This window comes from Micromonospora sp. NPDC000442, from assembly GCF_042898635.1.
GTDB lineage: Bacteria > Actinomycetota > Actinomycetes > Mycobacteriales > Micromonosporaceae > Micromonospora.
In genome coordinates this window covers 170,577-282,027 of the sequence record NZ_JBIAYZ010000001.1, presented here as the reverse complement: position 1 = coordinate 282,027, position 111,451 = coordinate 170,577, and the positions used below count along the sequence as shown (strand labels likewise).

At 70.8% G+C, this 111,451-nt stretch carries 114 protein-coding genes, 1 tRNA gene, 2 pseudogenes and 1 riboswitch (2 of these 118 only partly in view); of the genes and pseudogenes, 74 read left to right on the top strand and 43 right to left on the bottom strand.

Translation table 11 applies throughout. From position 1 onward, the window contains the following. A protein-coding gene (locus ACFY2A_RS01375) for a hypothetical protein (protein WP_387166966.1) crosses the window boundary here: on the bottom strand, positions 1-153 show its start. 417 nt of this gene lie to the left of the window's left edge; 153 of the gene's 570 nt are visible here — the first part of the coding sequence; its start codon is at positions 151-153; its stop codon lies off the left edge, out of view. Positions 154-843: 690 nt separating this feature from the next. Here ACFY2A_RS01375 and ACFY2A_RS01370 point away from each other — a divergent pair. Both ACFY2A_RS01370 and ACFY2A_RS01365 read left to right on the top strand, forming a co-directional pair. Further along, positions 844-1,542, top strand: coding sequence for a prepilin peptidase (locus ACFY2A_RS01370; protein WP_387167493.1), 699 nt, complete (start codon positions 844-846; stop codon positions 1,540-1,542). Positions 1,543-1,620: 78 nt separating this feature from the next. Beyond that, the gene (locus ACFY2A_RS01365; protein WP_387166964.1) at positions 1,621-3,993 is read left to right on the top strand and encodes a glycoside hydrolase family 65 protein; all 2,373 of its coding nucleotides are present in this window, start codon (positions 1,621-1,623) and stop codon (positions 3,991-3,993) included. Between the two features lie 11 nt (positions 3,994-4,004). Here ACFY2A_RS01365 and ACFY2A_RS01360 read toward each other — a convergent pair whose 3' ends face one another. Both ACFY2A_RS01360 and ACFY2A_RS01355 read right to left on the bottom strand, forming a co-directional pair. Then, positions 4,005-4,490, bottom strand: coding sequence for a hypothetical protein (locus ACFY2A_RS01360; protein WP_387166961.1), 486 nt, complete (start codon positions 4,488-4,490; stop codon positions 4,005-4,007). A gap of 147 nt (positions 4,491-4,637) precedes the next feature. Continuing rightward, on the bottom strand, positions 4,638-5,351 hold the full coding sequence (locus ACFY2A_RS01355; RefSeq protein ID WP_387166957.1) for a DUF4386 domain-containing protein: 714 nt from the start codon (positions 5,349-5,351) through the stop codon (positions 4,638-4,640). Positions 5,352-5,446: 95 nt separating this feature from the next. Here ACFY2A_RS01355 and ACFY2A_RS01350 point away from each other — a divergent pair, with 95 nt between their 5' ends. Then, on the top strand, positions 5,447-6,166 hold the full coding sequence (locus ACFY2A_RS01350) for a TetR/AcrR family transcriptional regulator (protein WP_387166954.1): 720 nt from the start codon (positions 5,447-5,449) through the stop codon (positions 6,164-6,166). Here the strand turns inward: ACFY2A_RS01350 and ACFY2A_RS01345 are convergent. Next, positions 6,087-7,070 carry an AraC family transcriptional regulator gene (locus ACFY2A_RS01345; RefSeq protein ID WP_387166951.1) on the bottom strand — a complete coding sequence of 328 codons (984 nt, stop codon included), beginning with the start codon at positions 7,068-7,070 and terminating at the stop codon, positions 6,087-6,089. The two genes, ACFY2A_RS01350 and ACFY2A_RS01345, sit on opposite strands and share 80 nt — an antisense overlap. Positions 7,071-7,216: 146 nt before the next feature. On the opposite strand from ACFY2A_RS01345, the gene ACFY2A_RS01340 reads away from it, so the two are divergent. Together ACFY2A_RS01340 and ACFY2A_RS01335 are read left to right on the top strand one after the other, a co-directional pair. Continuing rightward, positions 7,217-8,038, top strand: coding sequence for an NAD(P)H-binding protein (locus tag ACFY2A_RS01340; RefSeq protein ID WP_387166948.1), 822 nt, complete (start codon positions 7,217-7,219; stop codon positions 8,036-8,038). Continuing rightward, on the top strand, positions 8,035-8,481 hold the full coding sequence (locus tag ACFY2A_RS01335) for a DUF4345 domain-containing protein (protein ID WP_363921441.1): 447 nt from the start codon (positions 8,035-8,037) through the stop codon (positions 8,479-8,481). The genes ACFY2A_RS01340 and ACFY2A_RS01335 overlap by 4 nt, the downstream gene beginning before the upstream one ends. On the opposite strand, the gene ACFY2A_RS01330 is transcribed toward ACFY2A_RS01335, so the two are convergent. Next, complete coding sequence (locus ACFY2A_RS01330; protein WP_387166944.1) at positions 8,462-9,232, bottom strand: hypothetical protein; 771 nt, start codon at positions 9,230-9,232, stop codon at positions 8,462-8,464. The two genes, ACFY2A_RS01335 and ACFY2A_RS01330, sit on opposite strands and share 20 nt — an antisense overlap. A 116-nt stretch (positions 9,233-9,348) precedes the next feature. Between ACFY2A_RS01330 and ACFY2A_RS01325 the strand changes: the two genes are divergently transcribed. Next, positions 9,349-10,374 carry a sodium:calcium antiporter gene (locus ACFY2A_RS01325; protein ID WP_387166941.1) on the top strand — a complete coding sequence of 342 codons (1,026 nt, stop codon included), beginning with the start codon at positions 9,349-9,351 and terminating at the stop codon, positions 10,372-10,374. Between the two features lie 24 nt (positions 10,375-10,398). Here the strand turns inward: ACFY2A_RS01325 and ACFY2A_RS01320 are convergent, their stop codons facing one another. The 3 genes from ACFY2A_RS01320 to ACFY2A_RS01310 are packed head-to-tail and all read right to left on the bottom strand — an operon-like array spanning position 10,399 to position 11,833. After that, complete coding sequence (locus ACFY2A_RS01320; RefSeq protein ID WP_387166937.1) at positions 10,399-11,025, bottom strand: dihydrofolate reductase family protein; 627 nt, start codon at positions 11,023-11,025, stop codon at positions 10,399-10,401. Continuing rightward, a complete protein-coding gene (locus ACFY2A_RS01315) occupies positions 11,022-11,498 on the bottom strand; it encodes an SRPBCC domain-containing protein (protein WP_387166934.1) in 477 nt (158 codons plus the stop codon). Before ACFY2A_RS01315 ends, ACFY2A_RS01320 begins: the two co-directional genes overlap by 4 nt. Beyond that, positions 11,495-11,833 carry an ArsR/SmtB family transcription factor gene (locus ACFY2A_RS01310; RefSeq protein WP_387166931.1) on the bottom strand — a complete coding sequence of 113 codons (339 nt, stop codon included), beginning with the start codon at positions 11,831-11,833 and terminating at the stop codon, positions 11,495-11,497. Before ACFY2A_RS01310 ends, ACFY2A_RS01315 begins: the two co-directional genes overlap by 4 nt. A 53-nt stretch (positions 11,834-11,886) precedes the next feature. On the opposite strand from ACFY2A_RS01310, the gene ACFY2A_RS01305 reads away from it, so the two are divergent. Then, positions 11,887-12,135, top strand: a complete 249-nt coding sequence (locus ACFY2A_RS01305; protein WP_387166928.1) for a type II toxin-antitoxin system Phd/YefM family antitoxin — start codon at positions 11,887-11,889, stop codon at positions 12,133-12,135. Here the strand turns inward: ACFY2A_RS01305 and ACFY2A_RS01300 are convergent. From ACFY2A_RS01300 to ACFY2A_RS01290, 3 genes are all read right to left on the bottom strand, one after another. Further along, positions 12,080-12,337 carry a Txe/YoeB family addiction module toxin gene (locus tag ACFY2A_RS01300; protein WP_387166925.1) on the bottom strand — a complete coding sequence of 86 codons (258 nt, stop codon included), beginning with the start codon at positions 12,335-12,337 and terminating at the stop codon, positions 12,080-12,082. The two genes, ACFY2A_RS01305 and ACFY2A_RS01300, sit on opposite strands and share 56 nt — an antisense overlap. Further along, complete coding sequence (locus tag ACFY2A_RS01295; RefSeq protein ID WP_387166922.1) at positions 12,334-12,609, bottom strand: type II toxin-antitoxin system Phd/YefM family antitoxin; 276 nt, start codon at positions 12,607-12,609, stop codon at positions 12,334-12,336. The genes ACFY2A_RS01300 and ACFY2A_RS01295 overlap by 4 nt, the downstream gene beginning before the upstream one ends. A gap of 1,230 nt (positions 12,610-13,839) precedes the next feature. Then, positions 13,840-13,914 (bottom strand) — tRNA-Lys (locus ACFY2A_RS01290). A gap of 195 nt (positions 13,915-14,109) precedes the next feature. Here ACFY2A_RS01290 and ACFY2A_RS01285 point away from each other — a divergent pair. Both ACFY2A_RS01285 and ACFY2A_RS01280 read left to right on the top strand, forming a co-directional pair. Continuing rightward, positions 14,110-14,595, top strand: coding sequence for a DUF1772 domain-containing protein (locus ACFY2A_RS01285; protein WP_387166919.1), 486 nt, complete (start codon positions 14,110-14,112; stop codon positions 14,593-14,595). A gap of 132 nt (positions 14,596-14,727) precedes the next feature. Next, positions 14,728-15,777 (top strand): NAD-dependent epimerase/dehydratase family protein, encoded by a 1,050-nt coding sequence (locus ACFY2A_RS01280; protein WP_387166916.1) that lies wholly within the window; start codon positions 14,728-14,730, stop codon positions 15,775-15,777. 92 nt (positions 15,778-15,869) lie between these two features. Here the strand turns inward: ACFY2A_RS01280 and ACFY2A_RS01275 are convergent, their stop codons facing one another. The 5 genes from ACFY2A_RS01275 to ACFY2A_RS01255 all read right to left on the bottom strand — a co-directional run bounded on the left by ACFY2A_RS01275 (position 15,870) and on the right by ACFY2A_RS01255 (position 19,787). Further along, positions 15,870-17,036 (bottom strand): hypothetical protein, encoded by a 1,167-nt coding sequence (locus tag ACFY2A_RS01275; protein ID WP_387167490.1) that lies wholly within the window; start codon positions 17,034-17,036, stop codon positions 15,870-15,872. A 106-nt stretch (positions 17,037-17,142) separates the two neighbouring features. Continuing rightward, a complete protein-coding gene (locus ACFY2A_RS01270; protein WP_387166913.1) occupies positions 17,143-17,835 on the bottom strand; it encodes a hypothetical protein in 693 nt (230 codons plus the stop codon). Next, positions 17,832-18,650: an ATP-binding cassette domain-containing protein gene (locus ACFY2A_RS01265; RefSeq protein ID WP_387166910.1), complete on the bottom strand. Its 819-nt coding sequence runs from the start codon at positions 18,648-18,650 to the stop codon at positions 17,832-17,834. The genes ACFY2A_RS01270 and ACFY2A_RS01265 overlap by 4 nt, the downstream gene beginning before the upstream one ends. Continuing rightward, the gene (locus ACFY2A_RS01260) at positions 18,647-18,985 is read right to left on the bottom strand and encodes a PadR family transcriptional regulator (RefSeq protein WP_093403911.1); all 339 of its coding nucleotides are present in this window, start codon (positions 18,983-18,985) and stop codon (positions 18,647-18,649) included. Before ACFY2A_RS01260 ends, ACFY2A_RS01265 begins: the two co-directional genes overlap by 4 nt. Before the next feature lie 82 nt (positions 18,986-19,067). Then, positions 19,068-19,787: a PP2C family serine/threonine-protein phosphatase gene (locus ACFY2A_RS01255; RefSeq protein WP_363921474.1), complete on the bottom strand. Its 720-nt coding sequence runs from the start codon at positions 19,785-19,787 to the stop codon at positions 19,068-19,070. Between the two features lie 62 nt (positions 19,788-19,849). Between ACFY2A_RS01255 and ACFY2A_RS01250 the strand changes: the two genes are divergently transcribed. Continuing rightward, a complete protein-coding gene (locus ACFY2A_RS01250; RefSeq protein WP_387166906.1) occupies positions 19,850-21,064 on the top strand; it encodes a LuxR C-terminal-related transcriptional regulator in 1,215 nt (404 codons plus the stop codon). A 62-nt stretch (positions 21,065-21,126) separates the two neighbouring features. Here the strand turns inward: ACFY2A_RS01250 and ACFY2A_RS01245 are convergent, their stop codons facing one another. The 4 genes from ACFY2A_RS01245 to ACFY2A_RS01230 all read right to left on the bottom strand — a co-directional run bounded on the left by ACFY2A_RS01245 (position 21,127) and on the right by ACFY2A_RS01230 (position 23,154). Further along, complete coding sequence (locus ACFY2A_RS01245; RefSeq protein ID WP_387167487.1) at positions 21,127-21,486, bottom strand: hypothetical protein; 360 nt, start codon at positions 21,484-21,486, stop codon at positions 21,127-21,129. A 151-nt stretch (positions 21,487-21,637) separates the two neighbouring features. After that, positions 21,638-21,877 (bottom strand): hypothetical protein, encoded by a 240-nt coding sequence (locus ACFY2A_RS01240; protein WP_387166903.1) that lies wholly within the window; start codon positions 21,875-21,877, stop codon positions 21,638-21,640. 81 nt (positions 21,878-21,958) lie between these two features. Continuing rightward, on the bottom strand, positions 21,959-22,432 hold the full coding sequence (gene mscL / locus ACFY2A_RS01235) for a large conductance mechanosensitive channel protein MscL (protein WP_387166900.1): 474 nt from the start codon (positions 22,430-22,432) through the stop codon (positions 21,959-21,961). A 38-nt stretch (positions 22,433-22,470) separates the two neighbouring features. Further along, on the bottom strand, positions 22,471-23,154 hold the full coding sequence (locus tag ACFY2A_RS01230) for a FadR/GntR family transcriptional regulator (protein WP_387166897.1): 684 nt from the start codon (positions 23,152-23,154) through the stop codon (positions 22,471-22,473). Between the two features lie 50 nt (positions 23,155-23,204). Here ACFY2A_RS01230 and ACFY2A_RS01225 point away from each other — a divergent pair, with 50 nt between their 5' ends. Further along, complete coding sequence (locus ACFY2A_RS01225) at positions 23,205-24,551, top strand: MFS transporter (RefSeq protein WP_387166894.1); 1,347 nt, start codon at positions 23,205-23,207, stop codon at positions 24,549-24,551. Between the two features lie 10 nt (positions 24,552-24,561). Here ACFY2A_RS01225 and ACFY2A_RS01220 read toward each other — a convergent pair whose 3' ends face one another. After that, positions 24,562-24,918, bottom strand: a complete 357-nt coding sequence (locus ACFY2A_RS01220; protein ID WP_093403921.1) for an STAS domain-containing protein — start codon at positions 24,916-24,918, stop codon at positions 24,562-24,564. Positions 24,919-25,082: 164 nt separating this feature from the next. On the opposite strand from ACFY2A_RS01220, the gene ACFY2A_RS01215 reads away from it, so the two are divergent. Genes ACFY2A_RS01215 through ACFY2A_RS01190 form a run of 6 tightly spaced genes read left to right on the top strand, consistent with a single transcriptional unit; the run spans position 25,083 to position 30,656 of the window. Then, a complete protein-coding gene (locus tag ACFY2A_RS01215) occupies positions 25,083-25,943 on the top strand; it encodes an STAS domain-containing protein (RefSeq protein WP_363921487.1) in 861 nt (286 codons plus the stop codon). After that, complete coding sequence (locus ACFY2A_RS01210; RefSeq protein WP_387166890.1) at positions 25,943-26,347, top strand: STAS domain-containing protein; 405 nt, start codon at positions 25,943-25,945, stop codon at positions 26,345-26,347. The genes ACFY2A_RS01215 and ACFY2A_RS01210 overlap by 1 nt, the downstream gene beginning before the upstream one ends. Continuing rightward, positions 26,344-26,763 carry an ATP-binding protein gene (locus ACFY2A_RS01205; protein WP_363921491.1) on the top strand — a complete coding sequence of 140 codons (420 nt, stop codon included), beginning with the start codon at positions 26,344-26,346 and terminating at the stop codon, positions 26,761-26,763. Before ACFY2A_RS01210 ends, ACFY2A_RS01205 begins: the two co-directional genes overlap by 4 nt. Further along, the gene (locus ACFY2A_RS01200; RefSeq protein WP_387166886.1) at positions 26,751-27,773 is read left to right on the top strand and encodes a SpoIIE family protein phosphatase; all 1,023 of its coding nucleotides are present in this window, start codon (positions 26,751-26,753) and stop codon (positions 27,771-27,773) included. Before ACFY2A_RS01205 ends, ACFY2A_RS01200 begins: the two co-directional genes overlap by 13 nt. After that, positions 27,770-29,119 (top strand): sensor histidine kinase, encoded by a 1,350-nt coding sequence (locus ACFY2A_RS01195; RefSeq protein WP_387166883.1) that lies wholly within the window; start codon positions 27,770-27,772, stop codon positions 29,117-29,119. Before ACFY2A_RS01200 ends, ACFY2A_RS01195 begins: the two co-directional genes overlap by 4 nt. A 1-nt stretch (position 29,120) precedes the next feature. Then, a complete protein-coding gene (locus tag ACFY2A_RS01190) occupies positions 29,121-30,656 on the top strand; it encodes a SpoIIE family protein phosphatase (RefSeq protein WP_387166880.1) in 1,536 nt (511 codons plus the stop codon). Between the two features lie 21 nt (positions 30,657-30,677). Here ACFY2A_RS01190 and ACFY2A_RS01185 read toward each other — a convergent pair whose 3' ends face one another. Continuing rightward, complete coding sequence (locus tag ACFY2A_RS01185; protein WP_387166877.1) at positions 30,678-31,463, bottom strand: DUF6597 domain-containing transcriptional factor; 786 nt, start codon at positions 31,461-31,463, stop codon at positions 30,678-30,680. Positions 31,464-31,494: 31 nt separating this feature from the next. Between ACFY2A_RS01185 and ACFY2A_RS01180 the strand changes: the two genes are divergently transcribed. The 4 genes from ACFY2A_RS01180 to ACFY2A_RS01165 are packed head-to-tail and all read left to right on the top strand — an operon-like array spanning position 31,495 to position 34,781. Continuing rightward, positions 31,495-32,067, top strand: a complete 573-nt coding sequence (locus tag ACFY2A_RS01180; RefSeq protein ID WP_387166875.1) for a TIGR03086 family metal-binding protein — start codon at positions 31,495-31,497, stop codon at positions 32,065-32,067. Positions 32,068-32,125: 58 nt separating this feature from the next. Next, the gene (locus ACFY2A_RS01175; protein WP_387166871.1) at positions 32,126-32,662 is read left to right on the top strand and encodes a PadR family transcriptional regulator; all 537 of its coding nucleotides are present in this window, start codon (positions 32,126-32,128) and stop codon (positions 32,660-32,662) included. Next, positions 32,659-33,360 (top strand): ABC transporter ATP-binding protein, encoded by a 702-nt coding sequence (locus ACFY2A_RS01170; protein ID WP_387166869.1) that lies wholly within the window; start codon positions 32,659-32,661, stop codon positions 33,358-33,360. Before ACFY2A_RS01175 ends, ACFY2A_RS01170 begins: the two co-directional genes overlap by 4 nt. After that, positions 33,357-34,781, top strand: a complete 1,425-nt coding sequence (locus tag ACFY2A_RS01165) for an FtsX-like permease family protein (protein ID WP_387166867.1) — start codon at positions 33,357-33,359, stop codon at positions 34,779-34,781. The genes ACFY2A_RS01170 and ACFY2A_RS01165 overlap by 4 nt, the downstream gene beginning before the upstream one ends. A 30-nt stretch (positions 34,782-34,811) precedes the next feature. On the opposite strand, the gene ACFY2A_RS01160 is transcribed toward ACFY2A_RS01165, so the two are convergent. The 3 genes from ACFY2A_RS01160 to ACFY2A_RS01150 all read right to left on the bottom strand — a co-directional run bounded on the left by ACFY2A_RS01160 (position 34,812) and on the right by ACFY2A_RS01150 (position 39,048). After that, on the bottom strand, positions 34,812-35,474 hold the full coding sequence (locus ACFY2A_RS01160) for a response regulator (protein WP_387166865.1): 663 nt from the start codon (positions 35,472-35,474) through the stop codon (positions 34,812-34,814). After that, a complete protein-coding gene (locus ACFY2A_RS01155) occupies positions 35,462-36,751 on the bottom strand; it encodes a histidine kinase (RefSeq protein ID WP_387166862.1) in 1,290 nt (429 codons plus the stop codon). Before ACFY2A_RS01155 ends, ACFY2A_RS01160 begins: the two co-directional genes overlap by 13 nt. A 200-nt stretch (positions 36,752-36,951) precedes the next feature. Next, a complete protein-coding gene (locus ACFY2A_RS01150; RefSeq protein WP_387166859.1) occupies positions 36,952-39,048 on the bottom strand; it encodes a S9 family peptidase in 2,097 nt (698 codons plus the stop codon). Positions 39,049-39,130: 82 nt separating this feature from the next. On the opposite strand from ACFY2A_RS01150, the gene ACFY2A_RS01145 reads away from it, so the two are divergent. Then, positions 39,131-40,477, top strand: coding sequence for an FAD-binding oxidoreductase (locus ACFY2A_RS01145; protein ID WP_387166855.1), 1,347 nt, complete (start codon positions 39,131-39,133; stop codon positions 40,475-40,477). A gap of 194 nt (positions 40,478-40,671) precedes the next feature. On the opposite strand, the gene ACFY2A_RS01140 is transcribed toward ACFY2A_RS01145, so the two are convergent. After that, entirely contained in the window at positions 40,672-42,744 is a 2,073-nt protein-coding gene (locus ACFY2A_RS01140; protein WP_387166852.1) for a SpoIIE family protein phosphatase, read from the bottom strand. A gap of 154 nt (positions 42,745-42,898) precedes the next feature. Between ACFY2A_RS01140 and ACFY2A_RS01135 the strand changes: the two genes are divergently transcribed. Beyond that, positions 42,899-47,269 carry a HAMP domain-containing protein gene (locus ACFY2A_RS01135; RefSeq protein WP_387166849.1) on the top strand — a complete coding sequence of 1,457 codons (4,371 nt, stop codon included), beginning with the start codon at positions 42,899-42,901 and terminating at the stop codon, positions 47,267-47,269. Then, positions 47,266-47,826: a response regulator gene (locus tag ACFY2A_RS01130; protein WP_363923763.1), complete on the top strand. Its 561-nt coding sequence runs from the start codon at positions 47,266-47,268 to the stop codon at positions 47,824-47,826. Before ACFY2A_RS01135 ends, ACFY2A_RS01130 begins: the two co-directional genes overlap by 4 nt. A gap of 171 nt (positions 47,827-47,997) precedes the next feature. On the opposite strand, the gene ACFY2A_RS01125 is transcribed toward ACFY2A_RS01130, so the two are convergent. Continuing rightward, entirely contained in the window at positions 47,998-48,333 is a 336-nt protein-coding gene (locus ACFY2A_RS01125) for an STAS domain-containing protein (RefSeq protein WP_269740311.1), read from the bottom strand. 139 nt (positions 48,334-48,472) lie between these two features. On the opposite strand from ACFY2A_RS01125, the gene hemL reads away from it, so the two are divergent. The 7 genes and pseudogenes from hemL to ccsB form a co-directional block, all read left to right on the top strand. Then, complete coding sequence (hemL, locus tag ACFY2A_RS01120) at positions 48,473-49,810, top strand: glutamate-1-semialdehyde 2,1-aminomutase (RefSeq protein WP_387166845.1); 1,338 nt, start codon at positions 48,473-48,475, stop codon at positions 49,808-49,810. A gap of 124 nt (positions 49,811-49,934) precedes the next feature. Further along, entirely contained in the window at positions 49,935-50,582 is a 648-nt protein-coding gene (locus ACFY2A_RS01115) for a histidine phosphatase family protein (protein WP_363923761.1), read from the top strand. 52 nt (positions 50,583-50,634) lie between these two features. Continuing rightward, positions 50,635-51,159, top strand: a complete 525-nt coding sequence (locus tag ACFY2A_RS01110; protein ID WP_387167483.1) for a TlpA family protein disulfide reductase — start codon at positions 50,635-50,637, stop codon at positions 51,157-51,159. Continuing rightward, positions 51,159-51,998 (top strand): cytochrome c biogenesis CcdA family protein, encoded by an 840-nt coding sequence (locus ACFY2A_RS01105; RefSeq protein WP_387166842.1) that lies wholly within the window; start codon positions 51,159-51,161, stop codon positions 51,996-51,998. Before ACFY2A_RS01110 ends, ACFY2A_RS01105 begins: the two co-directional genes overlap by 1 nt. After that, a complete protein-coding gene (locus tag ACFY2A_RS01100; protein WP_387166839.1) occupies positions 51,998-53,644 on the top strand; it encodes a cytochrome c biogenesis protein ResB in 1,647 nt (548 codons plus the stop codon). The genes ACFY2A_RS01105 and ACFY2A_RS01100 overlap by 1 nt, the downstream gene beginning before the upstream one ends. Then, positions 53,644-53,796: pseudogene (locus tag ACFY2A_RS01095) on the top strand (c-type cytochrome biogenesis protein CcsB); the annotation flags it as partial. The gene ACFY2A_RS01100 and the pseudogene ACFY2A_RS01095, both read left to right, overlap by 1 nt. A 162-nt stretch (positions 53,797-53,958) precedes the next feature. Beyond that, positions 53,959-54,732: pseudogene (ccsB, locus tag ACFY2A_RS01090) on the top strand (c-type cytochrome biogenesis protein CcsB); the annotation flags it as partial. Between the two features lie 22 nt (positions 54,733-54,754). Here the strand turns inward: ccsB and ACFY2A_RS01085 are convergent. Then, positions 54,755-54,952, bottom strand: coding sequence for a hypothetical protein (locus tag ACFY2A_RS01085; RefSeq protein ID WP_363923755.1), 198 nt, complete (start codon positions 54,950-54,952; stop codon positions 54,755-54,757). 136 nt (positions 54,953-55,088) lie between these two features. Continuing rightward, on the bottom strand, positions 55,089-55,373 hold the full coding sequence (locus ACFY2A_RS01080) for an endonuclease V (RefSeq protein ID WP_387166836.1): 285 nt from the start codon (positions 55,371-55,373) through the stop codon (positions 55,089-55,091). On the opposite strand from ACFY2A_RS01080, the gene ACFY2A_RS01075 reads away from it, so the two are divergent. Together ACFY2A_RS01075 and ACFY2A_RS01070 are read left to right on the top strand one after the other, a co-directional pair. Then, a complete protein-coding gene (locus tag ACFY2A_RS01075; RefSeq protein ID WP_387166833.1) occupies positions 55,372-56,049 on the top strand; it encodes a DUF5753 domain-containing protein in 678 nt (225 codons plus the stop codon). The genes ACFY2A_RS01080 and ACFY2A_RS01075 overlap by 2 nt on opposite strands. Then, positions 56,037-56,231, top strand: a complete 195-nt coding sequence (locus ACFY2A_RS01070) for a DUF397 domain-containing protein (RefSeq protein WP_164446551.1) — start codon at positions 56,037-56,039, stop codon at positions 56,229-56,231. The genes ACFY2A_RS01075 and ACFY2A_RS01070 overlap by 13 nt, the downstream gene beginning before the upstream one ends. Here ACFY2A_RS01070 and ACFY2A_RS01065 read toward each other — a convergent pair. After that, positions 56,221-56,697, bottom strand: a complete 477-nt coding sequence (locus ACFY2A_RS01065) for a MarR family winged helix-turn-helix transcriptional regulator (protein WP_387166829.1) — start codon at positions 56,695-56,697, stop codon at positions 56,221-56,223. The genes ACFY2A_RS01070 and ACFY2A_RS01065 overlap by 11 nt on opposite strands. Positions 56,698-56,761: 64 nt before the next feature. Between ACFY2A_RS01065 and ACFY2A_RS01060 the strand changes: the two genes are divergently transcribed. Then, positions 56,762-57,322, top strand: a complete 561-nt coding sequence (locus ACFY2A_RS01060; protein ID WP_387166826.1) for a carboxymuconolactone decarboxylase family protein — start codon at positions 56,762-56,764, stop codon at positions 57,320-57,322. An 18-nt stretch (positions 57,323-57,340) separates the two neighbouring features. Here ACFY2A_RS01060 and ACFY2A_RS01055 read toward each other — a convergent pair whose 3' ends face one another. Then, a complete protein-coding gene (locus ACFY2A_RS01055; protein WP_387166823.1) occupies positions 57,341-58,228 on the bottom strand; it encodes a transglutaminase-like domain-containing protein in 888 nt (295 codons plus the stop codon). A 312-nt stretch (positions 58,229-58,540) separates the two neighbouring features. Between ACFY2A_RS01055 and ACFY2A_RS01050 the strand changes: the two genes are divergently transcribed. Both ACFY2A_RS01050 and mqnP read left to right on the top strand, forming a co-directional pair. After that, positions 58,541-60,001, top strand: a complete 1,461-nt coding sequence (locus tag ACFY2A_RS01050; RefSeq protein WP_387166820.1) for a menaquinone biosynthesis decarboxylase — start codon at positions 58,541-58,543, stop codon at positions 59,999-60,001. Beyond that, entirely contained in the window at positions 60,001-61,014 is a 1,014-nt protein-coding gene (mqnP, locus tag ACFY2A_RS01045; protein WP_387166817.1) for a menaquinone biosynthesis prenyltransferase MqnP, read from the top strand. Before ACFY2A_RS01050 ends, mqnP begins: the two co-directional genes overlap by 1 nt. A gap of 60 nt (positions 61,015-61,074) precedes the next feature. Here the strand turns inward: mqnP and ACFY2A_RS01040 are convergent, their stop codons facing one another. Continuing rightward, positions 61,075-62,070, bottom strand: a complete 996-nt coding sequence (locus ACFY2A_RS01040; RefSeq protein WP_387166814.1) for a terpene synthase — start codon at positions 62,068-62,070, stop codon at positions 61,075-61,077. A 158-nt stretch (positions 62,071-62,228) separates the two neighbouring features. On the opposite strand from ACFY2A_RS01040, the gene ACFY2A_RS01035 reads away from it, so the two are divergent. Then, positions 62,229-62,858 carry a UbiX family flavin prenyltransferase gene (locus tag ACFY2A_RS01035; protein WP_387166811.1) on the top strand — a complete coding sequence of 210 codons (630 nt, stop codon included), beginning with the start codon at positions 62,229-62,231 and terminating at the stop codon, positions 62,856-62,858. Positions 62,859-62,885: 27 nt separating this feature from the next. Here ACFY2A_RS01035 and ACFY2A_RS01030 read toward each other — a convergent pair whose 3' ends face one another. After that, positions 62,886-63,155, bottom strand: a complete 270-nt coding sequence (locus tag ACFY2A_RS01030) for a BldC family transcriptional regulator (protein WP_281565634.1) — start codon at positions 63,153-63,155, stop codon at positions 62,886-62,888. A 268-nt stretch (positions 63,156-63,423) separates the two neighbouring features. Here ACFY2A_RS01030 and ACFY2A_RS01025 point away from each other — a divergent pair, with 268 nt between their 5' ends. Together ACFY2A_RS01025 and ACFY2A_RS01020 are read left to right on the top strand one after the other, a co-directional pair. After that, on the top strand, positions 63,424-63,882 hold the full coding sequence (locus ACFY2A_RS01025) for an Lrp/AsnC family transcriptional regulator (RefSeq protein ID WP_387166808.1): 459 nt from the start codon (positions 63,424-63,426) through the stop codon (positions 63,880-63,882). Between the two features lie 38 nt (positions 63,883-63,920). Continuing rightward, entirely contained in the window at positions 63,921-65,012 is a 1,092-nt protein-coding gene (locus ACFY2A_RS01020) for a PLP-dependent cysteine synthase family protein (RefSeq protein WP_387166805.1), read from the top strand. A 44-nt stretch (positions 65,013-65,056) separates the two neighbouring features. Here ACFY2A_RS01020 and ACFY2A_RS01015 read toward each other — a convergent pair whose 3' ends face one another. From ACFY2A_RS01015 to ACFY2A_RS00995, 5 genes are all read right to left on the bottom strand, one after another. Then, positions 65,057-65,353: a hypothetical protein gene (locus tag ACFY2A_RS01015; RefSeq protein WP_363923743.1), complete on the bottom strand. Its 297-nt coding sequence runs from the start codon at positions 65,351-65,353 to the stop codon at positions 65,057-65,059. Beyond that, positions 65,346-65,873, bottom strand: a complete 528-nt coding sequence (locus ACFY2A_RS01010; RefSeq protein ID WP_363923742.1) for a DUF6232 family protein — start codon at positions 65,871-65,873, stop codon at positions 65,346-65,348. Before ACFY2A_RS01010 ends, ACFY2A_RS01015 begins: the two co-directional genes overlap by 8 nt. Before the next feature lie 394 nt (positions 65,874-66,267). Next, positions 66,268-66,897 (bottom strand): putative glycolipid-binding domain-containing protein, encoded by a 630-nt coding sequence (locus tag ACFY2A_RS01005; RefSeq protein ID WP_387166801.1) that lies wholly within the window; start codon positions 66,895-66,897, stop codon positions 66,268-66,270. A 77-nt stretch (positions 66,898-66,974) separates the two neighbouring features. Then, positions 66,975-68,495, bottom strand: a complete 1,521-nt coding sequence (locus ACFY2A_RS01000; protein WP_387167480.1) for a DEAD/DEAH box helicase — start codon at positions 68,493-68,495, stop codon at positions 66,975-66,977. 221 nt (positions 68,496-68,716) lie between these two features. Next, positions 68,717-69,004 carry a hypothetical protein gene (locus ACFY2A_RS00995; protein WP_363923738.1) on the bottom strand — a complete coding sequence of 96 codons (288 nt, stop codon included), beginning with the start codon at positions 69,002-69,004 and terminating at the stop codon, positions 68,717-68,719. A gap of 500 nt (positions 69,005-69,504) precedes the next feature. On the opposite strand from ACFY2A_RS00995, the gene ACFY2A_RS00990 reads away from it, so the two are divergent. Further along, positions 69,505-69,819 (top strand): hypothetical protein, encoded by a 315-nt coding sequence (locus tag ACFY2A_RS00990; RefSeq protein WP_387166798.1) that lies wholly within the window; start codon positions 69,505-69,507, stop codon positions 69,817-69,819. A 977-nt stretch (positions 69,820-70,796) separates the two neighbouring features. Here ACFY2A_RS00990 and ACFY2A_RS00985 read toward each other — a convergent pair. After that, positions 70,797-72,407, bottom strand: a complete 1,611-nt coding sequence (locus tag ACFY2A_RS00985; protein ID WP_387166795.1) for an NlpC/P60 family protein — start codon at positions 72,405-72,407, stop codon at positions 70,797-70,799. Between the two features lie 248 nt (positions 72,408-72,655). Between ACFY2A_RS00985 and mqnE the strand changes: the two genes are divergently transcribed. From mqnE to ACFY2A_RS00950, 7 genes are all read left to right on the top strand, one after another. Continuing rightward, complete coding sequence (gene mqnE, locus ACFY2A_RS00980) at positions 72,656-73,825, top strand: aminofutalosine synthase MqnE (RefSeq protein WP_363923736.1); 1,170 nt, start codon at positions 72,656-72,658, stop codon at positions 73,823-73,825. 24 nt (positions 73,826-73,849) lie between these two features. Beyond that, positions 73,850-74,272, top strand: coding sequence for a hypothetical protein (locus tag ACFY2A_RS00975; protein WP_363923735.1), 423 nt, complete (start codon positions 73,850-73,852; stop codon positions 74,270-74,272). A 37-nt stretch (positions 74,273-74,309) separates the two neighbouring features. After that, positions 74,310-74,600, top strand: a complete 291-nt coding sequence (locus ACFY2A_RS00970) for a DUF4229 domain-containing protein (protein WP_093403985.1) — start codon at positions 74,310-74,312, stop codon at positions 74,598-74,600. A gap of 231 nt (positions 74,601-74,831) precedes the next feature. Further along, a complete protein-coding gene (locus ACFY2A_RS00965) occupies positions 74,832-76,712 on the top strand; it encodes a M14 family zinc carboxypeptidase (protein WP_387166791.1) in 1,881 nt (626 codons plus the stop codon). Positions 76,713-76,884: 172 nt separating this feature from the next. Next, positions 76,885-76,945, top strand: a riboswitch (cobalamin riboswitch). A 111-nt stretch (positions 76,946-77,056) separates the two neighbouring features. Next, positions 77,057-77,992, top strand: a complete 936-nt coding sequence (locus tag ACFY2A_RS00960) for an ABC transporter substrate-binding protein (RefSeq protein ID WP_387166789.1) — start codon at positions 77,057-77,059, stop codon at positions 77,990-77,992. A gap of 27 nt (positions 77,993-78,019) precedes the next feature. After that, positions 78,020-79,123, top strand: coding sequence for a FecCD family ABC transporter permease (locus ACFY2A_RS00955; RefSeq protein ID WP_387166786.1), 1,104 nt, complete (start codon positions 78,020-78,022; stop codon positions 79,121-79,123). A 32-nt stretch (positions 79,124-79,155) separates the two neighbouring features. Then, positions 79,156-79,989 carry an ABC transporter ATP-binding protein gene (locus ACFY2A_RS00950; protein WP_387167477.1) on the top strand — a complete coding sequence of 278 codons (834 nt, stop codon included), beginning with the start codon at positions 79,156-79,158 and terminating at the stop codon, positions 79,987-79,989. 63 nt (positions 79,990-80,052) lie between these two features. Here the strand turns inward: ACFY2A_RS00950 and ACFY2A_RS00945 are convergent, their stop codons facing one another. Continuing rightward, positions 80,053-80,817 carry a VOC family protein gene (locus tag ACFY2A_RS00945; RefSeq protein ID WP_387166783.1) on the bottom strand — a complete coding sequence of 255 codons (765 nt, stop codon included), beginning with the start codon at positions 80,815-80,817 and terminating at the stop codon, positions 80,053-80,055. A 134-nt stretch (positions 80,818-80,951) separates the two neighbouring features. Beyond that, positions 80,952-83,027, bottom strand: a complete 2,076-nt coding sequence (locus ACFY2A_RS00940) for a HelD family protein (RefSeq protein ID WP_387166780.1) — start codon at positions 83,025-83,027, stop codon at positions 80,952-80,954. 173 nt (positions 83,028-83,200) lie between these two features. Here ACFY2A_RS00940 and ACFY2A_RS00935 point away from each other — a divergent pair, with 173 nt between their 5' ends. From ACFY2A_RS00935 to ACFY2A_RS00925, 3 genes are read left to right on the top strand one after another with little or no spacing between them, the layout of a single operon-like run. After that, positions 83,201-83,782 carry an ArsR/SmtB family transcription factor gene (locus tag ACFY2A_RS00935; RefSeq protein ID WP_387166778.1) on the top strand — a complete coding sequence of 194 codons (582 nt, stop codon included), beginning with the start codon at positions 83,201-83,203 and terminating at the stop codon, positions 83,780-83,782. A 41-nt stretch (positions 83,783-83,823) separates the two neighbouring features. Further along, positions 83,824-85,185: an MFS transporter gene (locus tag ACFY2A_RS00930; RefSeq protein WP_363923728.1), complete on the top strand. Its 1,362-nt coding sequence runs from the start codon at positions 83,824-83,826 to the stop codon at positions 85,183-85,185. Positions 85,186-85,218: 33 nt separating this feature from the next. Continuing rightward, positions 85,219-86,070 (top strand): menaquinone biosynthesis protein, encoded by an 852-nt coding sequence (locus ACFY2A_RS00925; protein WP_363923727.1) that lies wholly within the window; start codon positions 85,219-85,221, stop codon positions 86,068-86,070. Between the two features lie 152 nt (positions 86,071-86,222). Here ACFY2A_RS00925 and ACFY2A_RS00920 read toward each other — a convergent pair whose 3' ends face one another. Then, entirely contained in the window at positions 86,223-87,155 is a 933-nt protein-coding gene (locus ACFY2A_RS00920) for a serine hydrolase (RefSeq protein WP_363923726.1), read from the bottom strand. Then, positions 87,155-88,132 carry a hypothetical protein gene (locus ACFY2A_RS00915; RefSeq protein ID WP_363923725.1) on the bottom strand — a complete coding sequence of 326 codons (978 nt, stop codon included), beginning with the start codon at positions 88,130-88,132 and terminating at the stop codon, positions 87,155-87,157. Before ACFY2A_RS00915 ends, ACFY2A_RS00920 begins: the two co-directional genes overlap by 1 nt. Before the next feature lie 356 nt (positions 88,133-88,488). Between ACFY2A_RS00915 and paaA the strand changes: the two genes are divergently transcribed. From paaA to nuoL, 24 genes are all read left to right on the top strand, one after another. Further along, positions 88,489-89,550: a 1,2-phenylacetyl-CoA epoxidase subunit PaaA gene (paaA, locus tag ACFY2A_RS00910; RefSeq protein WP_387166773.1), complete on the top strand. Its 1,062-nt coding sequence runs from the start codon at positions 88,489-88,491 to the stop codon at positions 89,548-89,550. Further along, a complete protein-coding gene (gene paaB / locus ACFY2A_RS00905) occupies positions 89,547-89,834 on the top strand; it encodes a 1,2-phenylacetyl-CoA epoxidase subunit PaaB (protein WP_093404003.1) in 288 nt (95 codons plus the stop codon). The genes paaA and paaB overlap by 4 nt, the downstream gene beginning before the upstream one ends. Further along, positions 89,831-90,556: a 1,2-phenylacetyl-CoA epoxidase subunit PaaC gene (paaC, locus tag ACFY2A_RS00900; RefSeq protein WP_363923723.1), complete on the top strand. Its 726-nt coding sequence runs from the start codon at positions 89,831-89,833 to the stop codon at positions 90,554-90,556. The genes paaB and paaC overlap by 4 nt, the downstream gene beginning before the upstream one ends. A gap of 4 nt (positions 90,557-90,560) precedes the next feature. Beyond that, a complete protein-coding gene (gene paaD / locus ACFY2A_RS00895) occupies positions 90,561-91,037 on the top strand; it encodes a 1,2-phenylacetyl-CoA epoxidase subunit PaaD (protein WP_387166769.1) in 477 nt (158 codons plus the stop codon). Further along, entirely contained in the window at positions 91,034-92,173 is a 1,140-nt protein-coding gene (gene paaE / locus ACFY2A_RS00890) for a 1,2-phenylacetyl-CoA epoxidase subunit PaaE (RefSeq protein WP_387166766.1), read from the top strand. Before paaD ends, paaE begins: the two co-directional genes overlap by 4 nt. Before the next feature lie 32 nt (positions 92,174-92,205). Beyond that, a complete protein-coding gene (locus ACFY2A_RS00885) occupies positions 92,206-92,484 on the top strand; it encodes a type II toxin-antitoxin system prevent-host-death family antitoxin (protein ID WP_357581094.1) in 279 nt (92 codons plus the stop codon). After that, positions 92,481-92,891, top strand: coding sequence for a type II toxin-antitoxin system VapC family toxin (locus tag ACFY2A_RS00880; RefSeq protein ID WP_363923720.1), 411 nt, complete (start codon positions 92,481-92,483; stop codon positions 92,889-92,891). Before ACFY2A_RS00885 ends, ACFY2A_RS00880 begins: the two co-directional genes overlap by 4 nt. Before the next feature lie 110 nt (positions 92,892-93,001). Then, complete coding sequence (gene mqnC / locus ACFY2A_RS00875; protein WP_363923719.1) at positions 93,002-94,192, top strand: cyclic dehypoxanthinyl futalosine synthase; 1,191 nt, start codon at positions 93,002-93,004, stop codon at positions 94,190-94,192. 503 nt (positions 94,193-94,695) lie between these two features. Continuing rightward, entirely contained in the window at positions 94,696-95,880 is a 1,185-nt protein-coding gene (locus tag ACFY2A_RS00870) for a cell wall anchor protein (protein WP_387166761.1), read from the top strand. Positions 95,881-96,017: 137 nt separating this feature from the next. Then, the gene (locus ACFY2A_RS00865) at positions 96,018-96,728 is read left to right on the top strand and encodes a demethylmenaquinone methyltransferase (RefSeq protein ID WP_363923717.1); all 711 of its coding nucleotides are present in this window, start codon (positions 96,018-96,020) and stop codon (positions 96,726-96,728) included. A gap of 161 nt (positions 96,729-96,889) precedes the next feature. Next, positions 96,890-97,099 carry a hypothetical protein gene (locus ACFY2A_RS00860; RefSeq protein ID WP_363923716.1) on the top strand — a complete coding sequence of 70 codons (210 nt, stop codon included), beginning with the start codon at positions 96,890-96,892 and terminating at the stop codon, positions 97,097-97,099. A 134-nt stretch (positions 97,100-97,233) separates the two neighbouring features. After that, entirely contained in the window at positions 97,234-98,508 is a 1,275-nt protein-coding gene (locus ACFY2A_RS00855; protein ID WP_363923715.1) for a geranylgeranyl reductase family protein, read from the top strand. Positions 98,509-98,616: 108 nt separating this feature from the next. Beyond that, complete coding sequence (locus ACFY2A_RS00850; RefSeq protein ID WP_093404019.1) at positions 98,617-98,982, top strand: NADH-quinone oxidoreductase subunit A; 366 nt, start codon at positions 98,617-98,619, stop codon at positions 98,980-98,982. Between the two features lie 13 nt (positions 98,983-98,995). Continuing rightward, positions 98,996-99,673 (top strand): NADH-quinone oxidoreductase subunit B family protein, encoded by a 678-nt coding sequence (locus ACFY2A_RS00845; RefSeq protein WP_117229654.1) that lies wholly within the window; start codon positions 98,996-98,998, stop codon positions 99,671-99,673. Continuing rightward, on the top strand, positions 99,670-100,401 hold the full coding sequence (locus tag ACFY2A_RS00840) for an NADH-quinone oxidoreductase subunit C (RefSeq protein WP_363923714.1): 732 nt from the start codon (positions 99,670-99,672) through the stop codon (positions 100,399-100,401). Before ACFY2A_RS00845 ends, ACFY2A_RS00840 begins: the two co-directional genes overlap by 4 nt. Beyond that, positions 100,398-101,723, top strand: coding sequence for an NADH-quinone oxidoreductase subunit D (locus ACFY2A_RS00835; protein WP_387166755.1), 1,326 nt, complete (start codon positions 100,398-100,400; stop codon positions 101,721-101,723). The genes ACFY2A_RS00840 and ACFY2A_RS00835 overlap by 4 nt, the downstream gene beginning before the upstream one ends. Continuing rightward, positions 101,720-102,760 carry an NADH-quinone oxidoreductase subunit NuoE gene (gene nuoE / locus ACFY2A_RS00830; RefSeq protein WP_387166752.1) on the top strand — a complete coding sequence of 347 codons (1,041 nt, stop codon included), beginning with the start codon at positions 101,720-101,722 and terminating at the stop codon, positions 102,758-102,760. Before ACFY2A_RS00835 ends, nuoE begins: the two co-directional genes overlap by 4 nt. Continuing rightward, positions 102,757-104,073, top strand: coding sequence for an NADH-quinone oxidoreductase subunit NuoF (gene nuoF, locus ACFY2A_RS00825; RefSeq protein ID WP_363923709.1), 1,317 nt, complete (start codon positions 102,757-102,759; stop codon positions 104,071-104,073). The genes nuoE and nuoF overlap by 4 nt, the downstream gene beginning before the upstream one ends. 58 nt (positions 104,074-104,131) lie before the next feature. Then, positions 104,132-106,627: an NADH-quinone oxidoreductase subunit G gene (locus tag ACFY2A_RS00820; RefSeq protein ID WP_387166749.1), complete on the top strand. Its 2,496-nt coding sequence runs from the start codon at positions 104,132-104,134 to the stop codon at positions 106,625-106,627. Then, on the top strand, positions 106,624-107,970 hold the full coding sequence (nuoH, locus tag ACFY2A_RS00815; protein ID WP_363923705.1) for an NADH-quinone oxidoreductase subunit NuoH: 1,347 nt from the start codon (positions 106,624-106,626) through the stop codon (positions 107,968-107,970). Before ACFY2A_RS00820 ends, nuoH begins: the two co-directional genes overlap by 4 nt. A gap of 1 nt (position 107,971) precedes the next feature. Beyond that, a complete protein-coding gene (gene nuoI / locus ACFY2A_RS00810; protein ID WP_363923703.1) occupies positions 107,972-108,613 on the top strand; it encodes an NADH-quinone oxidoreductase subunit NuoI in 642 nt (213 codons plus the stop codon). Next, the gene (locus ACFY2A_RS00805; RefSeq protein WP_099847902.1) at positions 108,610-109,380 is read left to right on the top strand and encodes an NADH-quinone oxidoreductase subunit J; all 771 of its coding nucleotides are present in this window, start codon (positions 108,610-108,612) and stop codon (positions 109,378-109,380) included. The genes nuoI and ACFY2A_RS00805 overlap by 4 nt, the downstream gene beginning before the upstream one ends. Continuing rightward, on the top strand, positions 109,377-109,694 hold the full coding sequence (gene nuoK, locus ACFY2A_RS00800) for an NADH-quinone oxidoreductase subunit NuoK (protein ID WP_013731028.1): 318 nt from the start codon (positions 109,377-109,379) through the stop codon (positions 109,692-109,694). The genes ACFY2A_RS00805 and nuoK overlap by 4 nt, the downstream gene beginning before the upstream one ends. 24 nt (positions 109,695-109,718) lie before the next feature. Next, positions 109,719-111,451 carry the 5' portion of an NADH-quinone oxidoreductase subunit L gene (gene nuoL / locus ACFY2A_RS00795; protein ID WP_387167474.1) on the top strand. 214 nt of this gene lie beyond the right edge of the window, so the window shows 1,733 of its 1,947 coding nt (coding positions 1-1,733); its start codon is at positions 109,719-109,721; the stop codon falls past the right edge of the window.

Sequence of the window (111,451 nt, the reverse complement as noted above, 5' to 3'; positions counted from 1 at the left end):
CTCCTCGGCGGCCTGCTCGGCGCCGGCTGGTCTGTTCCGGTCGGGTGTCGCGGTGGTGGACGCCTCCTGGGTGCTGCCGCAGGCGGTGCTCGTGCCGACCGTGGCCACCGCGACCAGGCCGGCCGTCCAGCGGCTCAGCTGCCGTGCTCGCACCTCGTGCCCTCCTCGGTGCCGACCGGCGGACGCCGTCCCCAGCGTCTCCGGGCGTGCGGCGGCGCGACCGGACGAATCGCTCCGGCCCTGTTCCGTGCGCAGCCGCATTTACTGTTATGGATCTCCTACGAAATGCACTCGCCTGGCTGCTCGTTGGTGTTGGACGTGGGTTGCGTCACATCCAAGGGGCGAGCATAGGCTGACGCCGGCCGATGCAACAGAGGCAATTCATTCGAACACTCTGAGTTATGAATGGTGGTGACGCCGCATGGTTACCGGAAGGTTGCCGGCGTTGATCGACCCGGCGTGTGGCTCGGGCAGGTGTGGGCGGCGAGGCGGGCGATCCCACCGTTGGGCGGGTGCCCGACAGGCCGGTCGCAATGAGGCGGGAAATGGCAATCGGTCCGATCCGTCCCCAGTGAAAATGGTGCCAATAGGCCGCCGATTGCCGCCGATGGGAATTCCATCCGCCCGTTACGGGCATTCGATCCGACGCTCGGACGGCGGGACGACAGGCGGCGTCGGGTATTCGGACCGCCACCCGAACCGACCGGACACACTACCCTCCGTGATGGGGTGGCCCGCGTGACCCGGCAACCTGCTCCGCCGGCACCGTCGGACCGAGCGGCCGAGCGGACTGATCCACCGTCCGGGCACACCACTCGGTCGTGGCCGCACGCCTCGGCGGTACTGTCGATCACCCCGCTGCTCCGGTACGCCGTCGCTCGGCACGCCGTACCCTCGGGGACCGTCCGCCGGACCGGCTGCGACGCCTGCGGCGCGCCGATCGGCCCGCACCGCCCCTGGCCGGCGCTCGGCCCGACCGCCCGCTGCGGCGGCTGCGGTTCCCGGGTCGGTGCTCCGCCGGCCACCGTCGAACTGGCCGCCCTGGCAGCCGCGGTCGCGCTGCTGCTGAGCCGCCCACCCGCCGTCGAGTTGGCCACCGCCGGGTGGTGGTTGGCCTTCGCGGTGCCGTTGCTCTTCATCGACGTTGCGGTGCACCGGCTGCCGGACCGGCTGACCTGGCCGGCCACCGCCGGCACCTGGCTGTTGCTCGGGCTGGCCGCGCTGACCGGTGCCGGCCCGACACCATGGCTGCGCGCCGTCGCCGCCGGGCTCGGGTTGGCACTCTTCTTCGCCACCACCACCCTGCTGCTCGGTGCGCGGGGCTTCGGCATCGGCGACGCCAAGCTCGCGCTGAGCGCGGGCACCCTCCTGGGCTGGTACGGCTGGAGTGTGCCGGTGCTCGGTCTGCTGCTCGCGCTGACCCTGTCCGGGCTGGTCGCTCTGGGCCTGCTGGTCAGCCGCCGGGCCCGCTGGTCGAGTCACCTGCCGTTCGGGCCCTACCTGGTGCTCGGCACGCTCGGCGCGTTGCTGTTGGTGTGGTGAACGACGCTGCTGGTGTGGTGAACCGGCCGGTGGGGAATTGTCAGCCCGCAGGGACCGTCGGAGAGTCCTGGAGGCACTGTGCACCCCACCCCTGACCAGCAGACGGACGAGCCGCAGCCCGACGAGCGGTGGCGGATCCGGCGGACCCGGGACGACCTGGACCGGCTCGGCGAGACCGAGTCGGTCTTCGCGTTGAGCAACGGATGGCTGGGCTGGCGCGGCACCCTCGACGAGGGCGAGCCGGTCGACATGCCGGGCAGCTACCTCAACGGGCTGCACGAACGCCGTGAGCTGACCTACCCCGAGGACGGGTACGCCTTCCCGCAGCTCAGTGACACCGTGATCAGCCCGCCGAACGCCACGCTGGTACGGCTCTGGGTCGGTGACGAACCGCTGGACCTGCGCACCGGCACGGTGCTCGCCCACGAGCAGGTGCTCGACCTGCGCGCCGGGGTCATCGAACGGTTCACCGAGTGGATCTCGCCGGCCGGCGATGGGGTGCGGGTACGCAGCACCCGGCTGGTGTCGCTGTCCCGCCGCCGGGTCGCCGCCGTCGACTGGACGGTGGAACCCCTGGACGGGCCGGTCGACCTGCGGATCTGTGCGGACCTGCTGGCCAACGAGCATGTCCCCGAGCGAGCCGACGACCCCCGGGCCGCCTCGCTGATCTCGGACCCGCTGACCGCCGAACTGCACCGCGTCGACAGTGCCGACGCGCTGCTGGTGCACCGGACCGAGCACAGCGAGCAGCGGGTCGCCGTCGCGGTCGCACACCGATCAGCGGCACCGGAACACGTCACCACCGACGCCGACGCCACCCCGGATCGGATCCGGTTGACCCTCACCGGGCCGCTGCGACCCGGCGAGCGGGTGCGGCTGACCAAGTACGCGGCGTACGAGTGGGCACCCGTCGCCGATTCGTCCGCCGCGGAACTGGCGGCACAGGTGACGGCCGAGGCGGACGCGACGCGTACGGTCGGCTTCGACGACCTGCGCACCGAACAGCGGACCGCCCTGGACGACGCCTGGCGTACCGCCGACGTGCTGCTCGACGGCGACGACGAGTTGCAGCTGGCGATCCGGTTCGCCATGTTCCACCTGATCCAGGCGGGCCGCTCCGACGGCGACCGGACCATCCCCGCCAAGGGGCTGACCGGCAACGGCTACGACGGGCACGTGCTCTGGGACACCGAGGGATACGTGCTGCCGGTGCTTACCTACCTCGCGCCGGCCGTGGCCCGGTCGGCGCTGCGCTGGCGGCACGCGCACCTGCCGCAGGCGTTCGACCGCGCGGCGGAACTGCGGCTCACCGGTGCCACCTTCCCCTGGCGGACCATCAGCGGCCGGGAGTGCTCCGGCTACTGGCCGGCCGGCACCGCCGGGCTGCACGTCAACGCCGACATCGCCGACGCGGTCCTGCGCTACGTCGCGGCCACCGGCGACGATGACTTCCTGACCGGCCCCGGGCTGGACCTGCTGGTGGCCACCGCCCGGTTGTGGCACGGCTTCGGGCACTTCACCGACGACGGCAGCTTCCACATCGTCGGTGTCACCGGGCCGGACGAGTACGCCGCGCTTGTCGACGACAACCTGTTCACCAACCTGATGGCGCGGCGGAACCTGCGCGGCGCGGCCGACGCCGTCGAGCGGCACCCGGAGGCGGCCGCCAGGTTGGGCGTGGACCCGTCCGAGGTGACCGGTTGGCGGGCCGCCGCCGAGGCGATGGCCATGCCGTACGACCCCAAGCGCGGGGTGCACCAGCAGGCCGCCGGGTTCACCGACCGGCCGGAGTGGAACTTCGCCGACACCGGCGACTATCCGCTGCTGCTGCACTATCCCTACCTGGAGCTGTACCGGCACCAGGTGGTCAAGCAGGCCGACCTGGTGCTGGCGATGCTGCGCTGCCCGGGCGAGTTCACCGCCGAGGAGAAGGCCGCCAACTTCGCCTACTACGAGGCCCGGACGGTCCGGGACTCGTCGCTGTCCGCCGCCCCGCAGGGGGTGCTCGCCGCCGAGCTGGGCCACCTCGACCTGGCGTACGACCTGTTCGCCGAGTCGGTGCTCCAGGACCTGGAGGATCTCGGCGACAAGACGGGCGACGGGCTGCACCTGGCCTCGCTGGGCGGGGCCTGGCTAACGTTGGTGCAGGGCTTCGGCGGCCTGCGCGACGACCGGGAACTGTTGTCGTTCGACCCGAGGCTGCCCGACCGGATCGACCGGCTCGCGTTCAGCCTGCTCTGGCACGGCCACCGGCTGCACGTCACGCTTACCGCCGACGAGGCCCGCTACGAGCTGCCGGACGCCGACGCCGATGCCGCGATGGAGCTGTGGCACCACGGTGAGCGCCTGCGGGTGACCGCCGACCGGCCGACCACCCGCCCTATGCCTCCGCTACCCGACCCCGGCCACGAACCACCCTCACCACCCGGCCGCCGCCCCGCCCGCCGGTGACCCGGCGGGTGTCAGTGGACCGGCTCACCCTGGTCGCCGAGGACCGGGCCGCCGGACATCCGCTGCTGGACGGCCGCCAGGTCCTCGAAGGCGTACGCCCAGTTGTGGCACTTGAAGCTGCGCAGCCCCTCGATCGGCGACCGGCAGTCGGCGCAGCGTACGCCGGGGATGGCGGCGGGCAGACCGGTGTTGACGTAGCGGCGGTCGCCGAGGATCACCGTCGCGATCATCATCGGGTCGTGCACGCCCTTCAGAGCCGAGGCGACGATGTCGTACCAGGTGATCCGGCGACCGCACTTCGGGCAGTCCGGCTGGTCGCCGCTGACCCACAGGGGCGCGCCGATGGTCCGGGGCGGCATGTTGAGCAGCTTCTCGATCCGCCGTACGTCGGACTCCGGCGTGGTCCAGCGGTGGCGGCCGGGCAGCGCGGCGGGCGAGTCGTAGACGGCTTGGAACAGGGCGGGGTCGACCTCGACGGTCTCGCGTTCGCTTGTCATCGGCGTCCCTCCCGGACTTCTCGGCGCCCCCACCGTGGTCACCGGCGGGTGGCGGGCACAACCGGATCAACGACACGGCGGGACGACCGGCCCCGGTTCGGGCGTACCCGAATGAGGGCACGACCCGAACCGGGGCCGGCCGAGCGGTCAGGCGGGTGAGGCGGCGAGCGGCGCGGTCGGCGTCGTTCGCGGGGCCTCGGTGAGCGCCCGCTTCCGGACGCCGAAGATGACCAGGTAGCCGAGAATCCAGAGTTCGCCCACGGTGGCGGGGACCACCAGCAGATCGGCGGCGATCCCGGCGCCGGGGGCGAGGTACCTGACGAAGGTCATCAGCACGTAGCCGACACCACCGGTGACGAGGATCCAGCCGAGGACCCGGGGCAGCCAACCCGAACGCAGCACGCACCAGCCCATCGGCATCAGCCAGAGGCCGAAGAAGAGCCCGCCCACCGCCCACAGGTTCTCGCTGACGAGGTACAGCAACTGGACCGTGTCGGCGGCTCCGCCGGCTCCGTCGGTGGCCACCCCGAGCGCGGTCCCGAGCATGGCGGCGCTGCCGAGGATGGCGACGGCGTTGACGATGCCGAAGGCGGCGATGCTGCCGGCGGCGGTGCTGTCGATGGCGCGGAACAGCCGGTAGAACCAGACGGCGGCAAGCGTCTGGGTGAGCACGACGAGCAGTTCGAATGTCACCCCGATACGCGCCAACGACTCGTTGGCGACCAGGTTGGCGAGGGTCGCGTCGGCGTCGCCGGCCTCGAAGATCATGGGTCGGATGGTGAGGAAGCCCAGTGCGCCCGCGATGCCGAGCCCGAGGTAGAAAAGCCCGGTCGTCCGGGCGGTGCGGATCAGTGGATGCATGGTGGCTCCTTCGGTTGCGGCAGCTGTGACGACGAGATCAGCCTTACGTCGTAAGGCAACCATACGTTGTAAGGTCAAGGGAAAATGGGAGCCGCATGGGAGCGAGAAAACGCCGGGAGCCGCTGAGCCGTGACCGGGCGCTGGTCGCCGCTATCGCGCTTGTGGACGCGGAGGGGATGGCGGCGCTGACGATGCGCCGGCTCGCCGCCGACCTCGGCGTCGAGGCGATGTCGCTCTACCACCACCTGCCCGGCAAGGAAGGGCTGCTCGACGGCCTCGTCGATGCCGTGGTCGCCGAGATCGTCACGGCCGCCGACCGGGCCGAGACGGAGGCGGCCGGCGGAAACTGGCGTACCCGGCTACGGCTGCGTTTCCTCGCCGCGCGTACGGTCATGCTGCGGCACCCGTGGGCGCCCGCCCTGCTCAGCTCCCGCCCGACCATTCCCGGCGGGGTGTACGGCTATTACGAAGGCATCCTCGCCATCCTGGTCGACGGCGGCTTCTCGTACCGGATCGCCCACCGGGCGCTGCACGCGTTCGGCAGCCTGGCCCTCGGCTTCGCCCAGGAGGTCTTCCAGCCCGGCGCGGGAGAGGAGGTCGACGCCGCCGCCGCGGAGGCGGAGCTGGCCGAACTGGCCGCACAGCTGCCCCACCTGGCGGCGATGGTGGCCGCCGAGCTGCACGGCGCCACCGACCCCACCCTGGGCTGGTGTGACAGTCAGACCGAGTTCGAGTTCACCCTCGATCTGCTCTTCGACGGTCTGGAGCAGGCTCGCGGCGCAGCCGGCCCGGCGGCACCCCGTACGCCCGCTTGAAGGCACGACAGAACGCCGCCTCCGACTGGTAGCCGAACCGCCGCGCCACCACCGGCAGCGGTTCGTCGGTGCGGCCGAGATGATCGTGGGCGAGTTGCAGTCGCCACGCGGCCACGTACCGCATGACGGGTTCGCCGACCAGCGCGGTGAAGCGTGCGGCGAACGCCGACCGGGACATGCCCGCCTCCCGGGCCAGGTCGGTCACGCTCCAGTCCCGCTCGGGCGTGCGGTGCAGCGCGGTGAGTGCCTGCCCGATCTGGGGGTCGCGCAGCGCCGCCAGCCAGCCCTGGCGCGCCTCGGGTGCGGCGTCCAACCAGGCTCGGATCGTCTGGATGACCAGGACGTCCGCCAGCCGGGTGAGCATCGTCTCGCCGCCCGGACGCAACGCCTGCGCCTCCCTGGCCACGAACCGGAGCGTGCTGTGCAGCCACCCCGTCTCGTCGTCGAACCGGTCCAGGTGCAGCACGGTCGGCAGTTGGGCGACCATCCGTTGCGCCGCGACGTGGTCCAGCCGCAGCACCGCGTACGTGACCTGGGTCAGCTCGCCGCCACCGCCGTACCGCATGATCTCGTAACGCTCGCTGAGACGCTGCACCGGAATCGAGAAGAGTGGCTCGGTCGACGCCTGCGGGTCACTGCGGAAGCGGTGCGGGATGCCGTGCGGGATCAGCGTCAGACTGCCCGGCCCGACCAGGCGCGGCTCGACGCCGTCCGCCTCGAGCCAGCACTGCCCGGCCGTGACCACCTGCAATGTCATGCAGCCGGGCAGGGCCGGCACCGCCACCCCCCACGGTGCGGTCAGCTCGGCGCGGCAGTACAGCGTGCCGGTGAGCCGGAGGAGATGCAGTGTCTCGCCGAGCGGGTCACTGGGTGCCGCGACCTCGCAGGCCGGTGTCGTCCACATCGCTCAAGGCTCCCGCAGATGTGCTGATCGTCCAAGAAGCTGGACGCTGGGCAAAGAAGCGCGGCAGAACGATCATTGTTCGCCCATCAGTTCCCGATCAGGCTGGGGTGGCAACGGAAGCAAACTTCTCCGGAACGGAGCCACCCATGTCCCGACCGTCAGTACTCGTCACGGGCGCGACCGGCAAGACCGGCCGACGTGTCGCCGACCGCCTCACCCGCCTCGGACATCCGGTGCGGCAGGCTTCCCGCCGCGGCGAGCAGCCCTTCGACTGGGCGAGGCCGGAGACGTGGTCGGCTGCGCTGCGCGGCACCGACGCCGCATACCTGTGCTACTTCCCGGACCTCGCCGCGCCGCAGGCACCCGACGTCGTCGAGGCGTTCACCGCCGCCGCGCGAAAGGCGGGCGTGCACCGGCTGGTGCTGCTGTCGGGTCGTGGGGAGGCGGGTGCACAGCGCTGTGAGGCGATCGTCGCCGGCTCCGGGCTCGGGTACACCATCGTGCGGGCCAGTTGGTTCGCGCAGAACTTCACCGAGGGGCAGCTCGCGCAGGCGGTCCACGACGGCCTGCTCGCGCTGCCGGCGGGCCAGGTCGCCGAGCCGTTCGTCGACGTGGACGACGTCGCCGACGTCGCCGTCGCCGCGCTCACCGACGACCGGCACGACGGGCGGGCGTACGAGGTCACCGGCCCCCGCCTGCTGACCTTCGACCAGGCGGCAGCGGAGATCGCCGAGGCCACCGGTAGGGAGGTGCGCTACCAGCCGGTCACCGCCGAGCAGTTCCACGACGGCCTGGTCGGACAGGTCGGGCCGGATCACGCCCGGCTGCTCACCGACCTCTGTGTGGAGGTCTTCGACGGGCGCAACGCCAGTCTCGGCGACGGCGTCCAACAGGCACTCGACCGGCAGCCGGGTGATTTCGCCGATGTCTGCCGGCGGGCCGTCGCTGCCGGGACGTGGCAGCGGTGAGCGGCCGGAACACACCTGCCGGAGCACCGCCCGTCCCTCGACCCGGAAGGGTCGGTCTGACCGTCGCCGGGCTGGTCGCGATCGTCATCGGTGGAGCGTTGTTGACCGTGCCGGCGACGTTCCACGCCGGAAACGGCATCGAGTACGCGGGCAACAGCAGCCTGCTCAGCGAAGCCCGCGCCGCCGGAGGGTCGCTGCTGGCCACCGGCGTGCTCGTCACGCTCGGCGGGTACGTCCGACGGCTGACCTTCACCGCCGCCCTGGTCGGTGCCGTGGTCTACCTGGCCTACGGCCTGTCCCGGCTGCTCAGCATGGCGCTCGACGGGCCACCGGCCACCGGCCTCGTTGCCGCCATGGTGGTCGAGTTGATCCTCGGCGCGGTCTGCGGCCGGCTCGTCCTGCGGTACGACCGACAGCCCGTGCTCATTGGAACAGCCCGGTGATGGCATCTTGCAGCCGGATGATGTCGGTGATCGTGTACCGGCCCTCGCCCGGCCCGGGATCGGTGCCCAGCGGTGGCTGCTGGTGCTGGGAGGCCAAGGCCCGGACCTGGTTGGCGGGGTCGGGCAGGTAGGTGAGCCCGACCACCCCGAACCGGGCCTGGCCACGGTCGCGGGCGGCGGCCCGGCCGGACAACTCGCCAAACGTCGGCGGCCGGTCGAAACGGCCAGCGTAGAACTCGACGACCGGGTACTCGTTGCCGCCCGCGACCTCGCGTACGAACGCTGCGTGGAAGCTCGCCTCCACCTGGATGGACACCACGTCTCCGGGGCGCAGCAGCGTCGGCGTCCCGGGCCGGCGTGGCCGGCGCGTCAGCGGTGGCGGCGGCGCGGCCAGGAAGTCCTTGATGGCCGGAGACTGCCGGGCAAAGGCGTCGGAGAGCACGACGTCGCGGTTGAGTGAGTCGATGGCGGCCGACGCGTGGGCCGTGACAGCCTCGTCGACGAGGCCGTACCGGTGCAGCAGAACCGCCATCGCCACCCAGCCACGGTGCCGGGTCGCCGCAGCGGTGTCGTCGGCGTCGAGCAGGCACCCCCAGCGGGTGAGAATCGGTGGAACGACCCGTCGCGCCAGCTCGCGGTGATCCTCCGGTACGGCCACCAGCTGCCAGCCCACCCACCGGGCCAGATCCTCGTTCAGCGCGCGGACGAGGGTCGGTGCGGCGAGCTTGTCCAGAATTTGCTGATGCCTCACGTCGAGCGAGTCTGACAGACCTCCGCACCCTGGGCGCCTGGCCCGTTGCTGCGCAAAATTCCGCCAGATGGGTACGGGGGTTGCATGGCCCACGGACAACCCTCAGGCGACCCCTCGTGATCGGCGGTACCTGGCCGCTCCTGCCCAGCGTGGTCGCACTGGTCGCCGCACTCGCGGCGATCCTGTCCGCCGGCAGGGCATTGGTTCGGACGGCCGACGAACTGGCGGACCGGACCGGGATGGGCGAGGCGGTGGCCGGCGCCCTCCTGCTCGGTGCGGTGACCTCCCTGCCCGGCATCGCCACCACGATCATCGGGTCGGTCCGGCAGGACGCCGAGTTCGCCCTCGCCAACCCGATCGGTGGCATCGCTGTGCAGACGGTGTGGCTGGCCATCGCCGACCTGCTCTACCGCCGTTCGAACATCGAGCACGCGGCGGCCTCCCTGGAGAACGTCCTACAGGCGGTCGTACTGGTGGCGCTGCTCTGCCTGCCCGTGGTGGCGTACGCCACGCCTGAGCTCACCGTGCTCTGGGTGCACCCGGCGAGCCTGCTGATCCCCGTCATCTACCTGTACGGCCTGGTGCTGCTGCGCAGGCTCCGCCGGGAGCCGATGTGGTTCGCTCGGCGCACCACCGACACCCGTCAGGACGTGCCGGCTGCCGAGACGTCGGGACTGAGCCTCCGCCGGTTGTGGTTCCGGCTGTCCGCGCTGGCGGCCGTCGTGGCAGCCACCGGCTACCTGATCGGCCAGGGCGGGCTCGGTGTGGTGGCCGCCTCGGGTCTGCCCAGCGGTTTCGTGGGCTTCACGCTCACGACGGCGATCACCTCGCTGCCTGAGCTGATCACTCTCATCGCGGCGATCCGCATCGGGGCGCTGACCCTCGGCATCGGCAACATCCTCGGCGGCAACGCCTTCGACTCTCTGATGATCTTCCTTGCCGACGCCGCCTACCGGCCCGGCTCGATCTACTCCGAGGCGAACCTGTCGGGTCTGCTGTTCACCGGCATGACCACGCTGATGACGGCCACGCTTACCGCCGGGCTGCTGATCAGGGAACGCCGGGGCATCGGCTTCGAAGGGGCCGCCATCCCGATCATCTACCTGGCCACCGTTGCCCTCCTGCTGATCCGCCCTGGCTGAGGGCCGGGATCCCGCTCCTCCGTGCTAGACGAACGCCGTGACGCCGTCGTACTCCGCCACGGGCGCGGCGCCGACTTGCTCGTACTCGACAAGCAGCAGACCGTTCGGCGTCGCCTCGTGGCGAACGAGTCGCAGGCCGACGGGTGCGCTCGGGTGGTCCAGTAGGCGCCGTCCAGAACCGGCCACGGTGGGAGCGACGACGAGCCGGAGCGTGTCGACGAGACCGGCCGCCAACAGGGCCTTGCCGAGTCGTGCACTCCCGTGGATCTGGAGTTCCCGTCCCGGCTGCGCCCGGAGCTTCCCGACGGTCTGGATCGGGTCGCCGTGCAGCAGCGTCACCGGGCGCCAACTGCCTTCGGTGAGGGTGTTGGTGACGACGTACTTCGGTAACGAGTTCATCCGTTCGGTGAACGGGTCGTTCGGGTCGGTGATCTGCGGCCAGTCACGAGCGAACGCCTGGTAGGTCCGTCGCCCCAGCAGCAGACCGTCGGCAAGATCAAGCCATTCGGAGGTGCGCTGGACGAAGACCGAGTCCAGGTAGGGCACGAGCCAGCCGCCCCGGGTGAAGCCGCCACTCGAATCCTCGGTCGGCGAGCCGGGACCCTGGCTGACCCCGTCGAGGGTCACGAACTCGGTCAGGGCGATCTTCATCGGGCCTCCTCGCTTTCGGCGAATCCGGCGAGCTGGGCGGTCACCGAGCCCCAGCCGTCGGCGAAGCCGAGTTCCTCGTGCCGGGCACGAGCGGCGGGATCACCGTGGCGGACGATGACCCGATAGTCCGTGCCGTGGGGATGATCGTTGAGAGCGACCTCGGCGGTCATGGCGACCGGGACCGGGCTCGCGGGTCGCCAGGCGCTGTCGACCGCGTTGGTGAACACGATCCGCTCGTACTCGTCGACGACCAGGAAGGTCGCGTCCATGTGCGGGACGAATTCCCCGCCGTCGTCGCTCAGCCGGGTCACGAACCCGCCGCCGGGCCGGACGTCCAAGCGGTCGACACGGCAGAGTGCGGGGGCCGGAACCCACCACCTCGCCAGCCGGGATCGGTCGGTCCACGCTCTCCACACCGTGGCGCGAGGCGCGCGGATGACCCGCTCCACGGTCAGGTCCAGGTCGGAATTCACTGTTCATGCTCCTCAAGGTCGGTGACGAAGAGTTCGAGGCGGTCGGTGCGCTCTTCCCAGATCCGGCGCTGCTCGGCGAGCCAGTGGTCGATGACGGCGAGGCGCTCACGGTTGAGCACACAGGTGCGTACCCGACCGACCTTGGCCGTCTGGATCAGCCCACTGGACTCAAGGACCCGTACGTGCTTCATGAACGAGGGAAGCGTCATCGGGAACTGGCTGGCGAGTTCACCGACGGTCGTCGGACCACGGCCGAGGCGGCGGAGGACCCCGCGTCTCGTCGGGTCGGCGAGGGCCCCGAACACGCCGTCGAGCTGCGGCGAATACTGAGCCATATGGCTAAGTATTTCCTACGACGATACTTAGCGCAACGGCTAAGTATTCAGGTGTGCACGCGGCGCCCGCGCCGCGCCCGGTGAAGAATCTGCGCGCTGCGCCGACAGCTCGGTTGTACAAACTTCTTGTTACCCGCTCCGGCCGTGAGTCTGCCGTGATCATCTCGCTGCGCGAGTACGAGTCGCTGAAGGAGACGGCCTACCTGATGGCCAGCCCGGCCAACGCCCGCCGTTTGAACGAAGCCGCTACCGGTCGCCGTAGTGGTAGCGGCAGGCCACGATCTCGACGTCGCCCTTGGTGATCCGGTACACCAGCCGATGTTCGCGATCGATCCGGCGGGACCAGAAGCCGGACAGCTCGCCCCGTAAGGGCTCCGGCTTGCCGATGCCCTCGTATCCGTTGCGCATCACGTCTGCGATCAGGTCGTTGATGCGCCTGACCAGCTTGCGGTCGGTGTGGCTGAGGTACTGGCTCCAGGCTGTCGCGGTGAAGACCAGCCTCACGCGACGTCCGGCGCGGTGTCCGGGTCGGTCAGCTTCCGCTCGGCCGTGTCGCCCTGCTCAAGTTCGGCGATCGACCGGCGTAGGGCTGCGGCGTTGCTGGGGCTGCGCAGCAGGTACTCGGTTTCCTTCATCGACTCGTACTCGGCAAGCGACACGATCACCACCGGCTCGTGGCCAGACCGGGTCACCACCACTTCCTCGGCGTCGTCGATGACGCTGTCGAGTTCGGCGGCCAGATTCTGGCGTAGCTGGGTGAAGTTCACGGTCCGCATGACCACCTCCAGGGCAAGTACAGAAAACTGTACCTCAGATGGCCTGCCTTGCTCCTGGTCGATGCTGTACTTGGCTGCTGTACGAGCCATGCTGACAAAGACAGGGCCCCCATAAAGGGCCGCTGAGCTGCAACAGAGTGGGCCGCCAGGGACTCGAACCCTGAATCCCTCCGGCCGTCTGTGGATCACCTCAGATGGGACGGATCGGCGTCCTGAACTGGGCGGCGTCTCTCGTTGCCTTACAGCGGTTGACAGCCCTTGTCGGCGTCACTTGTGCCCAGCTTGTGCCCGACGATCTCGCCAGTCCATCGCTCGCCGTCCAGATTCCGGCTTCGGCAACGAGTTCCGCCCCGGGAAGTCAGCAATCGGCCGTTGGTTGGCTGGTCTACAGGCTTCTTGGCGGCGATCTGGCGTTAAACGCTACCGCCCGGACGAACCACTTGCGGCGATGCTGATCGATGTGTGAGGATATTTACATCTCTAACAGAGGAGGATGCATGAAGGTGGCTAAGGGTGCCCTCGCGGTGGCGCTTGCTGTTGCGGGGGGAGCTCTTGTTGGCCCTGGAGCAGCCCAGGCGGCGGCGTATTGCGGCTCGTGGGGTAGCTATTCGTATGTTTCTGTTCGGGCTTGCGTCGAGGTGAACTCGACTTCAGTAAGCCACTGGGTCGATGTAAGGAACTTGTCAAACTCCACCCAGTACATCGACGCATACCTCAACGCCTATATTAATGGTTCGTATGCCCAACAATGTAGTTGGGATAGCCGGTCTTATAGTGCCGGACAATGGCGGACATGGTACTGCTATACTTCTAAGCAAAGCGGATTCAAGTACCGGACTAATGGCTACGCTGGCCCATCCAGCGTAAGCAATGTGGGAAGCTCTGTCTCGCCAACGGTTACAGCCTGATACTTCCAACGCGATCTCTACGCTGAACTCACAGCGAAGATGATGCGAGGAGATCAGAGCAGTAGTTCAACAAGGGTGGGGGACATAACAGCCCCCGCACCCTTGCCCATCGCTCGCGACCTATCCTATTGCTGAGTAGCTTTGCTTGCCATCCCGTATGCCGTCGACCCGCCCTCCTGGGGAGCGGGCCGTCGCCCGCCTCCTGCGACAGGGCAGGCAGCGAGCGACCGGAAGCTCCCACCAACCAAGGTCGGAGCTGAGTTGCGCCCTCATTGTGCCCGATGATCTTCACTCGGCGTTACCGCAGCTCATCGGCGGTGTGTGGTGGGCCGCCAGGGACTCGAACCCTGAACCTATGGATTAAAAGTCCACAGCTCTGCCATTGAGCTAGCGGCCCGCGCCGCTCAGGTTACCGGACACCGACGGGAGCGGGCTCGCGGCTTCCGGCCAGCCGTCGATGTGATGGCGGTGGCTCCCGTCAGGTACGGGTGGACGTCGGCTGGCAGGATCGGCTGGGCCGACGCGCGGACCTCGTCGTTGGCCCGGCTGCCCCGCGTCCTGCCGGGTTGCCCCGCGTCCTGGAGGTGTCGCAATGTCGGAGCCGATCCGCCTCGCCGTCCTGGCCGGAGCCACGCTGACCACCGGGCTGGTGGCGGGGCTGTTCTTCGCGTACGCCTGCTCGGTGATGCCGGGGCTGGCCGCGACCGACGGTCGGACCCTGGTCGGCACCATGCAGTCGATCAATCGGAAGATCATCAACGGCTGGTTCCTGTCGGCGTTTCTCGGTGGGCCGTTGCTCGTGGTGGTGGCCGTCGTCGGGTATCTCGGCACCGGCGGTGCGGTGCTCGGCTGGCTCATCGCCGCGCTGGTCGGCCACTTGATCACGCTCGGTGTCACGGGCCGGTGCAACGTGCCGCTCAACAACCGGTTGGAAGCTGCCGGGCCGGTCGACGGGATCGGCGACCTGGCGGGGGTACGGCAGTGGTTCGAGACGCCCTGGGTGCGGTGGAACCTGATCCGCACGGTCAGCTCGGTCACCGCCTTCGCCTGCCTGATCGGCGCACTGCTCGCCCGCTGACCCCGGCCCGCCCTGACCGCAGGCGGCCAGCGCGACTCAGCCCTGCTGCAGCCGCGGCCCGGCGCCGCGAGCGCGCGGTCGGCGTCTCGGCGGGGGGCGCTTGGAAAGCGGCTGACCGGGTACGGACCGGGCATGCGGATCGTGGTCGTGGGAGCGAGCGGGAACGTCGGTTCGGCGGTGCTGCGCCGGTTGCGGCGCGAGCGCGACGTGGAGATCGTCGGGGTGGCGCGGCGGTTGCCGCCCGCCGGGGCGGGTGAGCCGTACGACGCGGTGCGGTGGCACTCCTGCGACATCGGCCTGGCCGGGGCGGCGGACGAGCTGACCGGTGTCTTCGCCGGTGCCGATGCGGTGGTGCACCTGGCCTGGCAGATCCAGCCTAGCCACGATCAGCACGTGTTACGCCGTACCAATGTCGGCGGCAGCCGGGCGGTGGTCGATGCGGTGCTGCGCGCCCGGGTGCCGGCCCTGGTGTACGCCTCGTCGGTCGGCACCTACGCACCCGGCCCGAAGGACGCGCCGGTCAGCGAGCGCTGGCCGGCCACCGGGGTGCCCGGGTCGTCGTACAGCCGGGACAAGGCGGCGGTGGAGGAGATGCTCGACGGGATCGAGCGGAGCCATCCGGCGCTCCGCCTGGTCCGGATGCGTCCTGGGTTGATTTTTCAGCGGGAGGCCGGCACCGAGATCAGCCGGTACTTCCTCGGCCCGCTGGCACCGGTGCGGCTGCTGCGGTTCGGCCGGCTGCCGCTGGTGCCGACCAACCGGCGGTTGCGGATGCAGGTGGTGCATGCCGACGACGTGGCTGACGCGTACGCCCGAGCGGTCATGGGTGACGTCCGCGGCGCCTTCAACGTCGCTGCGGACCCGGTGCTGACTCCCGAGCTGGTGGCCCGGCATTTTCACGGCTGGACGGTGCCGGTGGCCGCCCCGGTGCTGCGGGCCGCCGCGGCGCTCACCTGGCGGGCGCGGCTGCAACCGGTCGACGCCGGCTGGGTCGAGTTGGCCCTCAACGTGCCGCTGATGTCCAGCGAGCGGGCCGAGACCGAGCTCAACTGGAGTCCGAGTGTCGACTCGGTGAGCGCGTTGCGGGAGCTGTTCAGCGGCATGGCCGAGCGCGCCCGTACCGCCAGCCCACCCCTCTCCATCACACCCAGCTTTCCTGCGGGCGAGGGCAACCCCTACTGACCCTGCCTCCGCCGCTGTTGACCAAGAGCTTTGGGTCGAAAAACCACCTCGACGGTGACGCAAACTTCTTGATCAACCGAAATTATCGACGGTCAGCGGACGGTGGAGGCGGTGAAGGTGGGTTTGCCGGAGCCCTGGAAGAAGATGCCGGGGTGGGTCTGGAAGCCACGGCTGGGGTTGCGGCGCAGGGTCGAGTTCTCGATCCGCAGGGTGCCGGTGCGGTCGTTGCTGACGAAGAAGATCGCCCCACCGCCCTCACGGGCGTCGTTGTCCTCGACGACCGTGCCGGCGACGCGTACGGAGAACTTGTTGCCGTCGCAGTAGATCGCCCCGCCGCTGCCGCCGCCAGGCGTGCCGGAGCGGGCCGGGTTGGCGCCCTCGCCGACCGCCTCGTTGTCCCGCAGCACGCTGTTGAGGACCACCCAGGACACGCCGATGCTGCTCAACGCGCCGCCGTTGGCGCAGGAGCCACCGGTGAACGTGCTGTTGACCACGTACACCGGCTGGTCGTCGTGCTGGTCGAGGACCCGGATCGCGGCGCCGCCCAGGTCCGGGCCGGTACGGTCGCAGCGGTTGTCGACGAAGCGTGAGTTGACCACCTTGAACCGGCCACCCCGGACGAAGATCGCCCCACCGCCGCCGCCGTCGGTGCGCTGGCCGGTGGAGTCGCCGTCGGCGAAGGTGAGGTTCTGCACGGTCAGTTGCGGGTGGTCCTGGTCGTCGCAGTGTGAGGTGGTCCAGCCCTGCAACGCGTCGCAGGTGTTCATGTAGAGGATGCGCCGCTTACCTTGCCCGCTGAGCGTGACCTTGCCGCCACCGTCGAGCACCACCTGCGGACCGTTGGCGTTGCGTACCTTGGCGGTGGCGGTCATCCGGATGGTCACCGGGTCGGGTCCGCAGTCGAAGGTGATGATCCCGCCGGCCGCGACCGCCCGGATGACGGCGGCCGAGGTGCAGCTGTCGGCGGTGCCGTTGCCGACGGTACGGGTCGGCTTCGACGTGTCGACCGCCTGCCCGGCTGCTGGTACGGTCACCCGTCCGCTCGGGTTGCCGGTGTCGCGTGCGCCTCGGGACGTCCTGGTCGGCTTGGGGCTGGCACTGCCGGTCGGGCTGCTGCCCAAGCCGGTCTCAGCCGCCGGGGTGGCCTGCGCGCCCGGTGCCTGCCCCGGCACGCTCGGCGCCGGGGAAGTGCCGCTCACCGGGGCCTGCGCGCCACGCGGGTCGGCGCTCGGCACGGACGGGCTGCACGCGGTCAGCATGGCGATGGCGACGCCGAACGCGACCGTGGCGGTGGAGGATCTGAGGCGCACCCCGTGATGCTAGGTCCTGTGTCAACGAACCCGGGTCCCGCCGTGGGCCGAAGGATCAGGCTATCGGCACGTGGTGCAGGTGTCGCCGCCGTCGCAGCCGGACGGCGAAGACGCCGGCCACCGTCACGATCAGCAGCAGGGTGACCACCAGTCCGTGCAGAAAACCGCGGGTCAGGTAACCGTCGTCGGTGTGGTCCACCGCCCAGGTGGCGATCTCCCGGCTGGACCAGAACGGCGTCAGCTTCGCCCCCGCGTCGGCCGGGTCGAGCAGCATCTGCATCGCCACCACGGTGAGCAGCAGCAGCGTGCCCTCCAACTCGCGGGGTAGCAGGGCACCGATCAACATGCCGAACGGTGCGGCCACGGCCACGCAGCAGAGCATCGCCACGGCGATCCCGGCGTACCGCAGGTTGTTCGCGTCGACGACGGTGAGCAGGAAGAACGGCACCGAGATCGCCAACCCAAGCCCCCACAGGCCGAGCATCCGACCGATGTAGAGGTGGTGCGGGCGGTAGCCGGCGAGTCGGAGCCGGGGCTCCAGTTCGCGGGCCGCGCTGGTGGCGAAGAGCGCCGCGGTGCTGACCGCCCAGCTGATGCCGAGCAGCAGCGCGCGCACGGACTGCCCGACGTAGGAGTCGCGCCGGATCAGCCAGAAGGTCAACGGCATCAACAGCAGGAGCAGGAGTACGCCCCTGCGGCGCGCCAGCTCCCGCAGCGTCATCTCGGCCACGGTGACCAGCCGGTTCACGATCGGCCTCCCTGGTATGCGGGGGTCAGGTCGAGCACCATGTCGACCCGGTCGAGTTGGTTGAGCAGGTGGGTCACCACGACGATGGCCCGTCCCTCGTCGCGCAACCGGGTCAGCTGGTCCCAGAGATTGACGTAGCTGCCCTGGTCGAAGCCCTGGTACGGCTCGTCGAGCAACAGCACGTCCGGCTGCGCCAGCGTGGACATGGTGAGGTTCAGTTTCTGCCGCGTACCCCCGGAGAGGTGCCGGGCGAGCACGGCGTTCTCGGCGTCCCAGCCGAGCTGCCGGGCCGCCGCCCGGCCGGCCTGCCGGGCGGGCCCCCGTGGCACGCCCTGACCGGCACCCACCAGCACGAAATGCTCGTCGGGCAGCAGGAAGTCGGCGGTGCCGCCCTGCTGCGGGCAGTAGCCCAGCCGGCCGGAGACGGTCACCTCGCCGGCGTCCGGCGAGACCAGACCGGCGCAGATCCGCAGGAACGTGCTCTTGCCGCAGCCGTTCGCGCCGATCACGGCGGCGATCTGCCCGGCCCGTACGGTCAGCGTCGCGTCGCGGAGCACCACCTGCCGGCCGTACCGTTTGGTGATGCCGCGGGCGTGCAGCCGGACGGGGCCCGGGCGCGGGCCGGGCGCGGTGCCGATGCTCTCCACGATCGCGGCGGCGTACGCCTGCGGCGAGCCGAAGACCAGCCACGGATCACCGCCGCCTTCGCGCAGGTGGGTGGCCGCCTCGGCGACCACGTGCCGGGCGGCGTCGCCGCTTACCCGGCGCTGGTACAGCTCGGCCGCGAACGCCCGCAGCCAGTCGTCGGCGTTCACCCGTCGACCCCCTTCGTGACGATGCCGGTCACCGGGGCCACGAACGCCAACCAGGCGTTGCCGCCGTGCCGCAGCGCCGCTCGCCCGTCGTCGGTGAGTTGGTAGTACTTGCGGGCCGGGCCGGAATCGCCCTCCCGCCACCGCGCGGTGACCAGCCCGGTGCGTTGCAGTCGCAACAGCACCGGGTAGAGCGTGCCGCCCTGGATCGGTCCGACGCCCGCGGCGTCGAGTGACTGGGCGAGCTGGTAGCCGTAGGACTCGCCGTCGCGCAGCAGGGCGAGCACGCAGAGGTCGAGCACCCCACGCAGCCACTGCCCCCGTCGGTCGGAATCCACCCGCCGAACCCTAGCGGCGCTACCTAGATGGCACAACTACCTAGTGCGGTACGGCGGTCCAACCGCCCGGTGCCGGCGTACCTCAGCCGGTCACGACGTCGGAGATGACCACTGTGACGTTGTCCGGCGCGCCGGCCTGGTGGGCGAGCTTCACCAACTGCTCGCCGCACTGCTGGCGGTCGGCGTGCATCCCCAACGTGGCGGCGATCGCGTCGTCGGCCACGTAGTCGGAGAGCCCGTCGCTGCACAGCAGCAGCCGGTCACCGGCGGCGAGGGTCACCGCGCCCATCGTCGGTGGCGCGTCCGCACCCTGCACCGCCCGGGTCACCAGCGAGCGCTGCGGGTGGTGGCGGGCCTGCTCGGGGGAGAGGGCGCCCTGGTCGACAAGCGCCTGCACGAAGGTGTCATCCCGGGTCAGCTGGCGCAGTTGGCCGTCGCGGAGCAGGTAGCACCGCGAGTCGCCGACCTGCGCCAGCACCAGCGTCTCCCCGGCGAGCAGGGCCGCGGTCAGCGTCGTACCCATGCCGTCGCGCGCGGGGTCGGCGGCGATCGCGGCGTGGATGCGCTGGTTGGCGGTGCTCACCACGGCGCGCAGCGCCTCGGTGGCGGCGTCCGGTGCGGTCGGCGGGACCAACTCGTCGAGGATCCGGATGACGATCTCACTGGCCACCTCACCGGCGGGCAGCCCACCCATGCCGTCGGCCACCGCGACGAGGCGCTCGCCGGCAAGGGCGGAGTCCTCGTTGTTGGTCCGGACCAGACCGATGTCGTTGAGGATGGCCGAGCGGAGGATCAGCGTCATGGGACAAGCTTGCCAAGAAGACCCTTCCCGCGTCTCTACGCACTACTGCGTAGGGTTGAGGAATGTTGCCGGTGTCCATGGTCGGGCGCGCCGGTGAGCTGGCTGAGCTGGACCGGGCCTGGTCCAGCGTGGTCCTGGGCCGCCGCCGCTCTCCCGCTGTCGCGGTCGTCACCGGGGGACCGGGCGTGGGCAAGAGCCTGCTGGTCGCTGCCGCGCTGGACGGCTTCACCCCGCGACCGGAGGTGGTGCTCAGCGGCGCCGCGCGAGTGCACAGCCCCGCACCGTACGACTGGTTGGCCGCGGTGTTGAGTGGCCGGGACACCACCCGGCTCGACCTGCCGGCCGATGCGCTGGCCTGGCTCGCCCAGCAGCCCACCGCGCCGCGCGAACGCTACGCCCCTGGTACCCTGCTCCGGCTGGCCGTACGTACCGTCCGGGTGCTGGTCGGTGCCGGTCCGGCGGTGCTGGTGGTGGAGGACCTGCACGCTCTCGACCCGGCCAGCCTCAACCTGATCGGTGAACTGGCCACCGCCGACGGGCTGCCGGCCCTGCTGGTGGTGGCGACCAGGCCCGCCGCGCGCGCGGTCTCACCGGAACTCGCCGGCCGCACCCTGGCGCGCCTCTGCGGGGTACGCGGAGTGGTGCGTCAGCACCTCGGCCCGCTGCGTCCGGCCGAGGTCGCCGAGGTGCTGACCCAGGTGTACGCGGACCCACGCCCCGAACTGGTGCACGAGGTCTGGCGGCGCACCGCCGGCAACCCGTACGCGCTCACCGAACTGCTCGCCGCGCACGCCGGGGAGGATCCCGACGCCCTGCTGGCCCCGGCTGGCTCGCCCGTGCTGCCCGAGTCCGATCCTGCGCTGCCCGCGTCCCGTCCGGCCGTGCCCGCGTCCCGTCCGGCCGTGCCCGCGTCCCGTCCGGCCGTGCCCGCGTCCCGGGTTGCCGGGCCGGAGTCCCCTCCTGGCCGGTTGGCGCGCCGCCGTGCCGCGCCGGAATCCGGGTCCGCCCCCGGGTCGGCGGTCCCGCCTTCGGTCTGCCTGACCGGCCGGGAGTCGGAGGTGCTCGACTGTCTGGTCGCCGGGATGTCCAACAAACAGGTGGCCCGCGCGCTGGGCATCTCGGTACGCACGGTCACCGTGCACGTGTCGAATCTGCTGCGTAAGACCGGCACCGCGTCCCGTACCGAGGTGGCGCTCTGGGCAGTCCGCCAACGACCCGCCCTGCCCCACGTCGATCATGAAGCTGTTGCCCAGGCAAGCGCTTACCCATCGCAATAACTTCATGATCGACCGAGCGGTGCGGGGTGGGGGTCGGGGTGGGGTGGCTGGGTGGGGTGGGGTTAGGACTCTGGGGGGAGGGTGGTGGCGGGGGTGTTGAGGGTGACTTCGGTGGGGGTGACGGTGGAGATCTGGTCGGCGAGGACGTAGACGGCGCCGGTGGGTACCAGGTCGGTGGAGACCTTCAGGTAGCCGGTGCGCAGCAGGCGGGCGGCGAGATCCGCCGGCACGTCCGGTTCCTCCACGGTCGCGGATTCGATCAGTTCGTCCAGGCTGCTGCCGGGGTCGGTGGTCGGTGGCTGCACGGTCACCGCGTTCGGGTCGCCGCGTTGGACGAGGTCCACGGTGCCCACGTCGACGCCGGCCGAGTCGACCACCCGCATGCCGGTGGTGACCCGCGAGAGGGTTGTCCGTTGATCGATGCCCTGCTGCTCCATGCTCGCGCGGTTCCCGCCCCCCACTCCCCCTAAACCCTCCCCACCCCACCCCCTCCCGCCCAGCCCTCGGCCCCAGTCCCTGTTGATCAAGAAGTTTAGGTCGGGAGCCGCGCGAACTCCGACCAAAACTTCTTGATCAACCCGAGCGGGGGTGGGGGCGGGGGGTTAGTTCGCGCCAGGTGTCGGTGCCTTGGAGCAGCGCGCGGATGGTGTCCTCGGCCTCGTCGACGGTGTCGTACTCGTAGAACCGGGAGACGCCCTCGGCGCCACCGGCACGTTGCTCGACGAACCATCGGTCGGCATCCGCCCGGAGGAAGACGTCCCGCCGGGCCAGTCGCCCCCATTTCCCGTTCCACCAGTGCTTTCGCTGCTCCATGGCGGGACTCTATCGAACATTTGTTCGACACAAGACGGCCCCTGCGGGATTCCCACAGGGGCCGATGTGCGGTTGCCGGATTCAGCGCGCCGCGGGCGGTTCGTCCCGGCGGCCGAGCACGTCGTCCAGGGCGCCGCGCTGCTGCGCAGGGGTGGTCCGGCCGGCGGCGACGAGTGCGTCCCGGATCTCGGTGAGCAGCTTGACCTCCTCGCTCGGTGCGGCCGGCGGCGGCTCCTCGCCCCGCTGGCGACGCTCCGCCAAGCGGTTCATCGGGTAGACCACCAGGAAGTACAGCGCAGCGGCGGTCAGCAGGAAGGTGATCAGCGCGTTGACGAAGGCGACCCAATCGAACGGGATGCCCTGGATCGTCGGCGCGCTGCCCGCGATGCCCTCGTCGCTGCCGGTGATCAGCACCACGAAGACCCGGATCAGTGGATCCAGGAAGGACTTGGTCAGCTGGGTGACCACGCCGGTGAAGGCGGCACCGATGACGATACCGACCGCGAGGTCGACGACGTTGCCGCGCATGATGAAGTCTTTGAAGCCCTTGAGCATCCGTACTCCCGAGGTGTCCCGTATCCGTCGGGGACAACCTATGCCCGAGGCGAGGGCTCCAGAAAAGCGGCGGCCTCCCGGGCCGCCAGTTCCGGATCGCCGGCCCTGATCGCGGCCACCAGCCGGGCGTGGTCGACGTGCCGTTCCGGGGTCAACGCGTCGCCCATAGCCTGGGTGAGCGTGCTGCGCATCGCGGTGCCGACCGAGGCGTACAGCTCGGCGAGCATGGCGTTGTGCGCTGCCGCGACCACGGCGGTGTGCAGCGCGGCGTCGGCCGCCACGAAGTCGGCGACCCGGCCGCCGCGCCAGGCCGCCTCGCGGGCGGCGAGCGCGTCGTCGAGGGCGGCCAGGTCCACGGGGGTACGCCGCCGCGCGGCGAGCCGTGCGGCCTCCACCTCGAAGGCGCGGCGCACCTCGATCACCTCGGTCATCCGGTCGTCGGTGAGTCGGCGGGCCACCACCGGGGCGAGTTCGTCGGTGGAGAGCACATAGGTGCCGGAGCCCTGGCGGCATTCCAGCACCCCGGCGTGGGCCAGGGCGCGGACCGCCTCGCGCACCGTGTTGCGCCCTACGCCGAGCGTCTCGACCAGTTGCGGCTCAGTCGGGATCCGGCCGCCCACCGGCCACTCGCCGTCCATGATCCGTTGCCGGAGCTGGGCGATCGTCTCCCGGACCCGCCGGCCGCGCGGCGGAACCGGGGTGGAATCGACTGCGGGTGGCACTGGTTACAACCTCTCGCCGGAATTCATCCCATGATTGTAGGTTCGAGGTCATGCCCCCGTCACCCCCTGCCGTCCCCGCCGTCCCGACGGACGCGGTCACCCGTCAGGCCCTCCCGACGGACGCGGCCACCGGTCAGGGCGTCCCGACCGTCGAAGTTGTAGCGGATGAGGGGTCCCCGGGCGCGGTCAGCCCGGCCAGCGGCGCGGCTTCGACCGCGTCCCGCGCCAACCCGGGATGGCTGGTGCTGGCCGGGATGCTGCTGGTGGCGCTCAACCTGCGGGCCGCCGTCACCAGCCTCGGCGCGCTGCTCGACGAGGTACGCGTCGGCCTGGCCCTCTCCGGGACGATGGCCGGCTTCGTCACCACCCTGCCCACCATCGCGTTCGCCGGGCTCGGGGCGGCCACCCCGTGGCTGGTCCGCCGGTTCTCCCCGGCCAGGCTGCTGGTGCTGGCGATGCTGGCCCTCACCGTCGGGCAGGTGCTGCGGGCGGTCACCGGTTCCGCCGTGGTGTTCCTGCTCACCAGCGCGCTCGCGCTGGCCGGGATCGCGGTGGCGAACATCCTCCTGCCGATGCTGGTCAAGCAGCACTTCCCGCACCGCACCGGGCTGGTCACCGGGGCGTACACGATGGCGCTGACCGTGGGCACGACGGTGGCCGCCGCCTCCGCGGTGCCGGTGGCGCACGCCTTCGGCAGTTGGCGGGCCGGGCTGGGTGTCTGGGCGGCAATGGCGGCGGTGGCCGTGCTGCCGTGGCTGCCGGCGGCCCTGCGCGGTCGCACCGCCGCACGGCGCAACGGCACTGCCGCCCGGTCGCGCGTGCGGCCGGGACGTACCCGGCTCGGCTGGGCGATGGCGGTCTACTTCGGGGCCCAGTCGCTGAGCGGGTACGCGATCATGGGCTGGTTGGCCCAGTTGTTCCGGGACGCGGGTTTCCGCCCGCAGGACGCCGGGCTGCTGCTCGCCGGAGTGACCGCGCTCGGCGTGCCGATCGCGCTGCTGATGCCGACGCTGGCCGGCCGGCTGGGCAGCCTGCGGCCGTTGGTCTTCGCGCTGACCGCCGCCTCCAGCCTGGCGTACCTGGGTCTGGCGTTCGCGCCGCGCGGCGGGGCGCTGGTGTGGGTGGTGCTGCTGGCGTTCGGGCAGGGCGCGTTCCCGCTCATTCTGGCCACCATCGGGCTGCGGGCCCGCACCGCCGACGGAACGGTCGCGCTGTCGGCGTTCGCGCAGAGCACGGGTTACGTCATCGCGGCGTCGGGTCCGCTGCTGGTCGGGATCCTCCACGACGCGACCGGGGGATGGCTGGCGCCGATCGGCTTCCTGCTGGTCGCCCTGGCCGTGCAGACCTGCGCGGGCGTGCTTATCGCTCGCCCCCGCTACATCGAGGACGAGCGTTGAGTCGTCGGGGTCAGGAGGAGGCCGGCGTCGGATCGCCGGCGACCGCCTGCTCGACCGTGGGATACGTGTGCAGCACCTCGACCAGGCCACTCACCTCCAGGATCCGCAGCACGCCGCGCTGTGGCGCGGCGAGTCGGACCACTCCGCCGGCCTCGTCGCAGCTGTTCTTCGCGCGGACGAACACCGACAGACCGGTAGAGTCACAGAACGAGACGTCCGACAGGTCGAACACGAGGCGACTGCGCCCCTTGTCGAGCAGGTCGGTGATCTGGTCCTGCAACTGCGGTGCGGTGGCCATGTCCAACTCGCCAGCGACCGACACGACGACCACGTCACCGCGCTGTTCCGTGTGCACCGTCAAGGACATTCGCCAGACCTCCTGTTTATCGGTGGAACGGTATCCCACTCGGGCCGTCGTACGCAGAACGGGAGCAGCATCAGGTGGCCACCGTCATTCCGTTGCTCTGCGGCAAGTAGTTCGTCGGACCCCGGTGATAGAGTCCGGCCGGTCCAGGTCTAGGGGGTATTGCCATGGCGCTCAGCGCTGACGAGAGCGTCCGGTTGGGTGAGCTGCTGACCAGCCGGGCCGAGCGGGTCACCCAACGGTGGACCGAGACCATCGCCGGGCAGTTGCGGGGCCGGCTCAGCCAGGCCGAGCTGGTCCGGCAGGTGCAGGAGCTGCACCGCGCCCTTGTCGACGCCCTCAGCAAGGGTGCGGTCGACCTGAACGTCGAGGAGGCCACCGAGCTGCGGGCCGTGCTCGCCGAGTTCTCCCGTGGGCAGGCTCGCCAGGGCTTCTCCGCCACCGAGACCGCCACCGGCGTGTTCGCCCTCAAGGAGGCGCTGCTCAGCGCGCTGGGGGCCGACCAGAGTGTCGAGACGCTGCGCGACTACGTCGCCTTCTCCGCGCTTGTCGATCAGATGGGCCTGTTCACCTTCGAGACCTTCGTCCGCACCCGGGAGAGCCTGATCGCCGACCAGGCCGAGCAGTTGCTGGAGCTTTCCACCCCGGTGGTCAAGCTCTGGGAGGGCGTGGTGGCGGTGCCACTTGTGGGCACGCTCGACTCGGCCCGCGCCCAGGTCGTGATGGAACGGCTGTTGCAGACCCTGGTCGACACCGGCTCGCCGTACGCGATCATCGACATCACCGGCGTGCCGGCGGTGGACACGCAGGTGGCCCAGCACATCCTGAAGACCGTGGTGGCCGCCCGGCTGATGGGCGCCGACTGCATCATCTCCGGCATCCGGCCGCAGATCGCGCAGACCATCGTCGCGCTCGGCATCGAGTTCGGTGACATCGCCACCAAGGCGAGTCTCGCCGACGCGCTGCGGCACGTCCTGCGGCTCACCGGGGTCGAGACCTCCCGCCGCCAGTCGCGCCGGGAGGCGTGATGGAGCGGGTGCCGATCCTCAAGATCGGCGACATCCTGCTGGTTTCCATCCAGGTCGACATGTCCGACCAGACGGCCGTCGCGCTCCAGGAGGACCTGGCCGAGCGGATCGTCGCGACCGGCTGTCACGGCGTGATCATCGACATCACCGCGCTGGACATCGTCGACTCCTTCGTCGGTCGGATGCTCTCCACCATCGCCTCGATCTCCCGGGTGCTCGACGCGGAGACGGTGGTCGTGGGCATGCGCCCGGCGGTCGCCATCACCCTGGTCGAGTTGGGGCTGTCACTCAACGGCATCCGTACCGCGCTGAACGTCGAGCGGGGGATGGAACTCATCGCGATCGACCGGGCCGACGACGACCACCACGACGATCCGGTCCCAGAGCCGACGGCGTCACCGTGACCAGCGGGGTCGACCTGGGCCGCCCCCAGACGCAGTCGGTCGGCAGCGACGAGGACGTCGTACGCGTCCGCCAACTGGTGCGTACCGCAGCCGTGGCGGTCCGGCTCTCCCTGGTCGACCAGACGAAGGTGGTCACCGCGGCCAGTGAACTCGCCCGCAACACGCTCGTCTACGGCGGCGGCGGGACGGTCGAGGTGGCCGCCATCGACAACGGTCGGCGACCCGGCATCAGGGTCGTCTTCGCCGACTCCGGTCCCGGCATCGCCGACCTGGATCTCGCGCTGACCGACGGCTACACCACCGGTGGTGGTCTCGGCCTCGGCCTCAGCGGCGCCCGCCGACTGGTCGACGAGTTCGACATCCAGACCGCGCCCGGTCAGGGCACCCGGATCACGATCACCAAGTGGTCCCGGTGACCGCCGAGCCGGTCGCCGACCGGGGCACCTGGTTCCGGGTGGAGAACGGCAGCGCCGGCAGTGCCGTGCGGCGGGCCGCCGAGCGGCTGGGCGACCAGTTGGGCCTGCCCGCCGCGCGGATCGCCGACCTGGCCATCGTCGCCGCCGAGCTGACCAGCAACCTCATCAAGCACGCCGAAGACGGGTTGCTGCTGCTCCGGCCGGTACGCCACGAGCTGGACGCCGGCGTGGAGATGATCGCGGTCGACACCGGTCCGGGCATGGCCGACCTCGCCGACTCCGCCCGCGACGGGCACTCCACCGCTGGCACCCTCGGCATCGGTCTGGGCGCGATCGTCCGGCAGGCAAGCTGGTTCGACGCGTACTCGCAGCCGGGCCGGGGGACGGTCATCGTCGCGCGGGTCTTCGCCGGCTCGGACACGGCAGCGTCCTGGGTCGGCGGGCTGACCCGACCGTTGACCGGGGAGACGGTCAGTGGGGATGGTTACGCGTTCCGGATCGTCGGCGACCGCCGTCAGGTGTTGGTCACCGACGGTCTGGGGCATGGGCCGCTGGCCGCGGCGGCCACCGACGCGGCGCTCGCCGCCTTTCGGAACGCCCCGGTGGCATCGCCGGCCGAGGTGGTCGGTCACCTGCACCGGGCGATGTCGCACACCCGGGGTGCGGCCCTCGCCGTGGCCGAGCCGGACCCGGCGGCCGGCGTGCTGCGCTACGCCGGGCTGGGCAACATCACCGGCGTCGTGGCCAGCGGTGACGGTCGGCGTCGCGGTCTGGTTTCCCTGCCCGGCATTGCCGGGCACCAACGACCGGTGATCCGGCAGTACGACTATCCCTTCGAGGCCGGTGGCCTGCTGGTCATGCACACCGACGGCGTGGTCGACCGGTGGCAGCTCGCCGACTACCCGGGTCTGGCCGGGCGGGCACCCCTGGTGGTGGCCGCCACCCTGCTGCGCGACGCCGGCCTTCGGCGCGACGACGCCGGGGTGCTGGTCGCGAGGTCCTGGTCATGACCACGACGTCGTTGCTGCAAATGGCACTGCGGGTGGAGCAGGACATCTTCGTGGTCCGCCAGCGTGGCCGGGAGGTCGCCGCCGCGGTCGGACTGGAGCACCAGGACCAGGTCCGGATCGCCACCGCGTTGAGCGAGGTCGCCCGTGACCTGCTGCGGGCGGTCGGCGGGGCCGACGTGGTGTTCGCCGTTGCCGACTCGCCGGACGGCCGCCGTCACCTGCGTGTCGACCTCACGCCGGTGGCGCCCCTGCCAGGTGGGCGGTACGAGCCGGAGTCGGGCGCGGTGGCACGCCTGGTGGACACATTGAGCGTGCTGACGGTTCAGCGGGATACGGTCGTCAGGATGTCACGACGGGTTCCGGCCACCGCCCGGACGCTCACCACCGAGCGTCTGACGGAGTTGCGCGCCCAGCTCGGCGAGAGCGCCCCGGGCACCGCCGAGGAGGAACTCGCCACCCAGAACCTCCAACTGATCAACGCTCTGGACGAGGTACGCAACCAGCGTGACGAGCTGGCCCGGCTCAACGAGGAACTGGAGCAGACCAACCGGGGCGTGATGGCCCTCTACCAACAGCTCACCGACGAGTTGGAGGCGACCAACCAGGGCGTGGTGGCCCTCTACGCGGAGCTGGACGAGAAGTCGGCGCAGCTACGCGCGGCGAGCGAGTCCAAGAGCCGCTTCCTGGCCAACGTCAGCCATGAGCTGCGGGCACCGGTGACCGCGATCATCGGGCTGGCCCGCCTGCTCGGCGACTCCGCGTCCGACCCGCTGACCACCGAGCAGGAACGCCAGGTGGGGCTGATCCGTTCCTCGGCGTCGGATCTGCTCACGCTGGTCAACGAGCTGCTCGACCTGGCCAAGGCGGAGTCGGGCCGGATCGAGCCGGAGTGGTCCGAGGTGGACCTGCGGGCCGTCTTCGGACAGCTGCGCGGCACGCTGCGGGCGTTGCCCGCCGCCGACGGTGTCGAACTGGTGGTGGAGGAGCCGGCCACGGCGGCCACGGTGCGCACCGACGAGGTGCTGCTCGCCCAGGTGTTGCGCAACCTGCTGCACAACGGCCTGAAGTTCACCACGGTGGGCGAGGTCCGACTGCGGGCCGAACGACACGGTGACGGTTGGCGCCTGACCGTCTCCGACACCGGGCCGGGCATCCCGTCAGAGTTGCATGATCGGGTGTTCGAGGAGTTCTACCAGGCGCCTGGCCCGGCCCGGGTCGGCGGCACCGGCCTCGGCCTGCCGTACGCCCGGCGGTTGGTGAATCTGCTCGGCGGCACTCTCGAGCTGGCCAGCGAACCGGGTCGAGGCAGCACCTTCACGGTCTGGCTGCCCGCGGACGGGACGTGACGTGGACGGCGCGGCGACAGTGCTCGTGGTCGACGACAGTCGGACCAAGCGCTACCTCCTGGTGAACTGGCTGACCCGAGCCGGCTTCACCGTGCTGGAGGCGGAGACGGGTGGCGAGGCGCTGAGCCGGGTCGGGGTGGACCCGATCGACCTGGTCGTGCTCGACGTCCGGCTGCCGGACCTCAGCGGCTTCGAGGTGTGCGAGCGGATCAAGTTGGCGCAACCGGCGCTGCCGGTGATCCACGTGTCCGCGCACGCTGTCGACACGAACGACCGGACCCAGGGGTTGACCCGAGGAGCGGACGCGTATCTGGCCGAGCCGATCGAGCCGGAGGAACTGGTCGCCACCGCCCAGTCGGTGTTGCGGTACTACCAGGCCCGGCGGCGAGCCGAACTGCTCGCCGAGCGGCTCACCGGGCTGGCGGACACCACCGTCGCTGTGCACGCCGCGCCGAGCTTCACCAGATTGCTTCAGGCGGCGGCGGCCGGCACCGCGGAGATCTTCAAGAGCCCCGCCGCGGTGGTCGCCGAGACCTTCGACGGCGACTGTCTGGCCGGGGTCTGCGACGGGCCCGGCGCCGAGGCCCGCGTCGTGACGTGGGGCGTCGACGACACGGAGGTGTCGACAGGTGCGACCGTCCGGGTGCAGGATCCGGCCGGCTGGACGTTGGTCGACTGGCCGGCCGACGACACCGTCACCGTCGCCGCCGCCCGGCTGCGTGAGGACCGCGCGCCGCTCTACGTCGTGGTGCCCACCGCGACGCAGACCGCGCGTACCCCGGTGCTGGTCCAGCTCGCCCAGGCGGTGGCCTCCGCCGTGGAGGCGCAACGTTCCTTCGACGAGGAGCACCGGATCGCGGTGACGCTGCAACGCAGCCTGCTGCCGCGTCAGATTCCGCAGATCACCGGTCTCGACCTGGCCGTGCGCTACGAACCGGCCAGCGCCCAGACCGAGGTGGGTGGCGACTTCTACGAGCTGGTGATGCTCGACGGTCACCTGCTGCTGGCCATCGGGGACGTGGCCGGTCACTCCCTGCACGCCGCCACCGTAATGGCCGAGCTGCGGCACGCACTGCGGGCGTACGCGGTGGAGGGGCACCAGCCGGGCGAGATCCTGCACCGGGTAAACGAGCTGATGCGTACGCTGCTGCCCAACGAACTGGCGACGATCTGCGTACTGCTGCTGGAGCCGACCACCGGACACGTCCGGCTGGCCAGCGCCGGTCACCTGCCCCCGTTGATCATTCAGGACGGTAAGGCGGAGTACGTGCATCATGCCGCGCCGCTGCTCGGGGTGCGCGCGCCCCGCCCCGCCGACCTGGAGTTCGTGCTGCCGACCGGGGCGACGATGGTCTTCTACACCGATGGTCTGATCGAACGGCGGGACGCCACCATCGACGAGGGACTGGCCGCCCTCGCGACGTGTTCCGCCCAGGTCGACGACGATCTCGACCGGTACTGCGAGCGGCTGCTTGTCGAACTGGCCCCGGACGAGATCCAGGACGACGTCGCCGTGGTCGCCCTCCGCCGCCGCTGAGCTGCGACGCCTGCGGTAGCGCTAACGCCGACTCTGTGCGTACGCGGTGGGGGAGACGCCGGTCGTCGCGGTGAAGTCGCGTACCAGGTGGGCCTGATCGCTGTAGCCGAGTTCGGCGGCGAGCCCGGCCCAGTCGAGCGGCCCGTCCGCCGCCCGTTCGATCGCCTCGTGCAGCCGGTAGCGGCGGATCACCCACTTGGGGCCGACCCCGACGTGGGTGAGGAAGAGCCGCTGCAACCGGCGGACGGACACGCCGTGTTCGCGGGCGAACTCGTCGACCCGGCGTACGTTCCGGTCGGTCCGGATCGTCTCGACCAGGCGCATCACCTCGTCGTTGACGGGATCTGGGCGGGGTGCCCAGCCGGTCAGCAGTGCGTTCAGCGCCTGGCAGCGTTCGGCGTCCGTACCCGCGCAGACCGCGTGATTGGGTACGGCACCGGGGAGCGGCTGCCGTCGGCCGGTCAGCTCGGCGACCGACCGCCGCCAGAACGGATGGAAGCCGCCGGGCCGGAACTGCACGCCGCTGACCCGCCCGGAACCGGTGAGGGTGATCGAGAAGAGTTCCTGACCGACGCCGGCCAGCTCCGCGCGTTCCGGGTCGTCACCGTCGCGTTGAAACACCACGTTGACCGCCGGATGCGGGACGACCCGCTGCTCGAACGGTTCGCTGAGGTCCCAGTCGATCAGCCAGTAGTGCTCCACCCAGGGACGTAGCGCAACGGCGGGCAGGTGCCGTCGGAACTGCACCCACCGCTTCATCCGGGCCGGGTCGAGGATGCCCCGGCTGTCGCGGCGCGGCTGTCGCATTTGTTCAAGACCGCCCTCATACGCTGCCCCTATGGCAACACAGACTAGCGACCTGCTGGCGGCTGCCGCGCCGCGAACCGTGGCGGTGGTCCGGCAGGTCACCGATGACCAGCTCGACCTGTCCACCCCCTGCCGGGACTATCAGGTCCGTGACCTGCTGAACCACCTGTACGAGGTGGTGGTCAACTTCCAGGCCCTCGCCGGGCGTTCGCCGGTGACCTGGGCGGACAAGCCGGACCATCTCACCGACGGCTGGCGGGACCGGTTCGAGACCGAGACCCGCCGGTTGGTCGAGGCGTGGTCGGACCCGGCCAGTGAGCAGGGCGTCTCGCCGGGGATGGGGATGCCGCAGCGCGTGGTGGGTGCGATGGTGCTGCTCGACCTCACCGTGCACGGCTGGGATCTCGCGGTCGCCACCGGTCAGGCGTACGAGCCGGCGCCCGAGGCGCTGCCCGCGCTGCATGAGTTGGCCGCTCAGCTCGCGCCGACCGCCCGGCAGATGGGCGTGTTCGCCGAGGCGGTGCCGGTCGACGACACCCTGCCGGAGCTGTCCCGGCTGCTCGGCATGACCGGCCGCGACCCCGCCTGGTCGCCGGTCGGCTGAACGGCGACACACCGGCGCGAGCTTGACGGCCACTATTCACTGAGTGAATAGTGGCCTGGTGTCCACACCGCACCTGCTGCTGGGGCTGCTCGCGACCGGCACCATGCACGGGTACGAGCTGAAGCGGGCCCACGACACGCGGCTGCCGCAGGCCCGCCCGCTGGCGTTCGGGCAGGTCTACGCCACGCTGGGTCGGCTGCTGCGGGACGGGTTGGTGGCGTCGACCGGGCCGGAGCGCCTCGCCGGCCCGGACCGGACGGCGTACACGCTTACCGGGCAGGGGCGGGCCACGCTGGACCGGTGGCTGAGCAGCGTCGAGCCACCGATGCCGTACGTGAACAGTCCGCTGTTCGCGAAGGTCGTGGTGGCGCTGCTGGTCGCCGACGTGGACCGGGCGCGGGCGTACCTCGTCGCGCAACGGCGCGCACACACCGAGCGGCTGCGTGAGCTGACCGCGCTGAAGACGGCCCCGTCGGCCACCGTCGACGACATCGTGGCGGCCGACTACGCCATCGCCCATCTCGACGCCGACCTGCGGTGGCTGCACACCACCCTGGACCGGGTCGCCGACTGGCACCGGGAGGTGCACTCGTGACGCAACTTCAGGCTCGCGGTCTGGTGAAGTCGTACGGACCGACACCGGCACTGCGCGGCATCACCCTCGACATCGACGAGGGGGAGATCGTGGCGGTGACCGGGCCGAGCGGCTGCGGCAAGTCCACCCTGCTGCACTGCCTCGCCGGCATCCTGCGACCGGACGCCGGCGAGGTGAGCTGGCGTGGGCACCGGCTGGACACCTGGTCCGAGGCGGCCCGATCCCGGCTGCGGCGTACCGAATTCGGGGTGTTGTTCCAGTTCGGTCAGCTCGTCGCCGAGCTGACCGCGGCGGAGAACGTCGCCCTTCCGTTGTTGCTCGCCGGCACGGGGCGGCGAGCGGCACGGACGGCGGCGCTCACCTGGTTGGCACGGCTGGGCGTGGCGGAGTGCGCCGACGTACGCCCCGGCGAGATGTCCGGCGGTCAGCAGCAGCGCTGCGCCACCGCCCGGGCGCTGGTCACCGAGCCACGGGTGCTCTTCGCCGACGAGCCGACCGGTTCGCTGGACACCCTCGCCGGGGAGCAGGTGCTCACGCAACTGGTCCGGCTGGCCCGGGAGCAGCACACAAGCGTCGTGCTGGTCACCCACGAGCCACGGATCGCCGCGTACGCCGACCGTGAGGTGGTGCTGCGCGACGGCGTGATCGACCACACCGGCCTTGGCCTCGACGCGCCGCTGGCCGGCGGCTCCCGGTGAACCTCGCGACCCTCACCAGGCTGGCGCTGGCCGGCAACCGCACCGACGCCGCCCGGGTGGCGTTGACCGCGCTGAGCGCCCTGCTGGCCAGCCTCGCCGGGCTTGCCGCCCTGACGGTGCTGGCCATCGAGAAACCGCCGGGTGACGCGCGGCAGCAGTCCGAGCAGTACGTCAGCGCGCTGCTCAGCCAGCCGGGGCTGCGCGGCGGGACGGCGTTCGCGCTGGTGCTGCTGACCATCCCGGTACTGGCCCTGGCCGGACAGAGCGCCCGGCTGGGTGCGCCGTCACGTGATCGACGGCTCGCCGCGCTCCGGCTGGCGGGGGCGACCCCCGGTCAGGTGAGCCGGATCGCCATGCTGGAGACCGGGTTGGCCAGTCTGGGCGGCACGCTGGTCGGCCTGGCCACGTACCTCATCGGGAGGTCGGTGCTGCACCGTCCCGACGCCAACGGCCTGCTGGCGCTGCCCACGGACGTGCTGCCGCCGGTGTCGGCGATGGCGGCGGTGGTACTCGGGCTTCCGGTGCTCGCCGCGGCGGCCACCGCCCTGATGCTCCGCAGGGTGGTCACCACGCCGCTCGGTGTGGTCCGCCGGGCCGGTCGCACCGGGTCGCCTCGGCCGTGGCCGGCGCTGCTGATCGGGCTCGGCGTGCTGGCGGCGGCGATGATCGAACAGATCCAGTGGGCCCTGCAGGGTGCCGGCCTCGAATGGCTTGCCCTGATCGCGCTGCTCGGCATCTTCGGCGCGGTGATGGGAGTGATCTTGGGGGTCGGCTGGATCTCCCACCTGGCCGGGCGGACGCTGCACCGGTTCGCCCGACGTCCGGCCGCGCTGATGGCGGCCCGCCGACTGACCGACGACCCCTGGGCCAGCAGCCGCACCTTCGCCGCCCTGCTGGCCGCGTTGATCATCGCTGGCGGCGCGGCGGCCTTCCGCGCCTCTTTCCGGCTTCGGGCAGAACTCGAACAGGAGCAGAACCGGCAGGCCAGCTTCGGCGGCGACGGCTTCTACGACCCCTTCTACCTCGACACCATGGATCTGGTCGACCTCGCGGTGGCCGTGGCGGTGGTCATCGCCGCCGCCGGCCTGTTCGTCACCCTGGTGGAGGGGATCGTCAGTCGCCGCCGGGCGTACGCCGCCCTGGTGGCGACCGGGGTGCCCCGGGCCACCATCGGCACCTCGATCGTCTGGCAGGTGCTGACCCCTGTGGTGCCCGCGGTGCTGTTCGCGCTCGGCGTCGGGTACGCCATCGGTCTACTGCTCACCGGCGGGGTCGGTCGGGGCGGCCCTCAGCCGGACGTACCGCTGGGGCAGTTGGCGTCGCAGGGTGCTGGCGCGATCGTCGCGGTGCTGCTCGTGGTGGGGTTGGGGGTGCTCTTCCTGCGGTCCAACACGGCGATGGAGGAACTGCGGACGACCTAACGCGGTGCACAAGGACACTCGCGCTGGCGGTCAGCTGGCGTTCGCCCGCAGGTAGGTCAGGGTTGCCAGCACCCGGCGGTTGGTGTCGTCGTCCGGTGGCAGGCCGAGCTTGGCCAGAATGTTGCCGATGTGTTTGCCCACCGCCGCCTCGGTGACGTGCAGGCGGCCGGCGATCGCCGCGTTGGACCGCCCTTCGGCGACCAGCACCAGCACCTCCCGCTCGCGGGCGGAGAGGTCGGCGAGCGGGTCGCGGGGGCGGTGCAGCAGCCGTCGGACCACGTCCGGATCGACCAACGTGCCACCACCGACGACGGTACGCAGGTTGTCGACGAACTCGGTGACCTCGGCGATCCGGTCCTTGAGCAGGTAGCCGACCCGGCGGCCGTCGGCGCTGGCGAGCAGCGCGGAGGCGTACTCGGGCTGCACGTGCTGGCTCAGCACCACCACGGCAAGACCGGGATGCTCGGCGCGCAGCTCCACCGCCGCGCGTAGCCCGTCGTCACGGTGCCGGGGCGGCATCCGGATGTCGGTCACCACCAGCTCCGGCCGGTGCGCCCGAACGGCGTCCACAAGCGCGGGCGCGTCGCCGACGGCGTCGAGCACGTCGAAGCCGAAGCGGGCGAGCAGGGCCACCAGTCCCTCCCGCAGCAGCACCTCGTCCTCGGCGAGTACGACCCGGGTCACGCGTTGCACGGTAGCTCCACCCGGACGATGGTGGGGCCGCCCGGCGGGCTGGCCAGCAGCAGCCGGCCCTCGGCGGCGGCCACCCGGTCGGCGAGCCCGGTCAACCCGCTGCCCCGGGCCGGGTCCGCGCCGCCCCGGCCGTCGTCGCTGACCTCGACGACCAGCTCGGTGCCGGTGTCGGTGAGCCGGACCTGGGCGCGGGTCGCCCCGGCGTGCCGGGCGACGTTGCCGAGCGCCTCCGACACCACGAAGTACGCAGTGGTCTCGACCGTCTCCGGCACCGCACGGCGCAGCTCGGCGTGCACCTCGACGGGGATGGTCGCCTCGTCGGCGAGTTCCCGGACCGCACCGGCCAGACCCAGGTCGGTCAGGCTCTGCGGACGGATGCCCTGGACGATCTGCCGAAGCAGCACCATCAGTCCCTTCGCCTGCTCGTGTGCCACGGCCAGCGGCCGGGCGGCCGGCGAGTCCTCCGGCACGTCCAGCCGGGCCAGGCCGATCTGCAGGCTGAGACTGGTCAGCCGGGGATGAGCGCCGTCGTGCAGGTCACGTTCGATGCGTCGGCGTTCGGCCTCGTACGCGTCCACCAACCGGGCGCGCGACCGGGTCACCTCGCGCAGCGCGAGGCCGTCCGGAGCGCTCCGGAGCAGCCACCGCGCGACGGTGCCCTGCGCCATGGCGAGCGCCCCGGCCGCGTACCAGAGAACCGGCACGAGCAGCACCCCGACGATCGCGTGCGGGATCGCCTCGGCCGCCGTGTCCGGGGTGGCCCAGAGCAGAACCACCTCGTCGCCGCCAGCGACCACGAACGGGCTGACGATCAGGACTGCGTCCAGCAGCACCACCATGGTGAACAGCCAGTACACGGCCGGGACCAGACCACCGAGGACGAACAGGTGGGCAGCCTCCCGCCAGGCTGTGCCGGTGGTGTACCGGGCGGCGAGCCCACGCCAGGGTGCCGCGGGTAGCGGCCGGTTGTCGACCAGGCCGAGCCGGTAGCGTTCGAACGCCGCCACCGGCACGCTGATCAGTGGTGCCAGCGCCACAACGATCAAGGCACCGACGGTCAGGAAGACACTGAGCGCCAGCGGCACCGGCCGGCCCTGCCGAGCCGCGTTCGTGGCGGCTACCAGCGGTGCCAGCACTACGAGCGGCCCGAGCGAGAGCACACCGGCCAGCGGCACGCTTGTGAACAGGTACGCCAGGGCGCGCCACGGCCAGCCGGTCAGCAGGTAGCGGGGCCGCCGCAGCGCCTGGGCGAGATAGGTCGGTGCGGCTGATGTCATGTCGCCGACGCTAGCGATCCGACCAGGTCGGCCCCAGCCCGCTGGACACCCTTTCCGGGTATGGCCAGCCCTACCTCGCCCGCCAGCCGCCGTGAGTTGGCGCTCGCGGGATGCGGGATGTTGGGCTTTCCTGTCTCTCGGAAGCCGCGAGATGCCGCATCCCGCGAGCGCCCGCCAGTGGGCGTCGGCGGGCCAGGTGGTCAGGCGCGGCCGAAGCGGTCCAGGGTCCAGGCGTTGATGAACGCCTCCTCCCGCCAGGCGTCGTAGCGACCGCTCGGCCCGCCGTGACCCGCCTCCATCTCGGTCTTGAGCAGGTAGTCACCCTGCGGCGCGACCGCCCGCAGCCGCGCGATCCACTTCGCCGGCTCGTGATAGAGCACCCGCGTGTCGTTGAGGCTGGTCATCGCCAGGATCGCCGGGTAGTCCAGGGCGGCGACGTTCTCGTACGGGGTGTACGACTTCATGTACGCGTACACCTCGGGGTCGGCGAGCGGGTTGCCCCACTCCTCCCACTCGGTGACGGTCAGCGGCAGCGACGGGTCCAGGATCGTGTTGAGCGCGTCCACGAACGGCACCTGCGCGACGATGCCGGCGAAGGCGTCCGGCGCCAGGTTGGCCACCGCGCCCATCAGCAGCCCACCGGCCGAGCCGCCCCGGGCGACCAGCCGGTCCGGCGCCGTCCAGCCCGCCTTGGCCAGGTGTCGGGCGCAGGCCACGAAGTCGGTGAAGGTGTTCTTCTTGGCGAGCATCTTGCCGTGGTCGTACCAACGGCGACCCAGTTCGCCACCGCCCCGGATGTGGGCCACCGCGAAGATCACCCCACGGTCCAGCAGGGACAGCCGGCCGACCGAGAACCACGGGTCCATGCTCGCCTCGTACGAGCCGTAGCCGTAGATGACGCAGGGCGCCGAACCATCCCGGGGGGTGCCCCGCCGGTAAACCAGCGAGATCGGCACCTTGGTCCCGTCGTCGGCCAGTGCCCAGTCGCGCTGCTGCTCGTAGTCCTCCGACCGGTACACCTGACCGTCCGGCCCGGGCAGCACCGGACGCTGGCGCAGCAGCGTCATCTCGCGGGTGACCAGGTCGTAGTCGTACACCGAGTCGGGCGTGACGAGCGAGGTGTAGCGCAGCCGAAGCCGTCCGGTGCGGTACTCGGGATTGGCGTCCAGACCGACGGTGTGCAGCGGCTCCGGGAACTCGATGTCGTGGGCGTCACCGCCGCCGACCGGCAGTACCCGCAGCCCGGTCAGGCCGTTGCTGCGTACCGAGACGACCAGGTGGTCGGCGAAGGCGTCGACCGACTCCAGCCGGGTGCCCGGGGAGTGCTCGATCAGCGGCACCCAGTCGCCCGGGGCGTCGGCCGAGGTGTACGCGAGGGCGAAGTCCTCGGCGTCGTCGTTGTGCAGGATCAGGAACCGGTGACCGTGGTGCTCCACCGAGTACTCGACGCCCTGCCGGCGGGGCGCGATCACCGCCGGCTCGCCCGTCGGGTTGCCGGCCGGGATCACCCGCACCTCGCTGGTGAGCTTGCTGGCGATGTCGATGAGGATGAACCGCTCCGAGCGGGTCAGCTCGACCCCGACCCAGAAACGCTCGTCGTCCTCGGTGTGCACCACCACGTCCTCGGCGGCGGCGGTACCGATGACGTGTCGCCAGACCCGGTTGGGTCGCCACGCCTCGTCCACCGTGACGTAGAACAGCACCGAGGCGTCGGCGGACCACGCGGTGCCGTAGAACGTGCCGGGAATCTCGTCGGGCAGCAGCTCACCGGTGCTGAGGTCCTTCACCCGCAGGGTGAACCGCTCGTCGCCGGAGAAGTCGGTGGAGTAGGCCAGGTAGCGTCCGTCCGGGCTGACGTCGAAGGCACCGAGTGAGAAGAAGTCGTGCCCCTCGGCCAACTGGTTGCCGTCCAGCAGCACCTGCTCCCCGTCGAGCGGGGCACCGTCGGCGCTGATCGGCGGGGTGGTCTCGTCGGTGCGGACCGCCCGACGGCAGTGCACGCCGTACTGCTGGCCCTCGACGGTGCGGGTGTAGTACCAGTGCTGGCCCTTGCGGGTCGGCACGGACAGGTCGGTCTCCTGGGTACGTCGCCGGATCTCCTCGAACAGCTCCGTACGCAGCCTGGACAGGTGCGCCGTCCGGGCCTCGGTCCAGGCGTTCTCGGCGTTCAGATAGTTGATCGTTTCCGGATCGTCCTTGGTGGCGAGCCAGGCGTACTCGTCGACGACGGTGTCGCCGTGGTGGACGCGTTCGGTCGGCACCCGCCTGGCCGCGGGAACGGGGGTCTCGGTGGTCACGGCGCCACGTTACCGGCCGTAGCGGCATGTGGCGCGGTGCAATTCCACCTCCGATCGTTCGAACACATGTACGATCGCCGGCATGGTGCCACCCCGTTCCGCCGGTGCGTCCGGTGTCCCCGACATCACCCGTCGCCTGACCGAGATCTGCGGTCCGCGCTTCGCCCGCCTCGCTGGCCCCGCCGACGAGGTGGCCGGCAGCACGGCCCGCTGGGTGGCGGTTCCCGGCGGTCCGCACGCCGCCGCGCGGGTGCTGCGGCTCGCCGCCCGGCACGACCTGAGCGTGGTGCCCCGAGGGGCCGGCACCAAGATTGACTGGGGTGCGCCGCCCGAACGGGTCGACATCATGCTCGACACCGGGCGACTGGCCGGCATCGGCCATCAGCCGCCGGATCGGGGCACGGCCGAGATCGGTGCCGGTACGCCGCTGCGCGCGGTACAGGCCACCCTGGAGCGCACCGGCCGGCGGCTCGCGTTGGACGCCCCCTCACCCGGCGCCACCCTCGGTGGGGTGCTGGCGGCGGACGAGGCCGGCCCGCTGCGCCACCGGCACGGGACCGCCTGCGACCAACTCGTCGGCCTGCGTTACCTGGACGCCGACGGTGAGCTGGCCGAGGCGGGCGGTGGGGCGGCCGGGCTGGCCGAGGCGCGGCTGCTGTGCGGCTCGGAGGGCGCGCTGGGCGTGCTGGTCAGCGCGACGCTGCGGGTGCAGGCGGTGCCGGCCGCCCGGGTCTGGGTGGCCCGTCCGGTATGGACCCCGCTGGAGGTGCACGATCTGATCCGGGCGCTGCTCGCCGCCCGGCTCGACCCGGCCGCGATCGAGCTCGATCTGCCGGCGAGTACCGGCTGTCGACCACGGCGGGACCGCCGCGCCGAGTCGATGGCGCTGCACCCGTCGATGACCGGGCGCGCGCCGACCGGCCCGGCGGGCACCGGCTCGCTGGTGGTGCTGCTGGAGGGCGGCCCCGCAGAGGTGGCGGAGCGCACCGATCGGTTGGTCGGTCTCTTCGGCTCCCGCGCGGCGGTCGCCCGGACGGCGCCCCCGTGGTGGCGCAGCTACCCCTTCGCCCCCGGCGACACCGCCTTGCGACTGGAGGTGCCGATGACCGACCTGCACGCCGCCGTCTACGCCCTGCGCGACGCGGCCGGTGGGCCGGTGCCGGTACGCGGCTCGGCCGGGCTCGGCGTGGTGCACGCCGCCCTGCCCGGCGCGATGGCACCGAGCCGGGTCGCGTCGATCCTGGCCGCAGTGCGTGGCGTGCTCCTCGCCCGACAGGGCCGGTGCGTGGTGCTCGCCGCCCCGCCGGCCGTCCGCCGCACCGTCGACCTGTGGGGCGAGCGCGCCGACCTGGCCCAGCTACGCGCCGTCAAGCAGCACCTCGACCCGACCCACCGCCTCGCCCCCGGCCGCCTCCCCGGCGGCCTCTGACCCACCCCATCCCCCACCCCGACCCCCACCCCACCCCCACCCCACCCCCCACCCCCACCCCACCCCCACCCCGCGTCGATCTTGCACTTCTGGTCGCTGAAATGCGCCTTATGTCAGATATGCCACGACCATAACTGCAAGATCGCGGGGCGCGGGTGCGGGTGCGGGGCGGGGCGGGGAGGGGAGGGGAGGGGTCAGACGGCGTCGTTGCGCAGGACGAGGATGGCGATGTCGTCGCGGGGCTCCTCGACCGAGAAGTTGATCGCGGTGGCGCGCAGCCGTGCCGCGACCACGTCCGCCGAGTAGCCGGCCAGTGGCGCGGCGGCGTCGCGCAGCCGCCCGGTGCCGAACAACTCCCGCCCCCGGCGGCGCTCGGTCACTCCGTCGGTGTAGAAGACCAGGCAGTCGCCCGGGTCGAGGGCGAGTTGTGCGGTGGGCGAGGCGATCGTGTCGAGCAGCCCGAGTGCGGTGCCGCCGGTGCCGACGAAGGCGGCCGGGCCGCCACTGGACCGCAGCAGCACCGGCCGGTCGTGCCCAGCCAGGTGCAGCCCGACGTCGAGCCGGTCGCCCTCACCGGGCCCGACCGCCGCCAACGCCAGCGTGCAGTAGCGGCCGGCACCCCGCTCGACAAGCGTCTCGTTGAGCCGGGCCAGCACCTCGGGCAGCGGCTTGCCGTCGCCGGCCAGCACCCGGATGACGTCCCGCACCAGCCCGGTGACCGCCGCCGCCTGCACTCCCTTGCCGGAGACGTCGCCGATCACCACCAGCCAGCGCCCGTCCGGCAGCGGCACCACGTCGTAGAAGTCGCCACCGACGTCGACGTCCCCACCCGTCGGCACGTACTCGGCGGCGAAGCCGATGCCCTCCACCACCGGCAGGACCGGCGGCAGCAACGACTGTTGCAGGGTCTGGGCGACCCGGCGGCGTTCGGCGTGGATGCGGGCGTTCTCGATGGCGAGGGCGGCCCGTCGGGCCACGTCCTCCAGCACCGCGATCTCGTCCGGGTCCTGCCGGTGCCGCTGGTGCCGTCCGACGGCCAGGGTGCCGAGGCGCTGCCCACGGGCGATCAACGGCACGGCGAAGCCCTCCATCGGCGCGCCGAGCGGGGTTCGGGTGCCGTTGCGGCTGGCCTCCCGCAGCCGAGCCTGGATGGAGTCGGTGCCGGCCTCGCGGAGCGTGGCGTGCAGCTGCGGCAGCATCGACTCGTCGGCGTGGCTGGCCGCCGCGAGCCGGAGCCGGCCCCACTCGTCGGTGGTGTGCACCGCGCACCACTGGCCGAGTCGGGGCACCACCAGCTGCGGGATGAGTGCCATGGTCAGTTCGACGTCCAGCGACTGGGCGAGCAGCTCGCTGGCCTCGGCGAGGAAGGTCAGCCAGGCCTGCCGACGTACGTCCGCGCGGCGCAGCCGGTCGTTCTCCAGGTGCAGCGAGAGCCGCTCGGCGGTCAGCACCGCCAGCGGCTGGGCGTACGCGGTGGGCGCGGCGTCCAGTTCCAGCTCTCCGGCGTACGGGCGGTGCACGGCCAGCGGCACCCGGAGCAGGTCGTTGCCGGCCCGGGGCTGGCGGCCGTACCGGGCGAGGACCTGGGCACCCTGGCCGTCGCCGCGGTCCAGCCGTACCACCCCACCGGCGGCACCGACCATCTCCGCCACCCGGGTCAGCAGTCCGGCGGCGAAGTCCGGCAGCGGGTCCTCGGCGTACGGGTCGGGGGTGGTCTGCATCAGCGCGTTCATCGCACCGGCGCTGGGCACGGCGGTCTGCCCGACGCTGTCCGGTTGGGCGGCGCTCGTCGGTGGCGCGGGTGTGGCCGGTCCGTTCCCCTTGCGATCGGAGCGGTCCAGCCGGAACCACACACCCTTGCCGGTGCGCAGGTAGGTGGTACCCCAGCGGCTGGCGAAGTGGTCGACCAGCAGCAGCCCGCGCCCTCGTTCGGCGACCTCGGTGATGTCGGTGGCCAGGTTGCGTACGCCGACGGTCAGCTCGTCGACCGGGCCGGCGGCGAAGTCGGAGACCGTCACGGTCAGCCCCGCCTGGTCGGCGGTGACCTCGATGTCCAGTTCGGTGCGGGCGTGCTCGACCGCGTTGGTGGACAGTTCCGTGGTCAGCAGAAGTGCCTCGTTGAGCAGTTCGTCCAGGTCCGCCTCCGCGAGCACGGACCGGACGACCGCGCGCGCGGCGGCCGGCGTACGGCGGTCGGCGGGAAGCCGGACGCGCCGCACGTGCTCGTCTGGGCCCGTCGTCGCCGCGGGCCCCGCCTCCGCTGACACCCTCGTATCCTCCACCGACACCCCTGAAGTGCCAAGCCGATCACCGCCGGGTCTTTGCCGTTGGGCGGTGCCGTGCCGTGGCGTTTTCCAGGTCACGGGGACAATGATGGGGTGGCCGGTGGGAGCCGGTGTACCCCGAGGTGAGCGAGGAATGATGACCACGGCGAAACAGTCGGTGACCGCGGAGACCTCCGCCGCCGACCACGAGGCGGTCCTCACCGAGCTGGCGGAGGCGCTACGGCGGGTCCGTGGCGGTGATCTCAAGGTGCGGTTGCCCCGGCGCTCGGGCGCGGCCGGGGAGGTGGCGGACGCCTTCAACGACGTGGTGTCGCTCCAGGAGCGGCAGCACCTGGACCTGCGCCGGATCAGTCGGGTCGTGGGCCGCGACGGCCGGCTGACCGAGCGCCTGGACGAGGAGGGGCTGGACGGCTCCTGGGCGGAGGGTCAGCGGGCGGTCAACTCGCTGATCGACGACCTGGGCCGGCCCACCACCGAGATCGCCCGGGTCATCGTGGCGGTCGCCGACGGTGACCTCACCCAGCACATGGCGCTGGAGATCGACGGTCGCCCGCTGCGTGGTGAGTACCTGCGCATCGGTCACACGGTCAACACCATGGTCGACCAGCTCTCGTCGTTCTCCAACGAGGTGACCCGGGTGGCCCGTGAGGTGGGCACCGAGGGCAAGCTGGGTGGCCAGGCCGACGTCCGCGGCGTCGCCGGCACCTGGAAGGACCTCACCGACTCGGTGAACACCATGGCGTCGAACCTGACCGGCCAGGTCCGGTCGATTTCCCAGGTGGCGACCGCGGTGGCCAAGGGTGACCTCTCGCAGAAGATCACCGTCAGCGCTCGCGGCGAGGTCGCCGAGCTGGCCGACACGATGAACTCGCTCACCGACACGCTGCGCCTCTTCGCCGAGCAGGTGACGCGGGTGGCCCGGGAGGTGGGTACCGAGGGCAAGCTGGGCGGTCAGGCGGAGGTGCCGGGTGTCGCGGGAACCTGGAAGGACCTGACCGACAGCGTCAACTCGATGGCGTCGAACCTGACCGCCCAGGTGCGCAACATCGCCCAGGTCTCCACGGCGGTCGCCCGGGGCGACCTGTCGCAGAAGATCACCGTGGCCGCGCAGGGCGAGATCCTGGAACTCAAGGACACCGTCAACACGATGGTGGACCAGTTGTCGTCGTTCGCCGACGAGGTGACGCGGGTGGCCCGTGAGGTGGGTACCGAGGGCAAACTGGGCGGTCAGGCCCAGGTACGCGGAGTCTCCGGCACCTGGCGCGACCTGACCGAGAACGTCAACCAGCTCGCCGGCAACCTGACCAGCCAGGTCCGCAACATCTCCCAGGTCTCCACGGCGGTCGCCAAGGGTGACCTGAGCCAGAAGATCACGGTCGACGCTCGGGGCGAGATCCTGGAGCTGAAGAACACCGTCAACACGATGGTGGACCAGTTGTCGTCGTTCGCCGACGAGGTGACCCGGGTGGCCCGGGAGGTGGGTACCGAGGGCAAACTGGGCGGTCAGGCGCAGGTCAAGGGCGTCAGCGGTACGTGGCGGGACTTGACCGACAACGTGAACTCGATGGCGTCGAACCTGACCAGTCAGGTGCGGAACATCGCCTCGGTCACCACGGCAGTGGCGCGGGGCGACCTGTCGCAGAAGATCACGGTGGATGCCCGGGGTGAGATCCTGGAGCTGAAGTCGACGGTGAACACGATGGTGGATCAGCTGTCGTCGTTCGCCGACGAGGTGACCCGGGTGGCCCGGGAGGTGGGTACCGAGGGCAATCTCGGCGGTCAGGCGCAGGTCAAGGGCGTCAGCGGTACGTGGCGGGACTTGACCGACAACGTGAACTCGATGGCGTCGAACCTGACCGCCCAGGTGCGGAACATCGCCCAGGTCTCCACGGCGGTCGCCAAGGGTGACCTGAGCCAGAAGATCACGGTGGATGCCCGGGGCGAGATCCTGGAGCTGAAGTCGACGGTGAACACGATGGTGGATCAGCTGTCGTCGTTCGCCGACGAGGTGACCCGGGTGGCCCGTGAGGTGGGCACCGAGGGCAAGCTCGGCGGTCAGGCCCAGGTACGCGGCGTCGCGGGCACCTGGCGCGACCTGACCGACAACGTGAACTCGATGGCGTCGAACCTGACCAGTCAGGTGCGGAACATCGCCTCGGTCACCACCGCGGTGGCCAACGGCGACCTGTCGCAGAAGATCACGGTCGACGCACAGGGCGAGATCCTGGAGCTGAAGAACACCGTCAACACGATGGTGGACCAGTTGTCGTCGTTCGCCGACGAGGTGACGCGGGTGGCCCGTGAGGTGGGTACGGAGGGCAAGCTGGGTGGTCAGGCCCAGGTGAAGGGGGTCTCCGGCACCTGGCGGGACCTCACCGAGAACGTGAATCAGCTCGCCTCGACGCTTACCACCCAGCTCCGGGCGATCGCCCGCGTCTCGACCTCGGTGACCCGGGGTGACCTCACCCAACGGATCGCGGTGAAGGCGCAGGGCGAGGTCGCCGAGCTGAAGGACAACATCAACCAGATGATCGTCACCCTGCGGGAGACGACCCACAAGAACGCCGAGCAGGGGTGGCTCGACTCCAACCTCGCCCGCATCGGTGGCCTGCTACAGGGCCAGCGTGATCTCGGCGAGGTCTGCCGGATGATCATGCAGGAGGTCACGCCGCTGGTCGACGCGCAGTTGGGTGCCTTCTTCCTGGTGGACAACTCCGAGGGCGTGATGCGGCTGCGGTTGACCGCCTCGTACGGCTACGTCTCCCGGGGGCACGACGTGACCTTCGGGCCGGGCGAGGGGCTGGTCGGCCAGGCCGCGCTGTCCCGGCGCACCATCCGGGTCGGCGCCGTACCGGACGGCCGGATCACGTTGCGTTCCGGGTTGGCCGACACGCCGCCGGCGGATCTGGTCATCCTGCCGGTCCTCTTCGAGGGCGAGCTGCTCGGCGTGATCGAGTTCGCCACCGTCACACCCTTCTCCGAGCTGCACCTGTCGTTCCTGGAGCGGCTGGTCTCCACCATCGGCATCGCGGTCAACACCATCCAGGCGAACCGGCGTACGGAGGAACTGCTGGCCCAGTCGCAGCGGCTGGCGCACGAGTTGCAGGAGCAGTCGGCGGAGTTGCAGCGGACCAACGCCGAACTGGAGGACAAGGCGAAGCTGCTGTCGGAGCAGAAGGCGAACATCGAAACCCAGAACCGCGAGATCGAACTGGCCCGGCTGGGCCTGGAGGACAAGGCGCAGCAGCTCACCCGGGCGTCGGCGTACAAGTCGGAGTTCCTGGCGAACATGAGCCACGAGCTGCGTACCCCGCTGAACTCGCTGCTGCTGCTGGCTCGGTTGCTCATGGAGAACTCCGAGCAGAACCTCACGCCGAAGCAGATAGAGTTCGCCCGCACGATCCACGGTTCCGGGTCGGACCTGCTGCGCCTGATCGACGACATCCTGGATCTTTCTAAGATCGAGGCCGGGCGGATGGACGTCGAGCCGACCGAGGTCCGGTTCACCGAGGTCTGCAACTACGTGGAGCAGGCGTTCGCCCCGCAGGCCGAGGAGAAGGGCCTGGACTTCCAGGTACGCATCGGCAAGGACCTGCCGCCGGCCGTGGTGACCGACGCGCAGCGGCTCCAGCAGGTCCTGCGCAACCTGCTGTCGAACGCGGTGAAGTTCACCGACAACGGTGCGGTGACCCTGCGCATCTCCCGGGCTCCGGAGCACGCGGTGTTCGACGTACCGGCGCTGACCAACGCCCGGCAGGTAATCGCCTTCACGGTGATCGACACCGGCATCGGCATCTCCGACGACAAGCTGTCGCTGATCTTCGAGGCGTTCCAGCAGGCGGACGGAACCACCAGCCGCCGCTACGGCGGCACCGGGCTGGGCCTGTCGATCAGCCGTGACCTGGCCCGGCTGATCGGGGGCACGATCACCGTCGCCTCGGCACCCGGCCAGGGCTCGACATTCACGCTCTACCTGCCCGACGTACTGGCACCGGACGCGGTGGTGGCGCCCGCGCCACCGTCACCACAGCGGGCGGGGCTGCCGTCGTCGTTGTTGATGCCGCCGATGGAGTTGCTGTCGGAGGCGCCCGAGGCGCCGAAGACCCGTCAGTTGGATGGTGCCACCGTGCTGATCGTCGACGACGACGTGCGTAACGTCTTCGCGCTGACCAGCGCGCTCGAACTGCACGGCATGACCGTGCTGTACGCCGACAACGGCGCCGACGGGGTCCGCCTGTTGGCCGAACACCCGGAGGTCGATATCGTCCTGATGGATGCCATGATGCCCGATCAGGACGGGTACGAGACAACCCGGCAGATCAGGCGCAACCACCGGTTCGCGGACCTGCCGATCGTGTTCCTGACCGCGAAGGCGATGCCGGGGGATCGGGAGTCGGCGATCGCGGCCGGGGCCAGCGACTACATCACCAAGCCGGTCGACCTGGACCAGTTGATCGAGCTGATGGGCACCTGGATCAGTGGCAGCCGTACCGAGGAGGGCTCGTGACGCAGGTGGCGAAGGCGCTGCTGGTCGATGATCGCCGGGAGAACCTGATGGCCCTGGAGGCGATCCTCCAGGGGCTGCCGGTGCAGTCGGTCGCCGTGGAGAGCGGTGAGGCGGCACTGAAGCAGTTGCTGGTGGACGACTTCGCGGTGATCCTGCTGGACGCCCAGATGCCGGACATGGACGGTTTCGAGACGGCGAGCCACATCAAGCGGCGGGAGCGTACCCGGCACGTCCCGATCATCTTCCTGACCGCGGCCGACCGGGATGCTCAACTGGCCCTGCGCGGCTACGCCGCGGGCGCGGTGGACTACCTCACCAAGCCGTTCGATCCGTGGGTGCTGCGGGCGAAGGTCTCCGTCTTCGTCGAGTTGTGGACCAAGACCCGCCAGCTGGCGGCGCAGTCCGAGATGGTGCGCGAGCGCGACGCCCAGTGGCGGCTGCTCACCGACGCGGTAGACGAGGCCACCACCCTGCTCCGCAACGCCGACGACCCGGAGGCCCAGTCCCGCGCCGTGGCCCTCCTCGAACAAGCCCGCTGGGGCACCACCCCCGACTAACCCCACCCCCACCCGCCCCCACCCGCCGGCCGCCCCCACCCGCCGGCCGCCGCGATCTTGCAGTTCCTGCCCCGACGAAAGGTGCGATTCGGGGCATCTCGGCGACCGAAAGTGCAAGATCGCGGCGGCCCGGGGGGTGGGGGGTGGGTGGCGTGCGGGGTGGGGCGGGGGTCAGGGGGTGGGGGTGTCGTTGCGGATCATCAGGGCGCTGCGTAGGCCGGTGATGTCGAGGACGCGGAGCAGGAACTCGCCGACGTTGGTCAGGACGAGCAGGGCCTGGGCGTGACTGGCCTTGCGGCTGAGGACGACCAGGGTGCCCAGCCCCTGCGAATCGCAGAACGTCACGCCACCGAGATCGAGGACGATCCGGGGCGGCGGCTCGGTGAGAACCTCGTTGACGACGGTCGATAGCTGGGCGGCCGTTTGCATGTCGATCTCACCGGCAAGGCGGAGCACTGCTTCGTCGCCCGTTCGGTGCACGGTGATGGACAGTTCGGCACGATCCACCGGGTCAGCCTATCGCGATCTCTGTCGACCGGCCTGTCGAGGCGTGCTGTCCCCGCGCAGCGTGCCGGGGGTGAGCCCGGTAACCCCGGGCCGGGGTGGCTGCCGATCCGCCGCCGGGCGCTGACACAATGGCGGCATCGTGACCGAGGTGTTTACCGCCGGATCCGACCGCTACCCGGTCGACGCGCCGGCCTCAGCGGCCCTGTTCGACCGCGCCTGCGCCATCGTGCCGGGCGGGGTGAACTCCCCTGTGCGCGCCTTCCGGGCGGTCGGCGGCACACCACGCTTCATGGTCCGGGGTGAGGGGCCTTGGCTCCATGACGCGGACGGTCGTCGCTACGTGGACCTGGTCTGCTCCTGGGGGCCGCTGATCCTGGGCCACGCCCACCCCGAGGTGGTCGCGGCCGTGCAGGCCGCTGCGGTGCAGGGCACCAGTTTTGGTACGCCCACCCCTGGCGAGGTCGACCTGGCCGCCGAGATCGTCGCACGCACCCCGGTCGAGCAGGTCCGACTGGTCAATTCGGGCACCGAGGCGACCATGTCGGCGATCCGCCTGGCCCGTGGGTACACCGGCCGCTCGAAGATCATCAAGTTCGCCGGCTGCTACCACGGGCACGTCGACGCGCTGCTGGCCGCCGCCGGCTCCGGCGTGGCCACCCTCGGCCTGCCCGACTCGCCGGGAGTCACCGGCGCGGCGGCCAGCGAGACCATCGTGCTGCCCTACAACGACGTGACCGCCGTCGAGGCCGCCTTCGCCGCCGAGGGCCAGCACATCGCCGCGGTGATCACCGAGGCCGCACCGGGCAACATGGGCGTGGTCGCCCCCCGCGACGGGTTCAACGCACAGCTGGCGCGGATCGCGCACGCGCACGGCGCACTGCTGATCGTCGACGAGGTGATGACCGGGTTCCGGGTCTCCCGCGCCGGCTGGCACGGGCTCGACCCGGTCGAGGCGGACCTGTGGACGTACGGCAAGGTCATGGGTGGTGGCCTGCCGGCCGCGGCGTTCGGCGGGCGCGCGGAGATCATGTCGCGACTGGCTCCCGCCGGCCCCGTCTACCAGGCCGGCACCCTCTCCGGGAATCCGCTGGCCTGCGCGGCCGGGCTGACCACGCTGCGGCTCGCCGACGACGCGCTCTACCGCAGGCTGGACGACACCGCCGCCGTCGTGGGCAAGCTGGCCGCCGACGCGCTGGCCGCCGCCGGGGTCCCGCACCGGCTGTCGTACGCCGGCAACATGTTCTCGATCTTCTTCACCGACGCCGACGTGGTCGACTACGACAGCGCCCGCACCCAGCAGGTGCCAGCGTTCAAGGCGTTCTTCCACGCGATGCTCGCTGCCGGGGTCTACCTGCCGCCGAGCGCGTTCGAGTCCTGGTTCGTCTCGGCGGCGATCGACGATGCCGCCCTGGAACAGATCGCCGCCGCGCTGCCGTCGGCGGCCAATGCGGCGGCAGCGGCAGGTCACGGGGGGTAGCGGTGAGCGCGAGGAGTGAGCCGGTTTTGCGAGCCCCGCAGTCGCGAACAGAGGGCGGCGCGGTGAGCGCGAGGAGTGAGCCGGTTTTGCGAGCCCCGCAGTCGCGAACAGAAGGGGCACAGCGGTGAGCAAGACGGTGGTCCATGTGCTCCGGCACGGCGAGGTGTACAACCCGGACGGCATCCTGTATGGCCGGCTGCCCGGTTTCCGCCTCAGCGAACTGGGCGTTCAGATGGCCAAGGCCGCCGCGCAGGGGCTCGCCGAACGTGAGGTCGTGCACGTGGTGGCCAGCCCGCTGGAACGCGCCCAGCAGACCGCCGAGCCGATCGCCGCCCAGTTCCGGCTGCCCGTCGGGGTGGACGAGCGGCTGATCGAGAGCGCCAACTGGTTCGAGGGCAAGAAGGTCTCGCCGGGCGACGGCTCGTTCCGCGACCCGCGTAACTGGTGGGTGCTGCGTGATCCGGTCACTCCGTCCTGGGGCGAGGCGTATCGGGCCATCGCCGAGCGGATGTTCGCCGCCCTGCACGCCGCCCGGATCGCCGCCGAGGGTCGGGAGGCCGTCCTGGTCTCGCACCAGCTGCCGATCTGGACGCTGCGCCGGTACGTGGAGCGCAAGCGGCTGTGGCACGACCCGCGTCGCCGGCAGTGCGCGCTGGCTTCGCTCACCACCTTCCACTTCGACGGTGCCAAGATCGTCGGCATCGGCTACTCCGAACCGGCCGCACACCTGGTGGCGATGTCGCCGACCGCGCGGACGGCCAAGGGGGCCTGAGATGGGCGTCCGGAGGTTGGCTGCCGGCCTGCTCGCCGCCGCGACCACCGCCATGCTCCTGAGCGGCTGTACCGGCGACGGGCGGGAGTCCGACTGCGACAGCGCCGGCGGCATCGTCGAGTGCGCCCCGGAGCAGCGTTCCGCCGCCCCGACGATCGCCGGTGAGCTGCTTGCCGGCGGGTCCTACGACGTGACCGACCAGCGGGGCAACGTCGTGGTGATCAACTTCTGGGGCTCCTGGTGCGCGCCGTGCCGGGCCGAGGCCGACGACCTGGAGAACACGCACCAGGCGACGAAGGACGCCGGGGTGACCTTCCTCGGCATCAACGTGCAGGACAGCCGGGACAAGGCCATCGCCTTCGAGGAGGGTCGGGTCAGCTACCCGAGCATCTTCGACCCGGGCAGCCGGCTCGCCCTCGACATGGACATCCCGCCGAACACCATCCCGGCCACCGTCGTGCTGGATCGGGAGGGCCGCATCGCCACGGTGATCCGGGCGGCGGTCCGGCAGGAGGGGCTGCAACCAATCGTCGAGCGGATCGCCGCCGAGGCACCCGCGCCGGCCGGTAAGCGCTGATGGGCGGGACATTCGGTCAGCTCGCCGAGTCCGGCCCGTTGCTGCTGGCGTTGGGCGCGGCGGCGCTGGCCGGTCTGGTCAGTTTCCTGTCCCCGTGCGTGCTGCCGCTGATGCCCGGCTACCTCTCGTACGTCACCGGCCTGGCGGGCGCGGACCTCGAGGGCCGGCACGAGTCGCCCGCTGCGGGCGAGACACCGGGCGGTGGTGGCGGCGTCGGCACCGCCGTACGGGAGAGCACCCGGGTCGCCCCCGCGGTGAAGGGCCGGGTGCTGGCCGGGACGCTGCTGTTCATCGCCGGATTCACCGTCGTGTTCACCGCCACCGCGGTCCTGTTCAGCGGGGTCGGCCGGGTCTTCTTCGACCACGAACGGACGCTGGAGATCATCGTCGGTGGGCTCATCGTCGTGCTCGGTCTGGGCTACCTCGGTGCGCTGCCCGGATTCCAGCGGGAGTTCCGGATCAACCGGTTGCCCGCCGCCGGCCTGCTCGGCGCGCCCGTGCTCGGTGCCGTGTTCGCGCTGAGCTGGGTTCCCTGCACCGGGCCCACGCTGGCCGCGGTGCTCGGCATGGCCACCACCAGCGGGCAGACCGACCGGGCGGTGGTGCTGGCCGTGGCGTACTGCCTCGGGCTGGGCCTGCCGTTCGTCGTCTTCGGGCTGGGCTTCAACCGGCTGCTCGGGGTGTTCCGCACGGTGCGTCGGCACAGCCGTTGGGTCACCCGGATCGGCGGGGCGTTGCTGATCCTGATCGGGCTGGCGCTGGTCACCGGCGGCTGGACCAACGTCGTGATCTGGTTGCAGACCACCGTCGGGGTGGGCAACTTCGAGGTGGGCATCTGATGACCGCCGTCGACGACCGGCCCGCCACTCCGGCCGAGGCGCCCCGGCGTCGCGGCAACCCACTGCTCGCCCTGCTGCGCAACTCGTGGCGGCAGCTGACCAGCATGCGTACCGCGCTGGTGCTGCTTTTCCTGCTCGCCATCGCCGCGATCCCCGGGTCGGTGCTGCCGCAGCGCGGGGTCAACCCGGAGGACGTACGCGACTTCTACACCGCCAATCCGGACCTGGCCCCGCTGCTGGACCGGGTGGGCGCGTTCGAGGCGTTCAGTTCGGTCTGGTTCTCCGCGATCTATCTGCTGCTGTTCACCTCGTTGATCGGCTGCATCACGCCCCGGCTGCGCGACCACGTCCGGGCGCTACGGGCCCGCCCGCCGGCCGTACCGAAACGCTTGGAGCGGCTGCCGCAGCACGCGGTGGTGCCCGCGCCCGAGGGCGGTGCGGCGGCGGTCGCCGAGACGCTGCGGCGACGGCGCTGGCGGGTGGCGGTGCGCGGCGACGAGGTCTCCGCCGAGAAGGGCTACCTCAAGGAGACCGGCAACCTGGTCTTCCACAGCTCGATGGTGCTGGTGCTGGTCGGTGTCGCGCTCGGCTCGTGGTACGGCTGGCACGGCAACCGGCTGCTCGTCGCCGGGGCGGACCAGGTCTTCTGCAACACCCGCCAGCAGTACGCCGAGGCGCGGCTCGGCCCGCGCGTCGGAGACGACCTGCCCCGGTTCTGCATGCAGCTGGACGAGTTCGACGCGCAGTTCCTGCCGAACGGCCAGGCGTCCTCCTTCAACGCGAAGGTGACCGTCGACGAGGACGGCGGCGCTCCGCGTCCGGCCGAGTTCTCGGTAAACGCACCGTTGCGCCTCGACGGTGCGAACGTCTACCTGCTCGGGCACGGCTACGCCCCGGTGATCCGGTACACCGACCGGTTCGGCGGCACCCAGACCAGCACCGTGCCGTTCCTCACCACCGGCGACATCGGGCTGACCGGTGAAGGGCTGGCCGCCTTCCCGGACGCCAACGTCGACCCGGAGACCGGGGAGCGGAATCCGGACCTCCAGGTGGCCTTCTCCGGGCTCTACCTGCCGACGGCACCGCAGCAGCCGCCGTTCGTCCGCTCGGAGCATCCGACCGAGCAGAATCCGCTGCTCGACCTGGTCGCGTACCGGGGGAACCTGGGGCTCGACGCCGGTATCCCCGGTTCGGTCTACCAGCTCGACCAGCGTCAGTTACGCAACGGCCGGCTCACCGAGATCGGTGCGAAGCAGCTGCGGATCGGGGAGAGCTGGACGCTTGACGACGGCACCACCGTCGAGTTCGTGGGCACGGAGCGGTACATCGTGCTGTCGGTACGTCACGACCCGGGCACGATGCTGCTGCTGGTCAGCTCCATCGGGCTGGTGCTGGGGCTGATGGGATCGCTGTTCGTCAGGCGTCGACGGGTGTTCGTCCGGCTGTTGCCGGCCGGCCCGGGTGACCCCGACAGTGGATCTCCGACAGGCGGTAGTAGTTTGGTCGAGGTGGCTGGTCTGCCGCGTACCGAGCATCCCGGGTTCGCCGCCGAGTTCGCCCAACTGGTCGCCGCGATCGGTGGACGATCCGGTGACGCCGGCACCGACCCGGGCGCGCCGGCCCGGGCCCGGGAAGGAGCCGAGTGATGTCCGCACTCTCCGATCAGCTGGTGTCGATCGCCACGCTGGTGTACCTGCTGGCGATGATCAGTCACGCCGTCGAGTACGCCCTCGGCAACTCGCGCGCCAGGGTCGTCGTGGCACCGGCCCGCGAGCTGGTCGGCGCGGCGGTGGGGGCGGTCTCGCCCGGCGCGGTGGACGGCCCTGCGGTGGACGGTGGCGCTGCGGCTGGTCGCGGTTCCGCCGGCTCGGCGGCGACCGGCTCGGTGGCGGCCGGTGACACCTTTGCGGCTGGTCGCACGAGCGGTGCCGGGGTCGGGAGCACTGCGGCGCCGAGTCGGGCCGAGCGGACCGCGCGCCGCGCGGAGTTGGGCGGCCGGGTCGCCGTCGGGCTGACCGCCGTGGCCGCCGCGCTGCACCTGGCGGCACTTGTCACCCGGGGCCTGGCCGCCGACCGGATGCCGTGGGGCAACATGTACGAGTTCGTGCTCACGGTCTCGTTCATCGGGGTCGCCGCCTGGCTGGCCGTGCTGGTGAAGTGGCCGTTCCTGCGCCGCCTCGGGCTGTTCCTGACGCTGGTGATGGTGCTGCTGGTGGCCACCGCCGAGCTGGTGCTCTACACCCCGATCGTGCCGCTGGTGCCGGCGCTCAACTCGTACTGGTTCATCGTGCACGTGTCGACGATCGTCTTCGCCTCTGGTCTGTTTCTGCTGGGCGTGGTGCCGGCGGCGGCGTACCTGATGCGGGCCGGATACGAGAACGGCAAGCGCAGCTTCCCGTACACCCTTGCGAAGCGGTTGCCGGCGGCGGCCGGGCTGGAGCGGCTCACCTTCGTGCTGCACGCCTTCTCGTTCCCGATCTTCACCTTCGCGGTGATCGCCGGGGCGATCTGGGCCGAGGCGGCCTGGGGTCGCCCGTGGGGTTGGGACCCGAAGGAGACCTGGGCCTTCATCTCCTGGGTGGTGTACGCCGGCTACCTGCACGCCCGCGCCACGCCGAGCGTGCGGCGGAACACGGCCACCTGGCTGGCCATCCTCGGCTTCCTGACCGTGCTGATGAACCTCTTCGGCGTGAACATCTTCTTCGAGGGCCTGCACTCCTACGGCGGCCTCTGACCCGCAAGACGTATAACTCCACTTATTGCGGGATGGTGGTCGTGAGCGTTTCGCTCACTCGCAGGGTGACCTGGTAGGCGACCTCCGGCAGATCGGCCAGCTCGATGCGCTCGGACCGCAGCGCGAGCTGTGCGTGCAACTCACGGGCGATGGCGTCGCGCAGCTCGACCTGTAGCGGCGACAGCCCGTCCGGCTCGCCGACAACGTACGCATCCGACATGCCGCAATGCTGTCGTCGCCCGGCGTCCCGGTCCACCGCTGGTGAGATTTCCCAACGGCGTCGAAATCTTGGACATTTTCCGTTATTCGCTAACGGGAACTGTCCAAGAATTACTCGACATCATGAGTGCCGACGGTCAGCGGAGGGCTTCGCGGGAGAGGAAATCGGCGCGGCGGATCACTTCCGGCAGGCGGTAGCGGCGGCTCAGGTCGAGCGTGATCGTGGTCGCCAGGTCGAGGCTGGTGCGGTGGCCGACCGAGACGAACACCGGCTTGACGTCGGTCTGGGTACGCAGCACCCGACCCAGCACCTCGTCGCCTTCGCGCAGCGCCGACCAGTCGCCCCGATGCATGCCCGGCTCGTCGTACGCACCGACGAAGGGCGTCTTCGCCACCCCGAAGGTGGGCAACCCGGTTGCCATGGTGGAGACCGAGGCGCGCAAGCCGCCGCCCAACTTCTGGGAGCTGGTGGACGGCGCGCTGGACACCGGCGGCGCGTTCGTCCGGATGCTGGCCCGGTTCGGTTCGCCGCAGTGGATGCGGGAGTGGGAGGCCAACGAGCGGCAGGCCACCGTGCTGCGGTCGTTCCAGCACACGGTGGTGCCGGGGCTGCTGCAAACCTCGGCGTACGCCCGCGCGCTGTTCCGCAGCGTCGGCCTCTACGACGACGCGGAGGTGGAGCGGCGGGTGGAGGCGCGACTGGCCCGGCAGGCGGTGCTCACCGGCGAGCGACAGCCGCAGCTGGTCACGGTGCTGGACGAGCACGTGCTGCGCCGGCCGGTCGGTGGGCCGGTGGTGATGCGCGAGCAACTGTGGCGGCTGGTCAAGCTGGCCACCGAGCATGCCCGGGTACGCCTGCACGTGGTGCCCGCCTCGGTCGGCGCGTATCCGGGTGTCGCCGGGGCCTTCGTGCTGGCTACCCTTCCCAGTGGGGAGGATGTGGCCTATCTGGACGATCAGCTCAAGGGCCAGGTGATCGACCACACCGAGGACGTGCTGGCGATCCGGGCCTCCTGGGAGGCGATCCAGGGCGAGGCGTTGCCGCCCCGGCAGTCGATCGAGTTGTTGACGGAGGTGGCGGAGTCATGGCGGAGCTGACCGACGCCCGGTGGCGCACAAGCACCCGGAGCAGCACCAACGGCGGAGACTGCGTCGAGGTGGCCGACAACCTGCCCGGCCTGGTCGCGGTCCGGGACAGCAAGGACCGCGACGGCGCGGTGCTGACCTTCGGCCCGGCGGCCTGGCGGGCGTTCCTGGAGGTGCTCCCGGTCAGCCGGTGAACCATCCGGGTACGTCGAGCCGGAACCAGTTGGCGGGGGCGACGGCCCGCAGGTCGTCCTCGATGGCTGCCACCCGGTCCGCGCCGAGCGTTTCCGTCCAGCGTTGCCGCAGGTCGTCGAAGATGACAGCCGACCGGCGCAGCCCGTCGAGCCCGTGCGGGGTCAGCCGGACCAGCTTGCGGCGGGCGTCGCGGCTGTCGTCGGCGCGCTCCAGGTAGCCGAGGGTGACCAGTCGGTCGACGGTCTTGCCGGCGGCCTGCTTGGAGACGCCCAGCCGGTGGCCCAGCTCGGAGGCGGTGGTGCCGTCGGCGCCGACGGCCTGGAGCACGAAGCCGTGCAGCGGACGCAGCTCCGGGTGACCCTGCCGGGCCAGCTCGGCGTGCAGGTCGTCGATGAGCGTCCGGAAGCCGGCAAGCAACAGCAGCGGCAGTACGAAGCCGGGGCGCTGCGGTTCAGGTGTTGGCAATTTCGACAACCTGGTTTACGGTTTGGTCAACCACGTTGACTAACCTACGGCAAGGGGTGTCGCCATGTCCACGCACGTCTTCACCACCCACACCATCGACACCGCGCCGGAGGCCGCCCGGGCCACCATGGACGGCGTACGCCGCAAGCTCGGCCACCTGCCCGGGGCGGTCGGCCTGATGGCCGAGTCCCCCGAACTGCTCAAGGGCTTCCTGACCGCGAACGCGAGCTTCGAGAGCTGCGGGCTGGACCCGATCCAGCGGGAGGTCGTGGTGCTCACGGTCGCCGGCCGGAACGAATGCCACCTCTGCGTCGCCATGCACACCGCCACCCTGGTCCGGCACGGCGCTGCCGCCGAGCTGATCGACGCGCTGCGCGCCGGCACGACCCTGCCCGACGCGCGGCTGGAAGCACTGCGCCGCTTCACCCTGGCTGTGCTCGACAACCGGGGCGCGGTGCCCGACGAGGAGCTGGCCGCCTTCCTGGCCACCGGCTACCAGCCCCGGCACGCCCTGGACGTGGTGCTCGGCGTCGGCACGTACACCATCTCCACCTTCGCCAACCGGCTCACCCGGGCGCCGATCAACCCGCCGCTGGCCGCGTACGCGTGGCAGCCGGCCGCCTGACCGGGGCGGGACCGGTCGTCACACCGGTTCGTCGCGGTCGCGCACTTCGTTGCGGACGGTGGCGGGGACGTTCAGCCGCTCGTCCGCGTAGAGCAGGCGCAGCTCATCCGCGTGCTCGTCGGGCTCGCGGGTGAGTCGGGCCAGCTCGTCGAAGAGCGCCGCCCGCTCGTCGTCGATCTTCTCGAAGGGGGCGGGCATCGCGCCCCAGGCGTCCCACGGCAGCAGCTCCACGCCGTGCAGCGCGGCGGCGTCGCGCATCAGGTTGCCGGCGATCCACCACCAGCCGCCCTCGTTGATCACGCTCAGCCCGAAGGTGTCCGGGTCGGCCGCACCGGCGCGGCAGCGGGCCCATGCCTCACCGGCGACCAGGAACCGGTCCCGGGGCACGTCAGTGGTGTCGAAGTCGATGCCGAACAGCTCACGCTGGCGTGCGTCGAGCTGGGCGTCGACCATGACCCAGCGCAGTTGCTCGGCATGCCAGTACTCCGCGACCCAGTGGTCCTCGTACCTGCCGTCGACGAAATAGTCGCCGAATCCGCAGCGGGCGCGGGCCGGTACGCCCCGGGCCCGCAGCGCCGTGACCAGCAGTAGCGAGTAGTGCCGGCAGTTCCCGGCCACCCGCTGCTCGGGAGTACGCGCAACGGTCAGCGGCTGGTCGTCCGGCCCTCCCGCGATGCGGGCGAGGATCTCGTCGGCCGGCCGCAGGTGCACGGTCTGCCGGTCGCCGTCGGTCAATGTGACCCCGTAGGCGCCAGCGATGTGCTCGTGGATCAGCAACCCCTGGATCGTCCGGGCAATCCCGGCCGGCTCCGACGGCACCGCGTCGAGGAGCGAGGCAAACGGCCCCGCAGAGGTCAGCCGTCCCGGCCGCGCGTAGCGGGACAGTCTCGTCCGATCCTGGTTCATCTGTCACTCCTCCGGAGGTCGGCGACTGACGGGCCGCGAGCGTCGCCGAGCTGGGCGCGGTCGCGCAGGCGCAAGTCTCGCAGGATTCGCCCGATCGCGACGTCCCGTGACGATCCGTACGCGCTCTCAGCTCGACAGGGCCGACCCCCCATACCCCGGCCCAGCCACGAACCGCATCGTGCGATGCCGCGCCACTGCCGGAGCACGACGGCAGGCCGCCGCCGTCGGACGGCGGCGTGGGTGGGGCGCGCCACAGGGCGTACGGCCACCCGGCGTGGGCAGGACCAGCGGACGTAGGACAGACTTGCGGGCATGGCGGCTCGTGGCTTCCCGTACACCGATCTGAAGGATTTTCTCGCGGCGCTGGAGCGCGAGGGCGAACTGCGGCGCGTCAGCGTCCCGGTCGACCCGACGCTGGAGATCAGCGAGATCGTCACCCGGACGGTGCGGGCCGACGGGCCGGCGCTGCTGTTCGATCAGCCCACGCGGGGTGAGATGCCGCTGGCGATCAACCTCTTCGGCACCGAGAAGCGCACCGCGATGGCGCTCGGCGTCGAGTCGCTGGACGAGATCGGCAACCGGATCGGCGAGATGCTCAAGCCGGAGCTGCCGGTGGGCTTCTCCGGCATGATGGGTGGCCTCGGCAAGGTCATGCAGCTCAAGTCGATGCCGCCGAAGAAGGTCAAGACCGCCCCCTGCCAGCAGGTGGTCTACCGGGGTGACGATGTCGACCTCAACCGGCTGCCCGGGCTCCAGGTCTGGCCGGGTGACGGCGGGATCTTCCACAACTTCGGGCTGACCCACACCAAGCACCCGGAGACCGGCAAGCGGAACCTGGGCCTCTACCGGCTCCAGCAGCACAGCCACAACACCCTCGGGATGCACTGGCAGATCCACAAGAACTCCACCGCGCACCACGCCGTCGCCGAGCGGCTCGGCCAGCGGCTCCCGGTCGCCATCGCCATCGGTTGCGACCCGGTGGTCAGCTACGCGTCGAGCGCACCGCTGCCCGCCGACATCGACGAGTACCTGTTCGCCGGCTTCCTGCGCGGCGAACGGGTGGAGATGGTCGACTGCCTCACCGTGCCGTTGCAGGTGCCGGCGCACGCGCAGGTGGTGCTGGAGGGCTACCTGGAGCCAGGCGAGCGGCTGCCGGAGGGGCCGTTCGGCGACCACACCGGCTTCTACACGCCGGTCGAGCCGTTCCCGGTGCTGCACGTCGAGGCGATGACCATGCAGCGCAACCCGGTCTACCACTCGATCGTCACCTCGAAGCCGCCGCAGGAGGACCACGGGCTCGGCAAGGCCACCGAGCGGATCTTCGCGCCGCTGCTGCGGTTCCTGATCCCGGACATCGTCGACTACGACCTGCCGGCCGCGGGCGTCTTCCACAACTGCGCGATCGTGTCGATCCGCAAGCGCTACCCGAAGCACGCCCAGAAGGTGATGAACGCGATCTGGGGCGCGCACATGATGTCGCTTACCAAGCTGATCGTGATCGTGGACGAGGACTGCGACGTGCACGACTACCGCGAGGTCGCCTTCCGCGCTTTCGGCAACGTCGACTACGCCCGGGACCTGCTGCTCACCGAGGGCCCGGTGGACCACCTGGATCATTCGTCCTACCAGCAGTTCTGGGGCGGCAAGGCCGGTATCGACGCCACCCGCAAGCTCCCCGAGGAGGGCTACCACCGGGGCTGGCCCGAGGAGATGACCATGGCCCCCGAGGTCGTATCCCTCGTCGACAAGCGCTGGAAGGAATACGGCATCTAATGCCCACCCACCCAACCCACCCCACCCACCCCACCCACCCAACCCACCCCACCGACCCTCGCGATCTTGCACTTTCGGTCGCCGATTCGTCTGCTTCGCCCGGATCTGCCCCGACGGAAGGTGCAAGATCGCGGGGGCGGGTGGGGGCGTTTCTGCGGCTCGTGGCGATCGAGCACTCGGTGTTCGCGCTGCCGTTCGCGTACCTGTCGGCGCTGGCGGCGATGTGGGTAAACGGGGGGCGGGTCCGGTGGGTGGATCTGCTGTTGATCACCGTGGCGATGGTGGGGGCACGGACGTTCGCAATGGCCGCGAACCGGATCCTGGATCGCCGGATCGACGCGCGGAACCCCCGTACCGCCAACCGGGAACTGGTGACCGGAGCGGTGAGCCTGCGCACGGCCTGGACCGGCGCGGGCGTCGCCCTGGTGGTCTTCCTCGCCGCCGCCGCCCTGCTCAACCCGCTCTGCCTGGCGCTCGCACCGCTGGCCGTGGTCCCGCTGGTGGTCTACCCGTACGGCAAACGGTTCACCAACTGGCCGCACGCCATCCTGGCCGCCGCCCAGATGGTCGGCCCGGTCGGCGCGTGGCTCGCGGTGACCGGTACGTTCGCCGGCTCCGGGCCGGCCTGGCTGCTCGGTGCCGCCGTCGGCCTGTGGATCGGTGGGTTCGATCTGATCTACGCCTGCCAGGATGCCGACGTCGACCGGGAGATCGGCGTGCACAGCGTGCCGGCCCGCTACGGACTGCGCTTCGCCCTGCACGCCTCCACGGTCGCGCACGTGGTCACCTTCGCGCTGTTCGGCTGGTTCGGCGTGCTGATCGGCTTCGGCTGGCTCTGGTGGATCGGGCTGGCCCTCACCGCGGTCGCCTTCGGCTACCAGCACCTGGTGGTCACGCCGACCGACCTGAGCCGGGTCAACCGGGCGTTCTTCACCGCCAACGGCTTCGTCGGCATCGCGCTGTTCGCCTTCGCCCTGCTTGACCTGGTCGTCCGGCTCGGCCTGCGGGCCTGACCAGCCCGCCGGCTCGGCCTGCGGGCCTGACCGACCCGCAGGCTGGGGCTGCTTGCCCGGTCACCTGCCCGACACGGCGTAGCGGGCACTCTCCATGGTCCAGTCGATGGTGCCGCGAACGGCTCGGGCCACCCCGTCGAGGTGGGCGGTGACGGCAGGGTCCAGCGCCGGACCGAACGAGGGCATCGTGGCGCGCAGGGCGACGAAGCGGCGCATCGACTCGTGCCAACGCTGGGCCGCCAGCTCGACGGCGGCGGGCACCGGCACGCGGTGCGCGGCGGCCAACGCCAGCACCAGGTTGTGTCCGCCGGAGATGGCCACGTCCCGGTCCAGCGAGGCGATGTCGTTGTACCAGGCGAGCAGATCGTTGCCGAGGTCGCGGAGCTGGCCCAGCCGTGGGTGGTGGTAGACCGGGTCGGGCAGCGGCCGGCCGGTGACGAACTCCACAAGCGGATACGACACGTACGCCGCCGAGGTCGCCCGGCGCAGTTCGACGTACTCCTCGACGCCCGGCGCGTACCCGGTGGCCTTGTTGACAGCTTCCTGCCAGGTGCCGTCGAGGTGGTGGGCGACCGCGTCGGCGAAGCGCAGCCGCCAGCGGGCCGGCATCCGGCGGTGCGGCTCCCGCCAGGCGCTGACCAGCAGCCGGCGTAACGGACCGGCCAGACCCGGGTGCCGCAGCCGGAAACCGCCGCGCAGCAGCGCGACTGCGCCGTCCCGCAGGGCACGGATCTCGTCCAGACCGGTCCGCTCGGGCCCGTCGCAGACGTCGTCGACCAGAAAGAACCAGGTGAACAGCGCGGTTAGGGTGCGCAGGTCGGATTCGGTGGCATCGGGGTAGAGCCGCCCGGCGTAGCGGGCGAAACCGGCCCGCCCCAGCCGTTCCCGCGTCGGCGCGTCCAACGGCAGCTCGGAGACCAGCCAAGCCTGCACCTCGTCGGCGTACGGGGAGAGTTGCGGCGCGATGGGGCAGGCGGCACGCAACGACGGCAGGACGTGGTGGGCGGAGCCGGCCGACGACGAGATGATCTCCACATCCTTCCGGTCGGCCCCCACGGTGCTTTCGTCCCGGGCAGCATGCCAGCTCCCGGTGGCCCCCGCAGACCCGCCGGGCATCGGTGCCGTAACCGCTCAGCCTGCGGCGATCATGGGCACCTCGGACACGCTTCCGGGGTGCCCGACCGGCGCCGGCGGTGACCAGGCAGGCTGAGGGCATGCGCGAACCATGGGTGGTCGGGGTGTCCGGGGCATCCGGCACGCCGTACGCGGCCGCTGTCGTACGCAGTCTGCTCGACGCTGGGGAGCCGGTGGACCTGATCGTCTCCCGGGCCGCCCGGCTGACCGTCCTCGACGAGACCGGACGGCCGTTCCGCGACGCTCACTGGGCCGACGACCTGGCCGCCTGGCTCGGGCGGGACATCGCCGCGGCGGACCTGCGCCACTGGCCCGCCGGCGACCTCGCCGCCGGACCGAGCAGCGGCTCCTATCCGGTACGCGGGATGGTGGTGGTGCCGGCCAGCACGGCGGCCTGCGCCGGCATCGCCATCGGCCTGTCCAAGGACCTGTTGCAGCGGGCCGCCGAGGTGAACCTGAAGGAACGTCGGCGGGTGGTCGTGGTGCCCCGGGAGACGCCGGTGACCCGAAGCCACCTGGAACACCTGATCGCGCTGCATGATGCCGGCGCGGTGGTGCTGCCGGCCAGCCCCGGCTTCTACGGTGCGGGCGCCGCCGCCTCCGGAGCCCAGCTGGTGGACTTCGTGGCGGGCAAGGTGCTCGACGCCCTCGATGTGCCGCACACCCTGTTCAAGCGGTGGGCCGGAAAGTTGAACGCGGACCGGACCTGATGGCCGGTCCGCGTCCCGACCCGCACTTCAGTACATGCCGGCATTTGCCGGTCCCGCAGGGCCGGTCGAAGCGGCCGGGCCCGCGTTACGCGGTCTACCCATCTCGTCCGCCTCGTCCAGCATGCCCTCCCCTTCAAGCAGGGCTCGCACCTCGGATTCCCGAAACCGGCGATGCCCTCCTGGAGTCCGGATGCTCCCGATCCGGCCCGCCGCCGCCCATCGCGTCACGGTTTTCGGGTCCACCCGAAACAGTGCGGCGACTTCACCCGGTGTCAGCAGGCGATCTCCAGTGTCCACAGCCCCCTCCTCGCGTCGACGAAGCCCCCGGCTGAACACACTGCCCCCGGCCGGTGCGAGCCCAGAGCCGTCATGAGGGACGTATGGCAATTACAGCACCAGCGACCTGGCGTGTCCGCCAAACGCGAAAAACGCACTGAGTGGGAAGTTAGTAAATGGTACCGGCGTCGCGCCCTCCGAACCCCGGGTATGCGAACTGTCACCCGCTGCCAGGCCGAACGGATACCGGAGTCCGGGTGTCACGCCGCGCCGACTAGGGTCACAGTCCGTGGACGCCATCGATCTCAACCTCGTGGACCTGCTCCGCGGAAATGCCCGACTGTCGTACGCCGAACTGGCCCGCCAGGTCGGCCTTTCCGCTCCGGCAGTGCACGAAAGGGTCGGGAAGCTGGAGTCCGGGGGCGTCATCCGGGCGTACCGCGCGGAGGTCGAGCCGGAGACCATCGGGTTGGGTGTGACCGCCCTGATCGGCATCGTGGAGGACTCCGGGGCGGACACCGACGACGTGTTGGAGGCGTTCCGGGCGATGCCCGAGATCGAATCCTGCTACTTCATGGCCGGCGTCGAGTCCTTCCTGCTCAAGGCCCGGGTGGGCACCATCGCCGAGTTGGAGCAGTTGATCGTACGGCTGAACCGGACACCCGGGGTCGCCTCCACCCGTACCGGCATCGCACTGTCGACCAAGTGGGAGAACCGTCCGCAGTCGGTCGCTCCGCCGACGGCCTGAGCCCCGGCACCGCCTGTCGGCTTGCTAGGTTTCCCGGCGTGACTCATCTCGACCGGTGCGACGAGGCCAGCCGGCGGTGGGTGACCGAGGCGATCGCGGCCGTGGAGGCGGACGCGAACCGGTCCGCCGACACCCACCTGCTGCCCTTCCCGCTGCCCCGGCACTGGGGGATCGACCTCTACCTGAAGGACGAGTCGGTCCACCCGACCGGGTCGCTGAAGCATCGGCTGGCTCGTTCCCTGTTCCTGTACGGGCTCTGCAACGGCTGGATCGGGCCGGACACCACGATCATCGAGGCGTCGTCCGGCTCCACGGCGGTCTCCGAGGCGTACTTCGCCCGGATGCTCGGGTTGCCCTTCATCGCGGTGATGCCCGCCTCCACCTCGCCCGAGAAGATCGCCCAGATCGAGTTCCAGGGCGGTCGGTGCCATCTGGTCCAGGACCCGGCGAAGGTGGTCATCGAGGCACGCTGGCTCGCCGAGGACTCCGGTGGGCACTACATGGACCAGTTCACCTACGCGGAGCGAGCCACCGACTGGCGGGGCAACAACAACATCGCCGAGTCGATCTACGCGCAGCTCGCCCTGGAACGGCATCCGATACCGGCCTGGATCGTGGTCGGCGCGGGAACCGGCGGCACCAGCGCCACCATCGGACGGTACGCCCGCTACCGGCGGCTACCCACCAAGCTCTGCGTGGTCGATCCGGAGAACTCCGCGTTCTACCCCGCCTGGCAGGCGGCCGACTGGTCGGTGCGCACCGGCCGGGGTTCCCGGATCGAGGGCATCGGCCGCCCGACCGTCGAGGCGTCCTTCCTGCCCTCGGTGGTGGACCGGATGGTGCAGGTGCCCGACGCGGCTTCCCTGGCGGCCATGCGGGCCGCCTCGGCGGTGCTTGGCCGGCGGGTGGGCGGCTCGACCGGCACCAACCTGTGGGGTGCCTTCGGCCTGATCGCCGAACTGCTGGCCGCCGGCCGGACGGGCTCGGTGGTCACCCTGATCTGCGATGCGGGTGACCGGTACGCCGACTCCTATTACGCCGACGAGTGGGTGGCCGGGCAGGGCCTCGACCTGGCACCGCACCTGACCACCGTCGACCGCTTCCTGACCGACGGCTCCTGGCCGAGCTGACCGCCCGACCTGAGCGCCCGACCTGAGCCGCCAGCCAGGGGCGCTCACTGGAACAACCGCACGATGAACTGGGCCGCGGTGCCGGCGATCGTGTTCTGCAACACCGGCCCCAATCCGCTGCCGACCGCCCGGCCGAGGTTGCCGAAGCGGCCCTTCTCCGCGTCGACGTGAGCGGCGGCGGCTGCCTGGTCGACGACGTTGCCGTGGTTGTCGACGTGTCCTTTCTCCTGAAGTACGGCGATCAGCTGCATCAGCTCGGATAATGCCGGTCCGACGATTTTGCCGATCTGCACCTGGCCGTCGCGCATGTTTATCTGGTCGCCGTGGACATGCTCAGTCACCGCGTGCCACCTTCCCGATCTGGACGCCGCCGCCCATCATGTTGATTTCGTCTCCGAATACCAGTTTCCGGTTGTCGATGTTCTGGACGATTTCCCGGGCTGGCGGGTTCTCCAGAGCGTTCGCGATCAGGTTGACCAAACCCTCCACCATGGCGCGATCGGTGCTCACGAGCGCCGCACTGGTCGCCCCGTTCGTCTCGACCACCAGCGCGTACTGGGTCGCCTGAAGGGCGAGCCGGACCGCCCGCCATACGTGATACGCGACCACGCCGAGCACGACGGCGGCGACCAGGACGAGCGCGTAGCCCGGAAGTTCCATCTGCCCGACGCAGCAGAGCAGCAGCACTCCGCCGGCGAACCAGCCACCGGCTCGGGCGATCGCGCGCCCGATGCCCCGGCGGTCAGGTTCGGACATCAGCGACCGGACGCGGGCGATGCTGCTGAGCTGATAAACGTCGCCGCCGATCCACAAAGTGGCCCGGTTGACCCTTATCTGTGTGACGCCGGAATGCTCCGTCACGTTTGCTCCCCTCCTTGCGGTCGCTTGGGCGTCGGCCGCCCGACCCTGTCGATTAATTGCGTCTGAGGCTCGGAGCGGTAAAGCCGGTTGCGAATTGATTACGCGAACCATACTCCGGCAATCGATCGGGTCCCATCGACGGGACTGTCGGGAAGGCGACAACCCGGTAATTGTCGCTTTGCTTGGAGAAGCAATTGACGCTGTCAATCCACGAATGGTGGAGAGCGTTTCCCCGACAGTGGTCAGGAAGTCATCGGACGTGCCGGCAGGCGGCCCCACAAGGAGAGGCGCGGTCATCCCGCCTGCGGGTGGGGGTGGGCCATCGGTCGACGGAGCGCAGCCGAAAGGGCCGGCACGCGGCACGCACGCCGGCCCTTTCCAGCGGTGAAAACCCTCAGCGTGTCGGCGCGCGCTCGGCCAGCCCTGGGTAACGCTGCACGTAGCCGTCGGCGTCCATCTCGACCTCGGCGCTGAAGCCGCCGCTGGCGTACCGGAACCGGTTCGGGCCCAGCCCGGTGTACACCTGCTCGGCGGGGAGCACAGTGAGGCTGGGCAGCAGCACCCAGGCCACGCTTATCGAGTGCCTGGTGTCCGGGGGTGCGGTGTTCAGGCCGAGCCGACGCAGCGGCAGCGTGTTGAACAGCGGTGAGCCACCGAGATCCACGTCGAGGGCGTCGGCCAACCGGTCCGGGTCCTCCACGCCGGGCAGCCCGGCCGGGGCGTGCCCGGCGGCGGTCAGGACCGCGTCGAGGTCACCCTGCTCGGCGGCGGTCACCCGCCACCGCTGCGTCGCCCGTTCGAGCCGTACGCTGCGCCGCCACCCGGCTCCCTCGACCTCCACCTCCAGGCGGACACTCGACCAGTCGGTGTCGGTGGTCACCTGGTAGCGACACGTGTAGGGAACCGGGTCGACGGCCAACTGTGTGCCCTGTGCGGTCAGGCCGTGGCCGTCGTCGACCACGGCGTGCTCGGCACCGGCGGTGTCCGTGCGGGTCCATAGCAGCGACTTCGGCGTGGTCGGCATGAGCCGGACGTTACGCCACCCGGCTGAGCCGGGCAGCGTATGCGCCGAAGACCAGCACCGCGAGCGGCGCGTGTTGATCAGTAACTGCGGGCCCGGGACCGGCCACCTGTCCCACGCCGATCGTCGCGCGGCCGGTCGTTCGTGCCCCAACCCTCCGACCGACCGCCCCGATCGCTGCCGAGGCGGCGCTCGCCGCGCGGGTGCTCGTGGTAACGGCGGTCGCCCGGTGCTTGCTCCGAGAAGCGGCGTTCGCCCCGGTGGCCGTGGTCGGCGTAGCGGCGCTCGCTCGTGGGCCGGTCGCCGAAGCGGCGGGGGCCGCCCGGCCGGCTGCTGCGACGGGGCTGTTCCGGCTCCTCACGCACCGGTACCCCGCTCGGCTCCCGCGCGCCGGTCAGCTCAGCCAGCACGGGGTCACCGACGCGTACCCGGGACTGGGCCGGCTCCACGCCGGCCTTCTCCAGCATCGCCAGGGTGGTGCGGCGCTGCTTCGGCAGCACCAGGGTGGCCACCGCGCCGGCCTCACCGGCCCGGGCGGTACGCCCCGCGCGGTGCAGGTAGTCCTTCGGGTCCTTCGGCGGGTCGACGTGCAGCACGAGGGAGACCCCGTCGACGTGGATGCCGCGAGCCGCGACGTCGGTGGCGACCAGCACGCTGGTCCGTCCCTCGCGGAACTCCGCCAGCGTGCGAGTACGCATCCGCTGCGTCTTGCCTCCGTGCAGCCCCCCGGCCCGTACGCCGACGGCGGCAAGCTGGGTGACCAGCCGGTCCACTCCCAACTGGGTGCGGGCGAACACGATGGTCCGGCCCGCCCGCGCGGCGATCGACGCGGTAACCGGGAACTTCTCCTGCGGCGGAATCAACAGCAGGTGGTGATCCATGGTGGATACGGCTGCGGTCGGCGGTGCGGTCGAGTGGGTGACCGGGTCGGTCATGAAGCGCCGCACAAGCGCGTCGACGTCACCGTCCAGAGTGGCCGAGAAGAGCAGGCGCTGCGCGTCGGCAGGCGTCTTCGCCAGCAGCTCGGTGACCTCGGGCAGGAAACCCATGTCGGCCATCTGGTCGGCCTCGTCGAGCACGGTGATCTCGACGTCGTCGAGCTGGCACACACCCCGGTCGATCAGGTCGGCGAGCCGACCCGGGGTGGCCACCACCACCTCGACGCCGCGCCGCAGGGCATCGATCTGGCGGTCGTACGGCACCCCGCCGACGGCGGTCTTGAGGAAGACGCCGACGGCCTTGCCGAGCGGCAGCAGCGCATCGTTGACCTGCATGGCCAGTTCCCGGGTGGGCACCAGGACGAGAGCCCGTGGACGCCGGGGCCGGGCTCGCTCACCGGCGGCGATCCGGGCCAGCAGCGGCAGCCCGAACGCGAGGGTCTTGCCGGAGCCGGTCTGCCCACGGCCCAGCACGTCGCGCCCGGCGAGTGCGTCCGGCACGGTGGCCTGTTGGATCTCGAACGGAGTGGTGATCCCCTGTCGGTCCAGGGTCCGAACCAGCTGCCGGGGAAGCCCGAGCGAGTCGAAGGTCACCGGAGTGTCGGGGTTGGTCGTGCCGGCCGGCTGCGGCGCGGCGGAAAGGTCGGGGGAGAACGGGGGCATGCCGAGGTCAGCGGAGGTGGTCAAGTAATGCCTTTCAAGCGGGGCGCATCTTCGCGATGTCCCGCTGCGGCCGTGGCCGCCGGATCTTCCGCAAGAACGCCCATGGGCGCGTGGTCACGCGCCAGGTCAGTGATCACCGACCAGTGTACGGCGGTCGGGGCGTGCCCACCCGCGCCGGAGTCGGGTAGTGGGCGGACTCACCAACGATCCGGAGCCGTCGGTCACCCCAACAGGCCACTGCCCGCGCCCGCCAGCGCGTCGTTCGCGAAGAGCACCACCATGACGCTGATCGCCACCAGCACCCCCAGCGCCACCGCCATCAGGATCACGACTCGGAGCGTGCTGCGCGACCTCTCGGCCGCCGTGTCCGCCCAGCCCTGAGCCAGGATGTGCCCGGTCAACGAGCCGGAGGTCTCCTGCTCCCCGGCCGGGAGGGCCACCGTCGCCGAGCTCTCCAGCCCGGCGTAGTACGCGCTCAGGTCGGAGCCGCCGGGGCGCTGCGTCGGCACGGCCTCAGCCGGGCGGTGCGTGCGCTCGGTATCGGCTGGGCGGTACGTCTGCTCGATCTCGGCCGGGCGGTGCGTGCGCTCCGTCTGCCCGTGCGACCGGACGCCCGGAGACGATCCGGTCGCGGACGTCCCGACCCACGCGGCGGGTTCGGACGTGCTGCGCTGGGTTCGAGTCGCACCCGGATCACCGCCCGGCACGTCCACCGCCGCGAGCGACCCGGCGGAGCCTGCGTGCGACCCGGCGGAGCCCGGACGCAGTCCCGGACGGGACGAGGGTCGGGGCGCGACCCCTGGCGAACTGGGCGCGGGCTCGTCCCGCCGGCCGCCCGGGTTGGTCGGTGGCGGCCAGACAGGCAGCGCCGGTGCCGGTACGACGGGAGCCGCCTCGGCCTCGCCAGAGCCGCCGGGCGAGACGGTTCGGGACATGGCGGTGGCCGCTGTGGGCCCGGCGGTGTCGGCGGTGGCCGCTGTGGGCCAGGCGGTGGCCGGTGGCGGGGGAAATGGCGGCACCGGCATCGGACCCGGTGGCGGCGGTGGTGCCGGTACGGGCGGACCGGGAGGCGGTGTCGGCGGACCCGGAACCGGTGGCGTGGGACGGGGGTCGGGCGGCGGAACGGGAGCCGGTCCCGGCGGGTACGGACCGGGCGTCGGCGGTGCCGGTGCTGGGGAAGGCGGTGCCGGCGACGGCGACGGCGGGGTCGGCCCAGGTGGGACCGGTCCGGGCACCGGGGGATGGGGTGCGGGTTCCGGTTCGGGTGCGGGTGGCGTCGGCGGTTCGGCCGGCTCGGGCGGCCGGGCGGGCTCCGGTGGCTTGACCGGCTCCGGTTCGGCTGGCCTGGCCGTTTCCGATTGAGCCGGAGCGGACCGGTAGACACCGGGCGCCCTGCCGCCGCCTCCGACGGACTGCGCCTCGTCCACACTCACCCGGCTGAGCCCAGGTACCCGAACGCTGGCCCGCGCCGGTTTCGGTGCCGCCGGCTCCTGGCTCGGCTGAGGTGTCTCCCGCTGGCCGGGAACGCCGGCCGTGCCGGTCACCGAAGCCAATCCGGTTAGGGCGACACCTCCGCTCGTTTGCACCGGTCCGGCGCTCGTGCCCACCGGTCCGGCGGTGGCCCGGTACGTGGTGCCCCCGCCGGTCGCGGTCAGTCCGGCGCCGGACGGTGACTGGCCGTGACTCACGCCGCCGGGTGCCGTCACCTTGGCGACGCCTGCCCGGCCCCGGGCCGATCCCACTGACCGGCCGGCGACGTTCGCGGTCGGACGGGCGGCGATGTCCGGGGTCGGACGGGCGGTGGGTGGTTGGGCCGGCTGATCGGCGGCCGGGTCCGGGGTATCGCCGGTGGCCGGCTCTGGCTCGGCGGTGGGGGCCGGTTCCGGCTCGGCGGTGGCGGTGGGTTCTGGCTCGGCGGTGGGCGCAGGGGGCCTACCCGCCGGCCCCGCCGGAACCTCTTGCTGCGTCATCGTCGCCTCCGCGCCACGCTCGCAACCGGACCCGTACCGCCGGACCGGGAGTGCCTGAGTGACACCGTGCCACATTCCACCCGTGCGGCACACCCGGAGTGCGTACCGCGTCGCGGGTGTCATCGGCCGCCCGGCAGCCGGAACATCGACCGGCGACTATCAGGCGCGATGTCGTGGCTGCCATGCGCCGACGGATACAAGTTCTGCGACCGTCATGTCTCCCTGACATGAGCATGGCGCAGGGGCATGACGGTCCAAGTGGAATCTGGACCCCGCCTCGTCGCTCTCGGTGACCGGCAGGTGTTTGCGGGCGGGGTGCTGTCGGCTCAGGTCACCGTCCGCCGACCGTGGACGGGCTGGCCGAGGCGCTCTCGTCCGGTGCCGCGCTGCTCGCCGCCGTGGTCGGGTCGGCCTTGCCGGCGGCCGTGGTCGGAGCGACGCTGCTGGCCCCGAGGGTCGGTGAGGTGGTCGTGGCGGCCGAGGTCGTCGCCGACGGGGTGGTGGTCCGCGACGGGGTCGCCGATGGCGTGGTGGATCCCGAGGGGGTGGCCGACGGTGTGGTCGAGTCCGACGGGGTCGGTGACGGCGACGTGCTGCCCGACGGAGTGGGCGAGGGCGTCGGCGTCCTGGTGGGCGTCGGCGTCTTGGTGGGTTTCGGCGTCGGCTTCGACGTGGGCGTCGGCGTCGGCTTGGGCTTAGGGGCCGGCGGCTGCGACGGGGTGGGCGATGTCGTCGGTGCCGGAACCGCGCCCACCACCCGGGTCGCGGCGTAGAGCCGGGACCAGCGAACCGTGGAAATCTTCACCACGTCACCGGTAGTCGGCGCGTGGATCATCTTGCCGCCGCCGATGTACATCCCCATGTGGTGGATGCTCTGCCAATTACTGCCCGAGGCGAAGAAGACCAGGTCGCCAGGAAGAAGCGCGGTGCGGGGCACCGTCCGTGAGCTGGTCGCGCGGTACTGGTCCCGGGAGACCCGGGGCAGCTGTCGATAACCCGCCGACCGGTATGCCGCCCATATCAGCCCCGAGCAGTCGAACGAGTCCGGTCCCTCGGCCGCCCAGACGTACGGGTCGCCGAGTTGTTTCCGGGCGTACGCGACGGCGGCCTTTGCCGTGGGGTGCGCGGCCAGCCCACCGGCGGACTGGTCGACGTAGTCGGCGCCGAGTTGCTGCTCGGCGGCCTCCTGCTGGCGGGCCAACTCCACCAGCTGCGCGGAATTCTCGTCGCGCAGCTTGATCAGTTCCGCCTCGGCGTCGCGCAGTGCCTGCCGGGTGGCGGTGTACTGCTGCTGAACGCCTTGAAGCCGCGACTGGGCGGCCGCGTGCGCCTGCGTCGCCACCTGCTCGTCGGCCCGGGTGCGGGCCAGCTCGCCGGCGGCCGGGCCGGTGTCGTGCCCGACCTTTTCTCCCCGGTTCGCCCGGCTGAGCAGATCCAGGTCGCGCAGGTCGGTGGCGAAGCCGCCGGGTGGAAGCGCGGCGGCAGCCTTGATCGCCTCGGCGGCGGCCTGGTCGGCACGCTGCTGCGCCTGCTGGACCGCGCCCCGGGCGAACTCCAGGTCACGCTCGGCGGTGAGGAGCTGGGTCTGTACCTCGTTGCGCTGCTGTTCCAGTTCGAGGAGCCGGGTGCCCAACTCGGCGACCCGCGCCTCCGCGGCCGTGATCCGGGTCTCCAGCGCGCTGGCGCCCGGAGTGCCGAGCGCCGGTGGCGTCAGGCCCGGGGTTGTACCGGCGGGCATGCCGGGTAGTTGGAGGGGACCGGTGGCCGTGGGACGGGAGCCGGTGTCGGGCACCGTGACGGGGATGCCGGGCTCGGCGTACGCCGGTGCGGCGAGGACCGTGCTGGCGACCGCGGCGAGCAGGGCGGACCAGAGCGCTGGGCGTAGCACCGGTGAGACCACCGGACCCCGTCGCCGCTGCCGTCCGTCCGCGCTGTCGATCATTCCGCTCCCCGTCCGGCGTTGCTCTGCCACGCTCGGTCGGCGCGGCGGTTCGGGACGCTACCAGTGTGTGTCGTGCCCCACCCTGTCTTACCTCACCCGGTGCACTGATGTCGATGTCTGGCCGGGTAACGGGAGGCTGAGAGTTCGCTGCTGACCACCACGGTGTGAGTTGCCGGCGTGGCCGACGTAGGCTCGGGTGGCGACCGCGTCCCGGTCGCGACCGCAGGTGGAAGGGGACGGGGCTTTCGATGGACGCCGGACTCAAGCGCGAACTCGAAGCGAAGGTGTACGCGGGGGAGCGGCTGACTCGTGAGGACGGGATCGCCCTCTACTCCAGCGACGACCTGACCTGGTTGGGGCGGCTGGCTCAGCACAGGCGCACCGAGATGAACGGCGACCGGGTGATGTTCAACGTCAACCGGCACCTGAACCTCACCAACGTGTGCAGCGCGAGCTGCGCGTACTGCTCCTTCCAGCGCAAGCCGGGTGAGAAGGACGCGTACACCATGCGCATCGACGAGGCGGTCCGCAAGGCCAAGGAGATGGAGGACGAGCAGCTCACCGAGCTGCACATCGTCAACGGCCTGCACCCGACGCTGCCCTGGCGCTACTACCCCAAGGTGCTGCGCGAGCTGAAGGCCGCGCTGCCGAACGTCAAGCTCAAGGCGTTCACCGCGACCGAGGTGCAGTGGTTCGAGAAGATCAGCGGACTGGGCGCCGACGAGATCCTCGACGAGCTGATGGACGCCGGCCTGGAGTCGCTCACCGGTGGCGGCGCGGAGATCTTCGACTGGGAGATCCGTCAGCACATCGTCGACCACGCCTGCCACTGGGAGGACTGGTCCCGGATCCACCGGCTGGCGCACAGCAAGGGCATGAAGACCCCGTCGACCATGCTCTACGGCCACATCGAGGAGCCCCGGCACCGGGTCGACCACGTACTGCGGCTACGCGAGTTGCAGGACGAGACCGGCGGCTTCCTGGTCTTCATTCCGCTGCGCTACCAGCACGATTTCGTCGACTCGGCGGATGGGAAGATCCGTAACCGGATCCAGGCCCGCACCACGATGGCCTCGCCGGCCGAGTCGTTGAAGACCTTCGCGGTCTCCCGCCTGCTGTTCGACAACGTCCCGCACGTCAAGTGCTTCTGGGTGATGCACGGCCTGTCGGTGGCCCAGCTCTCGCTCAACTTCGGTGTCGACGACCTGGACGGCTCGGTCGTGGAATACAAGATCACCCACGACGCCGACTCGTACGGGACGCCGAACACCATGCACCGCGACGACCTGCTGAACCTCATCTGGGACGCCGGGTTCCGTCCGGTCGAGCGCAACACCCGCTATGAGGTGGTCCGCGAGTACGACGCCGCGCCCACGCTGGCCGAGCGCCGGGCCGAGCCGCAGCAGGTCTGGGCCTGACCCGACGCGTACCCTGGCACGACGATGACCGAGCAGCAGAGCGCGTTTCCCCGCCGTGATGCCGACGGGCGGATCCGGACCCTGGGCGACCTGATGGGTGTCGGCCTGGCCGGGGTGGTCATCGGGCTGCTGGTGCTGGTGCTCTTCGACGTGGCCTTCGCCTGGTTCGGTGCGGGTGAGTTCGGTCAGGCCAACGGCTGGCTCGCCGTGATCCTGCCCGCCTGGCTGTTCTGGGAGGACTTCCGGGCCTGGAATTTCGGTGCGCCCCGGGTGGTGGCCGCGCTGGTGGCCGTGGCGATGGCAGTGGTCTCCGGGCTGCTGGTGGCCGGTGTGGCGACGGCGCTGCCGCCGCTGCTGTCCGGCGTGCTCGCCGCGACCACGTTCACCGTGGTGTACGCGATGATCTGGTTTCCCGGGGTGCGCTGGCTGGCCAACCGGACCGGCTGAGGCAGAGTGACGACGTGAGCGAGCGGAGCGAACGAACGTGAGTGCGGCGGTCAAGTACACGCTCGGCCGGATCGGTCTGTTCGTGGTTGTGGTGGCGGCCCTCTGGCCGGTCGACATGGACATCTTCCTCAAGTTGATCCTGGCGCTGCTGTTCTCCGCAGCGCTCTCGTTCTTCCTGCTCAAGGGCTGGCGTGACGAGATGGCCGAGGAGATGGCCGCGGCCGCCGAGCGTCGTCGCGTGGAGAAGGAACGGCTACGGTCCGCCCTGGCCGGCGACGACCAGGCCGACGGCGCGACCGGTGACCGGCCCACCGACGAGAAGGGCTGAGCGCCCGGGCCCTCGCCAGGCCGAGCGGCCGGACCGAGCGGCCAGCGGCAAATCCTGGGCCCGGCAACCTGGCACCCGGTTACCTGGCGTGCCGGTCGGCGGAAACATGTTGCCGGCATGAGGATCCGGCTGGGATGGACCAAACAACGATCAATATTGATATGACCGTGTGACCGGTGGTGGGCTGTCCGCTACCGAGCGGGGGATCCCCGCGCCTCCAGGAGGTTGTCCATGGCCTTCCGTTCCATCCCAGTCCGCCGTGCCCTGGCGCTCATCGTCGCCGCCGGGCTCGGCCTGCTCACCATCGCCGCACCACCGGTCTCCGCCGAGCCGGCGCCCAACCGGGACGCCCAACCGGCCGCCGTGCCCTACCGGGTGCTCGGCCCGAAGACCCTCGCCGACCGCAACGCGGTCGCCCGTACGGGCGCCGCCATCGACTACTCCGAGCACGGAGTGCTGCACGTCTCGGCCACCCGGGCCGAGGCCGCCGCCATCACCCGGCTCGGGTTCCGGCTGGAGGCGATCGCCGCGCTGCCCACCGACCGGGGGCAGGCCGACGGCGATGTCGGGATCCTTGGCTTCCCGTCGGCCGACTCCAACTACCACGACTATCCGGAGATGATCGCCGCGGTCAACAAGGTGGTGGCCGATCACCCGACGATCGCGCGGAAGATCAGTATCGGCAGCTCGTACGAGGGTCGTGACCTGGTCGCGGTGAAGATCTCCGACAACGTCGCCACCGACGAGAACGAACCGGAGATCCTGTTCAACGCCCAGCAGCACGCCCGCGAGCACCTGACCGTCGAGATGGCGCTCTACCTGCTCGACCTCTTCACCGACAACTACGGCTCCGACTCCCGGATCACCAGTCTGGTCAACGGCCGGGAGATCTGGGTCGTGCCCTCGGTCAACCCGGACGGCAGCGAGTACGACATCGCCACCGGCTCCTACCGGTCGTGGCGTAAGAACCGCCAACCCAACAGCGGATCGTCGTACGTCGGGACCGACCTGAACCGGAACTGGAGCTACAACTTCGGGTGCTGCGGCGGCTCGTCCGGCTCCACCTCCTCGGACACCTACCGGGGTCCGTCGGCGTTCTCCGCGCCCGAGACGCAGGCGCTGCGCAACTTCGTCAACAGCCGGGTCGTCGGCGGGGTACAGCAGATCAAGGCCAACATCGACTTCCACACCTACTCCCAGCTGGTGCTCTGGCCGTACGGCTACACGTACAACAACACCGCCCCGGGGATGAGCGCCGACCAGTACAACACCTTCGCCACCATCGGCCAGCAGATGGCGGCGACCAACGGCTTCACCCCCCAGCAGTCCAGCGACCTGTACATCACCGACGGCAGCAGCATCGACTGGATGTGGGCGACGCACGGCATCTGGGCGTACACCTTCGAGCTGTATCCGGGCTCGGCCTCCGGCGGCGGCTTCTACCCGCCCGACGAGGTCATCCCGCAGCAGACCTCGCGCAACCGTGAGGCGGTGCTGATCCTCTCCGAGTACGCCGACTGCCCGTACCGGGCCATCGGCAAGCAGGCGCAGTACTGCGGCAGCGACGGCGGGGGAACCACGGTCTGGTCGGACACCTTCGAGACCGCGACCGGCTGGACGACCAACCCCAACGGCACCGACACCGCGACCACCGGGCAGTGGGAGCGGGGCGCCGCGCAGGCCACCAGCTCCAGCGGGGCCAAGCAGCTCACCCCGTACGCGGGCAGCAACGACCTGGTGACCGGCCGGCTCGCCGGCAGCGGCGCAGGTGACTACGACATCGACGGCGGGGTGACCAGTGCCCGCTCGCCGGCTGTCGCACTGCCGTCCAGCGGCACGTTGACGCTGTCACTGGCGTGGTACCTGGCGCACGGCTCGAACTCGTCGTCGGCGGACTACTTCCGGGTCAGCGTGGTGCACAGCGGCGGCACCACGACGCTGCTCACCCAGGCCGGTGCGGCCAGCAACCGCAACGGTGCCTGGACGGTGTCGAACCTCGACCTCACCCCGTACGCCGGCCAGTCCATCCGGATCCTGGTGGAGGCCGCTGACACCTCGACCGCCAGCCTCGTCGAAGCGGCTGTGGACAACGTCACCATCACCTCCTCCTGAAATCGGACGGGGCCCCGCCACACCCCCTCGCGCGGGGCCCCGTTCCAGGGACCAAACGGGCAGACCGGCTTTCTTCCGGCGGCTCACCGGCGGATGTGCGGCAACGCGGCGGACTGCTCGGCGGGGCGTCGACGCGACGTGCGCTACGGTCTTACCGACCCGTTCCAGCGAAGCCGGTGAGACACCGGCGCTGTCCCGCAACTGTGATGCCCCGTTACCGGGGACGAGCCAGGTCGCCTGGGGCGTGGTCGCGATCCGCGCTCTCGAGGAAGGGCGCCTCGCGGACGGGTGCCCCCGGCTCCCTGTCGGCGAAGCAGCACACTCCTCGACCGACAGGAGGACCGATGTTCAGACGTACCCCCAGGGTCTTCGCCGCCAGCCTGGCGGTGGCCGCGCTCGCGCTCGGCGCCTGCGCCGAGAAGACCACCGACACCCCCACCGCCGGTGGCAGCCCGAGCGCCGCCACCTTCCCCGTCACCGTCGGGTCGCTGACCCTGGAACAGCGCCCTGAGAAGATCGTCTCGCTCTCGGCCACGGCCACCGAGATGCTCTTCGCGATCGGCGCCGGCCCGCAGGTCACCGCGGTCGACGACCAGTCCAACTTCCCCACTGACGCACCGAAGACGGACCTCTCCGGCTACCAGCCGAACGCCGAGGCGGTCGCGGCGAAGAACCCCGACCTGGTGGTGCTCAGCGACGACCGTAACAAGATCGTCGACCAGCTCACCAAGCTCAAGATCCCGGTTTACCAGACTCCGGCCGCGCAGACCCTCGACGACTCGTACCGGCAGATCACCGAGCTGGGCACGCTCACCGGTAACGCCGCCGGGGCGGCCGACGTGGTCCAGCGGATGAAGGACGACATCGCGAAGATCGTGGCCGAGGTGCCGCAACGGGCCGAGGCCCTCACCTATTTCCACGAGCTGGGCCCGGAGCTGTACACCGCGACCAGCAAGACCTTCATCGGTTCGATCTACAGCCTCGCCGGGCTGGAGAACATCGCGGACGCGTCCGACGCCGACGGCAAGAATGGCGGCTACCCGCAGCTGTCCCAGGAAGTGATTGTCGACGCCAACCCGGACTTCGTCTTCCTCTCCGACGTCAAGTGCTGCCAGCAGAGCGCCGCGACGGTCAAGGCGCGCAGCGGCTGGGGTTCGCTCACCGCGGTGCAGAACGACCAGATCGTGGAACTCGACGACGACGTCGCGTCCCGGTGGGGGCCGCGCGTGGTGGACCTGCTGCGGACCATCGCGGACGCCACCGCCAAGGCGTCCCAGTGACGATGGCCGCCGGGCGCTGACCGGGTAATGCACGACGTGCTGAAGCGCGGCCGCCCCGTCGCGCCGGCCGGGGCGGCCACCCCGCCCCGGCCGGCGGGTCTGCGGAAGCGTTGGCTCGCGACCGGGGTGCTCGCCGTGCTCGTCGCGCTGCTGGCCGGGGTCTCGCTCGGCCCGGTCAGCCTGCCGCCCGGCAGCGTCGCGATCGAACTGCTCAACCTGCTGCCCGGGGTACACCTGGACAGCGGGTTGACCGAGCGGGAGATCGCCATCGTCACCGAGCTGCGGCTGCCGCGGGCGGTGCTGGGTCTGCTGGTCGGCGGGCTGCTCGCCCTGGCCGGCGGCGCCTACCAGGGGGTGTTCCGCAACCCGCTGGCCGACCCGTACCTGCTCGGTGTCGCGGCCGGGGCCGGGCTGGCGGTCACCGTGGTGCTGACCCTGGGAGTGGGCGCGGGCGGCGCGTTGAGCGGCCTGCCGGCCACCATCCCGCTGGCCGCCTTCGTCGGCTCCCTCGGTGCGGTGGTGATGACCTACCTGCTCGGATCCGCCGGGGGACGCAGCCGCTCCCCGGCCACCCTGATCCTGGCCGGGGTGGCCGTCTCCGCCTTCCTCAGCGCCGGGCAGACGTACCTGCTGCAACGACACGCGGAAAGCATTCAGCAGGTGTACTCCTGGCTGCTGGGGCGGCTGGCCACCGCCGGCTGGCAGGACGTCCGGCTGGTGCTGCCGTACTTCCTGCTGACCAGCCTGGTCATCCTGCTGCACCGGCGGGAGTTGGACGTGCTGTCGGTCGGCGACGACGAAGCGGCAAGCCTCGGCCTGCACCCGCAGCGATCCCGGTACCTGTTGATCGCCGCGGCCTCGCTGGGCACCGCCGCCGCCGTCTCCGCCTCCGGCCTGATCGGCTTCGTCGGCATCATCGTGCCGCACACCGTACGGATGCTCGCCGGGGCGAGTTACCGGGTGATCCTGCCGCTGTCGCTGCTGTTCGGCGGCGCCTTCCTGGCCCTGACCGACGTGGTGGCGCGGACCGCCGCCGCACCGCAGGAGATCCCGATCGGGGTGGTCACCGCGCTGCTTGGCGGCCCGTTCTTCGTGGTGGTGCTGCGCTCGGCCCGACGGGTGCTGACATGAGCGCCTCGTCGCCGGTGTCGTCGTCCAGTACGCTGCCAGCCCCCGCCGTCGACCTGCGCGACCTGCGGATCAGCCTGGACGGTTCGCCGATCCTCGCGGGAGTCGACCTGACCGTCAGCACTGGCGAGTGGGTCACGGTGATCGGTCCCAACGGCGCGGGCAAGTCGACGTTGCTGCGCGCCGTCGGCGGCCTGCTCCCCGCGCCGGACGCCGTCCGGCTCTTCGGTACGCCCCTGGGTGAGCTGCGTCGCCGGGAACGGGCCCGGGTGGTGGCCACGGTCGCCCAGTCGCCTGTCGTACCGCCCGGCATGGCGGTGCTGGACTACGTGCTGCTCGGTCGTAACCCGTACATCCCGCCGTTGGGTCGGGAGTCCGCCGCCGACCTGGCCGTGGTGCACGAGGTGCTCGACCGGCTGGATCTCGCCGGCTTCCACGCCCGGGAACTGGCCACCCTCTCCGGCGGCGAGCGGCAGCGGGTCTTCCTGGCCCGGGCGTTGGCCCAGGGCGCCACCCTGCTGCTGCTCGACGAGCCCACCAGCGCCCTCGACATCGGCCACCAGCAGGAGGTCCTCGAACTGGTCGACCAGCTACGTCGGACGCACGGCCTGACGGTGCTGGCCACCATGCATGACCTGTCCATCGCCGGCGAGTACGCCGACCGCATGGTGCTGCTCGCCGACGGCCGCATCGTCGCCTCCGGCACCCCCGACGAGGTGCTGACCGAGGAGCTGCTCGCCCGCCACTACCGCGCCCACGTCCGCGTCATCCCCGGCCCCCACGGCCCCCTCGTCCTCCCCACCCGCCCCACCCGCCCCACCCGCGCCGATCATGCAGTTGTGGCACCTGATAAAAGCCGTGAAAGATGAAAAAGCGACGACCACAACTGCATGATCGGCGGGGTCGGCGGTGGGGGTGGGGGTGGGGGTGGGTCAGGGTGTGAGGGCGATGAGGGAGAAGAGGGCGCCGTGGGGATCGCGGAGGGCGGTGACGCGGCCGGCGGGGATGTCGCGCGGGGGGACCAGGATGGTGCCGCCCAGTTCGGCGGCGCGGGCGGCGGTGGCGTCCGCGTCGAGCACCGAGAAGTAGAGCGTCCAGTAGGCCGGTGAGTCGGCCGGGAACTCGCCACTCAGCGGGGGCATCATCCCCGCCACCAGGCGATCGCCGAGCCGCCACCCGGTGTACGCGACCTGACCCATCGGCTCCTCCTCCGGCTGCCAACCGAAGACCAGCTCGTAAAAGACCCGCGCCCCGTCCGGATCGGGTGTGACCAACTCGGTCCAGCTCATCGCGCCGGGAACGTCGAACACCTCGGCACCGGCGAAGGCCATCGGCTGCCAGACACTGAACGCGGCCCCGGCCGGATCGGTGAAGACCGCCATCCGACCCCGGTCGAAGACCTCGAACGGCGGCACCACCACCTGTCCACCGGCCCGCTGTACCCGGCCGGCGACCAGATCCGCGTCGTCGGTGGCCACGTACGTCGACCAGATCGGGACCTGATCCGGCACGGCGGGCGGGCCCGCCCCGGCCACCGCCCGGCCGCCCAGCAGGAAGACCGTGTATCCGCCCGCCGCCGGCTCGGGGTCGACCCGGCCGGTCCAGCCGAACAGCTCCGGGTAGAACCGCCGGGCCGCGTCGAGCCCCGGCGTCGCCAGGTCGGCCCAACAGGGCGTACCCGGTGCGACGCTGACCACGGACACCCCTCCCGACCTGCGGCGACCACCGGCCGGCCGCCCTCCTCGGCATGGTGGCACCGGCCAACCGCCGTCCGGGGTGGAAACGGGGGGAACGTCAACTGAACCGGCGACTCCGGTCCGCCGGTCGAGAGTCAGCCGAGCGGTGCGGGTAGCGGCGCGGCGTGCAGCACGGACAGCCGGGACACCGCCCGGGTGAGCACCACGTACAGCCGGTTCAGGCCGCGTTGCTCGGCGGACGCGATGGCAGCCGGTTCGACCGCGATGACGTGGTCGTACTCCAGACCCTTGACGAGGGTCGCGGGCATCACCGTGACGCGCGCACCGGTGGCCGGCCCGTCGGCGGTCGCGGTCTCCACCCCCGCCTCGGCCAGCGCCGACCGCAACTCGTCCACCGTGCCGTCGGCGGCGATCACGGCGATCGACCCCTCGTGCGTGAGCGCCGCCCGCACCTCGGCCACCGTCGCGGCCGCGAGATCGCTCACGGTACGCACCTCAAGCGCGCCGTCACCGCGCAGCGACTCGGCCGGCGGCACGTCGACAGCCAGCGCCGGTAGCAGCCGGTTGGCGAAGGCGAGCACGGCGGCGGGCACCCGGAACCCGATGGTCAACGGCACCACCGTCGCGTCCGGCTTGCCCAGGTGGCGCAGGCTCTCCCGCCAGTCGCTGGCCGCCCATGGCGCGGTGGCCTGGGCCAGGTCGCCGAGGAGCGTGAGCGAGCCGTGTTCACTGCGCCGGGCGATGACCCGGCACTGCATCGGAGACAGGTCCTGTGCCTCGTCCACCACGACATGTCCGTAGCCGGCCGGTCGTTCGAGCAGGCCGGCCGCCTCGTCGATCAGCACGGCGTCGGCGGCCGTCCACCGGGTCGCCTTCGCCGTCCGGCCCAACCCGGTACCGGTGGTGGGACCTCCCGACGCGGTGCGGGTGAGCAGGTGCTGTTCGTCGGGACTGAGCAGGCCGTCGGCGGCCTGTGCGAGCCGGTCCGGGTCGGTGTACAGCGCGTGCAGCAGGCCGTCCGGCGTGAGCGCGGGCCACACGGCGTCCAGGAATCCGGTGACCGGTTTCGACCGGCTCATCCGGCGCAGCCACGCGTCGCCCGGCGACTCCGCCCGCCGCGCCTCGGCCTGCCGTTGCAGCAGTCCGACCACCCGGGCCCGGACCCGGTCCCGCCCGACGGCGTACGGCAGGCGCTCCGCGCGGGTGTCCTGGACCAGCCGGTGCAGCGGCTCCAGCCCGATCCGCCAGCGGAACGAGCCGTCGGAGACGAGCACCGGTTCCGCCGGCTCGCCGACGTACGCGTCGACGGCCCGGCGCAGCACCTCGGCCATCCGCGCGTCGTGCTTGAGGGTGGCCACGACCGGCGGGTCCACCGCGCGTACCGTCACCCGGTCGACCAGATCCTCCACGGTGGCCTGCTCCACCTCGACTTCGCCGAGCGCGGGCAGCACCGCCGCGATGTAGCCGAGGAAGGCCCGGTTCGGGCCCACGACCAGTACCTTCGACCGCCGCAGCCGCTCCCGGTACAGGTAGAGCAGGTACGCCGCCCGGTGCAGGCCGACGGCGGTCTTGCCGGTGCCCGGGGCACCCTGCACGCAGATCGAGTCGGCCAGGTCGGCGCGGACGAGTTCGTCCTGCTCGGGCTGGATGGTGGCGACGATGTCCCGCATCGGCCCGACCCGGGGGCGTTCGATCTCGGCGGTGAGGATCCGGCTGGCCGTGCCGAGTTCCTCGCCCCGGTCCAGGTGTTCGTCCTCGAAGCTGGTCAGCTTCCCGTCGCTGAAACCGAACCGGCGGCGCACCGCCAGGCCCTGCGGGTCGCGGGCACTGGCCCGGTAGAACGCGCGGGAGACCGGCGCCCGCCAGTCAAGCACCAACGGTTCGCCCTGCTCGTCGGTGACGTGCCGGCGACCGACGTGGTATCGGCGGCCGGCGTGTTCGGCATCCGCGTCACCGAAGTCGAGCCGGCCGAAGAAGAGCGGGGTACGCGGGTCGTCGGCCAGTTCGGCGACCCGCCGGGCAAGGTGCCGGCCGAGCTGCTCGGCGGTGTACGCGTCTCCGGCCACCTTGTCGCCGGTGGCGAAGAGCGCCTCGGCGCGTTCCCGCATCCGGTGCAGCGCCGCCCGCGACCGGGTCAGGTGCGCACGTTCGGTGGCCAGTTCGTCGTCCAGTGCGGGTGGCTGGGGAATCTTTTGGGCGTGCAGGCTCATCCACGGACTCCTCGACACGGGAAGAAGGCTGCCGCTCGCGTTTCCGACTCGTGGGTCGGCGCGGGGACGTCCGCTGCGGTGCTACTCACCGCGGCCGTCGGGCGGAACGAACAGCCTACTGGAGAGCGTGCCGTGGACAACCGCTTTTCCTTCCGGCCGGGGATCATGGGGGCATGACGCAGGCGCACTCCGAGTCGCCCCGGGTGACGATCAGCGACCCGCAGACGCTGCGGGCGCTCGCCCACCCGGCCCGGCTCGCGATCATGGAACACCTGGCGACGACCGAGGGCGCGGTGACCGCCACCGAGTGCGCCGAGGTGGTGGGCCTGTCGCCGAGCGCGACCAGCTACCACCTGCGGGCACTTGCCAAGTTCGGCCTGGTGGAGCAGGCGCCGAGCCGGGGAGACGCCCGGGAGCGGCTGTGGCGTGCCGCGATCCAGCAATGGACCATCGACGCCGGCCGGGACGCTGACCCGTCGGTACGCGACGCCGAGCAGACCCTGGTCGAGGTCTTTCTGGCTCGGGGACTGGAGCGCAGCCGGGACTGGCTGCGCCGGGCTCCGGACGAGTCGGAGGAGTGGTATCGCAGCGCGATTCTGAGCGAGTCGTTGCTGCTACTCACCGCCGAGGAGTTGACGGAGTTGAACGAGGCCGTGACGGCCCTGCTCCAGCCCTACCGGAAACGCACCCGGACCGATCCGCCGCCGGGTGCCCGCCGGGTGGCCGTCCAGTACCGGGCGGTGCCGCTGGCCTGACATGCTTGCGCCGACCAGATGTGAAGCACTACTTTCGAAATATGTCTTTCACATCTGGGGAGTCGCGGTGGGCCGACGTCGCCCTGGCTACCTCCGCCCGTGGCTTCGCCACCTGCGGGCAGTTCCTCGCGGCGACCACGCTGACACTGACCCTCCAGTCGTCCGGCGCCGGTGGCCGTGCCGTGGCGGGGATGCTGTTGGCGGCGACGCTGCCGCTCGTGGTGCTCGCCCCGCTGACCGGTCGGCTCGCCGATCGGGTGGACAGCCGGACGCTGCTGGTCGGAGCCGGTCTGGCCCAGTCGGTGATCTGCCTAGCGCTGGCGTACGCCGGACACCCCTTGCTGGTCGTGGGTCTGGTCGCGCTGCTCGCCAGCGGCCTGGCCGTCGTCCAGCCGGTGCTCGCCGCCCTGGTGCCCGCCATGGTGCGCGCCGAAGACCTGCCCAGGGCCACCGCACTCAACCAGACCGCCGGCATGATCGGTGTGCTGACCGGGCCGGCCATGGCCGGGTTCCTGGTGGGCGCCTTCGGCACCCGGGTACCCCTGCTGATCGCCGCGGCCGGCTATCTGGCGCTCGTCGTCGCCGGGCTGCTCGTCCGTACTCGTAGGGGCGGTGCGCGGCGCGCCGCGGTGACCGGCAGCGGCCCGGCGGTGGTGGACCACGACGCCGCGACGGCAGGGAGTTGGCGGCTCCGGCGGGATCCGCTGCTGGCGGCGATGGTGGCGACGCTGGCCGGCGTGATCGCGGCCGTCGGCGCGATCAACGTCATCGAGGTCTTCTACGTACGCGAGACCCTCGGTGCCTCGGCCTCCGTGTACGGCCTGGTGACCGGCGCCTGGACGCTCGGTGTGCTCGGCGGTGCCTGGATCTTCGCTCGGGTGGCCCGGCGGTTCACCGACGACGGTGCCCTGGTGCAGGGTGGCCTGCTGCTACTCGGCGGCTGTTGCGTGGCGGTGCTGCTCTCGGTGACGGTCCCCACGGCTGCGCTGTTGGTGCCGCTCTGGCTGCTCGGCGGCCTCTGCAACGGCGGCGACAACGTCTTCCACAACGTGGTGGTGGCACGGCGGGTACCCGAGGCGGCCCGCGGGCGGGCCTTCGCCGCCGTGGGTGCCGCGGTGCAGGGGGCGGCAATGTTCGGTTACCTGGTCGGTGGTCTGCTGCTGGAGGTGACCGAACCTCGCCCGCTGATCGTCGGCTGTGGTGCGGCCGGGCTGCTGGTGCTGCTCGGCTTCGTGGCACCGGTCCGCCGAGCGGTGCGGGCCGAGCGCTCCCGTATCGGGCAGCCGCCGACACCGGAAGGCCCCGCGCAGGCCGGGCCGGCGGGCGCCGAGCCGGTGGACGCGGGGCCACCTAAAGCCGGGCCGGCGGGTGCGGGGTTGGCCACTTCAGCGACGTCCGGCTGAGCAGGTCACGGGAGGTGGGGATACGGTCGGGGCATGGTCGAGCGCCTCGCCCGCCCCCGCGTCGGGCACATCCAGTTCCTCAACTGCCTGCCCATCTACTGGGGGCTGATGCGCTCCGGCGCCCTGCTCGACGTCGACCTGCGCAAGGATTCGCCGGACCGGCTCAGCGCTCAACTCGTCGCCGGTGACCTGGACATCGGGCCGATCACCTTCGTCGAGTACCTGAAGCACGCCGACGAACTGCTGCTCCTGCCCGACCTGGCCGTGGGCAGCGACGGGCCGGTGCTGTCGGTCAACCTGGTCAGCACCCGGCCGCTGGCCGACCTCGACGGCGCCCGGGTGGCGCTGGGCTCCACCTCGCGGACCGGAGTGCTGCTCGCCCAGTTGCTGCTGCGCGAGCGGTACGGGGTCCGTCCGGAGTACTTCAGGTGCCCGCCGGACCTGACCCAGATGCTGCTGGAGGCCGACGCCGCGGTGTTGATCGGCGACGTGGCGCTGCGGGCGATGTACGAGGCACCCCGGCAGGGACTGACCGTGACCGACCTGGGGCAGGCGTGGCGGGAGTGGACCGGACTGCCGATGGTCTTCGCCGTCTGGGCGGCCCGTCGCGACTTCGCCGCAGCCCATCCCGGGCTGGTCAAGGAGGTGCACGAGGCGTTCCTGCGGTCGCGTGACCTGTGCCTGGCCGAACTGGACCAGGTCGCCGAGTCGGCGGCCCGGTGGGAGCCGTTCGACGCCAGCACGCTCGCGGAGTACTTCCGGGCCCTGGACTTCTCCCTCGGCGATCGTCAGGTCGCCGGCATCCGTGAGTTCGCCCGCCGCGCCGCCGCCCTAGGCGAAACCCCCCCACTACCCCCCACCGGCCCCACCTTCTTCACCCGCTGACCCCCGCCTCCCCCGCGACCCCAGCCTCCCCCGCGATCTTGCGCTTTTCGTCGCCGCTTATCGGGCATAAGCCGCGTTCCGGCGACCAGAAGTGCAAGATCGGCGCGGGTGGGGGGGGCGTGGCGCGGCGCGGGTGGGGGGCGCGGCGCGGGTCAGGGGCGGGTGAGGAGGGCTTCGGTGATCTTCTCGCAGTTCTTCATGCCGTACTCGTAGCCCTTGTTGATCGGGTACTGGAGCATCACGCCCATCGTCCAGGTGTCGCCTATCGCCAGGCAGTTGACGTGCATCTCCTGCTCACGGGTGCGGTCGACCCAGCCGTTCTTGATGGCGATCTTCTTCGCCTCGGCGGTCGGGAACGCCTTACGGATGCCGAAGTCGCCGGCACCGCGTACCTGGCGCATCTCGCTGAGCAACCATTTGGTCCACTTCGGGCCGGCGGCGGTGCCGTCGGCGATGCACTCGCCGAGGCGGGCGGTGTCCCGGGGGGAGAGTTCGGTACGGCTCCACCCGAGGTCGCTCGACACCTTGCTGTCGGTCAGGTCGCAGGTGGACAACAGCCGCTTGATCGAGGCGGACCGGCCGATCTGGGTGTAGAGCTGCTCGGTGCGGGTGTTGTCGCTGTCCCGGATGATCCGGGTCAGGTCGCTCAACTTCGCGTCGCTCGGGGTCTGCCCGGCGTCGGCGGTACGGCGCAGGTAGTCGGCGACGATCCACGCCTTGATGAGGGAGGCGGTGGTGCTGGTCTCGGCCATGTTCTCCGAGCCGATGATCTCGCCCGACCGGCGGTCCAGCACGCTCCACGCGTACCAGCCGTCGATGTCCAGGTCGATCTCCTTGGCCTCGAACGGCAGCGGCTCGGGCTCCGGCGAGGGGCTGGGTGACGGCGACGGTCGTACGCTGCGGTCGGTCAGGCTGCCGTCCCGGGCCGCCGGCGACTCACCCCGACCCCACTGTGCGGCGGCGGTGGACTCGAAGGGCGAACCGGGCAACAGGCGCAGCGAGACCAGGACCAGCCCGATCAACACGGCCGCGATCGCGATCAGGCGCAGCGGCGATGTCTCGCCGTTGCGGCTGCGGCCGGCCATCAGAGCTTCCCGATCGGCTGCTGCGGCACCTTGAGGGCGCCACCCGGCTGCGGCGTCACCAACTGGCTGGCGACGCTGGCGCAGACGTCCGCTCCGTAGTCGAGCCCGCTGCTCTGGGGGTAACGCAGCATCACCGCGAGGCTCCACTTCTCAGTCACGGCCAGGCAGTTGACGTGCCAGTTGCCGTCGTAGTTGAGGGGGGTCCAGCCGTTCTTGATGCTGACCGGGCCCTGGCTGGTGATCGACTCCGGCAGGCCGTCGACGATTCCCCACCGGCCGCCGCCCTCCCTGGGCTTCTGGTCCTTGGCGGCGGTGCTGCCGCGAACCTTGCTCATCTCGGCCAGCAGCCACTTCGTCCACTTCGGCCCGGCAGCGGTGCCGTCGGCGATGCAGTCACCGAGACGTACGGCGTCGCGCGGGGACATCCTGGTGAAGCTCCACCAGCCCTCGTAACCCCTGACGTTGCCGCGCTTGGTGTCGGTGAGGTCGCAGGTGCTGATCGCCCGCTTGATCACCGGGCCGGGTTGGCCGTTCGCCGGCGCCCGGTAGGAACCACCCGCGGCGGCGTAGACCTTGTTGGCCGCGTCGTCGTTGCTGTCCCGGATGGCCAGGCTGGCCAGCTTCTTCATCGCCGCGGGCGGCTCCTTGTCGCCGAGTTGGCGCAGGTAGTCGGCGACGATCCAGGCCTTGAGCATCGACTCGGTCGAGCTGGTCGCGGCCATGTTCTTGGAGCCGGAGAGCTCGTCGGTCTCCCGGTCGAGCAGTGCCCAGGAGAAGAACTCGCCCTTGAAGTTCACCGAGACCTTGCCGGCGGCCAGGGTCGGTGGCGGCGGTGGGGCGGGCGTGGGCGCGGCGACGCTCTCCGGGCCGGCGTCCGCCTCGCCAGCGGAAAGCCGGGCGTACGCGGCCGGCACCAGCATGACGCCGCCGAGCAGTACCGCCGTCGCGGCGAGCACCATGGTCACGCGAGATCGCATGAGCGGGTGAGCTCCAGATGTCGGGGCCGGGGGACCGGCTTGTTGCCAGGACTGACCGGTGCGGATCGCCTGGGTCGGGGGAAGCGACCCTGAGCTGGCGATCGTCTTCAGCCGATCGGTGTGACGGGGGAAGTCTACGTCCGGATCGGCGTTATGCCAGGACTCGACACTGGGCAACTCGCCGTGAAGACGGGATAACGAACCGCTATGCGGTCGTTGCGAGGATTTGTCGCTGATCCGTGACCTAACTCATAGTTACCGGCGCCACTGATGGCTACCGGGAGGTGACGGTGGGAAGTCCCGAATTTGTATGACACCCTCTGGCGTCTTCAACCCCTAGCTGTAACACTGGGGACATGTATGGCAATGACTTCCCGGGCGAGGACCCGTCCGGCGGCCTGCTCGGTGAGGTCGAGGCCGCGGAGGCGGCGTTGCGTGCGGCCGCGGAGCGTGGCCGAGGCGCCGCCGAGCCGGGTGGCGACCTGGCCGCCTACTTCGCCGAGGTCGTCGACGCCGACCAGAAGATCGAGCCCCGCGACTGGATGCCGGAGGCGTACCGGCGGACGTTGATCCGGCAGATCGCCCAGCACGCCCACTCCGAGATCATCGGCATGCAGCCGGAGGGCAACTGGATCAGCCGCGCCCCGTCCCTCAAGCGCAAGGCGATCCTGCTGGCCAAAGTGCAGGACGAGGCCGGTCACGGCCTATACCTCTACGCCGCCGCCGAGACCCTCGGCGTCAGCCGGGACGAACTGGTCGACCTGCTGCTCAGCGGCCGGCAGAAGTACAGCTCGATCTTCAATTACCCCACGCTGAGCTGGGCCGACGTCGGCGCGATCGGTTGGCTGGTGGACGGTGCCGCGATCGTCAACCAGGTGCCGCTGTGCCGCTGCTCGTACGGCCCGTACGCCCGCGCCATGATCCGGGTCTGCAAGGAGGAGTCCTTCCACCAGCGTCAGGGCTACGAGATCCTGCACACCCTGGCGCACGGCACTGCGGCGCAGAAGGCGATGGCCCAGGAATCGGTGGACCGCTGGTGGTACCCGTCCCTGGCCATGTTCGGCCCACCCGACGGCGATTCCACCCACTCCGCCCAGTCGATGGCCTGGAAGATCAAGCGGTTCTCCAACGACGAGCTGCGCCAGCGCTTCGTGGACATGTGCGTCGGCCAGGCCGAAGCGCTCGGGCTGCGCCTTCCCGACCCGGAGCTGCGCTGGAACGACGAGCGCCAGGCGTACGACTTCACCCAGCCCGACTACGACGAGCTGATGCGGGTGATCAAGGGCAACGGGCCGTGCAACCGGCAGCGGATGGAGCACCGGCGTCGCGCGCACAGCGAGGGCGCCTGGGTGCGCGAGGCGGCCGCCGCGTACGCCGCCAAGCGTGCGGAGAAGGAGAAGGAGAAGGTGGCAGCGTGAGCCGGCAACACACCCCGCTCTGGGAGGTCTTCGTCCGGGCCCGGCGCGGGCTGGCGCACACCCACGTCGGCAGCCTGCACGCACCCGACGCGGAACTGGCCCTGCGCAATGCCCGTGACCTCTACACCCGACGCCAGGAGGGCGTGTCGATCTGGGTGGTGCCGGCGAGCGCCATCACCGCCTCCAGCCCGGACGAGAAGGACGCCTTCTTCGACCCGGCCGCCGACAAGGTCTACCGCCATCCCACCTTCTACGAGGTACCCGACGGGGTGGCGCACCTGTGAGCGATCTCTTCCCCTTCACCCTCGCCCTCGGCGACGACGCGCTCATCGCGGCGCAGCGGCTGGCCGAGTGGAGCACCCGGGCACCAGAGATGGAGGAGGACATCGCCCTGGCCAACATAGCCCTGGACCAGCTCGGTGCCGCCCGGCTCCTGCTGTCGTACGCGGGCGAGCTGGAGGGTGCCGGCCGGGACGAGGACGCGTTGGCGTACCTGCGCGACGACCGGGAGTTCCGCAACTGCCTGTTGGTCGAGCTGCCGAACGGTGACTTCGCGGTGACCATGGCGAAGCTGCTCGTCCTGGCGGCATACCAGGTGCCGCTCTACACCGCCCTGGCCGGCTGCCCGGACGAGCGGTTGGCCGCCATCGGCGGCAAGGCCCGCAAGGAGTCCGCGTACCACCTGGACCACGCCGCGCTGTGGGTGAAGCGGCTGGGCGACGGGACCGAGGAGTCGCACCGACGGATGCAGGCCGGCGTCGACCAGATCTGGCCGTACGCCGATGAGTTGTTCACGGCACGGCCGGACGCGCCGGTCGACCCGGCGACCCTGCGGTCCGAATTCGACGACACCGTGACCGCCGTGCTCGCCGAGGCGACCCTCGCTGTCCCGGAAGTCGGCTGGACGCCGGCCGGCGGGCGCGACGGTGTGCACACCGAACACCTGTCGTACCTGCTCGCGGAGATGCAGGTGGTGCATCGCGCCCACCCCGGGGCCCGCTGGTGAACCGATGAGCAGAGCACGGCAGGCCGTGGCGGCGGTGGTGGATCCGGAGATCCGGGTGGTCACCATCGACGATCTCGGCATCCTCCGGTCGGTGCAGGAGGACCCGGCCACCGGCCGGGTGGTGGTGACGATCACCCCCACCTACACCGGCTGCCCGGCGATGGATGTCATCCGCGCCGACATCCGGCGCGCGTTGGCCGCCGCCGGTCACCCGGACGCCGAGGTGCGTACGGTGCACAGCCCGGCCTGGAGCACCGACTGGATCAGCGACGCCGGACGGGCCAAGCTTGCCGCCGCCGGCATCGCCCCGCCCGCCCCGGTCCGGCGCGACGGCGTCGTTCCGCTCACCCTGGCGGTGCGCTGCCCACGCTGCGGGTCGCCGGAGACCGAGCAGCTCAGCCGCTTCGGCTCGACCGCGTGCAAGGCGTTGTGGCGGTGCCGCTCCTGCTCCGAACCCTTCGACCATGTGAAGGCCCTGTGACTGTCACCATCACCCGCCCGGTCCGCCGCCGGCCGGTGTTCCACCCGCTTCCCGTCGTCGCCGTGGACCGGCTCACCGCCGACGCCGTCGCGATCACCTTCGCGGTACCGGAGGAACTGCGCGAGACCTTCGCCTTCCGTGCCGGCCAGCACCTGACCGTACGCCTGCCGGCCGCAGTCGGTGCCGCGGAGGGTGACGGCGGTGCGGCCTCCGGCGGAGACGTGCGCCGTTCGTACTCGATCTGCTCCACCCCCACAGACCTGGCGCGGCACGGGCGGTTGCGGATCGGCGTGCGGGAGATCCCGGGTGGGGCCTTCTCCGGCTACGCCTGCGGGGCGCTGCGACACGGCGACACCATCGAGGTGCTGCCCCCGCTGGGGCACTTCACCACGGCCTTCGCGTCGGACCGGGCTCGCCGCTACGGCGCGGTGGTCGCCGGCTCCGGCATCACCCCGGTGCTGTCGCTGGTCGCCACCGCGCTGGCCGTCGAACCGGCCAGCACCTTCACGCTGGTGTACGGCAACCGCACGGCCGGCAGCGTGATGTTCGCCGAGGAACTGGCCGACCTGAAGGACCGCTACCCGACCCGGTTGCACCTGGTGCACGTGCTCTCCCGCGAACAGGGTGATTCGCCGCTGCTGTCGGGTCGGATCGACGCGGAGCGGCTGGGCCGGCTGCTGGAGACCATCGTCCCCGGCGAGGCGATCGAGGAGTGGTTCCTGTGCGGCCCGTATGGCCTGGTGGTGGATGCTCGTGCGGTGCTGACCGCGCGGGGTGTCGCGGAGTCGGCGGTGCACACCGAGCTGTTCCACGTCGACGCGCCGCCCGAGCCGGTCCGCCGCACGGACGACGCGTCCGGCGGTACGGACGTGACGATCATGCTTGACGGACGTTCGTCGAACTTCACCATGCGCCGCGACGAACGCGTGTTGGACGCGGCGCTGAAGGTCCGCGGCGAGCTGCCGTACGCCTGCAAGGGCGGGGTCTGCTCGACCTGCCGGGCCAAGGTCGTCTCCGGCGAGGTCGAGATGGCCCGCAACTACGCCCTGGAGCCCGACGAGGTGGCCGCCGGCTACGTGCTGACCTGCCAGTCCAGCCCGCTCACCGACACCCTCACCATCGACTACGACGCGTGACGTGTAGAACATTTCGTTCTACACTCGTTCCCGTGGAGCAGATAGCAGTGCGGGAGTTGAACCAGCACACGAGCAAGGTGCTGGCGCGGGTGCGTGCAGGGGAGACAGTCGAGGTGACCGACCGGGGCGAACCGATCGCTCGGCTGGTGCCCGTGGTGGCAGGCGACGTCCTGCTGGGGCGGTTGGTGGCAGAGGGGCGCGCGATCGCCCCGGCGTCCACCGGGCCCCTGCCCCTGCCTCCCGTACTCGGTGATCCCACGGTCGACGCGGCAGCGGTCCTCGCCGCCTCGCGGGACGAGGAACGCTGGTGATCTACCTCGACTCGGCGGCCGTCATCAAGCTGCTCCGCCGGGAACCAGGGACCGAGGAACTCGTCAGCTGGCTGAACGACCGCAGCTCGGCCTCGCTCGTCTCGTCGGTGCTGGCCGAAGTGGAGGTGTCCCGGGCGTTACGCCGCGCCGCCCCGCAGGCGCTGGTGGGGGTGCCGACCGCGCTGTCCCGGCTCTACCGGGTCGAGATCGATGCCACCGTCCGGGCCACTGCCGCCGCCTACCCGGAACCGCTGCTACGCACTCTCGATGCCATCCATCTGGCAACGGCGGAGATCCTGGCTCAGCAGGCGGGCGCCGACTTCGTCGCCTTCGTGACGTACGACCGTCGGCTGCTGGACGCGGCCAAGAGCATCGGGCTTCCGGTAGCCAGTCCGGGAGTCGACTGAGCACTTCCCGCTGGGATGACCGACGTCCGACCCCATGCCGGACAGGGGATGGATCACAGGTCAAGTGCGCCGCTGAGAGCTGGGCGGCTGGTCGGCGTACCCTCGGGGACGTGACGGTGAATCGGGAGATCGACGACATCCTGCAGCGCGGCGCCGACGGCGGGCGAATCACGCCCGACGAAGCTTTGCTGCTCTACACCGACGCCCCCTTCCACGCCCTCGGCGAGGCGGCGGACGCGGTCCGTCGGCGGCGGTACCCGGACAACGTCGTCACGTACCTGATCGACCGCAACATCAACTACACGAACGTCTGCGTGACGGCGTGCAAGTTCTGTGCCTTCTACCGGGCGCCCAAGCACAAGGAAGGGTGGACCCACCCGACCGAGGAGATCCTGCGTCGCTGCGGCGAGGCGGTCGAGCTGGGCGCCACCCAGGTCATGCTTCAGGGTGGCCACCACCCGGACTACGGCGTGGAGTACTACGAGGAGCTGTTCTCCTCGGTCAAGAAGGCGTACCCGCAACTCGCGATCCACTCGATCGGGCCGAGCGAGATCCTGCACATGGCGAAGGTCTCCGGGGTGAGCCTGGACGAGGCCATCGCCCGGATCAAGGCCGCCGGGCTCGACTCGATCGCCGGTGCGGGTGCCGAGATGCTGCCACAGCGACCCCGCAAGGCGATCGCGCCGCTGAAGGAGTCGGGCGAGCGCTGGCTGGAGGTCATGGAACTCGCACACCGGCAGGGCGTCGAGTCCACCGCCACCATGATGATGGGGACCGGCGAGACGGCCGCCGAGCGGATCGAGCACCTGCGGATGATCCGCGACGTGCAGGACCGTACGCAGGGCTTCCGGGCCTTCATCCCGTGGACGTACCAGCCGGAGAACAACCACCTCAAGGGTCGCACCCAGGCGACGGCCCTGGAGTACCTGCGGCTGGTGGCGGTGTCCCGGCTGTTCTTCGAGACCGTGCCGCACCTGCAGGCGTCCTGGCTGACCACCGGCAAGGACGTCGGCCAACTGGCGCTGCACATGGGCGTCGACGACCTCGGCTCGATCATGTTGGAGGAGAACGTCATCTCTTCGGCGGGGGCCCGGCACCGGTCCAACCTGCACGAGCTGATCGGGATGATCCGTTCTGCCGACCGGATCCCCGCCCAGCGCGACACGCTCTACAACAGACTGGCCGTGCACCACACGCCCGACGACGACCCGAGCGACGACCGGGTGGTCTCGCACTTCTCGTCGATCGCCCTGCCCGGTGGCGGTGCCGGCCGCTCCCTGCCCCTGGTCGAGGCAAGCTGACCGACGCCCACCCCGACCAGCGAAACCCACGCCGGTCGGCCACCGGAACCACCGCACCCCCCGCCGCGAGCGCGACTTGCGGCATCTCGGGCTTTCCGGTCGCGGGGGCGGCGTGGGTTGCGGTGTCTCGGGCCTTCCGGTCGGCGGGGCGGCGTGGGTTGCGGTGTTTCGGGCGGCTGCTGCGGGGGCGGGTCGATGGGTGGCGTGTAAGCGGTGGGAGATCACCGCGGGTCACTGCGGCTAGGGCGCTGCGTCACAGCGGTGGCTCGACCGGTTGTCAGCCGAACGGCTCGGGTGGATCATCCGTCCGGTTCGAAGCGCCAAGCTGCCACGGCCAGGTGCCGGGCCGCGACCAGGTAGCAAGGCCCATCAATCCGGACAATCCTTAAGTTGCCATTAGCTGAGCAGCTTGGGACGGGTGTGATGCAGGGTGGCGCGGGTGATCGCTGACCGCTAACGTCCCCGCCCGTACGTTTCCTTCACCCCCACGGGGAGACACCTCAATGATTTTCCGTAACCGGGCTGCGGCGTACCTGGGCGCCGGTGCCGCCGGCGTCCTCGCGGCCGGCGCCTTCGCCGTGCCGGCTCTGGCGGACGACACCGCGGACCTCGCCATCAAGGCGACCGGCACCACGATCGCGGTCGGCGCGCCGGGCAAGGACGCCAGCGTCTCGCTGCTGAACAAGAGCAAGGTCGACGCCAAGAACGTGCTCGTCGCCCTCGACATCAGCAAGCTGAAGACCGATCTCGTCGACATCGATGAGAGTGGCTGCAACCCGCGCGAGGACGGCTGGATCCTCTGTGGCATCGAGGGTGACACCATCCGTGCCGGCGAGGATGTCGACTGGTTCTTCCCGTTGACCCGCAAGGGCAACGAGGTCGGCCCGGCCGGCTCCATCACCGCGGTGATCCTGCACGGCGGCCCGGACCCGGACGAGTCCGACAACGTCGTGACCGTGGACGTCAAGGTCGAGGGTGCCGGGCCGGACCTGACCGTCGTCGCCGACGACGTCCGCAAGGCCGTCAAGGTCGACGGTGGCACGATCACCGAGGTCGGCGACCTGTACGCGGGCAACACCGGCCAGCTCATCTACGCCGCCTTCAACCAGGGTGACCAGGCCGCCAGCGGTCTCCGCATCGAGGTGCAGCTGCCCAAGGGCGCGACCTTCGCGGAGAAGGAGCCGGACTGCACCTACAACGCCGAGATGACCTCGCTGACCTGCGAGTACACCAAGGCGGTCCTCATCCCGGCCGCGCAGGACAAGGATGGTGACGACCTCTACTCCGGTGCCCGGTTCTACAACCTGGTGAAGGTCGCCGACGGTGTGAAGCCAAGCAGCCTGACCGGTGGCAAGGTCACCATCGACTCGCTGACGGTGCCGGAGGCCCCCAGCGTCCTCCGGGCCGCCGCCACGTCGGCCCTGCCGCAGAACGTCACGGGTCTCTCGGGTAACGACGTCGACCCGAGCGACAACACCGACGACTTCGCGGTGGTCGTGGCCGCCAAGGGTGGCTCCGGTGGTGGCGACAACGGCGACGGTCCCGGCCTGCCGGTCACCGGTGTGCAGGTCGGCCTGATCGGTGGCGTCGGCGCGGGTGTGCTGGCCGCCGGTGTGGCCATGTTCCTGGTTGCCCGTCGTCGCCGGGTGGTCCTGGTGACTCCGGGTGACGAGAAGACGAACGCCTGAGGTTCGTCCTCTATCGGCCCGCGCGGGCCGTTCACATAACGCACGGCAGTGAGGGCGGGATGGGTGACCATCCCGCCCTCACTGTGTCGCCTCGACCCTGGGCGGGCCGTCGACCGCAGGGCTGGCAGAGTGGAGGGGTGAGCCGTACCCCGCAGGGCCAGCGCGCCAGTCTGGACAAGCAGCCGCACGAGGTCGCCGCGATGTTCGACGGTGTCGCGGCCCGTTACGACCTGACCAACACCGTCCTGTCGTTCGGCCAGGACCGGTTCTGGCGACGGGCCACCCGCACCGCGCTCGACCTGCGACCGGGCGACCGGGTGCTGGATGTGGGCGCGGGCACCGGCGTCTCCACCGAGGAACTCGCCCAGTCCGGGGCGTACGCGGTCGGGGCGGACCTGTCGCTCGGCATGCTGTACGCCGGCAAGCGCAGCCGCCCGCAGGTGCCGTTGCTGGCCGGAGACGCCCTGCGGCTGCCCTTCGCCGATGCCAGCTTCGACGCGGTGACCATCTCCTTCGCGTTGCGCAACGTCAACGACACCGACGCCGCGCTGGCTGAACTGGCCCGGGTGACCCGCCCGGGCGGCCGGCTGGTGATCTGTGAGTTCAGCACCCCGGTCAATCCCGCGTTCCGCACCGTGTACCTGTCGTACCTGATGCGTTCCCTGCCGGCCGTGGCCCGGACGGTCTCCAGCAACCCTGACGCGTACGTCTATCTTGCCGAGTCGATCCGGGCCTGGCCGGACCAGCCGGCGCTGGCGGCGCGGGTGGCCGCGGCGGGCTGGGGTCGGGTGGCGTGGCGCAACCTGACCGGCGGTGTGGTGGCCCTGCACCGCGCCGTCCGGACGTGAGCGCGACCGTTCCCGCATCGGCCCGTACGGGCGTGAACGCGACCGTTCCTGTATCCCTCCGTGCGGACGGGATCTCGGTCCGCCCGGTACTGCGCGGCCGTAATAGCCTAATTCAGGGGAATAAGGCGATTGTGTCGCATTTGCGGCTTAAGCTGGCCGGCATGACGGATCCGAAGAATGTGGCCATCGGGGATGCCGCGGAGCTGGTCGAGCAGCTCAGGGGTCTGGCCGGAGCGGATCCCGCCGACGTCCGCCAGGTGGTGACCGAGGTGCTCGCGGCCCTGGACCGAGCCGCCGGCGGCACCTTGCGTGAGCAACTGCCGGAGACCATCCGCGCCAGCCTGGACAGCGCCGCTCCGGCGCGCCGCTGAGCGCCACGTCGTTGGGTCTTACTCGCGTCCAGCAGGTTAGGGCGACCTAACAAGGCGAGCTTACGGTGCCGGTCATAGACTCGTCCCGGCTGGCTTGTGAAGCATTTCACGAGCAGGGCGGGGAGGAGGCGCTAATGACCGCGGTGGAGAACGACGCCGACGTGATCGTCGTGGGCGCCGGTCCCGGTGGCTCGGCGACCGCGTACCACCTGGCTCGGCACGGCGTACGCGTGCTGCTGCTGGAGAAGACCGAGTTCCCCCGGGAGAAAGTCTGCGGCGACGGGCTGACCCCGCGTGCCGTGCGGCAGTTGATCCGGATGGGGGTGGACACCTCCCCCGAGGCCGGCTGGCTGCACAACCGTGGCTTGCGGGTGATCGGTGGCGGCGTCCGGCTGGAGTTGGACTGGCCGGATCTGGCCAGTTTCCCGAACTACGGCCTGGTGCGCACCCGACTCGACTTCGACGACCTGCTGGCCCAGCGCGCGGTGTCGGCCGGGGCCAAGCTACGGACCAGCGTGAACGTCCTCGCTCCGGTGCTGGACGGCGACGGCCGGGTGATCGGGGTGCAGGGCGAGGACGGGCCGGACAAGGCACCCGTCACCTTCCACGCCCCGTTGGTGGTGGCCGCGGACGGCGTCTCGGGCCGGTTCCCGCTCGCCCTCGGGCTGGCCAAGCGGGAGGACCGCCCGATCGGTGTCGCCGTCCGGCGCTACTACCGCTCCGAGGCCCGCCACGACGACGACTACCTGGAGTCCTGGCTGGAATTGCGGGCCAAGGGCACCAACGAACTGCTGCCCGGGTACGGCTGGATCTTCGGCCTCGGCGACGGTCGGGTAAACGTCGGGCTCGGCATCCTGAACTCGTCCACGGCGTTCGGCAAGACGAACTACCGGCGGCTGCTCACCGACTGGCTGGCCAACACGCCGCCGGAGTGGGGGATGACCGACGAGGCCAACGCCGAGGGTTCGATCCTCGGTGCCGCCCTGCCGATGGGTTTCAACCGGGTGCCGCATTACACCCGGGGGGTCATGCTCGTCGGCGACTCCGGCGGCATGGTCAACCCGTTCAACGGCGAGGGCATCGCGTACGCGATGGAATCCGGCGAACTGGCCGCGGAGGTCGCGGTTCAGGCGCTGGCCCGGCCGGCCGGCGTCGAGCGGGAGCGGGCCCTGATGGCGTACCCGCAGGAGTTGAAGACCCGGTTCGGCGGCTACTACCGGCTGGGCGGGATCTTCGTGAAGCTGATCGGCCGTCCGGAGATCATGCGGGTGGCGACCAAGCACGGCATGCCGCATCCCACGCTGATGCGCTTCGTGCTCAAGCTGCTGGCCAACCTCACCGACCCGCGTGGCGGTGACGCGATGGACCGCGTGATCAATGCGATGACCCGGGTCGCGCCGGCCGTGTAGGGGCGCGGAGCAGGCAAGGTCCACCCCCGCCGAAGGGCGCGGGGTGGGATGTGAATAGTGTGAATTTCGCCAACCACCGAGGGCAGGGAAGGACGAGCAGGAGAAGAAATGTCGCTCTCGCCTTACGTACCCATCATCGGGCTCTTCGCCCTCGCCGCGGGTTTCGCGCTGTTCTCGATAGCCGCCGCCCGGTTCGCCGGCCCCCATCGCTACAACAAAGCCAAGCTCGAAGCCTACGAGTGTGGGATCGAGCCTAGCCCGCAGCCGATCGGCGGTAGCCGGTTTCCGGTCAAGTTCTACCTGACGGCGATGCTCTTCATCGTCTTCGACGTGGAGATGATCTTCCTGTACCCGTGGGCGGTCTCCTTCGACATCCTGCCGGTCTTCGGGTTCGTCGCCATGTTGGTGTTCATCGGTGCCGTCTTCGTCGCGTACGCCTATGAGTGGCGACGCGGCGGCCTGGACTGGGACTGAGGAAGGAACGGCTATGGGTATCGAGGAGAAACTTCCCGCCGGCGTCCTGCTCACCTCGGTGGAGAAGCTGGTCAACTGGTCGCGCAAGTCGTCGGTCTGGGGCGCCACGTTCGGCCTGGCCTGCTGCGCGATCGAGATGATGGCCGCCGGTGGTCCGCACTACGACATGGGCCGCTGGGGCATGGAGGTCTTCCGGGCCTCGCCCCGGCAGGCCGACCTGATGATCGTCGCCGGCCGGGTGAGCCAGAAGATGGCCCCGGTGCTGCGCCAGATCTACGACCAGATGGCCGAGCCCCGCTGGGTGCTCTCCATGGGTGTCTGCGCCAGCAGCGGCGGCATGTTCAACAACTACGCCATCGTGCAGGGCGTCGACCACGTCGTACCGGTCGACATGTACCTCCCGGGCTGCCCGCCCCGGCCGGAGATGCTCATCGACGCGATCCTCAAGCTGCGCGAGAAGATCGGCCACGAGCCGCTCGGCCCGAACGGCCGCAAGATGCTTGCGGCCCGTGAGGCGCGCGGTGACGTGCCGGTGGTGCCGTACGGCTCGATGCCGTCGTCGTACCGCAACGACAAGGCCCGGCGGGCCGAGTGGACGAAGGCCGTCCGCGAGGGCCGCGAGGAGCAGCTGCGGATCGAGAACTGGATGAAGGCCCAGAACCACCTCCACCCGTACGGGGGGATCAAGTGACTGACGACAAGCCGACCACCGGCGGCGTGCCGGTTCCGGTGACGCCGGCCGGCGCGACGAGTGGTGCCCCGGCCGAGTTCCCGCCGGCCGCACCGGCGGGCCGGGGCATGTTCGGCAACCAGGGCAGCGGCGACGTCTCCGGGTTCGGCGGACTGGTCCGGCAGCACCGCGAGATCGAGGACTCGCCGCGACCGTACGGCGGCTACTTCGACGAGGTGCGGGACGCGCTGGAGGAGGCGTACCCGGCGTTCGGCGAGGCGATCGAGAAGGTCGTGGTGGACCGGGGCGAGCTGACCCTGCACATCCGCCCGGAGCGGATCGCCGAGGTCTGCCAGGTGATGCGGGACGACCCGGCGCTGCGTTTCGAGCTGTGCTCGTCGGTGTCCGGGGTGGACTACCTGGGTGCCGACGCTCGCCGACTGCACGTCGTCTACCAGCTCACCTCGATGACCTACCGGCGTCAGGTCCGGCTGGAGGCCGCCGTCAGCGTCGAGGAACCGCACCTGCCCAGCGTCACCTCCGTCTACCCGACCGCCGACTGGCAGGAGCGGGAGGCGTACGACATGTTCGGTGTCGTCTTCGACGGTCACCCGGCGCTGACCCGCATCCTCATGCCGGACGACTGGGAGGGTCACCCGCAGCGCAAGGACTACCCCCTCGGCGGTGTGCCCGTGGAGTACAAGGGCGCCGAGATCCCGCCGCCCGACAAGCGGAGGTCTTACCAATGACCGGGTCGAACTACGCCACCGAGCGCGAGACGACCGAGGGCCGGGTCTTCACCGTCACCGGCGGGGACTGGGACGACGTCGTCTCCGGCGTCGATCCGATCAACGAGGGTCGGATCGTCGTCAACATGGGCCCGCAGCACCCGTCCACGCACGGCGTGCTCCGGCTGATCCTGGAGCTGGAGGGCGAGACGGTCCGGGAGGCCCGCTCGGTCGTCGGCTACCTGCACACCGGCATCGAGAAGAACCTGGAGTACCGCAACTGGGTGCAGGGTTCGACCTTCGTGACCCGGATGGACTACCTCTCGCCGATCTTCAATGAGACGGCGTACTCGCTGGCCGTGGAGAAGCTGCTCGGCATCACCGACGATGTCACCGAGCGGGCCAACACCATCCGGGTGCTCATGATGGAGCTGAACCGGATCTCCTCGCACCTGGTGTGGCTGGCCACCACGGGCATGGAGCTGGGCGCGATCTCGATCATGCTCTACGGCTTCCGCGAGCGCGAGTACATCCTGGAGATCTTCGAGCTGATCACCGGCCTGCGGATGAACCACGCGTACGTCCGGCCGGGCGGCGTCGCCCAGGACGTGCCGGACGAGGCGATCGTCAAGATCCGCGAGTTCCTCAAGGTCATGCCGAAGCGCCTCAAGGAGTACGAGGACCTGCTCTCCGGCCAGCCGATCTGGCTGGAGCGGACGCAGAACGTGGCGGTGCTAGACGTCACCGGCTGCCTGGCCCTCGGCGTCACCGGGCCGGTGCTCCGCTCCGCCGGCCTGGCCTGGGACCTGCGCAAGACCATGCCGTATTGCGGCTACGAGACGTACGAGTTCGACGTGCCGACCCACCCCGACGGCGACGTCTGGGGCCGCTACCTGGTCCGGCTGGCCGAGATCCGGGAGTCGCTGAAGCTGGTCGAGCAGGCCCTGGACCGGCTCAAGCCCGGCCCGGTGATGGTCGCCGACAAGAAGATCGCCTGGCCGGCGCAGCTGGCCATCGGCGTCGACGGCATGGGTAACTCGCTGGAGCACGTCGCGAAGATCATGGGCCAGTCGATGGAGTCCCTGATCCACCACTTCAAGCTGGTGACGGAGGGCTTCCGGGTGCCGCCGGGCCAGGTGTACGTGGCGATCGAGTCGCCTCGCGGTGAGCTGGGCGTGCACGCGGTCTCCGATGGCGGGACCCGGCCGTACCGGGTGCACTACCGGGAGCCGAGTTTCGTCAACCTCCAGGCCCTGCCGGCGATGGCCGAGGGTGGCCTGATCGCCGACGTGATCGCCGGCGGCGCCTCGCTGGACCCCGTCATGGGAGGTTGTGACCGGTGACACTCTTCACCGAAGAGACGCGGACCCGGGCTCGGGAGATCATCGCCCGCTACCCGGCGGACCGCTCCCGCTCGGCCCTGCTGCCGCTGCTGCACCTGGTGCAGGCCGAGGAGGGTTACGTCTCCCCGGCCGGCGTGGCGTTCTGCGCCGAGGTGCTCGGCCTGAACAAGGCCCAGGTCGGCGCGGTGGCCAGCTTCTACACCATGTACAAGCGCCGGCCGACCGGTGACTGGCTGGTCAGTGTCTGCACCAACACCATGTGCAACGTGCTCGGTGGCCAGGAGGTCTACGACACCCTCGCCGAGCACCTGGGCGTCGGGCACGACGAGACCACCGCCGACGGCACGGTCACCCTGGAGCACGCCGAGTGCCTGGCCGCCTGCGACTACGGCCCGGTGATGACCGTCAACTACGACTTCTTCGACGGCGTCGACCCGCAGACCGCGGTCGGCGTGGTCGATGAGCTGCGCGCCGGTGGCCGGCCCACGCCGAGCCGGGGTGCCCGCCTCTGCACCCTGAAGGAGATGGCGGTCCAGCTCGCCGGTTTCGCCGACGAGCGGGAGGGCGCCGTCGCCGACGGTGTGCCGGGCGAGCCGACGCTGCGTGGCCTGCGACTGGCCCAGCAGCACGGCATCTCGGCGCCGGGCTTCGACCCGAACACCCCGATCCGCAGCGGCCGGGCCGGCGACAAGCCCGCACCGGCCACCCCGGCGAAGGCCGCGCCGACCGGCAGCACCGCACCCGACGTCGCGGCACCGGACCGCAAGTCACCGCAGGTGCGTACCGCCGAGACCCGGCAGCCGGACGCGAAGACCGCCGTGCCGGACGCCCCCGGCACCAGGGTTCCCGTCGACGGGCAGCCGCCTGCGGCGGACGACGCCCGGGCCGCGGAGGCCGCCGGTGCGGCGGCCAACAAGCCGGCGGGTGACGCCAAGCCGGCCGGTGACGACACCGGGGCGCAGGAGCGCAACCTCAGGGAAGCGGAGTCGACCGGCGGCGGTCGGGATTCCGCGAACGACAAGGGGGCTCAGAAGTGACCACGCCTGCGCCGGAGACCCTGGCCAAGTTGACGCCCGTGCTCACCAAGCGCTGGTTGTCCCCTGACGCCTGGCGGATCGACACCTACGAGAAGCTGGACGGCTACGCCGCGCTGCGTAAGGCGATCAAGGCCCACCCGGACGACCTGATCCAGCTGGTGAAGGATTCCGGGCTGCGCGGTCGCGGCGGAGCCGGGTTCCCCACCGGTCTCAAGTGGGGCTTCATCCCGCAGGGTGACGGCAAGCCGCACTACCTCGTGGTCAACGCCGACGAGGGCGAGCCCGGCACCTGCAAGGACCTGCCGCTGATGACCCACGACCCGCACTCGCTGGTCGAGGGCGTCATCATCGCCTCGTACGCGATCCGGGCCAACCGGGCCTACATCTACATTCGGGGCGAGGCCGTGCACGCCGCCCGCCGGCTGCGCAACGCGGTGAACGAGGCGTACGCCAAGGGCTACCTGGGGCGGGACATCCTCGGCACCGGCTTCGACCTGGACCTGGTGGTCCACTCGGGTGCCGGCGCGTACATCTGCGGGGAGGAGACGGCGCTGCTGGACTCCCTGGAGGGCTTCCGGGGCCAGCCCCGGCTGCGCCCGCCGTTCCCGGCCACCCACGGGCTGTACGCCAGCCCCACCGTGGTCAACAACGTGGGCACCATCGCCAGCGTGCCGTACATCGTGCTGGGCGGCGCGGACTGGTGGAAGTCGATGGGCACGGAGAAGTCCGCCGGCCCGATGATCTACTCGCTCTCCGGCCGGATCGTCAACCCGGGCCAGTACGAGTGCGGCCTCGGCATCACCCTGCGCGAGCTGATCGAGCTGGCCGGTGGGATGCAGCCGGGGCACAACCTGAAGTTCTGGACGCCGGGCGGATCGTCGACGCCGCTGCTCACCGCCGAGCACCTGGACGTGCCGCTGGACTTCGAGGGGGTGGCCGCCGCCGGCTCGATCCTCGGCACCACGGCCACGCAGATCTTCTCCGACCAGGACTGCCCGGTCTACGCGACCTACCGGTGGCTGGAGTTCTACCACCACGAGTCGTGCGGCAAGTGCACCCCGTGCCGGGAGGGCAACTACTGGATGGTCCGGGTCTACCGACGCATCCTGGCCGGCCAGGGCACTCAGGACGACCTGGACACCCTGCTCGACACCTGTGACAACATCCTCGGCCGCTCGTTCTGCGGCCTTGGTGACGGTGCCACCAGCCCGGTGACCTCGTCGCTGAAGTACTTCAAGCAGGACTACCTCGACTACATCGAGGGACGGACCGCGCCGAAGTTGTCCGACAAGCAGTTGGTGGGAGCCCACTGATGCGAGTGCGAGGAGTGAGCGGAGCGAGCCCCGCAGCCGCGAGCGAAAGGCGAGCACTGTGACGGACGTTGCCAAGCCGACCGAGACGGTCACCCTCACCATCGACGGCGTCGAGGTCACCGCCCCGAAAGGGGCGCTGCTGATCCGGGTCGCCGAGCAGATGGGCACCGAGATCCCCCGGTTCTGCGACCACCCGCTGCTGGCTCCGGCCGGCGCCTGCCGGCAGTGCCTGGTGGAGGTGGAGGGGCAGCGCAAGCCCGTCGCCTCCTGCACCCAGACGGTCGCCGACGGCATGGTGGTCCGGACCCAGCTCACCTCCCCGGTCGCCAAGAAGGCGCAGGAGGGGATCATGGAGCTGCTGCTGGTGAACCACCCGCTCGACTGCCCGATGTGTGACAAGGGCGGCGAGTGCCCGCTCCAGAACCAGGCGATGTCGACCGGCCGCTCCGACTCCCGGTTCCACGAGCACAAGCGGGAGTACCCGAAGCCGCTGCCGATCAGCACCCAGGTGCTGCTCGACCGCGAGCGGTGCGTGCTCTGCCAGCGGTGCACCCGGTTCACCGAGGAGATCGCCGGCGACAAGTTCATCGACCTGATGAACCGCTCCTCCGCCGAGGAGATCAACATCTACCGGGACGAGGACTACGGGACCGAGGGCGAGGACGGCGACGTCCCGTTCAACTCGTACTTCTCCGGCAACACCGTGCAGATCTGCCCGGTCGGCGCGCTCACCGGCACCCAGTACCGCTTCCGGGCCCGCCCGTTCGACCTGGTCTCCAGCCCGAGCGTGTGCGAGCACTGCTCGGCCGGCTGCGCCCAGCGCACCGACTGGCGTCGGGGCAAGGTGCTGCGCCGGCTGGCCGGCGACGACCCGCAGGTCAACGAGGAGTGGAACTGCGACAAGGGGCGTTGGGGCTTCCAGTACGCCCGCGCCGCCGACCGGCTCACCACCCCGCTGGTACGCGACGAGCACACCGGCGAGCTGCGGGAGGCGTCCTGGAGCGAGGCGCTCAGCGTGGCCGCCGAGGGGCTGCGCGCCGCCCGGGACACGGGCCAGGGCGCCGCGGTGCTCACCGGCGGTCGGCTGACCGTCGAGGACGCGTACGCGTACGCAAAGTTCGCCCGGGTCGCGTTGCACACAAACGACATCGACTTCCGGGCCCGTCCGGCCTCCCGCGAGGAAGCCGACTTCCTGGCCAGCACGGTCGCCGGCAGCACCGACGTCACCTACACCGACGTCGAGAACGCGCCGGCGGTGGTGCTGGTCGGTCTGGAGCCGGAGGAAGAGTGTCCGATCCTCTTCCTGCGGCTGCGCAAGGCGTACCTGAAGAACAAACTGAAGGTGTACGCGATCGCCCCGTTCGCCACCCGTGGCCTGGAGAAGCTCGGCGCCAAGCTGGCCCGGGTCGTGCCGGGCGAGGAGGCCGGGGTGCTCGCCGAGCACGCCACCGTCGCCGAGGCGCTCAGCGCTGAAGGGGCGATCCTGATCGTCGGCGAGCGGCTGGCCACCGTCCCGGGTGGACTCTCCGCCGCCGCCGAGGTGGCCGCGCGTACCGGGGCGAAGCTGGCCTGGGTGCCGCGGCGCGCGGGTGACCGCGGTGCCGTCGACACCGGCTGCCTGCCCAACCTGCTGCCCGGCGGTCGCCTGGTCACCGAGCCCGGGGCCCGGGCCGAGTTGGGCGAGGCGTGGGACATTCCGGCCGGGGTGATCCCGAGTCAGGCCGGCCGGGACACCGACGGCATCCTCGGTGCCGCCGCCACGGGTCAGCTTGGCGCGCTGGTGGTGGCCGGGGTGGATCCGGCCGACCTGGCCGACCCGCGCCTGGCCGAGCAGGCCCTGGAGGCGGTGCCGTTCCTGGTCAGCCTGGAACTGCGGGCCAGCGCGGTCACCCGTCGGGCGAACGTGGTCCTGCCGGTCGCACCGGTGGTGGAGAAGGCCGGCAGCTTCCTGGACTGGGAGGGCCGGCTGCGTCCGTTCGACGCGGTGCTGGACACCGCCGCGATGACCGACGGTCGGGTGCTCGACGCGCTCGCCGCCCAGCTGGACGTGCGGCTGGGCACCGGGGACGTGCTGACCGTCCGGCGTGAGCTGGGCAGCCTGCCGGTGACCCGGGCTGACCGCCCGACCGCGCCCACCGTTCAGCCGGGGGCGGTGCCGCAGCCGGGCACCGGTGAGGCGGTGCTGGCGACCTGGCACCAGCTTGTCGACCTGGGCAGCCTCACCGACGGCGACGAGCACCTGGGTGGCACCGCCCGCCCGCCGGTGGTCCGGCTGGGCAAGGGCAGCGCGGAGGCGCTCGGTGTCGCCGACGGCGACTCGGTCACGGTGGGTACCGACCGGGGTGCGTTGACCCTGCCGGCGGCGATCACCGAGATGCCGGACGGTGTGGTCTGGCTACCCACCAACTCGCCCGGTTCGACCGTGCGGCGCAGCCTGGGCGCTACCTCCGGTGCGGTGGTACGGATCTCGGCACCCGGCACCACCGAGCCGGTCGCCGCCGACGTGGCGGGCCGGCCGGGTCCGATCCTCAACTCCTCCGGGGGTGTCGCATGAACCCGCTGGCGCAGGCACCGTCGTTGACCGACTTCGGCCACGACCCGTGGTGGCTGGTCCTCGGCAAGATTGTCTTCGCGTTCGTGGTCGCCCTGCTCGGCACGCTGCTCGGCGTCTGGTTCGAGCGGCGGGTCGTCGGCTTCATGCAGGTCCGGCCCGGGCCGAACCAGCTCGGCCCGTTCGGCCTGCTGCAAACGCTCGCCGACGGCCTGAAGATGGCCTTCAAGGAGGACATCCTCCCGCGCTCGGCGGACAAGGTCATCTACTTCTTCGCCCCGGCCATCTCGGTGATCTGCGCGGTCACCGCGCTGTCGGTGATCCCGTTCGGCCCGATGGTGAGCATCTTCGGCCACCAGACGCCGTTGCAGGTCACCGACGTGCCGGTCGCGGTGCTCGTGGTGCTCGCCCTCTCGTCGATGGCGGTCTACGGCATCGTGCTCGCCGGCTGGGCCTCGGGCTCGACCTACCCGCTGCTCGGCGGCCTGCGGTCCGCCGCCCAGCTGATCTCCTACGAGGTGGCGCTGGGTCTGTCCATCGTGGCGGTGTTCATGCTCGCCGGCACGATGTCCACGAGCGAGATCGTTGCCGCCCAGGGCAGCACGACCGAGCTGACCCTGTTCGGCGCCGACATCCAGACGCCCGGCTGGTACGCGCTGCTGCTCTTCCCGAGCTTCATCGTCTTCTTCATCTCCATCGTCGGCGAGACCAACCGGCCGCCGTTCGATCTCCCGGAGGCGGAGTCGGAGCTGGTGGCCGGCTTCATGACCGAGTACAGCTCGCTCAAGTTCGCGCTGATCATGCTCAGCGAGTACGTCGCGATGGTGACCATGTCGGCCTTCACCGTGACGCTCTTCCTGGGCGGCTGGCACGCACCGTGGCCGATCACCATATGGTCGGGGGCCAACTCCGGCTGGTGGCCGCTGCTCTGGTTCTTCGGCAAGGTCATCCTGCTGGTCTTCGTCTTCGTCTGGCTGCGCGGCACGCTGCCCCGGCTGCGGTACGACCAGCTGATGCGCTTCGGCTGGAAGGTGCTCATCCCGATCAGCCTGGTCTGGATCGTGGTTCTCGCCGGCCTGCGCACCATCGACGACTGGGACACCCAGAGCCGGATGTACGCCATCGGCATCCCGGCCGGCATCGTGCTGCTCGCCGCGCTGTTCTGGCCGAGCCGCAAGGCGACGCCGAAGCCGACGCTCGTCGAGCAGGTCGACAACCGGCCGCCGGGCAGCTTCCCGCTGCCCCCGATGGATCTCCAGGTACCACCGAGCCCGCGCACCCGGCGCATGGTCGCCGAGCGGGAGCCGGCAAACGCTCCCGCCGGCCAGGACTCTGAGGAGGTGTGACGTGGGCGCGATCACCGGAACGTTCAAGGGCTTCGGGGTCACCTTCTCGCACATGTTCAGGAAGGTCGTCACCACCGACTACCCGTTCACCCCGCCGAAGCCGGCGCCGCGCTACCACGGGCGGCACATCCTCAACCGGCACCCGGACGGGCTGGAAAAGTGCATCGGCTGCGAGCTGTGCGCCTGGGCCTGCCCGGCGGACGCGATCTACGTCGAGGGTGGCGACAACACCGACGAGCAGCGCTTCTCGCCGGGTGAGCGGTACGCCAGCGTCTACCAGATCAACTACGCCCGCTGCATCTTCTGCGGGCTCTGCATCGAGGCGTGCCCGACCCGCTCGTTGACCATGAGCAACGAGTACGAGCTGGCCCGGGACAACCGCCAGGATCTGATCTTCACCAAGGAACAGCTGCTGGCGCCGCTGCTGCCGGGGATGGAGCAGCCGCCGCACCCGATGCGGCTGGGTGACAGCGAGAAGGACTACTACATCGGCAGCCTCACCAACCCGGGCACCTCCGCCGGGGCTGAGCGCTCGCCGATGGGGCCGGGCCGCTATCAGGTGGACGAGCACCCGGGCGTCACCTTCCCCGGTGCCGAGCAGGCCGCCCAGCGGGCCGAGGCGGAGAAGGGGGATTCGGCATGAGCACCTCGACGCTGCTCGCCGCCTCCGGTGCGGTCTCCGGCGGCGAGGCGGTGACCTTCTGGATCCTCGCTCCGCTCGCGCTGGCCGGTGCGATCGGCATGGTCGCCGCCCGCAACGCGGTGCACTCGGCACTGTGGCTGGTGCTGACCATGCTCAGCCTCGGGGTGTTCTACGTACTCCAGGCAGGGCCGTTCATCGGCATGGTGCAGATCATCGTCTACACCGGCGCGATCATGATGCTCTTCCTGTTCGTGCTGATGCTTGTCGGTCGGGAAGCCTCCGACTCGCTGATCGAGGTGCTGCGCGGCCAGCGGATCGCGGCGATCGGGCTGGGGCTCGGCTTCGCCGGCCTGCTCGGCAGCGGGGTATACCGGGCCACCCAGGGCAGCACGCCGGTCGGCCTGGAGCAGGCCAACGCGGGCGGCAACGTGGAGGGCATCGCCCGGTTGCTCTTCACCGACTACGTCTTCGCCTTCGAGCTCACCGCGGCGCTGCTGATCACCGCCACCATCGGCGGCATGATCCTCGCGCACGTCGAGCGGCGCAAGGAGGACAAGCGCGACCAGGTGGCCACCATGAAGGCCCGCTTTGCGCCCGGCAACTACCCCGGCCCGAAGCCCGGCCCGGGTGTCTTCGCCACCTCCTCGTCGGTCGCCACCCCGGCCCGCCTGCCGGACGGGCGGCTGAGTGAGCGCAGCACGCCGGACATCCTGCCGGTGCGGGAGCTGACCGCCGAGGAGACCACGCTGAAGGGCACTGAGAAATGAGTGACTTCTTCTCGGTCGAGCCGAACTACTACCTGGTCCTCGCCGCGGTGCTGTTCACCATCGGCGCCGCCGGGGTGCTGGTCCGGCGCAACGCGATCGTGCTGTTCATGTGTGTCGAGCTGATGCTCAACGCGGCCAACCTGGCGCTTGTCACCTTCAGCCGGATGAACGGTGACCTCAACGGCCAGATCATGGCGTTCTTCGTGATGGTGGTGGCGGCGGCCGAGGTCGTGGTCGGGTTGGCCATCATCATGGCGATCTTCCGCACCCGACGCTCCGCCAGCGTCGACGACGCCAACCTGCTGAAGTACTAGAGGGGCCCACCGGTGGACGAAATCATGACGTACGCCCAGGCTGCTCCGGCCGAGACCGTCTCGTACGCGACGGCGGACGGGCTGCTGAGCAGCGTCTGGCTGCTGGTGGCCATCCCGCTGGTCAGCGCGGCGATCCTGCTGCTGCTCGGTCGGCGGGCCGACCGCTGGGGGCACTGGCTCGGGGTGGCCGCGGTCGGCGGCGCCTTCCTGCTCGGCCTGAGCTACTTTTTCGGCCTGCGCGGCCTGGAGAACAGGTCGGTCCAGCTGAGCCTCTGGGACTTCATCGCGGTCGGCGGCCTGCACGTGGACTTCGGTCTGCTGTTCGATCCGCTGGCCGGGGTCTTCGTCCTGCTGATCACCGGTGTGGGCTTCCTGATCCACCTGTACGCGGTCGAGTACATGGCGCACGATGAGCGCCGCCGACTGTTCTTCGCGTACTTCAACCTGTTCATCGCGGCCATGTTGCTGCTGGTGCTCGGCAACAACTACGTGATGCTCTACTTCGGCTGGGAGGGCGTCGGTCTGGCGTCGTACCTGCTGATCTCCTTCTGGTACACCAAGCCGGCCGCCGCCACCGCCGGTAAGAAGGCGTTCCTGATGAACAGGGTCGGCGACGCCGGCCTCGCCATCGCCATCTTCATCATGTTCGCCACCCTCGGCACCACCCAGTACGACGAGGTGTTCAACGGGATTGGCGCGCTGGCCGGCGGCACCGTGCTGGTGCTCGGCGTGCTGCTGCTGCTCGGCGCGGCCGGCAAGTCCGGCCAGTTCCCGCTTCAGGCGTGGTTGCCGGACGCGATGGAGGGCCCGACCCCGGTGTCGGCGCTGATCCACGCCGCGACGATGGTCACCGCCGGTGTCTACCTGATCGCCCGCTCCAACATCATCTTCTCGGCGAACGCCACGTTGCAGCTGGTGGTGGTCAGCGTCGGTGCGCTGACCCTGCTCATCGGCGCGATCATCGGGTGCGCCAAGGACGACATCAAGCGGGTGCTGGCCTGGTCCACGGTCAGCCAGATCGGCTACATGTTCCTCGGCGTCGGGCTGGGCGGCGCGGCGTACGCGCTGGCCATCGTGCACCTGCTGGCGCACGGCTTCTTCAAGGCCAACATGTTCCTCGGTGCCGGCTCGGTCATGCACGGCATGAAGGACCAGGTCGACATCCGTCGCTTCGGCGGCCTTTCCAAGTACATGAAGATCACCTGGCTGACCTTCGGCGCGGGCTGGCTGGCCATCATCGGCATGTTCCCGTTCTCCGGCTACTTCTCCAAGGAGCCGATCATCGCCGCTGCCTTCGAGCGGGAGGGCTGGACGGCCTGGCTGTTCGGTGGGGCGGCGGTGCTCGGCGCCGCACTGACCGCCTTCTACATGACCCGGCTGTTCGTGCTGACCTTCCACGGCCCGAAGCGCTGGACCGAGGACATCGAGCACCCGCACGAGTCCCCGCCGCTGATGACGATCCCGCTGGTCCTGCTCGGCATCGGTTCGCTGGGCGCGGGTTGGCTGCTGGCCACCTCAGTGCCGGACTGGCTGACCACCACCGCCGGGCTCGGCACGGCCGAGGCGCACCACGACGCGGTGCTGCCGCACTGGGCGATCGTGGTGCTGTCGCTGGGGGTCACCGTGCTCGGCGCGGTGCTGGGCTGGTTCCTGTTCCGCAACGGGACCGCGACCTCGCCGCAGCCGGCCGGGGTGCTGGTCACCGCCGCCCGCAAGAACCTCTACACCGACACGGTCAACGAGGCGGTCTTCGAGAA

Bases quoted from the DNA above. Each gene is read 5' to 3' on its own strand.
- ACFY2A_RS01360 (WP_387166961.1), bottom strand. From the start codon at position 4,490: ATGACAAGCGAACGCGAGACCGTCGAGGTCGACCCCGCCCTGTTCCAA.
- ACFY2A_RS01355 (WP_387166957.1), bottom strand. From the start codon at position 5,351: ATGCATCCACTGATCCGCACCGCCCGGACGACCGGGCTTTTCTACCTC.
- ACFY2A_RS01350 (WP_387166954.1), top strand. From the start codon at position 5,447: ATGGGAGCGAGAAAACGCCGGGAGCCGCTGAGCCGTGACCGGGCGCTG.
- ACFY2A_RS01345 (WP_387166951.1), bottom strand. From the start codon at position 7,070: ATGTGGACGACACCGGCCTGCGAGGTCGCGGCACCCAGTGACCCGCTC.
- ACFY2A_RS01340 (WP_387166948.1), top strand. From the start codon at position 7,217: ATGTCCCGACCGTCAGTACTCGTCACGGGCGCGACCGGCAAGACCGGC.
- ACFY2A_RS01320 (WP_387166937.1), bottom strand. From the start codon at position 11,025: ATGAAGATCGCCCTGACCGAGTTCGTGACCCTCGACGGGGTCAGCCAG.
- ACFY2A_RS01310 (WP_387166931.1), bottom strand. From the start codon at position 11,833: ATGGCTCAGTATTCGCCGCAGCTCGACGGCGTGTTCGGGGCCCTCGCC.
- ACFY2A_RS01295 (WP_387166922.1), bottom strand. From the start codon at position 12,609: ATGCGGACCGTGAACTTCACCCAGCTACGCCAGAATCTGGCCGCCGAA.
- ACFY2A_RS01285 (WP_387166919.1), top strand. From the start codon at position 14,110: ATGTCGGAGCCGATCCGCCTCGCCGTCCTGGCCGGAGCCACGCTGACC.
- ACFY2A_RS01280 (WP_387166916.1), top strand. From the start codon at position 14,728: ATGCGGATCGTGGTCGTGGGAGCGAGCGGGAACGTCGGTTCGGCGGTG.
- ACFY2A_RS01275 (WP_387167490.1), bottom strand. From the start codon at position 17,036: ATGCTGACCGCGTGCAGCCCGTCCGTGCCGAGCGCCGACCCGCGTGGC.
- ACFY2A_RS01255 (WP_363921474.1), bottom strand. From the start codon at position 19,787: ATGACGCTGATCCTCCGCTCGGCCATCCTCAACGACATCGGTCTGGTC.
- ACFY2A_RS01250 (WP_387166906.1), top strand. From the start codon at position 19,850: ATGTTGCCGGTGTCCATGGTCGGGCGCGCCGGTGAGCTGGCTGAGCTG.
- ACFY2A_RS01240 (WP_387166903.1), bottom strand. From the start codon at position 21,877: ATGGAGCAGCGAAAGCACTGGTGGAACGGGAAATGGGGGCGACTGGCC.
- mscL (WP_387166900.1), bottom strand. From the start codon at position 22,432: ATGCTCAAGGGCTTCAAAGACTTCATCATGCGCGGCAACGTCGTCGAC.
- ACFY2A_RS01225 (WP_387166894.1), top strand. From the start codon at position 23,205: ATGCCCCCGTCACCCCCTGCCGTCCCCGCCGTCCCGACGGACGCGGTC.
- ACFY2A_RS01220 (WP_093403921.1), bottom strand. From the start codon at position 24,918: ATGTCCTTGACGGTGCACACGGAACAGCGCGGTGACGTGGTCGTCGTG.
- ACFY2A_RS01215 (WP_363921487.1), top strand. From the start codon at position 25,083: ATGGCGCTCAGCGCTGACGAGAGCGTCCGGTTGGGTGAGCTGCTGACC.
- ACFY2A_RS01210 (WP_387166890.1), top strand. From the start codon at position 25,943: ATGGAGCGGGTGCCGATCCTCAAGATCGGCGACATCCTGCTGGTTTCC.
- ACFY2A_RS01195 (WP_387166883.1), top strand. From the start codon at position 27,770: ATGACCACGACGTCGTTGCTGCAAATGGCACTGCGGGTGGAGCAGGAC.
- ACFY2A_RS01185 (WP_387166877.1), bottom strand. From the start codon at position 31,463: ATGCGACAGCCGCGCCGCGACAGCCGGGGCATCCTCGACCCGGCCCGG.
- ACFY2A_RS01180 (WP_387166875.1), top strand. From the start codon at position 31,495: ATGGCAACACAGACTAGCGACCTGCTGGCGGCTGCCGCGCCGCGAACC.
- ACFY2A_RS01155 (WP_387166862.1), bottom strand. From the start codon at position 36,751: ATGACATCAGCCGCACCGACCTATCTCGCCCAGGCGCTGCGGCGGCCC.
- ACFY2A_RS01145 (WP_387166855.1), top strand. From the start codon at position 39,131: ATGGTGCCACCCCGTTCCGCCGGTGCGTCCGGTGTCCCCGACATCACC.
- ACFY2A_RS01135 (WP_387166849.1), top strand. From the start codon at position 42,899: ATGACCACGGCGAAACAGTCGGTGACCGCGGAGACCTCCGCCGCCGAC.
- ACFY2A_RS01110 (WP_387167483.1), top strand. From the start codon at position 50,635: ATGCTCCTGAGCGGCTGTACCGGCGACGGGCGGGAGTCCGACTGCGAC.
- ACFY2A_RS01105 (WP_387166842.1), top strand. From the start codon at position 51,159: ATGGGCGGGACATTCGGTCAGCTCGCCGAGTCCGGCCCGTTGCTGCTG.
- ACFY2A_RS01100 (WP_387166839.1), top strand. From the start codon at position 51,998: ATGACCGCCGTCGACGACCGGCCCGCCACTCCGGCCGAGGCGCCCCGG.
- ACFY2A_RS01085 (WP_363923755.1), bottom strand. From the start codon at position 54,952: ATGTCGGATGCGTACGTTGTCGGCGAGCCGGACGGGCTGTCGCCGCTA.
- ACFY2A_RS01075 (WP_387166833.1), top strand. From the start codon at position 55,372: ATGGTGGAGACCGAGGCGCGCAAGCCGCCGCCCAACTTCTGGGAGCTG.
- ACFY2A_RS01080 (WP_387166836.1), bottom strand. From the start codon at position 55,373: ATGGCAACCGGGTTGCCCACCTTCGGGGTGGCGAAGACGCCCTTCGTC.
- ACFY2A_RS01070 (WP_164446551.1), top strand. From the start codon at position 56,037: ATGGCGGAGCTGACCGACGCCCGGTGGCGCACAAGCACCCGGAGCAGC.
- ACFY2A_RS01060 (WP_387166826.1), top strand. From the start codon at position 56,762: ATGTCCACGCACGTCTTCACCACCCACACCATCGACACCGCGCCGGAG.
- ACFY2A_RS01055 (WP_387166823.1), bottom strand. From the start codon at position 58,228: ATGAACCAGGATCGGACGAGACTGTCCCGCTACGCGCGGCCGGGACGG.
- ACFY2A_RS01050 (WP_387166820.1), top strand. From the start codon at position 58,541: ATGGCGGCTCGTGGCTTCCCGTACACCGATCTGAAGGATTTTCTCGCG.
- mqnP (WP_387166817.1), top strand. From the start codon at position 60,001: ATGCCCACCCACCCAACCCACCCCACCCACCCCACCCACCCAACCCAC.
- ACFY2A_RS01035 (WP_387166811.1), top strand. From the start codon at position 62,229: ATGCGCGAACCATGGGTGGTCGGGGTGTCCGGGGCATCCGGCACGCCG.
- ACFY2A_RS01005 (WP_387166801.1), bottom strand. From the start codon at position 66,897: ATGCCGACCACGCCGAAGTCGCTGCTATGGACCCGCACGGACACCGCC.
- ACFY2A_RS01000 (WP_387167480.1), bottom strand. From the start codon at position 68,495: ATGCCCCCGTTCTCCCCCGACCTTTCCGCCGCGCCGCAGCCGGCCGGC.
- ACFY2A_RS00990 (WP_387166798.1), top strand. From the start codon at position 69,505: ATGGCGGCACCGGCATCGGACCCGGTGGCGGCGGTGGTGCCGGTACGG.
- ACFY2A_RS00985 (WP_387166795.1), bottom strand. From the start codon at position 72,407: ATGATCGACAGCGCGGACGGACGGCAGCGGCGACGGGGTCCGGTGGTC.
- mqnE (WP_363923736.1), top strand. From the start codon at position 72,656: ATGGACGCCGGACTCAAGCGCGAACTCGAAGCGAAGGTGTACGCGGGG.
- ACFY2A_RS00975 (WP_363923735.1), top strand. From the start codon at position 73,850: ATGACCGAGCAGCAGAGCGCGTTTCCCCGCCGTGATGCCGACGGGCGG.
- ACFY2A_RS00965 (WP_387166791.1), top strand. From the start codon at position 74,832: ATGGCCTTCCGTTCCATCCCAGTCCGCCGTGCCCTGGCGCTCATCGTC.
- ACFY2A_RS00960 (WP_387166789.1), top strand. From the start codon at position 77,057: ATGTTCAGACGTACCCCCAGGGTCTTCGCCGCCAGCCTGGCGGTGGCC.
- ACFY2A_RS00955 (WP_387166786.1), top strand. From the start codon at position 78,020: ATGCACGACGTGCTGAAGCGCGGCCGCCCCGTCGCGCCGGCCGGGGCG.
- ACFY2A_RS00940 (WP_387166780.1), bottom strand. From the start codon at position 83,027: ATGAGCCTGCACGCCCAAAAGATTCCCCAGCCACCCGCACTGGACGAC.
- ACFY2A_RS00935 (WP_387166778.1), top strand. From the start codon at position 83,201: ATGACGCAGGCGCACTCCGAGTCGCCCCGGGTGACGATCAGCGACCCG.
- ACFY2A_RS00930 (WP_363923728.1), top strand. From the start codon at position 83,824: ATGTCTTTCACATCTGGGGAGTCGCGGTGGGCCGACGTCGCCCTGGCT.
- ACFY2A_RS00925 (WP_363923727.1), top strand. From the start codon at position 85,219: ATGGTCGAGCGCCTCGCCCGCCCCCGCGTCGGGCACATCCAGTTCCTC.
- ACFY2A_RS00920 (WP_363923726.1), bottom strand. From the start codon at position 87,155: ATGGCCGGCCGCAGCCGCAACGGCGAGACATCGCCGCTGCGCCTGATC.
- ACFY2A_RS00915 (WP_363923725.1), bottom strand. From the start codon at position 88,132: ATGCGATCTCGCGTGACCATGGTGCTCGCCGCGACGGCGGTACTGCTC.
- paaA (WP_387166773.1), top strand. From the start codon at position 88,489: ATGTATGGCAATGACTTCCCGGGCGAGGACCCGTCCGGCGGCCTGCTC.
- paaD (WP_387166769.1), top strand. From the start codon at position 90,561: ATGAGCAGAGCACGGCAGGCCGTGGCGGCGGTGGTGGATCCGGAGATC.
- ACFY2A_RS00870 (WP_387166761.1), top strand. From the start codon at position 94,696: ATGATTTTCCGTAACCGGGCTGCGGCGTACCTGGGCGCCGGTGCCGCC.
- ACFY2A_RS00860 (WP_363923716.1), top strand. From the start codon at position 96,890: ATGACGGATCCGAAGAATGTGGCCATCGGGGATGCCGCGGAGCTGGTC.
- ACFY2A_RS00855 (WP_363923715.1), top strand. From the start codon at position 97,234: ATGACCGCGGTGGAGAACGACGCCGACGTGATCGTCGTGGGCGCCGGT.
- ACFY2A_RS00850 (WP_093404019.1), top strand. From the start codon at position 98,617: ATGTCGCTCTCGCCTTACGTACCCATCATCGGGCTCTTCGCCCTCGCC.
- ACFY2A_RS00845 (WP_117229654.1), top strand. From the start codon at position 98,996: ATGGGTATCGAGGAGAAACTTCCCGCCGGCGTCCTGCTCACCTCGGTG.
- ACFY2A_RS00835 (WP_387166755.1), top strand. From the start codon at position 100,398: ATGACCGGGTCGAACTACGCCACCGAGCGCGAGACGACCGAGGGCCGG.
- nuoH (WP_363923705.1), top strand. From the start codon at position 106,624: ATGAACCCGCTGGCGCAGGCACCGTCGTTGACCGACTTCGGCCACGAC.
- ACFY2A_RS00805 (WP_099847902.1), top strand. From the start codon at position 108,610: ATGAGCACCTCGACGCTGCTCGCCGCCTCCGGTGCGGTCTCCGGCGGC.
- nuoK (WP_013731028.1), top strand. From the start codon at position 109,377: ATGAGTGACTTCTTCTCGGTCGAGCCGAACTACTACCTGGTCCTCGCC.